Here is an 81,364-nt window from a genome sequence, read left to right as displayed (position 1 = left end):
GACGGCTCTGCTCGAGGCGGCTGGTCGGGTGTTTTCGCGTATGGAGTATGACAAGGCGAAGTTGAAGGATATCTCCGATGATGCGGGGATCAGCTTGGGGTCGTTGTATTTCCATTTCGGGAATAAGGATGATGTGGCTGCTGCGGTGTTGGATGCGCAGCAGGAGCGGATGACTGAGGTGTTGTCGGCTGTGGTGGAGACGGAGGGGACGTCTCTGGAGCGGTTGTTGGATCTGCTGGATGGTGTGGCGGAGTTGATTTCGTCGGATGCGCTGGTGCAGGCGGGGATTCGTCTGGTGGGGTCGTTGCCGGATGAGTTGAAGGATCGCGGTTACGGCTACTACGACGAGTGGCAGAGGGTCACCGCCACGCTCATCCGCGAGGGCATCGAGGACGGCTCGATCACGTCGCCCTGCGGTGCGCAGGAACTGGCCGAGGTGGTCAACGAGGCCTTCGTCGGTGCGCAGGTGCTGTCGGGGATGATGGACGGCTGGCAGACGCTGCCCGCACGCATTCAGCGCGCGCGTCCGCGCCTGCAGGAGCTGCTCGCCCCTGCAGCCTGATCCCGCATCGGCGCCGCGGGGCGCTAGTCCGCCGGCGCCGCGAGACGCACCGACGCGAGTTGCTCGCTGCGTGTGGGCGCCGGGTGCACGGTGACGAGCTCGTCCACATCGGCGAAGCGCGCGAAGGCCTCGAGCTCCTCGCGCACGCGATCGGGGCCGCCGATCGCCGTGTACTGCATCATGCCGCGGATCTCCCGTCCCGCGGGGGTGTCGACCAGCGCCGACGCCTCGTCGACGGTGAGCTCCTGCTCCCGCCCGCGCGACAGGAAGCGTCGCACGCGATCCACCTCCGTGCGTACGAACAGCGCCTCCGCCTCCTCGTCGCTCGCCGCTGCAACGACGTTCACGCCGGCGCTCACATAGGGCTCCGGGTGCGTCTCGCTCGGCACGTAGTTCGCCCGGTAGTGCTGCACGGCGCCCGCGAGCTGCTGCGGCGCGAAGTGCGACGCGAACGAGTAGGGCAGGCCGAGCTGGGCCGCGAGGCTGGCGCCGAAGAGGCTGGACCCGAGGATCGTGAGGGGCACCCGCGTGCCGCGGCCGGGGTAGGCGTTGACGGCGTTGCGCGGCAGCTCGTCGGAGAGATAGCGCTGCAGCTCGAGCACGTCGCTCGGGAAGCTCTCGGCGGCCTGGTGGGTGCGGCGCAGCGCCCGGAAGGTGGCGCCGTCGGTGCCGGGAGCGCGCCCCAGGCCGAGACCGATGCGCCCCGGGTGCAGTTCGGCGAGCGTGCCGAACTGCTCGGCGATCACGAGCGGCGAGTGGTTCGGCAGCATGACCCCGCCCGCGCCGAGCCCGATGCTCGAGGTGTGCGCGGCGATGTGGGCGATCAGCACCGCGGTCGCACTCGACGCGATCGACGGCATGTTGTGGTGCTCGGCGTACCAGATCCGCCGATAGCCGCTGCGTTCTGCGAGCTGCGCCACCTCGACCGAGTGACGGAAAGCGTCGGCGATGCTGCCGTCGGCTTCCACAGTGGCGAGATCGAGGATCGAGAGGGGTGTCGCAGCCATACGGGCTTCAACACGCGCCCCGTTCGGCGCATTCCCGACGACTCGCCCGATGCGGACTCGCCCGGTGCCGGCGTGGTTCTGCGCCGCGGACGCGGTTACACCACGTCGCGCCGCCAGCGCAGCGCCCACCCGGCGGCTACGGCGATGACGGCGTAGGCCAGCATCACCAGCAGTCCGCCCCAGATGCCGAGTGCGCCGGATCCCTCCGGGAGCGAGGGATCGAGACTGGACATGCTGGTCATCACACTCGCGCCGACGAACGCGTCGGTCGCCGATCCGGGCAGGAACTTCGCGACCTGCGCGCTCCACTCCCAGAACTGGGCGCCGGTGCGCAGCACGGGCTCGACGAACTGGGTGAACACGAGGGCCAGCACGATCGCGAAGGCCTGGTTGCGCACGAGCACGCCGATCCCGAACCCGATGATCGACCACAGCCCGAGCGCGGCGAGCACCCGCAGCGCGAGCAGCCAGGTCTCGCCCGAGCCGAGCATCGGGTCGCCGTCCGTGGCGGCGAGCACCGGCGCGCCTGCGCCGATCGCGCCGAGCAGCCCCGCGATCCCGACCGCGATCCCGAAGCCGAGCAGCACGATCGTCTTGCTCAGCAGCACGATCCCGCGCTGGGGTTCGAGGGTGAAGGTGAGCGCGAGCGTGCGGTGGCGCAGCTCGCCGGTGGCCATGAGCGCGCCGAGCAGCAGCGGGATCACATAGCCGAAGGTCGAGACCGAGGCGTAGACCATGTTCGCGGTGGCCTGCGCGGGCAGCGCGATGCCGCCCATCTCGTCGCTCATCGCGCCGAAGATGAAGGCGAACATCGCCGCCATCATGGCCGAGTACGCGCCGAGCACGATCGCGAGGATCCACCAGAGCTTCGTCGAGCGCACCTTGCGCCACTCGGAGGAGAGGCTGCGCGTCAGGCGGTTCATGCCGCACCCCCTTCCGCCGCGGACCCGGCCGGCGGCTGGGAGCCCGCATCCTCGATCAGCTCCAGGAAGCTCTGCTCCAGCTCGCTCTCCTCGACGCTCAGGTGCGAGAGCGGGATCGCCGCCTCGAGTGCCACGATGCCGACGGCCGCGGGATCCAGGCCCGTGATCCGCATGGTGCTGCCGCGTGCACCGTGCACCTGAGCACCCGCAGCCTGCAGGGCGTGCGCGAGGGTCGGCTGGTCGCTCGCGTCGCGGTGGGCGACGCCGACGAGCACCGTGCGCTCGCCGGTGCCGCGCTGCAGTTCGTCGAGCGTGCCGGCGAACGCGAGCTCGCCGCGGCGGATCACCACGACATCGTCGACCGTCTGCTGCACCTCGCTGAGCAGGTGCGACGACAGCAGCACGGTCTTGCCCTCGCTCGCGAGATGCTTGAGGAGCAGCCGGATCCATCGGATCCCCTCGGGATCGAGGCCGTTGATCGGCTCGTCGAGCAGGATCACGCCCGGGTCGCCGAGCAGAGCGGCCGCGAGGGCGAGGCGCTGGCGCATGCCGAGCGAGTAGCCGCCGGTCTTCCGGTCGGCCGCGTCGGCCAGTCCGACGAGTTCGAGCTTCTCGTCGACGGTGCGCTTCGGCACGCCGATGGCGCGGCGCACAATATCGAGGTGCGCGCGGCCGGTGTGCGCCGGGTGGAAGTCGGCCGAGAGCGAGGCTCCGACGGTGAGCGCGGGGCGCTCGAGCGAGGCGTAGGGCGCGCCTCCGATCGTGGCGGTGCCGCTGTCGGGGCGCGTGAGGCCGAGCACCATCGAGAGTGTGGTCGTCTTACCGGAGCCGTTCGGGCCGAGGAAGCCGGTCACCCGCCCGGGCTCGGCTGCGAAGCTGAGCGCGTGCACGGCCTGCACGCTGCCGAAGCGCTTGGAGAGGCCCGCGACCTCCACGCGTACCGCTTGCTGTGTCATGTGATCCCCTCGCCGGCAGTATCGTCGTTGGCGATAACTCTATCCTAGGTAGAACTATTGCCGCGGAGCGGATCTCTCGGGGGCGCTTCGGCCCGGTATCCCGCATTCGCGCGTCAGTAGTTGTCGCCAAAACAGAGTTTTGGTGACAACTACTGACGCGCGTAGCGGAGGAGGAGTACGAGGATCAGTGCCCGCCGCCGGTGTAGGGGCCGAGCTCGGCGAGCACCTTCATGCGCTCGGGCAGCGCGAAGCGCGGATCCACCGTGCTTTCCTCGCCCGCGACCAGCTGCGCGGCCCACTCGCCGAGCTGCGGCGAGAACTTGAAGCCGTGACCCGAGAGGCCCGCGATGGTGACGACCCGGCCGCTCGCGCTGCGGTCGACCACGGGCAGGCGGTCGGGGGTGTAGGCGCAGTGGTGCACGCTCTCGCGCACCGGCTCGGGGTTGAGGCCCTCGAAGAGTTCTGCGGCGCGCTGGCCGATCTTGATGAGCTCTTCGCGCGTGTGGTGGGTGGGCACGTCGGCCACGTCGCGGAACACCGGCCACTCCGGGTTGGTGCAGGCCTTGAACGCGTAGCCGTCGAAGCTCGGCGCGCCGAAGAAGTGCACGGGGCCGGCGTCGCGCAGGAACGCGGGGAACTTCTCGGGCACGAATGCCGCGGGATCGCGGGGCATGAACCAGGTGAGGCCGAGCACCTGCAGGCGCAGCAGCTCGTCCAGCTCGGGGGAGAGGCGGGTCGACCAGGATCCCGAGGCGAGCACCACCGTGTCGGCGAGCCAGGATCCCTGGGTGGTGCGCACCACGACCCCGTCGGAGCGCTCCTCGATGCCGAGGACCGGGGTGTTGAAGTAGAGCCGGGCGCCGTTCGCCTCGGCCAGGTCGAGCGCGCTCATCACGGCGACCTCGGGGCGCAGCCCGCCGCCGTGCTCGTCGAGCAGGCCCACGTCGCCGTCGAAGATCGTGTGCTGCGGATACTCCTTGCGCAGTTCCTCGGTGCTGAGCGTGCGGTGGGGGATGCCGTAGTCGCGCACCGTGCCGAGCGCGGTCTCGAGATCCGGGAATCCCTCGGGCGCGATGCTGAGGCAGCCGACCTCGTAGTAGATGTCGCGGCCCGATTCCTTCTCGAGCTCGCGCCACAGATCTCGCGAGCGCTGGATCATGCGCACGTAGGTGCCGCCCTCGTGCACCGCGGTGCGGAACACGCGCGACTCCCCGACGTACGAGCCGTGCGAGTGCACGCGCCCGTACTGCTCGATGCCGACCACGTCGAGCCCTTCGCGCTTGCTCAGCTGCCACAGCGCCATCGAGCCGACGGTTCCGGCGCCGATCACCACGACGCCCGTCTTCTGCAGGTCCATTTCGATCCTCTTCTGCTTCTGGTCTGTCATCCTGCGCGGAGTCGCAGGATCTCGAGTGTTCGTCGCCTCTGATGCGCCGTTCTCCCGAGTGGGATTCTGCGACTCCGCGCAGAACGACGGGGAGGGTCCGTGCGCCGGGGGTGGGGGAGCGAGGGATCAGGCCAGCGCGGGCTCGTCCCAGAGCTTGAGCTTGGTGCCGATGCCGTCGCGCACGGCGTTGCGGTAGACCTTCGTTGCCCACGCGACGTCTTCGACGGGCATGCCGCCCACCGAGTAGATGAAGACCTCGTCGTCGTTGCGGCGCGCGGGGGTGAGGCCCTGGATGATCTCGCCCATGTCCTCGAACTGCTCGGGAGTCATGCGGCCGTCGCGCACGCGGTCGACGAGGTGCATGCCCCAGATGCCCACGGTCTCGTGCGCGGGGGCGGGGATCTCCTCGGCCCAGGCCTGGTAGATCTTGCGGGCGTCGGCGACGTGGCGGGATCGCAGCACGAGATCCTCGTCGAGCGCGAGGTGGGCCGAGCAGCAGATGAATGCGCCGGGTTTGACCCACTCGTCCTGGACGGTCGGGTAGTTCTCGGAGCCCATCGGGCTGGGCACGGCGATGCTGACGATGTCGGATCCGCGCACGGCGGCCTCCATGTCGGCGACCTGCTCTACGCGAGCGATCTGGGGGAACTTCTCCTTCGCCCACGCGATGAAGGTGTCGATACCGGCCTGGCCGCGGCCCGAGACCTTCACGGTGTCGATGTCGGGACGCACGGCCATGAACGATTCGAGGGAGGTGCGGTTCATGGGGCCGGGGCCGATGATGCCGACGACCGTGGCGTCCTCGCGGGCGAGGTAGCGGGCGCCGACGCCGGGGATCGCGCCGGTGCGGTAGGCGCTGAGGAGGTTGGCGCTCATGATGGCGAGGGGCGCGCCGGTGTCCTTGTCGTTGAGCGTGAACATGAGGATGGAGCGGGGCAGGCCCTGCTTCTTGTTCTCGACGTTGGATCCGTACCATTTGCAGCCGGCGACCTGGTAGTCACCGCCGAGGTAGGCGGGCATGGCCATGAAGCGGCGATCCGGGCCGTCGACGGGCATGCCGGGGAAGGTCTCCTCGGCGGGGAAGAAGACCTGCGCGCCGTGCGAGTTGTTCTCGCTGCCGGCCATGCGGTAGTCGCCCTGGGCGAAGAGCCCCAGCATGTCGGTCATGGTGTCGACGCACTCGGCCATGTTCGTGACACCGGCGCGGATCATGTCGGGCTCGTTGAGGTAGAGGAATTCGATCGTGGTGTCCGGCACGGCGGTGTGTCCCTTTCGTTCTTGCTCCGAGCGGCTCCGCCCGGGCGAGGGATCCGGTCACGATCCACTCGGTAGCGTCAGCCTAAAACTATCCATCTGGATAGTCAAGGAGAGATTCGGGATCCGGGGTATCGGATCGCGGCTCCCGCGGGGCGACTGGGGCTGCCGCGGGTGTCGGGCCTGCTGTCAGGCGGTCTGCGCCGCCTCGACGAGCGCGCGGATGCGGCGCAGGGCCGGGGCGACGTCCTCGGGCGACACGAGCTGCTTGAACACGATCCCGTCGAGAGCGAACCAGATCAGTTCCGTCAGTTCGGCGTCGTCGACGCCCAGGCGGGCCAGCTGGCGCGAGATCGCCTCGCGGTAGGCGCGGTAGTGCTGCTCCGCCAGCGGCCGCAGCTCCGGACGGCGCCGCGACTCGAGCAGCAGTTCGTACTGGAACGACTGGATGCCCGCCTCCCGGTCGGCGAGCGACTCGATCCCGGCGGCGAACTCGGCTGCCGTGAGCGCGCTGCTGAGCATGTTCGAGCCGCGGAGGCTCTCGTCGATCGCGAACTCCATCGCCTCCGCGATGAGCTGGTCACGGGATCCGAAGTGGTGCCGCACGAGCCCGTGCGAGACGCCGGCCTCCGCGGCGACCGCGCGGTAGGTCAGCGCGCGCAGGCCGCCCGCGGCGACGACGACGATGGTGGCTCGCAGCAGGGCGGAGCGGCCGGAGGCGTGACTCATGCACTCGAGCGTAGCGAGTGGCGGGCGCTCCCACTGCCATGTCCGTTTTCCGCGTGCGTCGCGGGCGTGCGCGCGGAACAATGGATCCGTGACCAGCGATACTCCGATCCTCGACTTCGACGCCTGCTACCGGGCTGCGTCGGGCCGCGACGCGCGCTGGGACGGTCGGGTCTATCTCGGAGTGACGAGCACGGGGATCTACTGCCGTCCCTCGTGCCCCGCGCGCAAGCCCCTCCCCGAGAACTGCCGCTTCTTCCCGAGCGCGGCCGCGTGTGTGGCGGCGGGGTTCCGCGCCTGCAAGCGGTGCCGCCCCGACGCGGTGCCGGGCACCCGGGACTGGGACGTGCGCGGCGATCTCGTGGCGCGGGCCGTTCGCCGCATCAGGGACGGCGCCGTCGACGCGGTTGGCGTGGCGGGACTCGCGGCCGAGCTCGCCGTCAGCGAGCGGCACCTGCGTCGCATGATGATGGAGGAGATCGGCGCGAGTCCGCTGCAGCTCACCCGCACCCGGCGGGCGCACGCGGCTCGCGCGCTCATCGAGGAGACGGAGCTGCCGCTCGTCGACGTCGCCTTCGCCGCCGGTTTCGGCAGCGTCCGGCAGTTCGGCGACACGATGCGCGAGGAGTTCGGGATCGCGCCCTCGCGCATGCCGCGTCGCCGCATCGGCGCGGAGGATCCTCGCGGCCCGGTGTCCGATGAACGACCGAGGATCGCGCTGCGTCTGCGCACCCGGGCCCCCTTCGACGCCGCGGCGATCCGTGCGCATCTCGAGGCGCACGCCGTTCCGGGGCGCGACCTCGTCGATGCGGATGGCTCGACCGCGCACGCTGTCGATGTGCCCGGCGGTACCGCGGTGGTGCGCATCGACTGGTCGGAGGTGCCCCCGTCGGCCGCGCAGACGCGCGACGGAGTCACGGCGGTGGGGATTCCGGTGGTGCTCACGCTGCCGCAGCTCACCGACACGATGCCCGCGATCCAGACGGTGCGCCGCCTGCTCGACCTCGACGCCGACCCGGCGCAGATCGCCGATGCGTTCGCGCGCGATCCGCTGCTCGGAGACCTCGTCATCCGTCGACCGGGGCTGCGGCTGCCCGCGGCGCGCGAACCCCGCGAGTTCGCGCTCGGCACCGTTCTGGGGCAGCAGGTCTCGCTCGCCGCGGCGCGCACCCTGCAGGGGCGGCTCGCGGCGGCCTTCGCCCGGCCGGGCGTCCAGGCGGTGCCGGGCTTTCTGGCGGGGCCTGATCCCGAACTCATCGCCGGATGCGAGGCCGAGCAGTTGCGGGATCGCCTCGGGCTCACCCGAGCCAGGGCGGAGACGCTGCGCTCGCTCGCTGCGGCGCTCGCCTCCGGCCTCGACCTCGGGCCCGGAGCCGACCGCGACCGGGCGCGCGCCGAACTCGCCGCGATGCGCGGCATCGGCCCCTGGACCGTGGAGATCATCGCGCTGCGCGCGCTCGGCGACCCGGACGCCTATCCCTCGGGCGATCTGATCCTGCGTCGCGCCCTCGGCGTGACCGCGAACCGCGAGGCCGAGCGCCTCGCCGAGACCTGGCGGCCCTTCCGGGGATACGCCACTCAGCACCTCTGGGCCGACTTTCTCGAAGCGGCCTCGCGAAAGGAGATCCCATGACCTCTCAGCTGCCTTTTTCGTACGCGGTGGTCGACATCGTCGGCAGCCCGTTCCACGCGATCTGGACGCCCGAGGACGGCGCGCTCCGGGCCGGCGGCTTCGCCACCGATTCCGATCCCGAGGCCGTCAGCCTCATGGAGCGCCTCGACCGCCTCGACGCATCGCTCGCAGGGCGCGGCCTCGCCGACTCCCCGAGCGACGCGGGACCGATCCCGGATGCGCTGCGCGCCTATGCCGACGGGGATCTCACCGCGATCGACGAGATCCCGGTCGCACAGCCCGAGACGCCGTTCCGCGGCGAGGTGTGGCGGGCGCTGCGCCGGGTACCCGCGGGCGGTGCCGTGACGTACACCGAGCTCGCGGCGCTCGCCGGGCGCCCCTCGGCGGTGCGCGCCGCCGCTTCGGGCTGCGCCAACAACCTCGTGGCGCTCGTGGTGCCGTGCCACCGCATCGTCCGCACGGACGGCGGGCTCGGGGGCTACCTCTTCGGCACTGACGTCAAGGAGCGGCTGCTGCGCCACGAGGGTGCGCGGCTCTGAGGCTGAAGCTGAGGCGAGGACGCGAGTCGTCTTCGCCCCCCGCTCCCGCCCCGCCTCGGCCTGTCCCGCTCCGCCCCTGCCCGGCCTGCCCCGGCCCGATCCACGGCAGGCCCAGGACCCCGATATTCGCGCGTCAGTAGTTGTCACCAAACCTGACGGGAGGCAGCAACTACTGACGCACGTGGGGGAGTGAGCACGGGAGGCCGGAGGTCCTGAGACGAGAGGAAGCGGGCTTCCCGGAGGTCCTGAAGTACGAAGCCCCCTGCCGCGAGGCAGGGGGCTTCTGTGGAGGGACCGACGGGAATCGAACCCGCGTTCTCAGCTTGGGAAGCTGATGTCTTACCATTAGACGACGATCCCAGGGCGATAGCGCCGCACCAACTATAGCAGGATGGCGGGCGGCGAAATCGCGGTTACCGCCCTACGGGCAGGCGGCGCTCTTCTGGAGTTCCGCGAGCTGCTCTTCGGCGGTCCAGGGCAGCTCCGGCCCGGCTCCGGCCTCGGCCGAGATCGAGGCGAGCTGGAAGGCGAGCGCCTTGGCGAAGGCCGCTCCGGAGGCCGAGTTGTTCAGTGCGACGACCACCGAGTAGCCCGATTCGGGATCGTGGTACGCCGCGGTGATCGTGCCGGTGATCGATCCGCTGCGACCGTAGAGCGGCCCCATCTTCTCCGTGCCGAACGTCCACTGGCGGCCGTTCTCGTCGGGCTCCTCGGTGGGGTTGCCCTCACTGTCGCGCTTCGGGTTCTTCACGGGGAAGGCGTCGGTGGTGATCGATGCGGCGTCGCCGCCGAAGGTGCCGTCGAGGTAGTGCTCGTAGAAGTTCTTGAGGTCGGTGACCGTCGTGACGGTCGCCCCGGCGCCCGAGAGGATCGATGCGGAGACCTCGGGAACCTCCACCGGGCCGGCGTCGCACACCGCCTTGCCACCGCTCAGCGGGTAGTTGGTGCCGGCGAGGGTCGAGCCGGAGACCGTCGTGCTCGAGAACGCGGGGAAGTAACTCGACGGCATCTCCGCCTTCGCGAAGACGTGCTCGTCGAGCAGTTCCGAGACCTCGCGACCGGTCTTGACCTTCAGCACGCGCGCCAGCAGCACCACGTTGGTGTCGGACTGGTTCACGTTGAGTCCGGGCCAGGCGAGCGGGGAGTGGGCGAGGCCCTGCGCGATCAGCTCCTGCTCCGGCCAGTACCGGGTCGGGTTGTTGGCGAAGAGAGTGTTGTAGCCCCTCTTGAAATCGGCGATGCCGGATCGCATGTCGCAGAGCTGTCGATAGGTGACGCCCTCGATGCCCGACTGCCGGGTCAGGTCCTTCGAGATCTCGCGATCCAGCTCGATCTGCCCCGCGTCGACGAGGTCGAGCAGGAGCGCGCACATCACGGGCTGGGTGGCTTGGGCGCCGCGGATCTTGACCGACCCGTCGATGTCGCCGTCGCCGTAGCCGCGCACGTACGCCTGCTCGCCCGACCAGATGCCGACGACCGCTTGCGAGGAACCGCTCAGCTCCATCGCGTTCTCGATGGCCTCGTCGATGCCGGATGCGAGCGCTTGGTCGATGGTGTCGACGTCGCCCACCGGGGCGGCGATGTCGCCGCCGGTGCAGGCTGTCAGCCCGAGCGACGCCGTCGCGAGCAGAGCGGTTGCGACGATGCGCGTGCGATGTGCAAGCCTCGGGATCAAACTCGACCGCCAATCTGATGCTTCGTATGGGGCGCAGAACACCGGAGAGTCTACTGCGTGACGCTGAGAAGAACGGTCTCTGGCGGCAATGTGAGGCTGACCTTACTAGACTGGAGCGGTGACGAGCTTTACTGAAGATGTGGTCTCGGGCGTGACCGGACACATGAACGGCGACCATGCCGATGACAATCTCCTGATCGCGCGCGCTTTCGGGCGCCCCGACGCAACGGCGAGCCGCATGATCGGCGTGACGGGCGAGGGCGGGGTCTGGCTGGTCTCCGATCCGTCCGGCGAGCACGAGCTGTCGGTCGCGTGGCCGGCCGGCCCCATCACCGAGCGCCCCGAGATCCGCCGAGAGGTCGTCGCGCTCTACAACGCCGCATGCGAGCGGCTGGGGATCGAGCCGCGCGAGGAGCACGCGCCGGAGAGCGGTTCCGGCGCGCACCATGGGAACCACGCCCACCATGCGCACCACGCCGCGGAGAGCTCCGCGGCCGAGGGCGAGAAGCCGTTCTCGGTGGTCGTGCGGGAGAGCTCCTGGTCCGATCACTCCGATAGCGAGGGCGCCTCCTTCATGGAGGAGATCATGCGCGGGCGCGGCACGCTGCAGGACTACATCGATCTCGTCGTGCAGCACTATTACATGTACGAGGCGCTCGAGGCGGCGACGGCTCGCTTCGCCGCCGATCCCGATTTCGCGCCCTTCCACCGGGAGGCGCTCGTGCGCATGCCGGCGCTCGAGGCGGATCTCGTGCACCTCATCGGAGACGACTGGCGCGATCGCGTCGAGGTCGTGCCGGCGACCGAGGCCTACGCCGCTCGCATCCGCGAGGTGGCCGAAGAGGGCTGGATCGCGGGCGTCGTCGCCCATCACTACACCCGGTACCTCGGCGATCTCTCGGGCGGGCAGATGATCGCGAGGAGGGTGGCGAAGCAGCACGAGCTGGATCGCGAAGGCATCGCCTTCTACGACTTCTCGGAGCTGGGCTCGCTCACCGACTTCAAGAACGAGTACCGCTCCGCGCTCGACGCGCTGGGAGAGGGCCTCGACGAAGCCGAGAAGGCGCGCATGCTCGACGAGGTGCGGGCGGCCTACGGTTTCAACACGGCGGTCTTCGTGGATCTCGGCCGGGCGAAGGCGACGGCATAGCCGTCGACGGCTCAGGCCGGGGCCGTCTCGCTCTGCGTGCGCTCGTTCATGAAGCGCACCACGTTGGGGTCGACGATGACGTCGCGAGGCTGCAGCGGTCGCTGCAGGTAGAGCCCCTCGAGTGAGCGCACGCGGCTCAGCGCCACGTAGGTCTGCCCGGCGCTGAACGCGCGGGGCCCGAGGTCCACCACCGCGGCGTCGTAGGTGTGCCCCTGCGACTTGTGCACGGTCACGGCCCACGCGAGGCGCAGCGGGAACTGCTCGAACTCCGCGACGACCTCCTTCTCGAGCTTCTTCGTCTCGGCGTCGTACCGGTAGCGGTAGCGCTCCCACACCGTGGGCTCCACCTCGAACTCCTCGCGATCCACCTCCACCCACACGGTGCCGTCGACGCGCGACACCGTGCCGATAGTGCCGTTGACCCAGCGCCCGTCGGAGTCGTTGCGCAGGAACATCACCTGCGCGCCCGGCTTGAGCTCGAGCACCTCATCGGCCGGGTAGGTGTTCTCCCTGAACTCGCCGTTGATCTCGGCCACGGCCCGCAGCGACGTCCCGCCGATCTCGGCGAGCCGCTGGGCGTTGATGCGGTTGACGGTGGCGTTGGTGGTGGCGAGCGTGATCACGTCGCGGGGCGCGGGGCGCGCGCCGGCCGCGTTGAGCTCGGCCGCCTGATCCTCCTGCACCACCCCGTGCCGCACCGCTCCGAGGATCTGCTTGAACCGGTCGTCGCGCTGGCGGTGCACCTCGCTCAGCTCGATCACCGACAGCGGGGTGGCCGTCCACACCTTCGCGTCGAAGAACCAGAGCGAGCGGTAGGTGTCGGCGAAGTAGGCGCGCTCGTGCGGGTCGCGCGGAGGCACGGGCGGCAGCTGGAACGGGTCGCCGAACATGATGATCTGCGCGCCCCCGAAAGGGTCGTGCTTCTTGTCGCGGGCCTGGCGCAGCGAGCGGTCGATCGCGTCCATGAGATCGGCGGAGACCATCGAGATCTCGTCGATGACGAGCGTGTCGATCGAGGCGAGCATCTTCTTGAGCTCGGCGGGCTGGTCGAGGTCGTGATCCGCGATGATGCCGGTCGGCAGGCGCAGCAGCGAGTGGATCGTCTGTCCGCCGACGTTCAGCGCGGCGACGCCGGTGGGCGCGCAGACCGCGATGATCTTGCTCGTGTTCCAGGCGAGGTGGTTCAGGATGGTCGACTTGCCGGTTCCGGCGCGACCCGTGACGAAGATGTGTTCGCGGGTGTGCTCGATGCGCTCGTAGACGGCGAGCTGCTCGGGGGAGAGCTGGGGATTCGGCACCCCCCAATCGTAGCCTGCAGCCGTGCCGCACGCGGCGGGCGACGGGTCAGGAGCCGGCTTTGACCGGGAGCAGCAGGATCAGGCCGAAGAGCAGCACGAGGGAGATGCCGAGGATGCCGAAGATCGTCGTTCCGCCGAGCGCCACGGACGCCGTGAAGGCGGCCGGCGCGAGGAAGGAGACCGCGCGGCCGGTCGTGGCGTAGAGGCCGAAGATCTCACCCTCGCGACCGGGCGGGATGAGTCTCGCGAGGAAGGAGCGGGACGCCGACTGCACGGGGCCGACGAACACCGCGAGCGTGAGGCCGAAGGCCCAGAACACCCATCCGCCGAGCGGGTTCAGGATGAACAGGAGCAGCCCGCAGAGCACCATGAGCACGATCGAGGAGAGCATCACCGTCTTCGCGCCGATGCGATCCTCGAGGACTCCGCCCGCGATGGTCGCGATGCCGGCCACGACATTGGCGACGATGGCGAACAGGATGACGGTGGTGTTGTCGAAGCCGAAACTGCGCGCAGCGATGACGCCGGCGAAGGTGAAGACGCCGGCGAGGCCGTCGCGGAACACCGCGCTCGCGATGAGGAAGTAGAGGGTGTGGCGGGCGGTGCGCCACAGGTCCGCGATGCTGCGGAAGAGATCCCGGTACCCGGTGAGGAGCCCGCGTCGGGTGCTCGGTGCTCGCGGGTCGGCGGGGATCTCGGGCACCGCGAAGAACACGGGGATGGCGAAGATCCCGAACCACAGCGCCGAGATCACCATCGCGACCCGGATGTTCCAGGCCCCCTCGGAGGTGACGCCGAACCAGCCCACCTCGGGGAAGATGAATCCGACGAGCAGGATCGCGAGCAGTACGATGCCGCCGAGGTAGCCCATGCCCCATCCGAAGCCGGACACCTTGCCGACGTTGCCGTTGTTGGAGACCTGGGAGAGCATCGCGTTGTAGCTGACGCTCGCGAACTCGAAGGCGACGTTGCCGATGGCCAGCAGCACGAGGCCGAGCAGCAGGTACTGCTCCGCCGGGGCGACGAGCACCATCAGCGCGTTCGCGCCCACCACGATAGCGGTGTTGATGCCGAGCCAGGTCTTGCGCCGGCCGGCCGCGTCGGTGAGGCGACCCAGCACCGGTGCCACGAGCGCCACCACGATGCCGGCGATGAGCAGCGCCATGCCGAGCTTCGTCGACACCTCCGCTTCTTCGCCGAAGGGGGCGCTCGTGAGGTAGACGGTGAAGACGAAGGTGGTCACGACCGCTTGGAACGCAGCCGATCCCCAGTCCCAGAGCGACCAGGCGACGATGGTGCGCTTCTTCACGGGCGTGGGGTCCGTGGTGTCCGCGGCGTTCGGTGCCGTGTTCTCACTCATGTCGCCAGCGTAGTGCCATCGCGGCCGCTCCGGGGGCTTTGCGGCTCGTCATCCGATCGCCGCCAGCGCGAAGGGGAGCACGTCGTCTGCTCCGGCGGAGCGGAGCGCCCGGGCCGCGACCGTGAAGGTCCAGCGGCTGTCGACGAGGTCGTCGACGAGCAGCAGCGGGCCCTGCGCGTGCGTCACCGCGGACGCGAGCTCGGGAGAGACGCTGAAGCGGTGCCACACCGACGACAGTCGGAACGCGCTGTTGCCTCCCGGTCCGGCGACCGGCACCGAGGGGTCCACGTCGAGCGAGCCCAGCAGCGGCAGCCGGCCGCGACGGGCGATCTCCGCGGCGGTGCTCGACACGAGGAGCGGACGCGTGAGCGACGGCATCGCGATGACCCCGACGGGGCGCTGCTCCCACGGCCAGTCGCGCAGTGTCGTGAGCACGCCCTCCATGAACCGCTCGTCGATCTCGCGGTCGACGGCACCGGCGGTGAAGAGCTCGCGCAGCGGACCGCCCCAGCCGAGGTCGGTGAGGCGCGCGACCGCGCGACCCTCGAGCGGGCGCTCGGCGGGGGCGATGCGGCCCTTCACGGGGAGGCCGCGGCGATCCGCCCCGGTGGGCCACTGGGCTCGCGGCTCGATCGGCACGCCCGTGCGCTGCAGGCGCGCGGTCGCCTGTTCGGCCGCCGCCGCGGGCACGTCGTTCGGGTACCAGGGGCCGGCGCACACGTCGCATCTGCCGCAGGGGGCGGCGGTCGGGTCGTCGAGCTGCATCTGGAGCAGTTCCATGCGGCACCGCTCGCCGCGCTCGTAGTCGAGCATCGCCCGCTGCTCAGCCTCCCGGGCTGCGGCGATCCGTCCGTACCGCTCCGCGTCGTAGTTCCAGGGGAGGCCGGTCGAGAGCCACCCGCCGCCCACCCGCCGCACGGCGCCGTCGACGTCGAGCACCTTCAGCAGCAGCTCGAGCGGGGTGCGCTTGATATCGACACGCGCCTCGATGGCGGGAGTCGAGAGCGGTGCCTCTCCCGCGGCGTCGAGCGTCGCGATGACGGCGGCGGCGCGCTCGGGATCGGGCATGGACGCCGTCGCGAAGTAGCGCCAGACCGCCTCGTCCTCCGGGCCCGGCAGCAGCAGCACGTCGGCGTGCGAGGTGCCGCGGCCCGCGCGGCCGACCTGCTGGTAGTAGGCCACCGGAGAGGACGGTGCGCCGAGGTGCAGCACGAACCCGAGATCGGGCTTGTCGAAGCCCATCCCGAGCGCGCTGGTCGCGACGAGCGCCTTCACCTCGTTGGCCTTGAGCGCGGCCTCGAGCCGTTCCCGTTCCTCCGGATCGGTGCGCCCGGTGTAGGAGGCCACCGGGTAGCCGGCCTCCCGCAGCAGCTGCGCCGTGTCCTCCGCCGCCGAGACGGTGAGCGCGTAGACGATGCCGCTGCCCGGCAGCCCGTCGAAGTGGGCTGCGAGCCAGGCCAGGCGATCCCGCGCCGACGGGAGCCGCAGGCAGCCGAGCCGCAGGGACTCGCGGGAGAGCGTGCCCCGCAGCGTCAGCACGTCCTCGCCGAGCTGATCGACGACATCGCTCACGACGCGCGCGTTGGCGGTGGCGGTGGTGGCGAGCACGGGAATGCGGCGGTCGAGTCCGGCGAGGAGCGCGGCGATACGCCGGTAGTCGGGGCGGAAGTCGTGCCCCCAGTCCGAGATGCAGTGCGCCTCATCGATGACGAGCAGGCCCATGCGTGCGAGCAGCTGGGGGAGCCGGGTCTCGCGGAACCGCGGATTGTTGAGGCGCTCCGGGGAGACGAGCAGCACGTCGATGTCATCGGCGTCGAGCCGGTTCTCGATCTCCTGCCACTCGTCGGCCGTCGCCGAGTTGATGGCCGCGGCGCGCACGCCCGCGCGCTCGGCGGCCGAGACCTGATCGCGCATGAGGGCGAGCAGCGGGGAGACGAGCAGGGTGGGCCCCGATCCTCTGGCCCGCAAGAGCGCGGTGGCGACGAAGTAGACGGCGGACTTGCCCCAGCCGGTGCGCTGCACCACGAGTGCACGGCGGTGCTCGTCGACGAGCGCGGTGATGGCCTCGAACTGCCCGGGGTGGAAGTCGGCGTCGTGACGGCCCGTGAGCCGGCGCAGCACGTCGACGGCCTCGGCTCGGGTGGAGTGCTCGCTCGGTTGCATGGTTCCGATGATGCCAGGCGCCGCCGACATCGACGCCCGCCCGGCGGGCGTCCGGGATCCCGGGCCGCGCCCCGCGCTCCCGGAATCGAGTCGGGGCCTCGCGCGGCGATATGCCGTTTCTGAAAGTTGAGTGAATATGACTCAAGTTTTGAGGCGCGGACTTGACTTGGCCCCCTCGTCAACTAAACTTGAGTGCATCAGGCTCAAGGCCGCGGCGGGTACTCCGTCGCGCTTCTGAGCGAATACGCCAAGGGGGCGCTCGCCGCCTCGATCCGGAATCGCAGAAGGAGAACACATGTCACGTGCAGTAGGCATCGACCTCGGCACCACCAACTCGGTCGTCGCCGTCCTCGAGGGCGGGGAGCCCACCGTCATCGCGAACGCGGAAGGGTTCCGCACCACCCCCTCGATCGTCGCTTTCACCAAGGACGGCGAGGTGCTCGTCGGCGAGACCGCGAAGCGCCAGGCGGTGACCAACGTCGACCGCACGATCGCCTCGGTCAAGCGCCACGTGGGCACCGACTGGAAGAGCGATGAGATCGACGGCAAGCGCTACACCGCGCAGGAGATCAGCGCGCGCACGCTCATGAAGCTGAAGCGCGACGCCGAGACCTACCTGGGTGACAAGGTGACCGACGCGGTCATCACCGTTCCCGCGTACTTCAACGACGCCGAGCGCCAGGCCACCAAGGAGGCCGGCGAGATCGCGGGCCTCAACGTGCTCCGCATCATCAACGAGCCCACCGCGGCCGCGCTCGCCTACGGTCTCGACAAGGGCAAGGAGGACGAGCTCATCCTCGTCTTCGACCTCGGCGGCGGCACCTTCGACGTCTCGCTGCTCGAGGTGGGCAAGGACGACGACTTCTCGACGATCCAGGTGCGCTCGACCGCGGGCGACAACCGTCTCGGCGGCGACGACTGGGATCAGCGCATCGTCGACTGGCTCATCACTCAGTTCAAGTCGTCGACCGGCGTCGACGTCGCGAAGGACAAGATCGCCCTGCAGCGCCTCAAGGAGGCCGCCGAGCAGGCCAAGAAGGAGCTCTCGAACTCGATGAGCACCCAGATCCAGCTGCCCTACCTCTCGCTCACCGAGAACGGCCCCGCCAACCTCGACGAGACGCTCACCCGCGCCAAGTTCGAAGAGCTGACCAAGGACCTGCTCGAGCGCACGCGCAAGCCGTTCGAAGACGTGATCAAGGAGGCCGGCGTCAAGGTCTCGGACATCGCGCACGTCGTGCTGGTCGGCGGCTCGACCCGCATGCCCGCCGTCACCGAGCTCGTCAAGAAGCTCACCGGGGGCAAGGAGCCCAACAAGAGCGTCAACCCCGACGAGGTCGTGGCGGTCGGCGCCGCTCTGCAGGCCGGTGTGCTGAAGGGCGAGCGCAAGGACGTGCTGCTGATCGACGTCACCCCGCTCTCGCTCGGCATCGAGACCAAGGGCGGCATCATGACGAAGCTCATCGATCGCAACACCGCCATCCCGACCAAGCGCAGCGAGACCTTCACCACCGCCGAGGACAATCAGCCGTCGGTGGCCATCCAGGTGTTCCAGGGCGAGCGCGAGTTCACCCGCGACAACAAGAACCTGGGCACCTTCGAGCTGACGGGCATCGCCCCGGCCCCCCGCGGTGTGCCGCAGATCGAGGTCACCTTCGACATCGACGCCAACGGCATCGTGCAGGTGTCGGCGAAGGACAAGGGCACCGGCAAGGAGCAGACCATCACCATCTCCGGCGGCTCGACGCTCTCCAAGGAGGACATCGAGCGCATGGTGCGCGAGGCCGAGGAGCACGCGGCCGAGGACAAGAAGCGCCGCGAGTCGGCCGAGCAGCGCAACAACGCCGAGCAGCTCGCGTACTCGGTGGAGAAGCTCATCAGCGAGAACGAGGACAAGCTGCCCGAGGACGTGAAGACCGAGGTGCAGGGCGACCTGGACGAGCTGAAGCAGGCGCTCGCCGGCGATGACGACGAGGCCGTGAAGACCGCGTCCGACAAGCTGGGCCAGAGCCAGACCAAGCTCGGCGAGGCGATCTACGCCGCGGCTCAGGCCGAGGCGCCCGCGGCCGACGCCGATGACCAGTCGAACGACGACGACGTGGTGGATGCCGAAGTCGTCGAGGACGATGAGGAGCAGAAGTAACGATGGTCGACAAGGAACAGCGCACGCCGGGTGACGATCCCGATCGCGACGACGTTCCTACGGCGGGGTCGGGGGCAGACGATGCCTCCGGCCCTGCGGGCCGGACTCAGGAAGAAGCGCAACGCGTTTCTTCGTCCGGGCCGTTCGGCTCACCAGCCGAGCAGGGGGACGCATCGGAGGATGATCTGACCGTCGACGACATCCTGGACGCAGCGCAGAACACGGACGCCGCGGCGCAGAGCGCGAACGGGGCCGACGAGCGGGCCGCCGACGCCGAGAACCCGTATCTCGAGGATCTGCGCCGTCTGTCGGCGGAGTACGCGAACTACCGCAAGCGCACGGAGGCCAACGCCGAGCGCGAGAAGCAGCGCGCCGTCGCCGCGGCCGTGACGCCGCTGCTCACGGTGCTCGACGACCTCGATCGCGCCGAGCAGCACGGGGATCTCCCCGAGGGATCCGCGTTCGCGACGATCGGGCAGAAGATCCGCGGCATCATGGATCGCTTCGGTCTCGAGAGCTTCGGCGAGAAGGGCGAGCCCTTCGACCCGCAGCTGCACGAGGCGATCGCGCAGGTGCCCGTGCCGGGCACCGAGCAGCAGACGGTCCTGGACGTGATCGAGCGGGGGTACCGGCTCGGAGATGTCGAGCTGCGCCCCGCCAAGGTAGCGGTGGCGGTGGGGGCAGATGGCTAGTCAGGATTGGCTCGAGAAGGATTTCTATCAGATCCTCGGCGTCTCCAAGGACGCGAGCGATGCTGAACTGAAGAAGACCTATCGCAAGCTCGCCCGCAAGTATCACCCGGATTCGAACCCGGGCGATGCCGCGGCCGAGGCGAAGTTCAAGGAGATCAGCGAGGCCTACTCGGTGCTCTCGGACGCCGAGCAGCGCGCCGAGTACGACCAGATCCGCGCCATGGGCGCGGGCGGCGCCCGCTTCACCGCGGGCGGCGGGGGCGGCCAGGGCTTCGAGGACGTCTTCGGCGGCATGTTCGGCGGGGGCCGGGGCGGATCCCACTTCAGCTACCAGCAGAGCGGCGGTCAGGGCTTCGAGGACATCTTCAACATGTTCGGCGGCGGTGCGCCGCGCGGACCCCAGCCGGGCCGCGACATCCAGGCGTCGACGACCCTGGACTTCGAGACGGCGGTGCGCGGCGACACCGTGACGCTGCAGGCCCCGAACGGGCCGGTGAAGGTGAAGATCCCCGCGGGCGTCTCCGACGGCCAGAAGATCAAGGTGCGCGGCAAGGGCGAACCGAGCCCGAACGGCGGACCGGCCGGCGACATCATCCTCACGGTGAGCGTGCGCAAGCATCCGGTGTTCGAGCGCGACGGCCAGAACCTGCGTCTCAAGCTGCCGGTGACGTTCTCGGAGGCGGCGCTGGGGGCCACGGTCGAGGTGCCGACCCTCGAGGGCGCACCGGTCAAGCTGAAGGTGCAGCCCGGCACGCCGAGCGGTCGCGTGCTGCGCGTCAAGGGCCGCGGAGTGAAGAGCTCCAAGGGCACCGGTGATCTGCTCGCCGAGGTGCAGGTGGTCGTACCGTCGCACCTCTCCGACCAGGCTCGCGAGGCGCTCGAGGCGTTCCGCGATGTCGAACCGCAGGAGAATCCCCGCGAGGATCTGCTCGCGAGATCCCGCGGCTAGCGGGCTCCGGCTCGCTTCGAACGCTGATCGAGCGGGCGGAGCGAGCCGGGATCCCCTCGCGGGAAACCAGATGAAAGGACATCTCATGGCGACTCCCCAGATGGATCGCTACACGCCCGTCTTCGCGATCGCGGCGGCGGCGGAGCTCGCCGAGATGCATCCGCAGACGCTGCGGCAGTACGACCGCATCGGGCTCGTGTCCCCGCAGCGCACCCGCGGCAATACCCGCCGCTACTCCCTGCACGACGTCGCGCGCCTGCGCGAGGTGGCGCGGCTGTCGGCCGAGGGGCTCAGCCTCGAGGGGATCCGGCGGGTGCTGCAGCTCGAGGACCGCGTGCGCGAACTCGAGGGCCGCGTGCGCGATCTCGAGCACGCCCTCGCGGAGGAGCGCCTGCAGCGCCCCGAGCGGCGCGTGTTCGCGGCGGGATCCGCCGGCGGCGAGGTGATCACGCTGCGGCGCGGCACTCGCGTGCGCCGCAACGCCGAAGTGGTCGTTTGGAAGCCGTAGGGGTTTCGCGGCGCGGGGCGGAGATTCGCAGGCGGTCGTCTCCGGCGCCCGGTGCTCCGCACTGGCCGCTGCCAGACCCGACCAACGACCGCTTCGCGAATCTCCGCCCTGCGCCGCTACCCTGTGTGGGATGAGCGCTTCCGAGAACTTCGGTTTCCCCGAGCTCTTCGCGGAGCTGTCGCGCGAGCCGGACTTCGATGCACCCGAGCTGCAGGCCTACGATGCGGCGGACGAGCTGATCCTCACGACGGCCGCCGACGACGTGCGCGAGTCGGGCGACGGAGAGCTCATGGTGATCGGCGACCGGCACGGGGCGCTCACGCTCGGCGCGGCCGCGGTGCTCGGTGCGCGGGGGATCCGCACACATCAGGACCCGCTGCTGGGCGAGCGGGCGCTGGTGCGTAACGCCGAGCGTCTCGGGCTCGCTGACGCGTCTCTCTCTCACGGCCTCGACGCCTCGCTGCTCGACGGCGCCCGGATCGTGCTGCTGCAGCTGCCGCGCGGACTCGACGCGCTCGACGAGATCGCGTGGTCGATCGCGCGCTGGGCCGCGCCCGACGTGCGCGTCTACGCGGGCGGCCGGGTGAAGCACATGACCCGGGCCATGAACGAGGTGCTCGGCCGGTACTTCGCCGAGGTCTCGGCCGGACTCGGGTGGCGCAAGTCCCGTGTGCTCCTCGCGCGCGGTGCACGGGATCCGGGACCCGCGCCGTTCCCGCGCTGGGGCGCCGATCCCGACCTCCCCTTCCGCGTCGCGGCCTTCGGTGCGACGTTCGGGGGCGCGACGCTCGATCACGGCAGCCGGCTGCTGCTCGCGGATCTCGCCGACGCGGCGCCCGAGGCGCACCGGATCGTGGATCTCGGCTGCGGCAACGGGGTGCTCGCCGTCGCGGCGGCGCTCGCCCGCCCCGCCGCGACGGTCATCGCGACCGATCAGTCCGCGGCGGCGGTGGCGGCGACCCGGCTCACGGCGCAAGCCGCCGGGGTGGCCGACCGCATCGAGATCCACCGCGCCGACGCCCTGGAGGCGGTGCCCGACGGCTGGGCCGAGCTGATCCTGCTCAACCCGCCCTTCCACAGCGGGGCGGCCGTGCACGCCGGGGTGGCGCATCGTCTCATCCGGGCCTGCCGGAGGGCGCTCGCGCCCGGGGGCGAGCTCCGCATCGTCTTCAACTCGCATTTGCATTACCGCCCGCTTGTCGAGCGCGAGATCGGTCCGAGTCGTCAGATCGCCCGCGACCGCACCTTCACGGTGCTGTCGGCGACGCGATCCGGGGGTTAACCCTCGCGGCGCTGCTGGTCCTGCTCCGCCCGCGCCTTGATGAGATCCCGGGCCGAGAGTTGATGCAGGCGCCGGCCGTAGTCGTCCGAGGTGATGCCGCTCAGGAAGCTGCCCGGATCGACCTCGAGTGCGGTCGCGAGCCGGATCAGGGTCTCCGCAGTGGGGCTCGATGCGCCGCGCTCGATCTTGCCGATGCTCGTCCAGCTGATCTCGGACAGCTCGCCGAGATCCTCGAGCGAGATCCCGAGTCTCTGCCGGACCGCGCGCACGCGCTGACCGATCTGGAGCGCGGCGGCGGAGTGGATCTTGGGCACCGAACTAGCGTGCTCGCCTCGGAGGTGGAGTACCAGCAAGCAAACGCACTGGCTGAAAACAGCCAGTGCGTCTCGGTCCTGATCAGTGCTGCGTGGGATCCTTCTCGCGCTCCCGGGGCTGGGCCTCGTCGGCGTTCGAGGCCGCCTGCTCCGGGTGTTCGACCGACTCGACCGGCTCGCTCGGCTCGACCTCTTCGAGCGGCTCGCTCCGGTCCACCGGCTCGGTGTCGCCGGCTCGACCGACGCCCTCCGCGGCGGCGATGGCCTCGTCCTCCGCGATGTCATCGGCGGTGCGGTCGCGGTGGCGCCACTCATAGATGCTCTCGGACGCCACCTCGCGCGGCTTCGAGAGCAGCAGCAGCGAGAGGGAGACGCTGATCAGAGCGGCGAAGACCGTGGCGACCACGGCGGAGAGCATGAGCGAGAACCGCAGCGAGAGCCCGAGCATGTAGACGAGCGCGAACGGCACCGCGAAGAAGAGCAGGCGCAGCACGGTGTAGGTGATCCAGGCGGAGCGGGGGTTCTTCACGGGGCCGAGTCTACCCGCGGCACCTGAGGCGAAACCGTCCGGCCGCGTCCCCGGCCCCGTGCGACCGGCGGCGGAGGGAGGCAGCCAGGAGGCGACCAGACAGGGCCGGTAGCATGGACCTATGGTGCGATTCGTGATTATCGGGATCGTCGTCGCAGTGGCCTTCACGCTGTACGCTCTGGTCGACGCGGCGATGACCGATGCATCGCGTGCGCGCGGCGTGAGCAAGCCCATGTGGGTCGTGATCGTCGTGCTGCTGCCGGTCATCGGCGGCGTGCTGTGGTTCTTCATCGGCAAGGGAGCGAAGTCGTCGGCCGCACCGCGCCGTGCGCCGGACGACGACCCGCGCTTCACCGGGACGCACCTCTCGAACGAGGATCTCGACGCGCACATGCGCGATCTCGAGGAGCGGCTGCGCGAGCTCGACAACGAGACGTTTCCGGGCGAGGGGCAGCAGAGCCCCGCTCCCGGAGAAGCTCCGGAGGCGCCGCGTGAGGAGCCGGCGAGCCCGCTCGGATTCGATGCGCAGGAGCCGCCCCGGGATCCGGGCGACGCGGCGGAGCCGTCCGGCGACGCCGACGAGTCCGGCGACGAGTCCGCCAACGGCAGCGACGCGCGTCCAGACGGCGACGCGGCGCAGAAGTGAGCGCGACGCCGCACCCCGCGCCGTCTTCGATGTTCGCGGTCGAACTGCTGGCCGAGCTCATCCGCCGCGGCGTGGAGGACGTGGTGCTGTGCCCGGGCTCGCGCTCGCAGGCGCTCGCGCTGGCCGCGGCCTCGGCGGAGCGCGCGGGGGCGATCCGGCTGCATGTGCGGCTCGATGAGCGCTCGGCGGCGTTCTTCGCGCTCGGGGTTGCACGTGAAACGGGCGTCCCCGCGCCCGTCATCGTGACGAGCGGTACGGCCGTCGCCAACCTGATGCCGGCGGTGCTCGAGGCGCACGAGGGGCGGGTGCCGCTGCTGCTGCTGACCGCGGACCGGCCGGCCGAGCTGCGGGGGATCCGCAGCAACCAGACGACCCGGCAGACGGGGATCTTCGCCGGGATCACCCGCCTCGCGCGCGATGTCGCCGCGCCCGAGTTCGGGCAGGACGGGGATCTTCTCAGGGGCCGGGATCGGGAACCGAGCGCGCTCGCCGACGAGGCGCTCTCCGCCGCCACCGGCTTCCTCGGCGAGGCCGCTCCGGGTCCCGTGCACCTCAATCTCGCGTTCCGCGAGCCGCTCTCAGGCACCGCGGGCTTCGACGAGATGATCGCGCGCGGCTTCGAGGCTGCGGCGGTCGAGGCCGGGCAGCTGCGCGAGTCGGAGACCGGGGGTCTCGGCGATCCGCGAGTGCACGCGGGCGCCAGGGGGTATCTCACGCACCTCGGATTCGCGGACGAGGAGACCTACACGCACCGCGGCGATGCGCTCGCCGTGGTGGTGGCCGGCGAGGGCGCCGGGCCGGAGGCGGAGGCCTTCGCGCACGCCGCGGGTCTGCCGCTGCTCGCCGAGGCGGTCAGCGGCTCGCGCTACGGGCGCGAGACGATCGCGGCGTACGCCACGCTGATCGACGATCCGGTCATCGGCGGTCTTGCCGAGCAGGCCATCGTATTCGGGCACCCCACACTCACACGACAGGTCCCGGCGCTGCTGCGGCGCGAGGACGTCGACGTGGTCGTGGTCGATCCGTACGGCGACGCCGAGCACTTCGACCCGGGCCGCAACGCGCGTGTGGTGCGTGCGGCGCGGGTGGCCGAGGATCACGACCCGCGTGCGCTGCGCCGCTGGCTGGGGACGTGGGTGCTCGCGGATCGCGAACTGCTGCGGGAGCGCAGCACCGTGCACGAGCCAGACCTCGACGCCGCTCTCGCGACCGGGTACAAGGAGCGCAGCGCCTATGCGCGGGCCGAGGTCGCCGTGATGCGCGAGCCGGTCTCGCGCGAGCTGCTGGTGGAGAGCGTCTGGCGCGCGACCTGGCCGCACGACCGCCTGGTGCTCGCGGCCTCCCGGCTGGTGCGGGTGCTCGACGGACTCGCGCCGGCCCGCAAGCTGGAGGTCCGAGCGAACCGCGGACTCGCGGGTATCGACGGCACGGTGGCGACCGCGCTCGGGGTGGCGGTGACGAGCCAGGCGAGCGACGATCCGGCCAGGGCCGCGGGCTCGACGCGCGTGCTCATGGGCGACCTGGCGCTGCTGCACGACGCCGGATCCCTGCTGCTGCCCGAGGGCGAGGACCGCCCCCGCATCCAGCTCTTCGTCGGCAACGACGGCGGCGGCACCATCTTCGACGGGCTCGAGGTGGCGGGATCGGCCGAGCAGGCGGCCTACGACCGCGTGATGTACACGCCGCAGCGGGCGCGCCTCGAGGCGCTCGCCGAGGCCTACGGCTGGGCGTACCGACGTGTCGAGACCCGCGGCGAGCTCGAGAGCCTGCTCACCGAGCCGGTCGGCGGTCCGACGCTCGTCGAGGTTCCGCTGAGCCGCTGACCCGGCCCGTTGGTCGAGCGAACCGGACGCGAGTCGAAACCCCGTGGGATCCCGGTTTCGACTCCGCGCTGCGCGCTCCGCTCAACCAGAGGATGACCGGCCCGCCGGTTGAACGGAGGCCGGAGGCCGGAGTCGAAACCCGGCATCGGTGGCTCTACAGTGGGAGTCATCCGAGCGGAGGAGGCGGCATGGCGCGAGAGTTCTGGACCGGGGATGTGGCGGAGCTGCTGCGCGTCGGACCGGGTTTCCGGTTGCGGGATGTGGATCCGGCCGCGACGCCCGGCATCGACGGCGGGAAGCGCGCGGGCGTGGCGGAGCTGGCGCAGTCCGCGCAGCAGCTGCGCGGACTGCAGGAGAAGCTCTTCGCGCAGAGCAGGCTCGGCGCGAAGGAGCGGCTGCTCGTCGTGCTGCAGGCCATGGATGCCGCGGGCAAGGGCGGGATCGTCAACCACGTGTTCTCGTTGCTGGAGCCCTACGGCCTCGCGCTCACGGCCTTCAAATCCCCCACGGAGGAGGAGCGCGCGCACGACTTCCTCTGGCGCGTCGAGCCGCGCGTGCCGGGCCCGGGTGTCATCGGGCTGTTCGACCGCTCGCACTACGAGGACGTGCTGATCCAGCGCGTGCGCGGTTTCGCCCCGCCCGAGGAGATCGAACGCCGCTACGGGGCGATCGCCGACTTCGAACGCCGCATCTCCGACGACGGGGTGCGTGTGGTGAAGATCATGCTGCACATCTCACCCGAGGAGCAGGCGGAGCGCCTGCTCGCCCGGCTCGACGACCCCGAGAAGCACTGGAAGTACAACACGGGCGACGTCGACGAGCGGCAGCACTGGGCGGCCTACATGGAGGCCTTCCAGATCGCCATCGAGCGCACGGCCGCCGATCACGCGCCCTGGTTCGTGGTGCCCGCGAACGCCAAGTGGTACGCGCGGGCGGCGGTGCAGCGGATCGTCATCTCCGAGCTGCAGCGCATGAACCCGCGGTGGCCGGAGCCCGACTTCGATGTCGCCGCGGAGCGGGCCCGCGTCGAGGGCACGCTCGAGATGCGTTGGCCGGAGTGATCCGGCTCGCCGGGTTTCGACTCGGCTGGCGCAGCAGTGCCACCACGGATCGCGCACAAACGCTGACGCGTTTGCTCTCGAACGATCCGTGCTCGCTCGACCGGCGGCTGCGGTATCCCGCCGGTCGAGCGAGGAGCGCAGCGACGAGTCGAAACCCCGGAGGCGCCTACGGCGCGAAGGCCTCGGTGATGGGGCGCAGCTTGGAAACGGTCTCGCCGAGCTCGTGCGCAGGATCCGATCCAGCCACGATCCCGCCGCCGGCGCTCGCCACCACGGGGCGTTCCCGGGTCGCGGGATCCGCCGGGCCGACCTGGGCGCAGCGCAGCGCGATGACCCACTCGCCGTCGCCGGCGGCATCGATCCAGCCCACGGCGCCCGAGTAGCGCCCGCGGTCGAACGGCTCGAGCTCGTCGATCGCGGCGACCGCGGCCGAGGTCGGGGTCCCCGCGACCGCTGCGGTGGGGTGCAGCGCGCCCACGAGCTCCAGCGCCGAGCTGCGATCGCCGAGGCTCGCCCCCAGGTCGGTGGCCAGGTGCCACACGTTGGGCAGCTGGAGCGTGAACGGCTCCTCGCTGGTGCGCAGCTCGCTCACGTACGGGGAGAGCGCGGTCACCACGCTCTGCACCGCGAAGGCGTGCTCGTGCTGCTCCTTGGCGCTCGTGAGCAGTTCGTCCCTGGCGCGCGCGTCGCGCTTGGCGTCCTCGGGGTGGCGCCCGCGCGTGCCGGCGAGCACGCGCGCGGAGACGGCGCCGCCGGTGGAGCGGATGAGCGTCTCGGGGCTCGCGCCGACGAGCCCGTCGACCGCGAAGGTCCAGCAATCGAGGTAGCGCTCGGCGAGCCGCCGCAGGGGGACCCGCAGGTCGGCATCGGCGGGAACCGTGCCTGTGATCTGGCGCGCGAGCACGATCTTCTCGGCCTCGCCCTGCGAGATGCGGCGCCCGGCCTCGCGCACCCCGTTCAGGTACGCGTCGACGGTTCCGTCGCTCGCGGCGGTGCCCGAATGCGGAGCCGACGGACTCTCGTCGTCGCTCGCGACGGGCAGCTCGGTGAAGGCGGTGCCGCCCCAGGTCCCCGGGGAGCCGGCCTCGGGGAGGGTCGGCGCGCTCGCCGCGGTGTCGTCGGCGAGGGAGATCTCGGTGATCCACCAGGTCGTGCGGTGCCGCGCGACGAGGAGGCGGGGCACGATGAGCGCGCTCTCGGAGGCGCTGCGATCCGCGAAGGCGAAGGTGCCGAGCGCGACGAGACCGGTGCCGGGCAGCCGAACCGGGTCGTCGATCTCGGCCGCCGCCGCGATCCGCCGCCAGTGCTCCGCGGCATCCTGGAACCGGGTCGGTCCGCTGAAGCTCAGACGCAGCGTCTCGCCGATGCCCACGCAGCCGCGGTCGTCGCGGAGCCACAGCAGGGGGTGCTGCGGGTCGGCGAGCGACACGAGATCGGGCGTTGCGGTGAGCGCTCTCGTGGTCGCGCGCAGCCGGGGCACTCCGCGATCAGTGGTCACTCGTACCAATCTACCGTCCTCGCCGGGGGAACACCTCAGCGGCCGATGCATATACTTGTTGCACTATTGCATTCATTCTCATATTTTGGATGAGGATCAGGGAGGTAGCGTGAACGATCAGCCGAACGCCATCGATGCGCAACCGCGGGGTCGTGCGCGAGTCATGCTGTACGCGACGCTGCTCGTCGCGGTGCTCGTCGTCAACAGCGCGATCTTCGTGTGGGGCGCCGCAGCCGGATGGTGGCAGCCGCACGCGCACAGCCTGCAGATCATCGCGGCGATCTCGCAGCTCAACCTGCTCTTCGCGATACTGCCGCGCCAGCACTGGGCCGTGAATCTCATCTCCTGGCTGGCGACCCGGGCGCCCACCAGCTGGCCGCTGCGGCTGCGCTGGCGGCTGGCGCAGTACTACCACGTGGGCGGCCTGCACGTCGGCGGTGCGATGGCCGGAACCGCCTGGTACATCGTGTACTTCGTGCTGCTCGCACCGGCCTGGGCGGACGGCGAACCGGGATACGACGACGTGTCGGTCCTTCTGGCGCTGCTGATCACCCTCGTGCTCCTCACCACCTGCGTGTTGGCGGCTCCGAGGATCCGGAGCCGCCACCACGATCTCTTCGAGGCGTCGCACCGCTTCGGCACCTGGTCGGTGCTGGTGCTCGCGTGGATCAACGCCCTCGTGCTCGCTCAGCTGCAGACCCCGCTGCGCGGGTTCGGCGAGGCGCTGCTGACCTCGCCGATCTTCTGGATGCTCGTGGTCTCGACCGCTCTGGCGCTGTGGCCGTGGCTGCTGCTGCGACGCGTGGCGGTGACGGTGGAGCGGCCATCGGATCACGCCGCGATCGTGCGGCTGGACTACGGCTACACCCCTCCGGTGGGGACCACGCGCGCGATCAGCAGGCACCCCCTGTTCGGCTGGCACCCTTTCGCCTGCGTGCCGGCAGCGCCGGGGGAGTCGGGGTACCGCATGGTCGTCTCGCGCGCCGGCGAGTGGACCTCGCGATTCATCGACGAACCCCCGACGCACGTGTGGGTCAGGGGCATCCCCACGGTCGGCGTCGCCAACGCGAAGCGGCTCTTCCGCAGGGTGCTGTACGTGACCACCGGGAGCGGCATCGGGCCGGCGCTCGGGCATCTGCTCACCGACACGCAGGGCTCCAGGCTGGTGTGGGTCACCAAGACCCCGCGTGCCACCTACGGCGACGGCCTCGTCGACGAGGTGACCGCGGCGCAACCCGAGGCCGTGATCTGGAACACGCACGAGCGGGGCAAGCCCGACGTGGTCGCGCTCGCCTACGAGGCATACCTCGCCTCCGGAGCCGACGCGGTCATCTGCGTCGCGAACCAGCCGGTCACCTCCCGTCTCGTCCGCGAGTTCGAGCGCCGCGGCATCCCGGCTTTCGGTCCGATCTGGGACTCGTGAGGGATCGCGCGGCGTCGCGGCGACCGTCCGCCAGCTCCGGATCAGCCCGACGGACTAACATGGAGGGGTGACTCGAGCCGATACCGCGACCAAGCACGCCGCCGACGTCTCCGCGATGTTCGACGAGGTGTCCCCTCGTTACGATCTCATCAACGACGTGCTGACCGTGGGCAACGATCGCCTCTGGCGCATCGCCACCACGCGGGCCATCGGTCCGCGCAAGGGCATGCGGATCCTCGATCTGGCGGCCGGAACCGGCACCTCTTCGGCGGCGCTCGCCGCGCACGGCGCTCAGGTGGTCGCCGCGGATTTCTCGAAGGGGATGCTCGAGGAGGGGCGCAGGCGCCACGCGGGCAACGAGCTCATCGAGTTCGTGTGGGCGGACGCGACGGCTCTGCCCTTCGACGACGACAGCTTCGACGCCGCAACGATCTCCTACGGGCTGCGCAACGTGAACGACCCCCGCAAGGCGCTCGCCGAGATGCGCCGGGTGGTGAAGCCCGGCGGCCGGGTGGTGATCGCGGAGTTCTCCACGCCGCCGTCCCCGCTCGTGCGCGGGCCCTACGCGTTCTACGGACGGCACGTGCTGCCCCGCATCGCAGGCCTGATCAACCGCGAGGCGGCGGAGGCCTACCGCTACCTCAACGAGTCGATCGAGGCCTGGCCGGATCAGGACGAGCTCGGAGCCTGGATGCGCGAGGCGGGCTTCGAGCGCGTCGCCTACCGCAACCTGACCCTCGGCATCGTCGCGCTGCACCGCGGCTTCGTGCGCCACGAGCCGAAGCAGCCCGCGGCGCCTGAGCCCGTCGCGACGGCGGCCCCCGCGGCGAAGCCTGCGACCGCCGATGCGCCGGCGGCGGCGAAGAAGCCCGCCCCCGCGACGAAGAAGCCCGCCCCTGCGCCGAAGAAGCCTGCGGCTGCGAAGGCGCCCGCGACAGCGACGAAGAGGCCCGCAGCGAAGAAGCCCGCACCCGCGGCGAAGAAGCCCGCCACGAACGCGCCCACGACGACGAAGCCCACGACCAAGGCTCCTGCCGCGAAGGCGCCTGCCGCCAAGAAACCCGCTGCGAAGAAACCCGCCGCCGCGAAACCGGCCGCGAAGCCCGTCGCTTCCGCGAACCCCAGCGCACCCGAGCGCCCCGAACCGAAGGCCGGAGAGACCCAGTGAGCCGACCCGAAGCTTACGATACGGCGACGCAGGCGCTGCCGATGCGCCTCTTCAGAGGCGCGCAGGATCGCCGCCACGCGAAGGCGCTGCAGGATCAGCTCGAGCTCATCGAGGCCGAGCTGGCGGAGCATCTTCGCTTCGCCTCTCCCATCGCCGACGCGCCGGCTCGATACCTCATGGACGCGGGCGGCAAGCGGATCCGGCCCATGCTGACGCTGCTGACGAGCGAACTGGGCGACGGCCCCGACGAACTGGTGCGCCGCGCAGCGCAGGCGGTCGAGCTGACTCACCTCGCCTCGCTGTACCACGACGACGTGATGGACGACGCGAAGCTGCGCCGCGGAGTGCCGGCGGCGCAGACCGTGTGGTCGAACTCGGTCGCGATCCTCGCGGGGGATCTGCTCTTCGCCCGGGCGTCGTCGCTCGTGTCGGGCATGGGCGAGGAGGCGATCCTGCTGCAGGCGCGCACCTTCGAGCGCCTCTGCCTGGGGCAGCTGCACGAGACCGTCGGTCCGCAGGAGGGCGACGAGCCGATCGCCCACTACATCCAGGTGCTCGCCGACAAGACCGGTGCGCTGATCGCCACCGCGGCCCGCATGGGAGTGATGTTCGGTCACGGTCCGGCGGAGTACGCCGACCCCGTGATGGAGTACGGCGAGCGCATCGGTGTCGCGTTCCAGCTGATCGACGACGTGATCGACCTCTCGCCGAAGAAGGAGCAGACGGGCAAGCGCGCCGGCACGGACCTGCGGGCGGGCGTGGCCACGCTCCCCTACCTGCTGCTGCAGCAGCGGGCCGGCGAGAACCCCGCCGACGCGGAGCTGCTGGGGCGCATCGACGCCGGTGCAGCGGCGATCGCCGAGGGCGCGGATCCCGCGCTGCTCGACCCCGAGGTCGAGGCGCTGCGCGCGCACGAGGTGACACGGGAGACCGAGGCGACGGCGAAGCGCTGGGCCGAGGAGGCGAAGCAGGCGCTCGAGGTGCTGCCCAAGTCTCCGGTGAAACGCGCGCTCGAACGCATGGCCGATTCGATCGTGAACCGCGAGGGATAGTCTTCCGCCGGTGGGGGCGCAGCACAGCGGAGTCGAAATCCCGGGTGGAGATCCCGGATCGGTTTCGACTCGCTCCGCTCGCCGGGCCGGCGATCGAGGGAAAGGTGAACACCATATGAGCAGGATGCGATTGGCGATCGTCGGAGCGGGACCCGCCGGGATCTACGCGGCGGATCTGCTGCTGAAGGCGGAGCGCGACTTCGAGGTGGAGATCGACCTCTTCGAACAGCTGCCCGCGCCCTACGGCCTGGTGCGCTACGGGGTATCGCCCGATCATCCGCGCATCAAGGGCATCATCACGGCGCTGCGCGAGGTGCTCGACAGCGGTGCCATCCGCTACTTCGGCAACGTGCGCTACGGCCAGGACATCACCCTCGCCGACCTCAAACGGCACTACCACGCGGTGATCTTCGCCACGGGGGCGATCCGCGATGCGTCGCTAAACATCTCCGGGATCGACGCCGAGGGGTCCTACGGCGCCGCCGATTTCGTGAGCTGGTTCGACGGTCACCCCGACGTGCCCCGCACCTGGCCGCTCGAGGCCCGCGAAGTGGGGGTGGTCGGCAACGGCAATGTGGCCCTCGACATCTCGCGCATGCTCATCAAGCACGCCGATGACCTGCTGCCCACCGAGATCCCCCAGAACGTCTACGAGGGACTCAAGGCGAATCCCATCGAGGAGCTGCACCTCTTCGGCCGCCGCGGACCGAAGTACGTGAAGTTCACCCCGCTCGAGCTGCGCGAGCTGGGGGAGGTGCGCGACGTCGACATGGTGATCGACGAGCGCGACTTCGACATCGAGGACGCCTACGCCGACGAGGTGCTCGCCAAGAACAAGCAGGTCGTCGTCATGACCCGCATCATGGACAAGTGGCGCGCCGAACAGCGGGAACGCGAGTCGGGCGAGGTCGCGCCGTCGTCGCGGCGCCTCCGCATGCACTTCTGGTCGAAGCCGGTCGAGGTCGTGGTCGAGGACGGCCGCGTGGCCGGCCTCAAGATCGAGCGCACGGCGCCCGACGGCCGCGGCGGAGTCATCGACACGGGCGAGTTCGAGGTGATCCCCATGCAGTCGATCTACCGCGCCGTCGGCTACTTCGGATCGCCCCTCGACGAGGTCCCGTTCGACGACGCGAGGGGCGTGATCCCGAACGTGCAGGGCCGGGTGCACGATCTCGAGGGCGCTCAGATCCCGGGTGTGTACGCGACGGGTTGGATCAAGCGCGGCCCCGTGGGCCTCATCGGCCACACCAAGTCGGACGCCATGGAGACCCTCGAGTGCCTGCTCGAGGATCGCGAGAGCTGGTGGCGCCCGGAGACTCCCGCGGCCGAGGCGATCCCCGAGCTGCTGCACGAGCGCGAGGTGCCGTATACCACCATCGAGGGGTGGCAGCGGCTCGACGAGCACGAGCTGTCGCTCGGCGAGGAAGCCGGCCGCACACGCGTCAAGGTGGTGCCGCGCGACGAGATGACGCGCATCTCCCGCGGGGAGTAGTGAGCCGGAGGGCCTTCCGTGGTTGGCGGACCGGGCCCCCTGCATTAAGCTCATGCTTGGACGCCGTTCAAGTTCGCAGGGGAGTGAGCGCGGCAGGTCCAGTCCTGGAGGGCTGTCTTCCATGCTGCACCGTTACCTCGAGCGCGCACGCCGCGGCTCATCGACCACTCGACGCGCTGCTTCCGGTGCGCTCGCACTGCTGCTCGCCTTCGGCGCGCTGTTCGGGATCGCGGCACCCGCGCTGGCGGCGCCGCCCGCCGCGCCGACCATGATCATCACCGTGCCTGCGAGCGGGGAACTGGTCGACTTCGGCGAGTCCTTGGAGGCGGGCAGCGAGATCACCGCGGTCTCCGCGTCAGGCGGCGTCCAGGCGCAGCTCACGTCCCCGACTTCGATCGCGTTCTCGTCGACGGCGTCCGCGACGTACCCCTCGTACAGTTTCACCGTCGATCTCCCCTACACCGTGTCGCGCGACGGCGAGACCGCGGATGGGCTGATCCACCTCACCGTCGTGCAGAAGCCGTGGGTGTTCCGCACCGGCCCGAGCCCGCTTGTGGTGGCTCCGGGAGAAACCGTGCAGTCGACGGTCACCGCGATGGGAGCAGGCTTCATCTCGGGCGTCGCGACCGACGGCGGCTACGCGGTGGGGGTGTCGGGGCCTGCGTGGGGCGCCGCCGGTGTCACGAGCGCGGGAGTGGTCAGCTACACGGCGCCGGTGGATGCGATCCCCAACAGCACAACGACCTTCAAGGTTACCGCGACCGATATCTACGGCCAGGTGGGCGAGACGTTCGAGCCGTTCACCGTGACGATCAAGGGCACGGCCGAGGCCGATACGTTCGGCGTCGACATCCCCTTCGAGACTGATCCGGCCGGCACACGGGTGGAGATCCTGCCGGATCACGCCCGCGGTGAGAACGCGCGTGTGACGAACGTCATCGCCAACGTGAACAATGCTGCGGTCGACTTCGACGAGACGGGCGTGACGTTCACCCCATCGCCGCGCATCTGGGAGAGTGAGCAGAACGGGTACTCGTTCGCCGCGCCGTACACCGTCACCGACGACAACGGTACGGCGAACGCGCAGATCAACGTGCGCGTGCTGCGGCCGCCGTTGCTCTCGGTCGACGACGCGCTGGTCTCGGTCCCGATCGGAGGCAGCGCGAGCACGACGGTTTGGGCGATGAACCATCCGGTGATCCCTGCGACTGACGGCTACCGCATCGACCAGTCGCCGATCACTGGCACGGCGACGGTGGACGACCAGGGGGTTGTCACCTACGAGGCGCCGGCCGAAGCTGAGCCCGGTGACTCCGAGACCGTGCGGGTCGAGGTCACCGACAAGGTCGGCCAGTCCCGCGCGATCGACGTCGAATTCGTCGCCTACGTCGGGGCGCACGCCCCCGGTGTTGACGGGGAACGCGCAGACGCGCCGTTCGAGCTGAATCTGCTCGACGGCGCGGGCGGCGACGGGAAGCGCCTCTCCGATGTCGCGCTCGTCTCGGGGGACGCGACGGTGAACGCCGACCTCGCAACGGGCGCGGTCGAGGTGGCGCCGAACCACGTCTGGGCCGAGGGGGAGACCTCGCACGAGATCGAGCTCGCCTACACGATCGAGGACGTCGAGGGCCGCACCGACACCGGCACTGCGACGTTCCGGGTGCTCGCGAAGCCCGGGTTCGCGGAGGTCGGCGAGGGCGAGTCGCGGAAGCGGGCGGAGGTCGGTGACGTGGTCGAGTTCTCGGCGGCGGTGTTCGCGCCGGAGAACCTTCCCGAGACGGGCGCCTACGCGGTGACGAAGCAGCCCGAGCTGATCGCGGTCGTGGAGGCGAATCGCACCTCGTCGGGACTGCCGGCCGCCGCGCCTGGAGGAGTCCCGGTCACCGTGAGCGACTCGGGGGTCGTCACCGTCGATACGGCGGGGCTGTTCGCGGGCGGCGAGTACGAGCTCGCGGTGCGCGTGGAGGATCGCGTCGGGCAGAGCGTCGAGCGCACCTTCGAACTCAGCCTGTCGGCGGGCTCGGAACCGCCGAGCGGCGGCCCGCAGGGGAGCGCGAACGGCGGCGCGCATGGCGGTGCCGACGGCGCGAGCGACCCGCGTGAGGCCCCGCTCGTGCGCACCGGCGCCGACCCGCTGGGCGTGCTGGGCTTCGCGGTGGCGCTGATCGCGGCAGCGGCGGGCGTGCTCGTGCTCCGCCGCCGTGCCGGCTGAGGCGGCCCGGGCGGTCTGAGCGGCTTGGGTGGCCCGGATGGCCTGGGCGGCCTGAGCGGCGGCCCGGCCGTTCCGCCTACCGCTCGAGCGCGAGGAACATCTCGCGCCTGAGCGCGTCGACGTGGGCGCGGGTCACGGCGACGGCCGCGACGGGATCGTGCGCCCGGAAGGCCGCGACCAGCGCACGGTGCTCGTCGCGCCCGGCCTCGAGCTGCTCCTGCGGATACGGCACGAAGTATCTGATCAGCGCCTCGTAGGCGGAGAGGTAGGTGGGCACCTCGGGCAGCTCGCTCATCTCGGCGACGAGGTGGTGGAAGCGGGAGTCGGGCACGTGGTGCTCCATCCAGTCGGCGGCCCGCTGCGACTGCAGGATGAGGGCGTCGAGTTCGTCGCACTGCTCCGGCGTCGCGCGCAGGGCCGCCTCGTGCACGAGGGCGCTCTCCATGAGGCTGCGCTGGTCGATGAGGCGATGGATCGCCTGGCTGTCGGCGCGGTAGGCCGAGACCGAGGAGTCCTGCAGCTGCGGTGGCGCCTCCGCGACGAAGGTGCCACCGCCGCGGCCGGGGCGCCGCACCAGCACGCCGTCGGCCACGAGGCTCTCGAGCGCGCGTCGCGCGGTGATGGTGCTGACCTCGAGCCCCGCGGCGATGAGTTCGGTGCGGGGGAGCCGGCTGCCCGGGGTGAGGAGGGCGTGCTCGATGGAGAGCAGGATCCGCGCGCGCACCGTCTCGACGGCGGACAGGCGCGTCATGGCCGCGGCGCCGGGGGCCGCGAAGAGCGCGAGCTCCACGTCGGCGGCTGAGGTCGTGCGTCTGGCGGCCATGGCTTGAGTCTAGCGATTCATGTGCCTATACTGATCAAACTGATCATGTTCATTCTGATCACTTTGAGGTGAGGAGGCCCCGATGACCCGAGGCAAGCTGGCGATCGGGCTCGCGCAGCGCACCCCGCTCCCCGCGGGAGCGAGCCTGGAGCCGTTCCGGGAGGACGTGGCCGCAACCCTCCGCGAGCACCCCGAGATCGAGATGCTCGTCTACCCGGAGATGCACCTGCACGACGCCGGACACCTCCCCGAGCCGGAGCGCGCGGCCGCACTCGAAGCTGCTGCCGTGCCGCTCGACGACCCCTTCGTCGCGGCCCTCGGCGAGATCGCGGCGGCCCACGGCGTCTGGCTCGTGCCCGGCAGCATCGGTGAGCGCTCCGACGACGGGTACTTCAACACCGAGCTGCTCTTCGATCCGCAGGGCGTGCTTCGCGCCCGCTACCGCAAGATGTTCCCGTGGCGCCCCTTCGAGCCGCACCGGCCGGGCACCGAGTTCGTGGTCGCCGAACTCGGGGGCGGCGAGCACGGCCACGGAGCGGTCGGGCTCTCCAACTGCTACGACGCCTGGTTCCCCGAGCACACGCGGCAGCTCGCGTGGCTCGGCGCCGACCTCGTGGTCAACGTGGTCAAGACCACGAGTCAGGACCGCGAGCAGGAGCTGGTGCTCGCCCGCGCCAACGCGATCGTCAACCAGCTCTACGTGCTCAGCGTGAACTGCGCGGCGCCGGCCGGCCGCGGTCGCAGCATCGCCGTCGACCCCGAGGGCTGGGTGCTCGGCGAGGCCGGCCTGGGCGAGGACACGCTGATCGTGCACTACGAACCCGAGCGGGTCGCGCGGGTGCGCCACACCGGCACCAGCGGCACCAACCGGCTCTGGGAGCAGTTCTCGCCCGATGACGAGCCCATCCCGCTGCCCATGTACGGCGGTCGGATCGATCCCGCACGATGGGCGCCCGGCTCCCCGCCGACCAGCTGAAGACCCCACCCAGCCGGCGCGATCCCGCGCCGGATCCCACCCCCGATTGGAACAACGGAGTACCGATGTCAACCACCACCGCAGCCCCGCCGACGCTCAGCCGCACCCTGCGGCTGCCCTCGCTCGTCATCTTCGGGCTGGCCTATCTCACCCCGCTCATCGTGCTCGGCATCTTCGGGGTGATCGCCTCGGAGACCGGGGGTGCCAGCGCCAGCGCCTACCTCTTCGCGCTCATCGCGATGCTCTTCACCGCGAACAGCTACGGTCGCATGGCCGCGGCCTTCCCGGTGGCGGGATCGGCCTACACCTATGTGCGTCGCACGATCGACGGCCGCGTCGGCTTCCTCGTCGGCTGGGCGACGATGCTCGACTACCTGTTCCTGCCGATGGTGATCTGGCTGATCGGCGGCTCGTACCTGCAGGCGCAGTTCCCGGCCGTGCCGATGCCGGTCTGGATCCTCGGCTTCATCGTGATCACCACGGTGCTGAATGTGATCGGGATCAAGGTCGCCGACCGGGTGAACCTCGTGCTCATGAGCTTCCAGATCCTCGTGATCGTGTTCTTCGTCGTACTCGCCCTCGCCGATGTCGTGCGCACCGATGGCGCGGGCGGGCTCGTGAGCGCAGCGCCGTTCACCGGCATCGACTCCGGACTCACCGCCATCGCGGGCGGTGCCGCCATCGCGGCCTACTCCTTCCTCGGCTTCGACGCGGTGACCACGCTCACCGAGGAGACGATCGAGCCCCGGCGCACCGTGCCGAAGGCGATCATGCTCGTGGCGCTCATCGGCGGCGGCATCTTCGTGGTGGTCTCCTACGCCGTGCAGCTGGTGCACCCGGGCGGGGTGTTCGAGAACTCCGATGCTGCCGCCTTCGAGATCGCGCACCGGATCGGCGGAGCGTTCTTCGGAGCCGTGTTCCTCGCCGCGCTGGTCATCGCGCAGTTCACCTCGGGCATCGCGGCCCAGGCCGCGGGGAGCCGTCTGCTCTACGCGATGGGACGCGACGGCGTGCTGCCGCGGGCGTTCTTCGGGCGGCTGAACCCGCGCTTCCGCACGCCCGTGCTGAGCATCCTCGCGATCGCCGCGGTCGGGCTCATCGCGATCTTCATGGACGTGACCACCTCGACCTCGTTCATCAACTTCGGGGCGTTCCTCGCGTTCATCATGGTGAACCTCTCGGTCGTCGTCTACTGGGCGCGCGAGCGCCGCGAGGGCCGGTCGCACAACGTGCTGCTGTACGTCGTCTTCCCGGTGATCGGCATGCTCGTCATCGCCTATCTGCTGAGCCAGCTCGACGTGCACGCGATCACGCTCGGCTCGATCTGGCTGGGTATCGGAGTGGTGATCCTCGCGATCGCGACCCGCGGCTTCCGCCGCCAGCCGCCGGAGCTCGCGATCGCCGAGGCCGAGGCCGAGTAGCGATCCGGGCTCGCACGGCCCCGAGATCCCGATTCTTGTCGCATTCGTGCCAGGGATGCGACAAGAATCGGGATCTCGGGATCTCGGGATCTCGGGGCAGCGGGGCGGGCAACCCTGGCGACCCGCGGCGCAGCACCACCCCGTCATCCTGCGCGAGCGCAGCGAGTCGCAGGATCCACACGCCTGGATCCTGCGACTGCGGCCGCGAGCGGCCTCCGCGCAGGATGACGGGCGGGTGAGCGTTCGCCCCCAGGCACTGGTGTCGAAAGCGGTTGACATCCCGCCGCTGCGATAGCAGGTCGGTTACCCGGAACCCGGAGGTAGATATTCCGAGTTGGGATCATTAAGTCGGAATGTAAACAGGTGGATTCCGGGCTGGAGGACGAGTTATGGGAACTCAGAGGGAGGCTTCATCCTCCGAGCCATCTGATGCGCGGTTCACTGTCGGGATCGAGGTGCATGGTGAGCGGGTGATTCCGTGGCGGCAAAAACAAAAGAGTGGGACCCGCGAGGATCGCATGCTCAGTGAGGTCACGGTGAGCCTGCCTCCGAAGATCAGTGACTACGATCCCGAACTCCCGACGCCGGTCGCGGCCCAGTCCGATGAGGCTCTCGCGGCGATTGCCCGTCTCGACTCTGCCCATGGGGAGAATCTGACTGCGCTGTCGGTTCTGCTGCTCCGGGCCGAGTCGGTTGCGTCGTCGAAGATCGAGCACGTGGAGGCCTCGATTGAGGACTTTGCTCGTGCCGTGCACGGGACGAAATCCAACGCTTCCGCAACCCTTATGGTGGCTTCTGCTGAAGCTCTCGACGCGCTGATTTCCTCCGTTGAAAGAAAAGGCCGAATCGTTCTGAGTGATGTTTTGGCAGCGCACCGGATTCTGATGCACGATGATCCGCGAGAAGCGCCGTACGCAGGACATCTGCGGGATGTGCAGAACTGGATCGAAGGCTCCGACTATTCCCTGCGGAACGCGACATACGTACCGCCCCCAGCCGAGACGGTCGCGGAATATATGGCGGATCTTCTCGAATTTGCCAACCGAGATGATGTGCCGGTGATCGCGCAGGCGGCGATCGCTCACGCGCAGTTCGAATCGATTCACCCGTTCACAGATGGGAATGGGCGCATTGGGCGTGCGCTCATCAATACGATCCTGCGGCGGCGCGGGGTGACCTCCCGTGTGATAGTGCCGATCGCTTCTGCCCTGGTGGCGAAGAAGGCGACCTATTTTGAGGTGCTGGCTGCCTACCGTGAAGGGGATGCCGGCCCGATGATCCGTGCGCTTGCTCGTGCGGCGCGCACCGCCTCGCAAGAATCCGAGACCACGGCAGAGCGGCTCGCTGAGCTTCCGGAACAGTGGAACGGCATCTACGTCACCATGGCGGGGAAGATGCCTCGGGCCGGCAGCGCGGCGCGGAAGATCCTCGATCTGCTTCCCACCGTTCCGTTCTTCACGTCGGAAGACATGGGCGACCTCATCGGCGGCGCGACTTCGTCGGTGTACGGCGCGATCGAGAAGCTCGCAGAGGCGGACGTATTGCGGCCGCTCACGAATCGGAAACGGAAGCAGGTCTGGTGCGCCGGACTGATAATGGATGAACTCGAGGATCTGGGCCAGAGGATCGCGCGTCGGACGAGCGTTGATCCACTCTGGTTGGACATTCACAGTCAAGTTCTTGAAGATCTACGCAAGCAGAATCTGACGAGGCAGTTGAAGTTGACCGCAGCGATCGCACGAGCGAACCGTTCCGAGTCGATGCAGGCGGCCATCGATGCCGCCCGACTCTCGGAATCCAACAGGGCCATGCTTCTCGCGTCTCTGCGCATCCCCGAATGGGTGCACACCAATCTCGATTCCCTGGACCCATCCGCTCTGATCCGAGAGGCGATTGAAGCGGCCCGCACCACCGACCGGGCTATGCTGTCGTTCGCCCAGAACACCACACACACGGAAGCGCTTCTGCGCTCCCTGCAATCGTGGTCGGAACTGAGCGACAGTCTGGTTCGAACGACACGGCTCCCAGACCCGGTGAATGACGCTCTGAAGGTCCTGCTCGCCCAGACGGCAACAGCCGGCTCTAAGAAAGACGGACGAGAAGCAGGCTCGATCAATGAGCGAGCGGGCGAGGACGGCACAACGGGTGACGGATCTGATACGTAGTTGCCGCGTCGGTGGCCGAAAGAGTGTGGGATCCGATTCCCCGCAGAGGAGTGGATGACGGATGGGCATCCGATCCTACTGAAGCGCGACTACCCGCTGCGCAGCTGCAGCCAGGCGGCGAGCAGGGTGTCGGGGTCGAGCAGCGCGACGCCGTAGTGCTCCTCGGCGCGCTTGAGCCGGTACCGCACCGTGTTCTCGTGGATGCCGAGTTCGCGAGCAGTGCGGGCCACGTTGCCGAAGCAGCCGCACCAGGTCGCCAGCGTCTCGGCGACGGCGGGATCCTCGTCCATCATGCGGGCGAGAGCGGGGGATCGCAGCACCGGTTCGTCCACGAAGATCGCGGCCGTGCGCTCGAACACTAGCGCGGGGCGCAGATCCTCCACGGTGAGCAGACGCCCCGACACTGCCGCCTGCCCGGTGCCGGCGGGGGTGGTGCCGGTGCCCGTGGTGCCGGTGCCCGTGATGTCGGCGCCGGTGATGTCGATGCCGGTGATGTCGAAGAGCCGCTCGGCGAGAGTGCGCAGCGCAGCGACGTCGACCGGACGATGGGCGACGCCCGGGAGCGCGACGCGCACGCCCGGCCCGACGAGCCGATCGAGTACCGGCAGCAGGGGCTCGACGAGATCGCTCGCGGATCTCGAGGTCTCCTGCTCAATGAGCGCGTAGACCCGGCCGCCGCGCACGGCGGTGGCGGTCTCGGGGCGGTGCAGTGCGAGGTGGCGGTGCACGGTGGATCGCAGCTGCGCCGGAACCAGGGAGCGGTCGTCGCGCTCGGGAGCGAACGCGAGGAGCGCGGCCCCGCGCTCCTCCGAGAGGCCGAGCTCCGCGAACTCCGAGCCGACGACGTCGTGCCCGTCGAGCAGGGTGCGCAGCCGGTCCTCGCGGGGCTGCTGGGTGGCGCGCCTCACGCGCAGGTCGTCGAGCATGTACGAGGCGGCGAGCCCGGCCGCGGCGCGGATCCGCTCGTCCTGCTCCGGCGTGAGGCCCTCCGTTCCCGATGCGTCGATGGCCCAGATGCTGCCGAGCGGCAGTGTGCCCGCGTGGATCGCGAACGCCACGCGGGGTTCCTCGTCGTCGAGACGGGGGTATTTGATCGGGGTCTTCGAGCGCAGCACGGTGCGGTACTGATCGTCGTTGAAGGGTGAATCCGGCACGCGGCGCGTGAGGATGCCCTGGGTGCGGAGCCGGTCGATCACCTGTCCGGGCACCGATGAGTAGGCGATGATCCTGCGCCCGAGGTCCTCGATCGCGACCGAACCGCCGAAGAACTCCGCGAGCTCGTTGGCGAGTGCGAAGAGCGGCTCGGAGCCGCGGTCGCGATGCATGTCCTCGCTGTGACGGTGCTCGCCGAGGAACTGCGCGAGCATGGCGTCGAAGAGGTGCCAGCTCACGCGCTCGCCGACGCGGATCAGCGGGATTCCGGCGGCCCCGGAGAGCGCGGCGAGCCGCTCGACGTCGCGTTCGCGGCACTTCACGGCGATCGCCGCGTAGCCGAGCCGAGCCGCGCGTTCGGCGATCTGCGCGAGCCCGGTGCTCGGGGTGTGCACCGCCGACGGGGCGAGCAGGAGCGTGCCCGGCTGATCGGGCAGATCCTCGAGCGCCTCGTGGAACTCGGTCGCTCTGACGACGCGCGTGGAGGGAGGACCGAGCCGGGCCGCCGTCTGCGGCCCGAGCTCCTCGAGGAGCTCGTCGAGCGGCAGGCCGATATCGTCGGGGCTTGGAGAAATCCCTTGATCCATCTCTTGAAGATATAGGAGAAGCACAAAATATGCGCGCTCGAACGCGCATATGGTGGTCACGCACCGATGAGGATGGAGGACCACCGTGGCCCAGGATCAGACCCTCGACCAGCCCGCGCCCGACGGCACCCGGCTCGGCGAACTGTGGAGCGTGCTGCCCGAGCAGTCCTCCCGCGTCGCAGGCCCCGGCGGCGGAGAGCTGGCCATCGGCGGCGTCGGCGTCACCGCCCTCGCCGAGCAGTACGGCACCCCGCTGCACATCGTGGACGAGGCGGGTCTGCGCCGGCAGATCCGCCGCTTCGTCGAGGGGCTGCGCGAGCGGTGGCCCGACTCCGAGGTGCTGTTCGCATCGAAGTCGCTGCCCGTGGTCGGGATGTACCGCATCGCGCAGGAGGAGGGACTCTCGGTCGACATCGCCGGCGGCGGCGAGCTCAAGCTCGCGCTCGCCGCGGGCGTCGATCCCGAGCGGCTGCACTTCCACGGCAACGCCAAGACCGACGCCGAGCTGCGCATGGCCCTCGACGCCGGCATCGGCACCATCATCGTCGACAACGAGGACGAGCTCGACCGCCTCGAGCGACTGCTCGAGCGGCCCCAGAAGCTGCTGCTGCGCGTCATCCCGGGCGTCGAGGCCGAGACCCACGCCTCGCAGGCCACCGGCGGCGCCAAGTCGAAGTTCGGGCTGCCCATGGACCAGGCGAAGCGCGCCATCGAGCGCATGCGTGCGCACCCGCTCATGGAGTTCGAGGGCGTGCACCTGCACATCGGCTCACAGATCCTCAACACCCGTCAGTTCGCGCAGGCGGTCGAGAACATCTCGACCGTCGGCATCTTCCCCGTCTACGACGTGGGTGGCGGTCTGGGCGTCAAGTACACCTACGACGAGGCGGCCCCGTCGGTCGAGGAGTACCTCGACGCGATCGTCGCCGCGGCACGTGCGCACCTGCCGGCCGAGGCCAGGATCATGATCGAGCCGGGCCGCTCCGTGGTGGCCCGGGCCGGCGTCACCCTCTACCGGGTCGTGTCGGTGAAGCGCACGGGCGACGTCTTCGTCGCCGTCGACGGCGGCCTCGCCGACCAGATGGACATCGCCCTCACGGATCAGCGGTACGAGGCGATCCTCGCCAACCGCATCGACGAGCCCTGGACCGAGAGCGCGCAGCTCGTCGGCCGCCAGTGCGAGTCGGGCGACCTGCTCATCGACGGTGCCCCGCTGCCCGAGGCCCGGGTCGGCGACCTCGTGGTGATGCCGGCGACCGGAGCCTACGCCTACACGATGTCGAACAACTACAACGGTGCGCTCAAACCCGCGATCGTGTTCGTGCGCGACGGCGAGGCGCGGCTCGTGACCCGCCGCGAGACCTACGACGACCTGCTCGCCACCCACCTGCCCGCGATCGAGAACGTCGGTTGACCAGCGCGTCGACCGTACCGAACCCATCCTCCAACGACGAAGGAGCACCATGAAGAAGACACCGCTCACCCTGCTGGCCTCCGCTGCCGCACTCGCCCTCCTGCTCACCGGATGCTCGAGCGGAGGCGGGGGCGGGGATGGCACCGGCTCCGGAGGCGGCACCGCCGGCGGCGCGAATCTGCCGGTCGGCGACGAGATCGGCACCACCGTCGATCCCGCGCTCACGGAGCTGCTGCCCGAGGACATCGTGGAGAAGGGGCGGATCGATGTCGCAGTAGACATCCCCTTCCCGCCCATGGCGATGTACGACGACGCCAACCGCGAGATCGGCTTCGACCCCGAGCTCGGCCGCCTGCTCGGCCAGAAGCTCGGCATCGACGTCTCGCTCAACAAGCAGGCCTTCGACTCGGTGATCCCGTCGCTGCAGGCCGGCAAGAACGACATCATCATGAGCGGCATGAACGATACACCGGAGCGGCAGGCCACCCTGAGCTTCGTCAACTACACCCACGGCGGTTTCGCCATCGCGGTGAAGAAGGGCAACGACGCCGGCGTCGAGGGGCAGCGGGATCTCTGCGGTCTGACCGTGTCGGTGCAGAAGGCGACGGTGCAGGGCGACCTGCTGCGCGCGATGGACTGCGAAGTGAACGTGATGGAGCTGCCCTCGGATCTCGACGCCCAGACCGCGCTGCGGGCCGGCAAGAGCCAGGCCTACGTCGCCGACGCGGTCGTCACGGAGTACGTGGTCGCGACGACCGACGACGGCAACGCCTTCGAGATCGTGCGCGATCCGGAGAACCCCGCGGGGTTCGAGCCCGTGTACAGCGGCATCGGGATCCTCAAGGAGGACACCGAACTCGTCGAGGCCATCCGTGCGGCGCTCGAAGCGCTCATCGACGAGGGCACCTACCAGGAGGTGCTCGACCGCAACAACATCGGCGCCTACGCGGTCGAATCGGCGCTGGTGAACCAGGGGACGTCGGCATCGTGAACGACCGTGCGACCAGCGGGGCGGCGCTCTTGAGCGCCCCCGGGGCGCCCGTCGACGACGACGTCGAGGCGATCCCGCTGCGGCGCCCGTGGCGCTACGTCACCGCTGTGGCGGTCCTGGCCTTCGTGGTGTGGTTCGTCGTCGCCGTCGCCACCAATCCCAACCTCGACTTCGGCACGGTCGGCGAGTTCCTCTTCGACGCCCGCATTCTCGACGGCGTGTGGCTCACGATCCTCATCACCGTCATCTCGATGGCGGTCTCGACCCTGCTCGCCGTCGTCGTCGCGGCCATGCGGCTCTCGCCGAACCCCGTGCTCATGAGCGTCGCATGGTTCTACGTTTGGGCGTTCCGCGGCACCCCGGTGCTGGTGCAGATCGTGCTCTGGGGTTATCTCGGGCTGCTGTTCGACCAGGTGAGGCTCGGGATCCCGCTCACCGACGTCGTGTTCTGGTCCATCGACACCAATACGCTCGTCACCCCGTTCATCGCGGGCCTGCTCGCGCTCACCCTGAACCAGGCGGCGTACTCGTCGGAGATCGTGCGCGCCGGCATGATGTCGGTCGACGAGGGGCAGCGCGAGGCGGCGTACTCGCTGGGCATGTCGCCGCTCTACACCTTCCGGCGGGTGCTGCTGCCGCAGGCGATGCGCGTGATCATCCCGCCGATGGGCAACGAGCTCATCTCGATGCTGAAGAACACCTCGTTGCTCTCGGTGATCGCCGTGATGGAGCTGTACACGCAGGCTCAGGTGATCTCGTCGTCCAACCTCAAGCAGGTCGAGCTGCTCATCGTGGTGAGCCTCTGGTACCTCTTCATGACGAGCGTGCTGTCGGTGCCCCAGTACTACCTCGAGCGCCGCTTCGGACGCGGCAGCTCGCGGAACCTGCCGCCGACGCCGTTCCAGCGTCTGCGGGCGGCACTCGACAAGCGCAGGCCGGGTCCGCAGCCCGCGCCGCCGACCAACGCCGTGGAGGTGATCGGAGCATGACCGCGATCGAAGCAACCGAGGTCGCGCCTTCGCGACTGAGTGAATCGCTCGTGCAGATCCGCCGGGTGCGCAAGAGCTTCGGCTCCCACCAGGTGCTGCGCGACATCTCGCTCGAGGTGCCGGCCGGCTCCGTGACGGTGCTGCTGGGCCCGTCGGGCTCGGGCAAGTCGACGCTGCTGCGCTGCGTCAACCACCTCGAGACCATCGACGGCGGCCGCATCATCGTCGACGGCGAACTCATCGGCTACCGGCAGGCCGGCCACAAGACGCACGAGATGACACCGCGGCAGATCGCGAAGCAGCGGCAGGACATCGGCATGGTGTTCCAGCTTCAACCTTTTCCCGCACATGACCGCGCTCGAGAACATCATGGAGGCCCCGGTGGGGGTCGCGAGGCGCGGCAGGTCGGCGGCGAAGGCGCGTGCGTTCGAACTGCTCGACCGCGTCGGGCTCGCCGACTTCGCGAAGCACTATCCCGCGCAGCTCTCGGGCGGGCAGCAGCAGCGCGTCGCCATCGCGCGCGCCCTCGCGATGGATCCGAAGCTGATGCTCTTCGACGAGCCGACGTCGGCGCTGGATCCGGAACTCGTCGGGGACGTGCTCGATGTGATGCGCGAGCTGGCCCGCGAGGGCATGACGATGATCGTGGTCACCCACGAGATCGGCTTCGCCCGGGGCGTCGCGGATCAGGTCGTCTTCATGGACGGGGGAGTGGTGGTCGAGGCCGGCGCACCGAGCGCGGTGCTCGACCACCCGCAGCGCCAGCGCACGCGCAACTTCCTCGACAGTGTGAAGTAGGGCGCTCGTGTCGTCGCCTGCGGCCGTGCCGGGGCGACGACACGGAGGGCGCGGCCCGCAGCTGCTCGGTATGACGAGCAGCTGCGGGCCGCTTCGTGTTACGGCGATCCCGCGCTTCCGCCCCACCGCAGCAGCAGGCCGGTGAGCAGCGCGTCGAGCCCCAGCTGGAACACGAGGTCGCGTTCGCGCGCTCCCGCTTCGCGCACGAGATCGGCGAACGCGCTGTGGGTGTCGCTCAGCGCGACGGTGTGCTCGCTCGGCGCGGGCTCGTAGACGTTCTCGGGGCCGGCCGAGTCGAGTGCGGCCCCGAAGATGAAGGTCTCGATCGCACTGAGCGAGGGCAGCACACTGCGGTCGTACCAGCCGGCTTCGCGGAACGCCGCGACGATGCGCTGATACATCTGCGAGGTGTGCACGGTGTGCGCGACCGGCACCGCGACGATCAGGTCGACCATCGCGGGCTGGGCGCGAAGAAGTCGCAGGTAGCTCCACGCCCACTGGGCGAGCGCGTCGCGCAGCGAGAGCGAACCGAATCCCGAGACGTTGAGCTGTTCGCTGATGTCCTCCTGCACCCACGCCAGCACCGCCGAGCGCGACGGCGCGTGGTTGTAGAGCGCGCCCGCCGAGACGCCGAGCCGACCCGCGAGCGCACGCATGGTGAGGCCCGAGAGGCCCTCCGTGCGGATCAGACCCGCCGCCGCGGCGGTGATCCGGCGCTTGTCGAGTAGCGGCGCGCGGGGGCGACCGCGGCCTCGGAGCGGTTGCGGGGGCTCCATCGGGTTCCTCTCAAAATGAACGCTCTCGGTGCCGGATCCCCGGTTCTCTGAGGCTCATACCCTTTCATTCTAAGAGGCAGGCTGCATTGCGGTGGCGATAAATGAACACATACGGTGCCGGTGTGGTGTCGCGGAGCGCCGATCCAGCACACTACTCGGGCGGGCTCGTCTGCCCGTATCGACCACGCGGGATCCGACGATCCCGCACCGGCAACGCCGGGCCGGTACTTCCGGATCCGGCAACCCGACGAGAGGGCGCGCTCATGGAACATATCGAAACGGATGTCGTGGTGATCGGCGCCGGCGTCGCCGGGCTCACGGCCGCGCACCGGCTGCGGCAGCGAGGCCGGGAGGTGCTGGTGCTCGAAGCACGTGATCGTGTGGGCGGACGCGTGAAGTCGGATCTCTCGAACGGCTTCCTGATCGAAGTGGGCGGGCAATGGGTGGCGCCGGATCAGGAGCGCCTGCTGTACCTCATCGACGAGCTCGGGCTCGAGACCTTCAAGCGCTACCGCGCGGGCGAAGACATCTATCTCGACCGCGAGGGCCGCATCTCGCGACACACGACCGAGCTGCCCCCGCTCGACCAGCGCACCCTGGCCGAGATCGAGAAGCTCGTCGACGAACTCGACGCGCTCTCGAAGCAGGTCGATCCGCTGGAGCCGTGGAGCCATCCGCAAGCCGCCGAGTTCGACGCGCTCTCGTTCGACGCCTGGCTGCGGGGTCGCAGCGACGACGATCGTGCGATCGACTTCGTCGCGCCGTTCGTGTCGGGCGGCATGCTCACCAAACCTGCCGAGACATTCTCCCTGCTCGCGGCGCTCGTGATGGCCGCGAGCGCCGGCGGCTTCCGGGATCTCGCAGACCTCGACCTGGTGCTCGACGAGCGCGTGGCCGGCGGCATGCACCAGGTGCCCGCGCGCCTCGCCGAGGAGGTGGGGGCGGAGCGGATCCACCTGAACACCGACGTGCGCGCGATCTCGCACAGCGCCGACGGCGTGCTGGTGTCGGCCGAGGGTCTCACCGTGCGGGCGCGCAGCGCCGTCGTCGCGCTCGGCCCTCACCTCGTCTCGCGCATCGACTTCCAGCCCGCGCTGCCGGCCAGGAAGCAGCAGATGCTGCAGCAGTTCTCCATGGGCAATGTGATCAAGGTGCAGGCCTACTACGACACCCCGTTCTGGCGCGAGCAGGGTCTCTCGGGCACCACCTACGGCCCGTACGAGATTGTGCACGAGACCTACGACAACACCGCGCCCGACTATCCGGGAGGAACGCTCGTGGGCTTCGTCTCGGATCGCCGAGCCGACGAGATGTACGAGATGGGCGAGGCCGAGCGCCGCGAGGCGATCCTCGGGTCCATCGCGAAGTACTTCGGCCTGCAGGCCCTCGAACCGGCCTTCTACTACGAGAGCGACTGGATCAACGAGGAGTACACACGCGGCGCGTACGGCACGAGCCCTGCCATCGGCAGCATCACGCGGTACGAGGGCCTGGTGCGGTCGTCGGTGGGACCGATCCACTTCGCGTGCTCCGACATCGCCGGCCTGGGCTATACGCACATCGATGGCGCGATCCGCATGGGGGAGCGCGCCGCCGAGCTCATCGGCTGAGCCGGGCAGTGGGGTCCGGTCGCCCTCGACACCGCATGATCCTCACCGCATCCTGGGCGGGCGATCGAGATTCAGGAGGACAAGAACAGGGAAAACGTCCTCCTGAACCTCGATCGCCTGCTTGACGGTCGGCCGTACCCCCCCAGCGTGGGATCAGCCGAACATCTCGGCGAGGGCGGTGAGCGTCTCGCTCGTGCCGCCCTCGATGCGCACGCGCACCGAGTCGCGGGAGTCGACGGCGGTCGGGCCGCGGTTGATCACCGCGATCGGGATCCCGCGCCGTTCGGCGCGGTGCACGAGCCGCATGCCGGTGTTGACGGCGAGCGAGGTGCCCGCCAGCAGCAGTGCGCCGGCATCGTGCACGAGTTTCTCTGCGGCTGCGAATACGGGCGTCGGCACGAGTTCGCCGAAGTAGACCACGTCCGGTCGCAGGAGGCCCCCGCAGATCGGGCAGGGCGGCACCACCACCTGATCCACCTCGGTCACGAGCGCGTCCCCGTCCGGGGCGATCTCGGCTGCGGCGTTGCGCTCCGTGAAGCCCGGGTTGAGCTCGTCGAACCGGTCGAGCACGTCCTCGCGAGACCAGCGGTGGTCGCACTCGGTGCAGCGGATCACACCGCCGCTGCCGTGCAATTCGACCACGCTGCGCGAACCGGCCCGTCGGTGCAGCCCGTCGACGTTCTGCGTGATGACCCCGTCGATGCGCGAGACCGACTCGAGCCTCGCGAGTGCGATGTGGCCCGCGTTGGGCGCGATCCCACGCGAACGGAGGAGCCCGATGCTCGCGCCGGCCCAGAATCGCCGACGATATGCCTCATCGTGCATGAACTGCGAGATGTTCATGGGCGTGCGCGGCGGGGTGCCGGCGCCGCGATAGTCGGGGATGCCGGAGTCCGTGCTGATCCCCGCTCCGGTGAGCACCGCGGCGGGGCCATCGGCGAAGAGCGACGCCAGCGCCTCGATGGTGCCCGGCTGGCCCGGGTGCAGTGATGCCATGGTCCCTCCCTTCCCATCGAATCTAGGCCACATGCGATACCGCGCGCAGCATCGCGCGCATATGCCTGCAGCGGCCGACGACTCGAGGCCGTGTCGGGCGTATGCCGTTCCGCGTATGACCACTGCGTAGTTTGGTGATCGACCCGGCAGTGTCGCCGGAAGATACCAGAGGAGCAACATCATGGACAAGACTCGGACGAACGAACCGCAGAAGCCGACCGCTGCTTTCGTCGGTGCCTCGTGGATCGCCCTGCTGCTCGGCGTCGCCGCCTACTTGATCGGTCTCTTCAACGCGGGCATGGAGCTCAACGAGAAGGGCTACTACTTCACGGTGCTGATGTTCGGCCTGTTCGCGGCGGTATCGCTGCAGAAGACGGTGCGCGACCGCAACGAGGGCATCCCCGTCACGAATCTCTACTACGGTCTCGCGTGGTTCGCGGTGGTGCTGTCGCTGTCGCTGCTCGCGATCGGCCTCTGGAACGCCGGCAGCCTCATCCTCAGCGAGAAGGGCTTCTACGCGATGGCCTTCGCCATGAGCGTGTTCGCCGCCGTCGCGGTGCAGAAGAACGTGCGCGATCTGGCGCAGTTCAAGGTGGACGAGGAGGAGGAAGAGGGGGGCGCGCGCGGAATCCCTGAGGCTCCCGCTTCGGGGCGATGGAACGGCGGCGAGTAGGATCGTCACCATGACCAGCGCTCGCGAACAGCTCATCGAACTCATCACCACCGAGGCCGTCTTCCACGGCGACTTCACACTGACGAGCGGCAAGAAGGCCACGTACTACATCGACCTGCGCAAGCTGAGCCTCGACCATCGCGCGGCGCCGCTCATCGGCCAGGTGATGCTCGACCTCATCGACGGCATCGACGGCGTGGTCGCGGTCGGCGGACTCACGATGGGCGCGGATCCGATCGCCTCGGCGATCATGCACCAGGGCGTCGCCCAGGGCAAGGTCTACGACTCCTTCGTGGTGCGCAAGGAGCCGAAGGATCACGGCCGCGGACGTCAGGTCGAGGGCCCGGACCTCGCGGGCAAGCGCGTGGTGGTGGTCGAGGACACGTCGACGACCGGAGGGTCGCCGCTCAAGGCGATCGAGGCGCTCGAGAAGGTGGGCGCCGAGATCGCCGCCGTCGCGGTGGTCGTGGACCGCCAGGCGCCGGCGAAGGAGCGGATCGAGGCGGCCGGCTACGAGTACCGGTACGCGATCGGTCTCGACGACCTCGGCCTCCAGCCGCAGTAGGGCCTGCCGCAGGAGGCCGCCCGCCCCGCCGGTCGAGCGGAGTGCGCCGCGGGCGAAGGTTCCCTGCCGATTGAGCGGAGCGCGAAGCGCGGAGGCTGTCCGCCGATTGAGCGGAGCGCGAAGCGCGGAGTCGAAATCCTGCTGCCTCAGATTTCGACTCCGCTGCGCTTCACTCAATCGGCGGGTACCCCCTTCCGTCGCTTGAGTGAGGAGCGAAGCGAGTCGAAGTATCGAAACCCGATCTCCCCTTCCGCTTGACACCAACCGCAATACTTTGCTTAACTGTGCGTTATGCATGACACCATTCGTACCCAGTCCGCCTTCGAGGTGAACTTTGGGCAGACCGGCATGATGATGGCCGGTCACGGTGACATGCGCTGTCGAATGTGCATGTGAACGAATCCCGGATCTCGTTCCACCCGTCGCCGTATCGAGCGACATCTGCCCGGTTCCACGCCGCTCACTGCGCTGAGCGCTCCAGCTGAACCGCGCACCTGCGAGTCTCTGGGCTGAATAGCAGCCCGCTCGCTCCTCTGCCGCATCCCCGCGGCGCGCACGCACCGCTCCCCGAGCGCTTCGCCCATCAGACCCGGGCCGCTCGGCTGCGAAACGACAGCACGAAGGACATCATCATCATGAACGCCACCACCCAGACTCTCCGCTCCGCCCGCCCCGACCTCGCCGCCGCCCTGCCGGCTCAGAACGCCCCCGAGCGCAACGTGCCCGAGGGCACCGAGGTGCGAGGCTTCGCCCTCTACGTGGGCCTCGCCGACGACAAGATCGCCGAGGGCGACCCCAAGCTGGGCGCCATCGTCACGCGAATCAAGCAGCTCGTCGCCGAACTCGCCCCCGCAGCCGAGACCTACGCCGCGGTGGCTCTCGCCCCCGAGGGAACCGGGGGCCGAGACGTCGACGTCGTCCGCCTCGCGCTCGGCGACCCGGCCGCGCACGCCCGCCAGAAGCAGCACGAGGCCGAGGTCGAGGATCGCGCGGCGAGCGGCGTGATCCTCGATCTCTCCCGCAAGCGGGTGCTGCTCGACAACGTGCCCGCTGCGCTCACCTTCCGCGAGTTCGAGCTGCTGCAGTACCTCGTGCTGCGAGAGGGCCGCACTATCAGCCGCGAGGAGCTCATCACGGGGCTCTGGGCCGATGCCCCCGTCGAGGAGGTGCCGAGCGAGCGCACCATCGACGTGCACATCCGCCGTCTGCGCGTGAAGCTGGCGCAGTACCAGGACATCGTGCGCACCGTGCGCGGCACCGGGTACCGCTTCGATCGTCACGCCGACGTGTCGATCCTGCACACCGCCGGTCCGAGCCCTGACGCGTTCTGATCGGACGTTCCGCGACCGCGCGGTTTCGACCGCGCCGGGCATTGCCGCTTCCGCGCGCCGGACGGCTGCGGTAACGTCATAACAGATCGTAGTTTCGTATGGAGGAGACCGAGATGACCACGTTGCCCCCCGAGGGCCAGGAAGGCCAGGAAACTGGCGGCCAGCCCACCAGCGATGCTCCGCCCGCGGCTCCGACGCCGCCCGTGGCCCCGCAGCCGCCGGCTGCGGAACCCCAGCAGCCCCAGTACCAGGCGCCCCCGCCGCCCCAGCAGCCCCAGTACCAGGCTCCGCCTGCAGGGGCTCAGGTGCCGCCTCCTGGGGGCTACCAGCAGCCCCAGCCCGGGTATGCGCAGCCCGTCGCCGATCCGGTGAGCAACATCACGCTCAACTACTGGCTGTCGGTGTTCTTCACCTGGATCCCGGCCCTCATCTTCTTCCTCATCGAGAAGGACAAGGGCAACCAGCAGGCGTACGCCTTCCACCGGGACAACCTCAACTTCTCGCTGCTGCGAGTCGGTGTGGTCGTGGCGACCTACATCCTCATGGTCATCCCCTACATCGGCTGGCTGCTCGCGATCGTGCTGTGGATCGGCTCGCTGGTGCTGTTCATCTTCCACATCCTGGCGGCGGTCAAGGCTCCCGACGCATACCGTCGCGGAGGACAGCCGGAGTTCATCTTCAACATCCCGCTCGTCAAGTAGCAGCGGCACCGCACGACGCAACGGCCCGGGCTTCGGCTCGGGCCGTTGCGTCTATCCGAAGCTCTCGGATCCGCGCTCCCGCTGTTCCCGCCGCTCGCGGCGGGCGGCGCGCCACAGGTTCCACCGCTCCCAGAACCGGGCCAGCACGCGCCGCAGCCAGCCGAGCAGGCGCCTGGCCCAGTGGTACTCGGTGCCGAGGATCGTGAGTCCGATGAATACGATGAGCCAGCCGGGGCCCGGCAGCGGCACGAGGATCAGTCCGATGACCACGACCGCCGCGCCGAGGACGGTGATGATCACCTTGTAGACCGTGTTGAGCCACGGCCTGCGGCGGATCGCCGCGCGCCACCGCTCCATGAAGCGCCCGAAACGCCGACTGAGCCGATGCGCGCGCTCCGCGTCGTCGGCATATGGGTCGGTCATACACCCGAGAATACGATCGCGTCCTGGCATTCGCCCGGGTGCGGGCCGGCTCAGTTCACGGTCCTTCCTTCCTTCCTTCCTTCCCCCTTTACTTTCTTTCTTGCCTGCCTGCCTGCCTGGTTCTTCCTCCCGGTCCCGCTTTCTCCGTCTCGCGGAAGATATGGGATCTGCCGAAGGTATGCCGGATTCGGGCTCAGGCTCCATATGAATGGAAGATCCCATATCTTCTGCAGCCCGACTCGAAGCGGGGAGCGGGGAGCGGGCGGCGGGGAGTAGGGGAGCGGGCAGCGGGAAGCGAGCGGCGGGGAGCAGGCGGCGGGCAGCAGGAAGCAGGCGAGCCGGCCGGCGAGGGCCGGGAGGGGCGGGCACGGCCGCCCTACACTGGTGCCTATGACTGCACCTGTGCCTCTGACTGCTCGTTGGCGCTCCGTGTCCGAAGCGGCCGGGCTCGTCGCCCCCGACGGGTCGACCCGGCCCACGATCTTCGCCGAGATGACCGCCCTCGCGCACGCGACCGGGGCGGCGAACCTGGGCCAGGGGTTCCCCGACAGTGACGGACCCGAGTGGATCCGCGAGGCGGCCGTGACGGCTATCCGCAACGGCGCCAACCAGTACCCGCCGGGGCGGGGGATCCCGGAGCTGCGCGAGGCGATCGCGGCGCACCAGCGGCGGCACTACGGTCTCGGGATGGATCCGGATCGCGAGGTGCTGGTGACCGCGGGAGCGACCGAGGCGCTCGCTGCGGCGATTCTGGCGCTCGCGGGTCCCGGAGACGAGGTGGTGACGCTCGAGCCCTTCTACGACTCCTACGCGGCGTCGATCGCGATGGCGGGGGCGACGCACGTCACGGTGCCGCTGGTGCCGGGTCCTGACGGATTCCGGCTCGACGCCGAAGCGCTCCGCGCGGCCGTGGGGGAGCGCACCCGACTGATCCTCGTGAACACCCCGCACAACCCCACCGGCACCGTGCTGACGGCGTCGGAGCTCGCGCTCATCGCCGCTGCCGCCGTGCGGGTGAACGCCGTCGTGGTGACCGATGAGGTCTACGAGCACCTCGTCTTCGACGGGGGCGTGCACACCCCCATCGCCACCCTGCCCGGCATGGCCGAGCGCACGCTCACCATCTCGTCGGCGGGCAAGACGTTCTCGCTGACGGGGTGGAAGATCGGCTGGGCGACGGGGCCGGCCGAACTCATCGAGGCCGTCCTCGCGGTCAAGCAGTACCTCACCTACTCGGGCGGAGCACCCTTCCAACCGGCGATCGCCCGCGCCCTCGCCGGCGGCGACAGCGGCGGCGATCGCGACATCGCCGAGCTGCGCGACTCGCTCGCGCGCCGCCGCGATCTGCTCGCCGCCGGCCTGCGCGAGGCCGGATTCGAGGTCTCGGTGCCGCAGGGGACCTACTTCGTGTGCGCCGACGCCGCGCCGCTGCTGGGCGCCGCGGGTGCCGGTGCCGCGCCGCTCATCGACGGCTCCGGATCCGACGGCTCCGGATCCGATGGCATCGGGCTCATCGACGGCGCCGGGTTCGCGCGGGGCCTGCCTGAGCGCGCGGGCGTCGCCTGCGTGCCGATCTCCGCCTTCTGCCGAGAGGGATCCGCGACTGCCGAGGCGCTCACCTCGTGGGTGCGCTTCACCTTCGTCAAGGACGAGCAGACGCTGCGCACGGCGATCGATCGTCTGCAGGCGCTGCGCGGCTGAGCCGCGCTACGGGGCGGCGCTGCCCGGCCGCAGAGGCCGCATCGATAGATCCCCTTCCGCCGATTGAGCGAGGCGGAGCCGAGTCGAAATCACCGAAGAATCAGGTTTCGACTCGCTCCGCTCGCTCAACCGGCGGTCTCTATCGGCGCACGCACTGAGAGACCCGTTCCGGGATCCGCGGCCGCGGAGCAGATCCGGCTAGACCCGGACCTCGGCCTGCGCCTCGCTCCGCGCCGGCACCGCTGCGGGCGCCGCGTCTCCGGCCGCGGTGCCGGCTGCGACTCCGCCGGCCTCGGGGGCGATCCGTGCGCGCATCCCCTGTTCGTCATCGAGCCAGTTCTGGCCCTTGTTCTTGAGGAAGAAGATGTACACGATGAGGGACGCTGCGATCACGCCGGTGACGTAGACGATGAAGAGCGGCACCTGCCCGGTCGCCTCAGCCCCCTTGTAGAGCATCGGGGCCGTGCCGCCGAAGACCGAGTTGGCGAGCGCGTAGCCGAAGCCGACACCGAGCGCGCGGATGTGCGTCGGGAAGAGCTCGGCCTTCACCACCGCGTTGATCGACGTGTATCCGGAGAGGATGACGAACCCGACGACGAGCAGTCCGAACGCGGTCACGGGGTTGTTCTGCTGGGGCAGCGCGGTGAGGAGGACGCCGGTGTAGAGCACACCGCCGATGCCGAAGAAGACGAGCAGCGACTTGCGCCCGACGCGATCCGAGATCCAGCCTCCGAGCGGCTGCAGCAGCATGAGCACCGTCAGCGCGATGAGGTTGATGAGCGTGCCGGCCAGCACGTCGTCGCCCGCGAAGGCGCCCTTCACGATGTTCGGGCCGGTGACCGAGTAGGTGTAGAAGGCCACGGTGCCGCCGGCGGTGACGAGGAAGCACAGCAGCAGCGGACGCCACTGGTGCAGCAGCAGTTCGCGCATCGAGCCCGACTGCTGCGAACGGCCGGAGCGGACGGCCTCGAGCGCCGAGGTCTGCAGCGTCTCGTCCATCGTGCGCCGCAGCAGGAAGACGACCAGCGCGCCGACGCCGCCGATCGCGAAGGCGACCCGCCAGCCCCAGGCCGAGATCGCCTCGGCCGGCATGGTCAGCACCATGATCATGAGCGTCAGCTGCGCGAGCACGTGACCGCCGACGAGGGTGACGTAGTGGAACGAGGAGAGGAAGCCGCGATGTCCCGAGATCGCCGCCTCGGACATGTAGGTCGCGCTCGTGCCGTACTCGCCGCCCGTCGCGAATCCCTGCAGCAGCCGCGCGAACACGAGGATCACGACGGCGCCGACGCCGATGGTCTCCGCCGTCGGCGCCACCGCGATGATCACCGAGCAGGCGGCCATGAGCGACACCGAGACCGTCAGCGCGAGGCGTCGGCCGTGGCGGTCGGCGAAGCGGCCGAAGAACCAGGAGCCGATGGGGCGCATGAGGAAGGTGACGGCGAAGATCGCCCAGACGTACATGGTCGAGTTCTTCTCGTCGGCTGGGAAGAACTGTGATTCGAAGTAGCTCGCGAACACGGAGTAGACGTAGACGTCGTACCACTCCACGAGATTGCCCGCGGAGCCCTTCAGCGTGTTCGAGATCGAGCGACGGATCGTCGGTGAGGCCTTCGTCGTCGTTGACATTGACATTCCAATCTTCGTGAGGGGAGGGGCTGACCGCCTCCGACCTCGGGTACCAGGCCATTGTGGGGCTGCGGGGTCGCGACCGTGCGGAATCCTTAACACGCCCTTTACACACCGGTAACCGATGGAGGATCGGGATCCGGGCATCGGGTGCTGCGGCGGGCGGTGGTGGCCCGTGCGGCTCGTGTTCCCCGCCCGGCGCGTGCATACTGGGTTTCGTGCGTGTACTGGTCGCTGAAGATGATCCGTCGGTGGCGACGGCTCTCATGACCGTGCTGACCCGCGCCGGGAACAGCTGCACCCGTGTCGCTCGCGGCAGCGACATGCTGGCGCAGCACCGCGACGCCGACGTCGTCATGCTCGACCTGGGACTCGAGGACATGGACGGCCTCGACGCGCTGCGGCAGCTCCGAGTGGTGAGCGACATGCCGGTGATCGTCGTGACTGCGCGCGGGGACGAGCGCTCGACCGTGCAGGCGCTGCGGCTCGGCGCCGACGACTATCTCGTGAAGCCGGTGCGGCTGCACGAACTGCTCGCGCGGCTCGCCGCCGTCGCCCGGCGGTACGGCGGTCTCTCGGCAGACCGTATCGTGCTCGGCGAGGTGGTGCTGGATCCCGCGGCGAGGCGGGTGCTGCACGGGGACGCGGAGGTGAAGCTGACGCCGACCGAGTTCGCCCTGCTGACCGTGCTCGCGCGCAACGCGGGCACGGCCGTCAGCCGTCAGAGCGTGCTCGACGGCGTGTGGGGCGACGGATACGCCGCGACCTCCCGGGCATTCGACGTGCACCTCGCGCAGCTGCGTCAGAAGATGCCGATGCTCACGATCACGACGATCCGCGGGTTCGGCTTCCGCCTCGAAGAACCGGCATGAAGCGCCGGGTACTGTTCCCGCTCCTCGTGTTCGGGCTGCTCACGGTGATCGCGATCCTCGTCCCCGCGGGGGAGGCGATCGCCCAGTCGCGCACCCAGCAGATCCAGTTGCAGCGGGCGGGGTCGATCGATCAGATCCTGCAGCGCGCCTTCGCCGCCGTGGAGCACGGGAACACGGTAGCGCTCTCCCGGTACCTCGAGCGGTTCCACGATACCTACGGCGAAGCGGTGCTGGTGGTCGACGGCGCCGGAGAGGTCGTCGCCTCGGTCGGGGACGTCTCTCTCGACGACGAGGTGTCGGCGGTCCTGGACGCGGCGCTGCGCGGGGTGCCGCAGTGGACGTTGCCGACCGTCTACCCGTGGAGCGACACGAATCGGGTCATGGGGGAGCCCCTCTCCAGCGACGGCAGCGCGCCCGACGGGGCTGTCGCGCTCGTCGTCAACCAGTCCGCGGCGAAGGCCGATGTGCTGGCGAGCTGGATGCTGGCGGGCGCGGTGGGCGCGGCGCTGCTCGCAGCGCTGCTCGCGGCGTCCGTCTACTGGACGCGGTGGGTGGTCCGCCCGGTCCTCGAACTCGACGCCGCGGCCAACGCGCTCGCCGAGCAGCGCGAGTTCGAACCCGCCGACGAGTCCGGTCCGCCCGAGCTGCGCCGCCTCGTCCACTCGTTCGAGCGGATGGCGCAGAGCGTCGAGCGCACGCTCGAGCAGCAGAGGGGCCTCGTCGCCGATGCCGCCCATCAGCTGCGCAACCCGCTCGCGGCGGTTCGCCTGCGCATCGACGCCCTGTCGTATCCGGCGCCCGTGCGCGGGCGCGACACCGCCGACGATGAGTCCGCCGAGCCGGGCGCGGGTGACACCGCCGCGGTGCAGATCACCGCCGTGGAACTGGCGGCGATCGCCTCCGATCTCGACCGCCTCGAGCGAGATGTCGACCGGATGCTCGTGCTCGCCAACGCCGAGCACCGCGCCACGGCCGCCGCCGTGCGGCCGGGAACACCCGAGTGCGTGGTCTCAGCGGCCTCGCTGATCGAACCGCACCGGCAACTGCTCGCTGAGGCCGGGGTCGAGGTCGAGACGTTCGGCGCCGAGGAGCATCTCCGCTGCCGGCGCGGCGATCTGGAGGAGATCGTCGAGAACATCGTGGACAACACGCGCAAGTACGCCGCCGGATCGACGCTGCGCATCGGCTTCGAGCCCGGTGCCGGCCCGGGCGCTGACCCCGGTGCCGGTCCCGGTGCCGACCCCGACGCCGACCCGGGTGCTGACCCCGGTGCCGCGCGAACGACGCTGGTCATCAGCGACTCGGGATCCGGGCTCGACGACGACGATCTGGCGCGGGTCGGCACGCGCTTCTGGCGGTCGGCTGCGCACCGCGATCAGCAGGGCAGCGGGCTCGGATACGCGATCATCGAGCAGCTCGCGCACGCGAACGGGGCGACCGTCGCGGTCGACCGCGCTCCGGAGGGCGGACTGCGCACGAGCGTGAGGCTGCGGATCGCATGAGCGGGATCACACGTCGTCACGCGCTCATCGGGCTCGCATCGGGGGCTCTGCTCTCGCTCGCCGGGTGCACGAGGCCGCCCGCCACGGCGCTGGCGATGGCGTGCGGCCAGCCGGGCGCGCTCTACATCCAGTTCGGAGAGCTGCTGCGCGACGCGCTGCGCGCCCGGGGCACGGCTCTGGTCGATCTGGTGGAGACCGGTGGCAGCGCGGACAATGTGGCCCTGCTCGGCGAGGGCGCGGTCGATCTGGCGATCTCGCTCGCGGACACGGCGGAGGAGAGCGTCGCCGAGGCCGGTGGTGCCGGAGACGCCGGCATCGTCGCGCTCGGCCGCGTCTACCAGAACTATCTGCAGTGCCTGGTGCGCGCGGACGGCCCCGTCGCGGATCTCGCGGGCCTCGCGGGCCGGCCGGTCTCGATCGGGGCGGCGGGTTCCGGCACCTCGCGGACCGCACGGCGGGTGCTGGCGGCGATGGGCATGAACGGGGGCGGGAACGAGCCGGTGCTGCACGAGCACCTGCTCACCGATGGGCTGCACGCGCTCGCATCGGGCGGGGTCGACGCCCTCTTCTGGTCGGGCGGCATTCCGACGCCCGAGATCGCGGGTCTCGCTCGCGAGACGCCTCTCGAGCTGCTCGATCTCACGGTGGCCATGCCGCTGCTCGACGAGGCGTATCCGGATCAGTACCTGGCGACACGGGTTCCCGCCGGCGTCTACGGCATCCGCAGGCCGGCACCGACGATCGGGATCCCGAACCTGCTGCTCGCGCAGACCACCCTCTCGGACGCCGCGGCCCGCGCGCTCGTCGACGTGCTGATCGACGACGCGCACGCCCTGGTACCGGAGGGCACGGTCGGCCTGCAGTTCCTCACGCCTGCCGGTCTGATCGACACCGGCACGATCCCGCTCCATCCCGCGGCTCGGCAGCGGTACCGGGAGCGCTACGGGTAGAGAGGCCGGGAGGCGGGCCCTCCTCGGTCGCAGTGTCGCAGTGTCGCCGTCGCGTCGCCGCCGACCCGGACGGTCAACCGCGTGAGGGCGCCCGGAACGCGGGGAGGCAGCTCACCAGCATCGAGACCGCCATGAGGGCCGCGCACACGACGAGCACCTGCCGGAGCGAGTCCGCTGAGACTCCACCGGCGATGAGCAGCCCCGTCGCGAGGGCGACCATGAACGTGGCGGAGAGACGCTGGGTCAGCTGCAGGAAGGACGCGGCGACACCGGCCATGTCGCCGGGGGCGTGGTTCAGGGTGAGGGCCCTGATCGCGGGCTCCGTCAGGCCGCTGCTCACCCCGAGCACGAGCTGAAGCCCCGCGAAGACCAGTGCGAAGGCCCACCCGTCGATGAGGGCGGCGCAGACCGCGAGTGCGCCGAGCCCGATGGCCTCTGCCGCGATGCCGAGGCTGACGGTGCCCGCTCCGAATCGCGCGAACACGCGCGAGTTGTAGCGCGCCGCGATGAGTCTGGCGAGCGAGCTCGGGATGAGCACCAGCGCGAGCATCAGAGCCGGGATCCTCAACTCCTGCAGCAGATAGATGGTGGCGGCGGTGCCGGAGGCCAGCAGGCTCCCGAACCAGAGGAGCGCGACCACGTTGCCGGCGACGAAGCCGCGTGACCTCATGAGCGCCGGCGCGAACAGCGGCATCCGGCCCGTGCGATGGTAGCGGCGCTCCCACCACACCAGGCCGCCCCCGAGCAGGGCGATCGCGACGGCCGCAGCCGCGACCGCGCCGGGCGGCAGACCGGGGTCGATGGCGGGCAGCGTGGCCGTCACCACGAGCGCCCCGAGCAGCACGATCCCGGGCATATCCAGCGGCACGCGCGCGGTGCGCGTGCGGTGCTCCCGCGGCAGGTATCGCCAGGCGATCCACAGCGTCGCCGTGATGAAGGGCGCGGGGAGCAGCAGGATCACCCGCCAGGCGATGCGCTCCTCGAGCACCAGGAGCGCTCCTCCCGCGAGCAGCGGGCCGACCATAGCTGCGGCGGCGCCCGACGCCGTGTACAGGCCGAGCGCCCGGAGACGCTCGCTGCCGACGTAGTGATCCTGGATGAGGCCGAGCACCTGGGCGCTGATGACCCCGGCGCCGAGCCCCTGCACGAGCCGGCCGGTCACGAGCAGGGCCATTCCCGGGGTGAACGCCGACAGCAGAGCCCCGATCAGGAACAGCCCCAGCCCGGCGAGCAGCGGGCCGCGCCGGCCGTAGGCGTCGCCCAGGCGGCCGGCGGGCACGAGTCCCAGGCCGAAGGTGAGGGAATAGGCGGCGAGGAACCACTGCACCTCGGAGGCCGTGCGAGCGATATCGGCGCTCACCGCGGGTGCGGTGTAGGCGATCACCGCGGAGTCGACGAGCGTCGCGAAGCCTGCTCCGATGCAGCACCACAGCGCGGCGGCGCGGCTGCGGTCGCTCACCGGCTCGTCGTGGAATCCGCTCGCCTGATCCCCGGGCGCAGTTCGCCGGCCTCGATCCGTACGGGGAGACGGTTCTCCGGCGGCGGGAAGGGGCAGGTGGCGCTCGCCGAGTACGCGCAGGGCAGATTGGTCGTGCGGTTGAAGTCGATCTCGACGGTGCCGTCGTCGATGCGGGTGACGCCGACGAAGCGGGTGGCCGGGAAGGTGAGATCCTCTCCGGTGCGATCGGCGAACAGCGCCCGCAGCGGCGAACCGTCGTTCTCGCCGAACAGCGTGAGCCGGAGCGTCTCGCCGTCGACCTCGAACTCAGCGGTGCCGGGGGAGTCGTAGTGCTGCTTCGCCGTCGGCCCCGCCGCCGAGTCCACCTCGACGCCCTCCCGGCGCGCCGGTGCGAAGCGCGCCCGGAGTACCCACTCGGGCGACGGCGGGAATGTCTCGGTGCCGGCGTAGTCCACGCGATCCGGGGCATCGGGATCGCGCGGCCGGAGCACGATCCGGCCGCTCCGCGCCGCGAGCTCGATCCGCCTCTCGCCCCATTCGAGCGTCAGCGACTCGATGCCGCTGAGCGGCTCGAACCGCACATCTCCGCTGAGGCGCGTTCCATCCCGGGTGACCCCGGCGTCCTCCGGAATCTCCGCGGTGGCGACGCCGGTTCGGTGATCGGCCCGCCAGGTGCCGGGAGCTCCGGCGTACTGCTGGGGCGTCTCCGTGAGCCAGTGCAGGGCGGTCACGCTGAGCGGGCCGTGCGGTGCGGTGCGGCCCGCCTCCACCTGCTCATGCCAGGATTCGTGTGCGGCGATGAATGCCTCTGGATCGCGGGGGTCGGTCGAGTGCGGCATGGGCTCCTCCTCAGAGCGTCGGACGGCGGGGCGGTATGCCGACGATAACCGGGTCTGCGGGGTCGCCATTCCGTTCATGTCGCCGTATTGCGGTGAGATGGGGCACGGCCGCGGCTCCGTGATGCCGGGTCGGTCGGGACGGCGGACGAGCACGGCGGTCGAGACGGCCGACCAGCACGGCCGACCAGCAGGGCCGACCAGCACGGCCGTTAAGCTACGTTCTGCGGGGGACCGCCCCGAGTGGCATCGAAGAGGATCATTCATGCGGCAGTTTCTGACCACCAGGCTCGGGGTTTCGTCCGCGTCCGGGCTGACGCCGCAGCGCCACGGCGGAGCCACCAGGTCGCTGCTGAAGTCGATCTCCCGCGTCGTGCTGGTGACTGCCGCGGGGTGGCAGCTCGTGATGCTCTGGGCGACGATCGTCGATCTGGGGGCCACCGCTTGGCCGCTCGCACTCGCCCAGGTCGCAGCGGGAGCCGCGGCGCTGGCTGCTCTTCGGATTCCAGCGCTCGCCGCGGTGATCGCCCCCGCGATGGTGGCGAGCGGAATCTGGAGCTATCTGGCGAGCGGCGACATCGATTCGGTGCTCACCTTCGCGGCCTGCTGGCAGATCAACTTCTCGAGCTGCGTGGCCGGGCTCTTGATGCTCCGCCGCTCCACGATCGTGCTCGTGGTCGTGTCGGCGCTCTGCACCGCCGCAGTGCTGCTGGCGATGCTCCCCGAGTGGGGGCTGCAGCTCCCGCTCTCGATCGTGGTCACGCAGTCATCGATCATCATCGCGATCAGGCTGGGGCTGTCGGCGCTGATCGCGCAGGCGGTTGCCGCGGACGACAGCGCGCGCGAGGCGGAGGCCGAGGAGCTGCGCACGCAATCGCTGCAGTACCGGAGTGCTCGGCTCGCCGAGGAGTCGCGGGTGCTGCACGACACCGCGATCAATACCCTCGGAGCCATCGCCAACGCCGGTGTCGGCGCGAGCGACATCGAGCAGGTGCGGCGCCAGTGCGCGCGTGATGTGGCGCTGCTCGCCGAGTTGCGCGGTGCGGGGCCGGAGCGGGAGGCGGCCCGGCTGCGGGACGTCTTCACGCAGCCCGGCCTGCCGGCTGTCCGCAGCGGGCTCGCCGATGAGGAGCTCGATCGTCTGGAAGCGGCCCTCCCGCAACGAACCATCGCGGGTATCGTCGGGTGCGTGCGCGAGGCCGTGACGAACGCGACGAAGCACTCCGGCGCGGACTGCGTCGGGATCGATCTCTCCCGAACCGGAGAGAGCGCGACGATCCGGGTGAGTGATTCCGGTGTCGGTTTCGCGGGACCTCTGCCGCGCGGGCGGGGAGTGGACGCGTCGATCCTGCGGAGAGCGGAATCGCACGGCTTCGCGGCTGATGTCGAAAGCGAGCCGGGAACGGGCACCGTGGTGACGCTCACGGTGCGCATCGACGACGAGACGCACGCCCGAGCCCCGATCGTTCGGGATCTGATGCCTCCGATCGAGTCGGTGCACCGGCGCTCGGGGGAGCTCTGGGGCACCGGGGTCGCAGTGGTCGGTGTCGTCCTGATCATCGCGGGAGGCACGAACGAGGGCTTCGCGCTCATACCGATGGTCGGGGTCATGATGCTCGCGGTGCTCCTCTTCCGGCTGCAGGGCCTGCGGCGCAGCCGGATCCTGCTGCCGTCGATGCTCATGGTCTGCACCCTGGTGACGTTCTTCCTCTCGGGGCGGGCGACGTCGTTCGGCCTGGTCGGGGCCGCGCACTGGCAGGCGCTCGCGGCGACGGGTCCGTTCGTGCTGCTGCTCTCGCTGCGTCCGGGGCGGAGCTGGACGGCCGCGGGTGCGGTGGTCTGGGCGGGGCTCGTGGCCACGATGGCGGTGGCCGTCGTACCCGAGTCCGTGCCGGCGGCGGAGATCGTGCTGGTCGCGGGGTGCGTGGGGCTCGGATTCTCGGGGGTGTGGGCCATGTTCCAGACGTTCGTGGTGAGGCTGTCCGAACGGGAAGCGGGATCACGGCAGCGGCTTTTCGCCGCCCGTCTGCAGTCGGAACTCGAGGCGGCATCGCAGTCGAGCTACCGACGATGGACGGATGCGGGGCTGGACTCGGCGGTTGCGATTCTGCAGGACATCGGCAGCGGGGCGCGCACTCCGAGCGATGAGGACATCCGTTGTTCGTGCGATCGGGAGGAGCGGTACCTGCGGCAGCTCGTGCAGGTCAGCCCGACGCTCGTCCATCTCAGCCCCGAGCTGGTGCCGATGCTGAGGCACGCACGCGAGCGCGACGTGGATTTCAAGCTGCGCCTCGGCGACGTCGATGCCTGGGACGACGATGTCGCCCGGGAGATCGGGACGACGATCCTCGCGAGTCTGGATGCTGCGCCTCCGGGCGGATCCCTGTCCGCTTCTCTTTTCCCGGTGCGGGAGGGGCTGCATCTCACCCTCACCGGCGAGGGGCTGCGCCCGCCCGAGCAGCGCGGCGGATCCGTGCGTCATGACCGGTTCGGCTCGCTCGAACTCCTGGAGGTCTCCTTCACTCGCTATGCTGCTCTTACCGGTTGCTCCGGCCGGGACGAGACGGCTGCGGGGGAGCCGGAGGGAGAACTGATCGGAGGCGCACGATGACGCAGCGGCCAGCGGCACCGTTCCGCGTTGCCATCGTGGAGGATCACCTGCTGCAGCGAGTCCGCACGGAAGAGCTGCTGGGCCGTACCGGCGCCTACCGGATCGTGTTCAGCGGTTCGTCGACCCCTGAATTCATCGACTGGGTGCAGGCCGCGCCGCGCGAGGAGCGCCCGCACCTGCTGGTTCTCGACCTGATGGTGGATCGCGAACCGAGTGTCAGCGTCGCGGCCGTCGAAGCGATGGTCAAGGGAGGTCTCCGGATCCTCGTGCTCTCGGCTCTCGCGTCACCGCCGCTCGTACGGGGGATCGTGCGCGCCGGGGTCGCCGGCGTCGTCGGAAAGCGCGACCGCGAAGAGGACATCCTCGCTGCGGTCGAGGCGGTGCTTCGCGGTGAGGAGTGGATGACCACGGAGCTCGCGGCCGTTATCGCCGGGGACCCGGAGCGACCCGGCCTGAGCATCCAGGAGGAGCGCGCACTGATGCTCTACGCCTCCGGCCTCACCGTCGAAGAGGTGGGCGCGGCGATGAACATCGGCCGTGAAACCGCGAAGCAGTACCTCGACCGCGTCAAGAAGAAGTACGCCGCCGTCGGCGTCGCGGTGCGGTCGAAACTCGACTACGGGCGCGTGGCCTGGGCAGACGGGTACCTCGATCCCTCGCTGCCTCGCGATCCACGCAGTCCCGACCCACGCAGTCCCGACCCGCGCAGTCCCGATCCCGCGGCCTCGATCTCGCCGACTCGGAGCACGGCTGACCCCGGATAGGGGGTCAAATGCCGCGCAGGCTTCGTCCGTGGTGCCTCGCGAGCCTAACCTGAAGTTTCTGGATATCGGTCAGCAGGCGGGAACTCCCTCCAGGCTTTCCGACCGTCTTTCGTTCAGGGATCGCCCTGCTGCAATTGGGGCGATCGAACTCGCTGAACGGTCCGTCCCCCACGACTATGCCGCCAGCGGGTCTCCTGGCCGGCCTCACGTCCGCAGTCCGTTCCTCCACCCAAAGGTCCCTCGGACGCGGTGCATGAGGCCGGTGTCATCTTCCGCGGTAGCGGCCGCCAGCAGGCTCGGGACCCGGGCCTGGGTCCGGCCCCCGGAACGAGAAATCCCCCGGGCGAACCGGTGGCTGCGATCCTCGACCTCGTCGTGGCACTCACCCTTCGGGCTCGGTGGAGAGCACGACCGACACGAGGTCGGCCACGCGACGCGACACCAGACCGGCCGCATCCGCTTGCAGTTCCCCGAGGTCGGCAGCTGACTCGGCGATCCCGAACACTCCAGCGATGCCCTCGAGCGCTCCCGCCGCCCTCAACCGCGATGCTTCGCGCACATCGCCCGCGACGACGATGATCGCGGGCCGCGGGTGCACCGCCTCCGCGGCCCGGACGAGGGTGCCCACGACTTTTCCGTCGAGAGATTGCGCGTCGAATCTTCCTTCGCCGGTGAAGACGAGATCGGCGTTCGCGAGTGCTGCGAGCGCACCGGTTTCATCCGCGAGGAACGGGCCGCCCGCGGTCGTCTCCGCCGAGAATACGGCTGCGGGGAAGAGCTGCATGCCGCCCGCGGCGCCCATGCCCGTCCGGTCCCGGAGCTCGCTGCCGGCCAAGCGCTCGAGCAGTGTCGCCGCGTGGTCGAGCGCATGTTCGAGGTGAACGGCCTGGGCAGGATCCGCCCCCTTCTGGGGAGAATAGCGCTGCGCGGCACCGGTCGGCCCGAGGAGCGGTGCCATGACGTCGACGACGAACTCCCACTCCACGGTCCGGGCCTCCGGCCGCAATCCCGAGAGGTCGATCCGGGAGAGGTGCTGCAGCGGGCCTCCGCCTCGTGCCAGCTGCATGCCCTGCGCATCGAGAAGCCGAGCGCCGAGCGCCTCGAGGATGCCGGCCCCTCCGTCGCTCGTGGCACTCCCTCCGAGGAAAAGGACAATGCGTCGAGCACCTCGATCGAGCGCATCATCGACCACGATGCCCACGCCGTAGGAGGACGCCTCGAGCGGCCGCAGCGCCACGTCGGAGACCTCGGGCAGCCCGACCGCTTGGGCCACCTCGATGTACGCGACACGGTCGGCGTCGTTCATGAGGTACTCGACGGAGCGCGGCCGGCCGATCGCGTCGACCCCCGCAACCGTGACCGTCGTGGACCGATCCCGCGTCCGCAACAGCTCCAGGCTGCCCTCTCCGCCGTCGGCGAGGGGCGTCGCGGCGACCGAGACCCGCGTCCCGAACCGCTCCGCGAGGAGCGTCGCCGAAGCCCGACAGGCTTCCGTCGCGGTGATCGATCCTTTGAAAGAATCGAACGCAATGAGCACCCGCAGCGCGGGCCGCTCGGCCTGCCGGGCCGGCATGATCAGTACGCCCGGACGATCGCCGCGACGCCCTGGCCGCCACCGATGCACATGGTGACGAGACCGTACTCCCGACCGAGGCGCCGCAGGTTGTAGATGGTGCGGAGGGTCAGAATGGCGCCGGTCGCGCCGACCGGATGGCCCCAGGCGATCGCCCCGCCCAAGGGATTCACGATCTCCGGGTCGAGGCCGGCATCGCGCACGACGGCGACGGCTTGCGACGCGAAGGCCTCATTGAGTTCGATCCAGCCGATGTCAGAGAGTTTGAGACCGGCCTTGTCGAGCACCTTGCTGATGGCCGCGGTCGGGGCGTATCCCATGATCTCGGGTGCGATTCCGACCTTGGTGAATGCGACGAACTCGGCGAGCTTGGGCAATCCCCGCAGATCGGCCTCGCTCTCACGTGCGAGGACGAGGGCCGCGGCACCATCGTTGATGCCCGAGGCATTGCCTGCGGTGACCGATCCGGTCTTGCTGAATGCAGGGCGCAACTTGCCGAGCGCCTCGAGCGATGTCTTGCGGGGATGTTCGTCGCGGTCTACGACGGTGTCGCCACGACGCGACGAGACGGTCACCGGTGCGATCTCGCCATCGACCAGCCCCTCATCCTGCGCCGCGGCAGCGCGTCGCTGGCTCTCGAGCGCGAAGGCGTCCTGCTCTTCGCGGGAGATGCGGAAGCGCTCGGCGACGTTCTCGGCGGTCCGCCCCATCGGGTACTCACCCCAGGGATCGGTGACGAGCGACAGCGTGCCGTCGACCAGCTCGTGGTGTCCGAGCCGGTATCCGTTCCGAGCTTGGAAATCCATGAACGGCTGCCTGGTCATGTTCTCGGCGCCGCCGGCGACCACGATCGACGACTCTCCCTCGCGCAGCTCAGAAGCAGCGGTCGCGATCGCCTGGAGGCCCGAACCGCAGAGCCGATTGACGGTGAGTGCGGTCGACGACGGATCCGCTCCTGCTTCGAGAGCCACACGTCGGGCGAGAAACGCGTCCGGTCCGACCTGCCCGACGCAGCCCATGACGAACTCCTCGGGATCATTCGGGCTCAGGCCCGCGCGGTTCAGCGCTTCCTTGACGGCCGTGGCGCCGAGCACGTGCGCCGGCACGTCCTTGAATCCGCCGCCGAATGAGGCCACCGCCGTCCGGGCGCCCTCCACGATGATGATGGGGTCGTTGGTGATCATGTTCGTCCTTTCTCGAAACTCGTGCGTCGTTCGGTTACGCGGCGAGCGGCACTATCGCGAGCCGTTCCCGCGCCTCGTCGGAGTCTTCGCAGTTCAGCACGGTCCACCCATCGGTTGTGAGTTCCAGAGTGTAGTCTTCGGTGGCCAGGTAGACCTTCTGCCCGTTGTTGAGCGCTTCGCGACCGTTGAACGTGAGATGGTCGATCTCGTCCACGAACTTGGGGTGGCGTCCGGCCCCGGACATCAGGAAGCAGACGCGTTTCGCGCCGCTCAAGATGTCGATGAAGCCGCCGCACCCGATCAGGCGGCCCCCGAGCTTCGAAACGTTCACATCGCCCGCAGCATTCACCTGCCCGACTCCCATGAAGGCGATATCGACGCCGCCGCCCGTATAGAAATCGAACTGCGCACTGTGCGAGATGATCGCGGACGGGTGCTGGGCCGCGCCGAAGTCCGTGCCGCCCATCGGGACACCGCCGTAGACACCCGACTCGATCGACATCGTGACTTCGGAGAGCAGCCCCTTCTCGGCGAGCGCGACACCGATCGTGTCACCCGGGATACCGGTGCCGACGTTGATGATGTCACCCGGCTCGACGAGATCAGCGCCCCGGCGCCCGATCGCCATGCGCTCGGGCGCGACTTCGCGGGATCCGAGCAGCTCGGTGAGCGCTGCATCCGAGATCACGCCGCTGATGAGTCCGGCGTCGTCGACCACCGAGTCCGACTGGCGGTGGAACGCGGCGGCGTCACTCGTCACGACGACGTAGTCGACGAGGGCGGCGGGCACGGTGACGTCGCGCGGGAGGATCTCCCCATCCTCGACGACCTCCCGCACCTGGCAGATGACGATCCCGCCGGAGTTCCGCGCCGCCTGCGCCAGGGCCAGCGCATCGAGCCCCGCGGCTTCACCGCTCTGGGAGATGTTGCCGTGCCGATCCATCCGGGTGCCGCGAAAGATCGCGACATCGACCGGGAACGTCTTGTAGAGGAGGTGCTCCTCGCCGCTGAGCGACACCTTCTCGACATAGGCCGAAGGATCGAGCGCCCGCTGCGCGCTCGCGTTCACCCGAGCACCCTCATGGTCCGGGTCGACGAAGGTTCCGAGACCGACACGGGTCAGATTGCCCGGGCGACCCGCGGCGATCGCGTGCAGCAGATTCGATGCCTGACCCTGCGGCAGGCAGACCCCTTCGACGCCATCGTCGTTGATGAGGGTGCCCATACGCGGCGCGAGTCCCCAGTGCGAACCGACGATCCGGCGGAGAAGCCCGGGCTCGGCCCAGCGCTCCATGCCGATCTCGCGGTTGGACTGGCCGGAGATGTGGAACAGCGTGAGTCCCGACGGTGATGACGTCTCCAGGTACGAGCGCTGGATCGCCGCGTAGACCTCGTCGGCGACCCCCATCAGGGTGAACCCGTCGGTACCGACGGTCTGCCCATCCTGGATCAGGTCGGCGACAGCCTCGGCCGGGATGATCCGGGGGCTCATATCTGGTACCCCCCGCCGACCTCGAGCACCTGGCCGGTGATGTAGGACGCTTCGTCGCTCAGGAAATATGCGACGGCGGCGCCCACGTCCTGGGGCGAGCCGGCACGACCCAGCGGAATCTTGCCCAACTGCGCCTGGTAGACCTTCTCCGGCAGCGCGTTCGTCATCTCGGACTCGATGAAGCCCGGGCAGATCGCATTGGCGGTGACGTCGTAACGCGCGAGCTCCTTCGAGAGCGTGAATGTCAGGCCCAGGACACCCGCCTTCGCCGCGGCGTAGTTGGCCTGGCCGATGTTGCCCTCCCACGAGGCGGACGAGATGTTGACGATGCGCCCCCGCTTGTTCTCGCGAAGGTGGCGAGCGGCCGCACGGCTCACGTAGAAGACCGCGGACAGATCCACTGCGAGCACCTGATTCCACTGATCATTGGTCATCTTGTGGAGCATGGCATCGCGGTTGATGCCCGCGTTGTTCACGACGCCGTACAGGCCACCCGGCCGCGCAGCGAGCTCGTCGATCACCTGGTCGACGCTCTCGCTGTCGGTCACGTTCAACGCGATGCCCTCGTGCTCCGGGCCGAGTCGCGCGGCGGTCGCTGCGGCCTGCTCCGCGTTGACGTCGGCGATGACGACTGCAAACCCGCGAGCTGCGAGAGTCTCCGCAATGCCCGCGCCGATGCCGCGGGCAGCTCCTGTGACCAACACGGTCCGTAGTGGTGAACTCATGTTCTTGTTCTTCCTTTCGGGGTGCAACCGCAGCTCGTGCCGATTCGTACGGAGTGCGGAAGCGTAATGGTGTCTGCGGGTCGTTCGGGATGTTCGATGTGGTCTATCAAGAGGTCGGCGGCGCTCTGCGCCATGTCGCGCCGCGGCTGCACGATGCCGGTGAGGCCCACCATCGGCGTGGCAGCGATGTCGATGCCGTCGAACCCCGAGATCGCAACGTCCTCGGGAACCCGAAGCCCCATGTCGAGCGCCTGGCTCATCACGCCCAGCGCGAGAATGTCCGCGCCGCACAGGATGAATCGCGGTGGGTTGGAGGACGACAGGAGCGTCTGGGCCGCATCTCGACCGCTCTGCAGCGACAGCGGCGCGCTGATGCGCAGCGCTCCGGGAATGGTGACGCCGGCCCGGAGGGCTTCGGCGACGAATCCTTCCTCGCGACCTGACGAGGCTGACGAGGTTCGAGGGCCGATGACGGTCGCGATCGGCCAACGCTGGTGGCCGAGCGCGTGACGCATCATTATCGCGGCGGAACTCTGGTCGTCGATCCCGACGAAATTGGCCTCGACGTGCCGAAACTTGCGGGAGAGCTGCACGAGCGGCACCCGGGCCTGTCGCAGCCGCCGCACCGCACTCGCGTTGTCAGACCGGGCGATCGCCAGCGCGACCCCCTCGACATTGCGATCGAGCATCGCCTCGATCGACCGCGTGAGCGACTCCAGGTCGTCGTGGGTGTGCGATAGGAAGACGTCGTATCCGCGCTGCTGCGCCGCCTCCGAGAACCCGACCGAGAGCTCGGGATAGAACGGGTTCGCGATATTCGAGAGCACGAGTCCGAGAATGCGCTGCCGGTCCCCCCGAGGGTTCATCCCCTCGAGCGAGAAGCCGATCTCGGCGGCGATGGCGAACACGTGCTGCCGCGTCCCCTCAGAGACTCCAGGACGGCGGTTCAGCACGTACGACACCGTGGCGGAGGACACCCCTGCGGCTCGGGCGAGCTGAGCTGCAGAAATGCGATTCTTCGGGCGGACTGCCGTCGCGTTGCGTGTCGACATCTCGAACTTCACCTCCGTTGATTCCGCGTCCCTGGGGTCCCAAGGTAGGTACACTGAAAATGCTTCAGCAACGTTAAGCACTGTTGCCACGCGGTACTACAGGCCCATTAGACCGCAAGACGCGACTTCGGAGTGAAGTTCATTCGAACATTGCTTAACGCTCGGGTTCACGCGCACGATGGTCCTGCAATCAGTGTTCACTGTCAGCGCGGACAGCCCCTCATCACGGCGCTCGCTCGCGAAGCACGCAGCTGACAGAAGTTGAGCTTTTTCGGCCGAAGGGGTCAGTATGAGCGAATCCGAGTTCGTGCTCGAAATGCGGGATGTCCGCAAGAGCTACGGCATTACGCAAGCGCTCAAGGGCGTTTCCGTTGCGTTGCGCAGTGGACGGGTATACGGGCTCGTCGGAGAGAACGGCGCCGGCAAGTCGACCCTCGTGAAGTCGATGTGCGGCGCGGTCCTCCCGGATAGCGGCGAGATTCTGATCAACGGTGCGACCGTCACCATGCGCGGCCCCCAGGATGCGCGGGATCTCGGCGTCAGCACGGTGTTCCAAGAGCTCAGCCTGATCCCGGATCTCTCCCTCGCCGAGAACATCCAGCTGCAGCGCAAGGATGGATGGGTCTCGGGCCGGCGGAAGCAGCTCCGCTATGCGGAGAAGCTCGCCGCGGAGTGGGGGATCGCGTCCATCGATGCCTCCTCCCGGCTTGATTCGCTGTCGCTCCGCGACCAGCAGCTCGCAGAGATCCTCTGCGCCGTCAACCGCCCCCACCAGGTGCTCATCCTCGATGAGCCGACAAGCGCCCTGCTCCCGGCAGATGTCGATTGGTTGGAGGGCGTCATCACGCGAGTCACCGCATCCGGCGGAGCCGTCGTCATCATCACCCACATGCTCGAAGAGATCGAACGCTTCTGCGACGAGATATACGTGCAGCGCAATGGCTTGATCGTCGACAGCGTCGAACGGCAGGCGTACGACCGGACCACGGTCATCGAGCAGATGATCGGCCGATCCTTGGAGTCCGCCTATCCGGAACGGCCGGCCTTCGACCCGAGCGCATCCGTGGTTCTCCGCGCGGAGTCGGTCGGCACGAAGCGGCAGCTCCGTGACCTCGATCTCTCGATCCGGGCCGGTGAGATCGTCGGTGTGGCCGGGCTCGACGGGCAGGGCCAGGAGGAGGTCTTCGAGGTGCTCGCGGGGGTGCGTCGCAGGAGCACCGGCACGATCCAGCTCAATGGAGCTCCGTTCCGCGCGTCCTCTCCGGCCGATGCGCTCCGCCCGGGCAAGGGTGCGCACGGCATCTCACTCGTCCCCGCGGAGCGCAAGACGCTCGGTGCGATCCTCGACATGTCGATTCGCAAGAACATCGCGCTCTCGATCCTGCGGAAGGTCACCACGGGGTTCTGGATCAACGACGCGAAAGAGGAATCGAGGGTGCGCAATCTCATGCGCTCGGTTCAGGTCGACGAGACCAAGATCGACGATCCGGTTCGGTCGCTGAGCGGCGGCAATCAGCAGAAGGTCGTGTTCGCCAAGGCGCTCGCCAACGACAGCGACGTGCTCTTGCTCTTCGATCCCACGCGCGGAGTGGACGTCGGCACGAAGTACGAGATCTACCGCCTGATCTGCGGGTATGCGGAGCAGGGGAAAGCCGTGCTCATGTACTCGACGGAGATTCCCGAGATCGTGAATCTGTGCCACCGCGCGCTCGTGATCTACCGGGGCACGGTCGCAGCCGAGTTCGAGGGCGAAGATCTGCAAGAGCACAACCTCATGTCCGCAGCGATCGGAGCGAGCCGATGAAGCCCCTGAAGAGTGCCGCCCAGCGGCTCGCCGAGAGCGGACTGATCGTTCCCGTACTGTTCGCCGTCGTGCTCATATCGATCTACGCATCGCTCTCTCCCGGGGCGCTCTCGCCGGCGCAGATCAAGTACACGTTGATCAACGCGAGCCTGACTCTCGCCCTCGCGGCGGCGGGTCTCGCCTTCGTGGTGCTCGTCGGCGGCCTCGACATGTCGGCGGCCGGTGTGATCGCGGTGACGAACGCCGTTCTGACCATCAACTTCGGCGGCGACGTCGGGCAGCAGGCGCTGTGGGTGCTCATCTCGATCGCCTTGGGCGCCCTCGCCGGACTGATCAACGGCCTGATCGTCACCACGTTCCGTCTGGAGCCGGTGGTCGTGACCCTGGCCACCGGATTCATCTACTCGGGTCTCGCGCTTCTGATGCTCCCGAAGCCTCGTGGCCTGGAGCCCGTGGAGGGGTTCTCGGTCATCGGGTTCGTCACATCCGACATCGGCGGTGTTCCCGTCGGTCTGCTCGTCATGCTGCTCGTCGTGCTCGGCTGGGTGTTCCTGCGTCGATCACGCCTCGGCGCGCAGCTCATCTCGGTGGGCAGCGATGAGGAGTCGGCGCAGTACTCCGGCATCAAGGTGCGCAAGGTCAAGCTCGTCGCCTTCTCCCTCGCGGGCGCTCTGTACGGCTTGGCGGGTGTCGCTCTCACATCGCAGACGTCCGGCGGAGATTCGCAGATCGGCAGTGCCTATCTGCTCGGCGCCTTCGCCGCGGTGGTGGTCGGAGGGCTCCGGCTCGGCGGGGGCCGCGGTTCGGTCATCGGGGCCATGCTCGGCGCCTTCTGCGTGACGATCCTCGTCAACGTGCTCTTCGTGCTCGGGTTCGCGAGTTTCTGGGGCACGATCGGGCGCGGCGTTCTGCTGCTCATCGCGCTGGGGGTCCAGAGCATCATCGCGGTCACGATTCTGCAGCGGAACCGGCAGCAGTCCATCACTCTCGAAGGAGCCTCGGCATGAATCAGAAAGTGACCTTCGACACCACGGTCCTCGGGGTGCAGCGATCACGTCGGCGGCGTGGACCGCTCGATCTCGGCGACGCACGTCGGACCGTCACCGTCGTGTGGGTCGTCGTCGTCCTGGTGTACCTCCTGATGCTGCTCATCCGCCCGAACCTCGCCGGGATCTCGAGCATGCAGACCATCGTCTCCCTGGCCGCGATCACTGCGGTCGCCGGTCTCGGGCAGGGAACCGTCGTCTTCGGGGGCGGCATCGACATGTCGATCCCCTGGGTGCTCTCCTCCTCGGCGATCCTCTTCACGAGCGTGTCGGGCGGTTCGAACGATCGGTTCCTGCTCGGGGCCGCCGTTGCCGTGCTCTTCGGCGCCGCGATGGGTATGATCAACGGCTTCGGAGTCTCCTTCTTCGGCATCCACCCCGTGGTCATGACGCTCGCACTGAGCGCCATACTGGAGGGCAGCGCCCTCGGCTGGACCGGAGGGGCCGTCACCGGCTCGCCGCCTCCCGCGATCGCGCACTTCATGAAGGGTTCGGCCGGGAGCATGCCCGCCGTCATTCCCGCACTGATCATCCTCACCGTGATCGTGTGTTTCGTGCACCGCCAGACGCGCTTCGGCCGCGAGTACCAAGCGGTGGGCCTCAACCCGGCGGCCTCACGGCTGGCAGGAGTGCGGTCCAAGGGCATCATCATCGCCACGTACATGATCTCCGGGGTCTCCGCCGCACTCGCGGGCATGATGCTCTCCGGGCTCGCCGGCCAGAGCTACCTCGCGATGGGGTCGCCGTACCTGCTCATGTCGGTCGCCGTCGTGGCGCTCGGCGGTGCAGCCTTCGCGGGCGGTCGCGGTCACTTCCTCGGCACCCTCGGCGGCGCGATCCTCCTGAGCATGCTCGTCACGCTGCTCATGACCTTCCAACTCCCCGAGGCCGTGCGCACCATCGTGCAGGGTTTCGTGATCCTCGTTGCCGTGGTGTTCGCGAGCATCGAGTTCCGGCAACGCAGACGGCGGGTCTCCGAGGATCCCGCCGCACCCCATGACCTTCTCCATCAGCAGTAGCAGAAAGGGCAACACACAGTATGAACAAGAAGAGAATCCTCGCGGGGCTCGCGCTTGTTGCGGCAGGCGCGCTGACCCTCGTGGGATGTTCCTCGGGAGACACCGGCGGCGACGCAGCCGGCACGGGCGACGGTTACCGAGTAGCGCTGAGCATGAGCTACTCGGGGAACGACTGGCAGGGAGAGGCCCAGAGCCTGGTGTACGCGGCGGCTGAATCCGACGCGCTCAAGGACAAAGTCGCCTCCGTCGAGACCTTCATCGCGGGCACCGATGCCCAGACGCAGATCTCGCAGATCCAGCAGATGATCTCCGCTCAGTACGATGCGATTCTGATCTACCCGATCTCCCCTACCGCTCTCAACCAGGTGATCAAGCAGGGGTGCGACGCGGGTATCCCGATGTTCACGTATGACGCGGTGGTCACCGAGCCCTGCGCGCACAACGTGACATTCGATCAGGGGGAGTTCGGCAAGGTCGGCGCGGAGTACCTCTCCGATCTGATGGGAAACACCGGCAACGTCGTACTGATTACGGGCGTTGCGGGCACGTCGGTGGATGAGGATCGCACGAACGCGGCCCGCGCGGTCTTCGAAGAGCGCGGCATCAAGGTGCTCGACTCGTGCGCGGGCGACTGGGCCCAGGGCCCGGCCGGCGAGTGCATGAGCCGATTCCTGGCAGCCTTCGACGACATCGACGGCGTCTGGGCGCAGGTCGGCGGCGTCGCCGTCCCGGCCGCGTTTGAGGCCGCCGGTCGCCCCTTCGTGCCGATGATCGCCGAGGCCGAGAACCTCTACCGCCTGCACCTGCAGGATCCCGAGTACGTCGATAACGGCCTCAGGGGAGGATCGGCCGGGTCGCCCCCGTGGCAGAGCGCAGCTGCGCTGCACATGGCCGTTCAAGCGCTTGAGGGTGAAGAGTTCCCCGCGACGATCGACGTCGGCTTCGACTGGGTCACGCAGGAGGACCTCAAGATGTGCGAGACCGGTTCGACCGATGAGCTCGAGGCCGGCTGCAACACCTTCCCCGAGGGAATGGTCTCCGACGGCTTCATGGCCGACTGGTGGCACCCCGAGTGGACCGCGGGTATCGACCTCGACACCCTGCTGGGCATGGACGTGGGGTAGTCCCGTCATTCCTGAGTGGGGGATCGCTTCGGATCCCCCACTCAGCACCGGCGTATTGATGCACTCGAATGGAGCACACTGACCATGAACATTGACATCCTCGTAGATGTGAAAACGGAGCTCGGCGAGGGCCCCCTCTGGGACCCCGAGCTCGAGCGTCTGTTCTGGATCGACAGCAAGAGCGGCAAGGTCTTCCGGTCGACCGCTGAGGGAACCGAGCTCCGGGCCTGGGACACTCCCGGGCTGATCGGCTCGCTGGCACTCCGCGCGGACGCGAGCGGCGCCATCCTCGCCCTCGAGAACGGCCTGCACACGCTCGACTTCGCCACCGGAGATACTGAGCTCATTCTCGATCCCGAGCCCGAGTTTCCTCAGAACCGTCTCAACGACGGCAAGGTCGACGCACGCGGCCGCTTCGTCTTCGGCTCGATGAACAAGAACGAGGACGGGCGCACCGCCGCCCTCTACTCGCTCGACACCGACTTCTCGCTCCGCACGCTCGACGATGGACTCATCGTCTCGAACGGGCCCTGCTGGTCGCCCGACGGATCGATCTTCTACTTCAGCGACACCTGGTCCGGCGAGATCTGGGCGTACGACTACGACCTCGAAACGGGTGACGCACGCAACCGCCGCACGTTCGGCGAGGTGGACACGTCTCGCGGCGGTGGCGCAGACGGCTCGACCGTCGACAGCGAGGGCTACCTCTGGAACGCGCTGGTCTACGACGGCAAGCTCGTGCGCTACGCCCCTGACGGCTCAGTCGACCGCGTCATCGAGATGCCCGTGAAGAAGGTCACCAGTGTGATGTTCGGCGGCCCGAATCTCGACACGCTCTATGTCACCTCGATGTCGAAGCCGCCGCTGCCCCGATTCCCGGACGACCCGGTGCAGCGCGGAAGCGTCTTCGCGATCACGGGCCTCGGCATCCAGGGTCTTCCCGAGCACCGGTTCGGAGCGTAGGCGTGCCCCGGCTCGGCGGTCAGAATTCGCGTCCGGCCGTACTCATCACGGGGGCGGCGCGGGGGCTCGGAGAGGACCTCTCCCGCGGCCTGGCCGCCTCGGGATACACCGTGATCGGCCTTGCGCGCTCCGAGGATGCACTCCTCCGGCTCGCAGGCGAGATCACCGCGACCGGTGGCGCCTTCCTGCCCGTCACGGGTGATGCCCGCGACGCAGGAGCGCTCGATCGCGCGATCGCCCTCGCGGAGTCGGCTCCCGGTGGCCTCTACGGCGTCATCGCGAACGCCGGGGTCGCCGGGCCGACCGCGGCGATCCAGGATGTCTCGGATGATGAGTGGAGCGAGACGTTCGACATCAACGTCACGTCGGTCTTCCGGCTCTGCAAGCTCTCGGCTCCGCGCCTCATCGAGCGCGGAGCCGGCCGCGTGGTCATCATCGGTTCCGTCACCGGGAAGCGGCCGCTCCCCGGACGAACTCCGTACGCCGCGAGCAAGCTCGCGCTCGTCGGCCTGGCCCGCACCCTCGCGACCGAGCTCGGGCCCGATGGAATCACGGTGAACGTCGTCTCACCGTGGCTCCTCGACGGCCCGCGCTTCGACGGAGTGGTCGCCGCTCAAGCCGAGCTTCTCGGCATCCCGGCGGAGGAGGTGCGCACCGATCTGGTCTCGGGCACCGCCACCCGGTCGACGGTGTCTCCGGATGACGTGCTCGCGAGCGTCGAGTACCTGCTGGATCCCCGCAGCCGAAACATCACCGGACAGGACATCAACGTCTCTGCCGGCGCAGTCATGTACTAGAACCCCCCCCTCAAAGGAGCCAAGCCATGCATCGTACGCATATCGAGGATGTCCAGGGCACGCGATTCGGCGCGCCCTACGAACGAGAGATCAAGCATCTCCACACCCCCTGGGGGACCGGGGCCGAGAGCCTGTGGGTGGGGATGAGCGTCGTCCCCGCCGGTTCCGAATCGAATCCGCACATTCACGACGCCCAGGAGGAGAGCTTCTTCGTTCACGAGGGTGTCGGCGAGGTCGTCGTCGACGGCACCCCGGTGCCGGTTCGTCCGGGAAGCCTGGTGGTCGTCGCCGCCGGAGAACTGCACCAGCTCCGCAACACCGGCGAGGTCCCGCTGCGCGTGCTCTGCGCCGTCGCTCCGCCGTTCAGCGCGGATCAGTTCGCCGATGTCCACGACCCGAACAGTTGATCACCGATCGCACCCACCCCGGCAACAACACCGCATCGTCCATGAACACGAGGAGCACCCATGTCCAGCACTGAGGCACAGCCCGTATACGCCGTCGTCGGCAGCGGTTACATGGGGGGTGGGATCGCGCAGGTCCTCGCGCTGGCGGGTGCCGAGGTGCACATCTCGGATCTCGACCTCGCCACGGCGGAGCGCAACCGTGTGCGCCTCATCGCCGAGGCGGAGCAGTTCGTCGCCGATGGTCTGTTCCCCGCCGATGCCGCCGATCTCATCGAAGCGAACCTGCACGCCGACACGCTCGAGGGCGCGGTCGCGCACGCGACGTTCATCGCCGAGGCGGTGCCCGAGAAGATCGAGATCAAACACGCGACGCTGCGCCGGATCGCCGCTGCAGCGCCGGCCGATGCGATCATCGGCACGAACACCTCGACCATTCTCATCCGCAGGCTGGCGGAGCCGGTCTCGAATCCTGAACGATTCCTCGGCGTGCACTTCGCGAACCCCTCGCCCTTCATTCCCGGGGTCGAGATCATCACCCACGCGGGTACCGACCCGGGTGTCGTCGCTCGCGTTCGAGAGATCGTGGCCTCCATCGGCAAGGAGAGCGCCGAGGTCGGTGATGCGACCGGTTTCGTGATGAACCGGCTGCAATACGCGCTGTTCCATGAGGCGACGCAGCTCGTCGAGGAAGGGGTGGCGGGGCCGGAAGAGATCGATACGATCGTCCGTACCAGTTTCGGCTTCCGGCTGCCGTTCTTCGGGCCGTTCGCCATTGCCGACATGGCGGGGCTCGATGTGTACGCGTTCTGCTATGCATCGCTCCAGACGGAGTTCCCCGAGCGCTTCGCCACCCCGGCGAAGCTCACGGAGCTCGTGGCGTCCGGCAAGCTCGGCACGAAGAGCGGTGGCGGGTTTCTTCCCATCCCCGCGGAGCGGACCGCGGACCTCATCTCATATCGCAACCGCGCCTACGTCGGTCTTCGCAAGTTGATCGATGAGCTCGGCCCGGCGCCGACCGCCTGATCCGCACGGCTTCTCCATATTCATTCTCACTCCCCGAAGGCATTCGTGAACGCGCAATTTCCCACTGAACGAACGGTCGTGCTCACTGGCGCGGCCAATCCCGGCGGCATCGGCCGGGCAACCGCTGACTTCCTCGCCGCGCAGGGGTGGCATGTCGGGATCATCGACATCGATGCCGCTGCCGCTGAGCAGGCCGCTCTCGAACTGAGCGCCACCTACGGGGTGCAGTCGACCGGAGTCGGCGCGGATGTCGCAGACCGCGCCGCAGTGCACGCCGCCGTCGACCGGCTCGAGGAAGCCCTGCCGCAACTCGTGGCGCTCGTCACTTGTGCGGGCGTTTCGTCTCCCGTCCCGTACCTCGAGCTGAACCCCGAGGAGTGGCACCGAGTCATGCGGGTGAACCTCGACGGCACGCACTGGGTCACGCAGCGCGTTGCAGCGTCGCTGGTACGCAACGGGGTGGGCCGTATCGTCGGCATCTCATCCTGTTCCGCACAGCGCGGTGGCGGCACGTACTCGAAGACGCCCTATTCATCCTCGAAAGCCGCGATCATCGGTCTCATGCGCTCTCTCGCCCGTGAATTCGGGCCGCACGGCGTGACCGCGAACACGGTGTCGCCCGGGCCCGTTGACACCGAGTTCATGGGCGGCAAACTGACTCCGGAGCGCCGTGAGCTCATGGCGGCTGACGGGGTTCTGCCGCGGATCGGAACCCCGCGCGACATCGCGGCAGCGGTCAGCTATCTCATCAGCGAGGACGCCGGCTTCGTGACCGGCCACACGCTGAACGTCGACGGCGGGCTGTACATGCACTGAATCTCGACGATGTAGAGATACGTTGCTCTCAGGCCTATTGCTCGAGCCCGAGTTCGGGCGAGCGGAGACCGTACTCGTGGCGCAGCGCCGATCGTGCGGCGTACCAGCCGGAGAGGCCGTGCACCCCGGGGCCCGGGGGCGCCGAGGAGGAGCACAGGTAGATCCCCTTCGCCGGGGTGCGCCAGGGGTCGACGGACGC

70 protein-coding genes, 1 tRNA gene and 2 pseudogenes are annotated in these 81,364 nt (G+C 69.3%); 45 read left to right on the top strand and 28 right to left on the bottom strand.

The window, feature by feature from the left end; genetic code table 11:
* A partial coding sequence (locus AMS65_RS16390; RefSeq protein WP_157502378.1) for a TetR/AcrR family transcriptional regulator occupies positions 1 to 562 on the top strand: 562 nt, incomplete at its 5' end.
* Positions 563 to 585: 23 nt separating this feature from the next.
* Here AMS65_RS16390 and AMS65_RS16385 read toward each other — a convergent pair.
* From AMS65_RS16385 to AMS65_RS16360, 6 genes are all read right to left on the bottom strand, one after another.
* The gene (locus AMS65_RS16385) at positions 586 to 1,569 is read right to left on the bottom strand and encodes an LLM class flavin-dependent oxidoreductase (RefSeq protein WP_053385241.1); all 984 of its coding nucleotides are present in this window, start codon (positions 1,567 to 1,569) and stop codon (positions 586 to 588) included.
* Between the two features lie 95 nt (positions 1,570 to 1,664).
* Entirely contained in the window at positions 1,665 to 2,492 is an 828-nt protein-coding gene (locus AMS65_RS16380) for an ABC transporter permease (RefSeq protein WP_053385240.1), read from the bottom strand.
* Positions 2,489 to 3,448 (bottom strand): ABC transporter ATP-binding protein, encoded by a 960-nt coding sequence (locus AMS65_RS16375; protein ID WP_053385239.1) that lies wholly within the window; start codon positions 3,446 to 3,448, stop codon positions 2,489 to 2,491. The genes AMS65_RS16380 and AMS65_RS16375 overlap by 4 nt, the downstream gene beginning before the upstream one ends.
* Positions 3,449 to 3,632: 184 nt before the next feature.
* Entirely contained in the window at positions 3,633 to 4,805 is a 1,173-nt protein-coding gene (gene solA / locus AMS65_RS16370; protein WP_053385238.1) for an N-methyl-L-tryptophan oxidase, read from the bottom strand.
* Positions 4,806 to 4,961: 156 nt separating this feature from the next.
* Entirely contained in the window at positions 4,962 to 6,092 is a 1,131-nt protein-coding gene (locus AMS65_RS16365; protein ID WP_053385237.1) for a tyramine oxidase subunit B, read from the bottom strand.
* Between the two features lie 186 nt (positions 6,093 to 6,278).
* Positions 6,279 to 6,818, bottom strand: coding sequence for a TetR/AcrR family transcriptional regulator (locus tag AMS65_RS16360; protein ID WP_053385236.1), 540 nt, complete (start codon positions 6,816 to 6,818; stop codon positions 6,279 to 6,281).
* 88 nt (positions 6,819 to 6,906) lie between these two features.
* On the opposite strand from AMS65_RS16360, the gene AMS65_RS16355 reads away from it, so the two are divergent.
* A complete protein-coding gene (locus AMS65_RS16355) occupies positions 6,907 to 8,448 on the top strand; it encodes a DNA-3-methyladenine glycosylase 2 family protein (protein ID WP_053385235.1) in 1,542 nt (513 codons plus the stop codon).
* The gene (locus AMS65_RS16350; RefSeq protein ID WP_053385234.1) at positions 8,445 to 8,987 is read left to right on the top strand and encodes a methylated-DNA--[protein]-cysteine S-methyltransferase; all 543 of its coding nucleotides are present in this window, start codon (positions 8,445 to 8,447) and stop codon (positions 8,985 to 8,987) included. Before AMS65_RS16355 ends, AMS65_RS16350 begins: the two co-directional genes overlap by 4 nt.
* 286 nt (positions 8,988 to 9,273) lie before the next feature.
* Here the strand turns inward: AMS65_RS16350 and AMS65_RS16345 are convergent.
* Together AMS65_RS16345 and AMS65_RS16340 are read right to left on the bottom strand one after the other, a co-directional pair.
* Positions 9,274 to 9,347: transfer RNA gene (locus tag AMS65_RS16345), tRNA-Gly, on the bottom strand.
* Positions 9,348 to 9,408: 61 nt separating this feature from the next.
* Positions 9,409 to 10,662, bottom strand: a complete 1,254-nt coding sequence (locus tag AMS65_RS16340) for a serine hydrolase domain-containing protein (RefSeq protein ID WP_053385233.1) — start codon at positions 10,660 to 10,662, stop codon at positions 9,409 to 9,411.
* A gap of 118 nt (positions 10,663 to 10,780) precedes the next feature.
* Between AMS65_RS16340 and AMS65_RS18850 the strand changes: the two genes are divergently transcribed.
* Positions 10,781 to 11,812 (top strand): biliverdin-producing heme oxygenase, encoded by a 1,032-nt coding sequence (locus AMS65_RS18850; protein ID WP_241489486.1) that lies wholly within the window; start codon positions 10,781 to 10,783, stop codon positions 11,810 to 11,812.
* An 11-nt stretch (positions 11,813 to 11,823) separates the two neighbouring features.
* On the opposite strand, the gene AMS65_RS16330 is transcribed toward AMS65_RS18850, so the two are convergent.
* The 3 genes from AMS65_RS16330 to AMS65_RS16320 are packed head-to-tail and all read right to left on the bottom strand — an operon-like array spanning position 11,824 to position 16,633.
* Positions 11,824 to 13,110, bottom strand: coding sequence for an ATP-dependent DNA helicase (locus AMS65_RS16330; protein WP_053385232.1), 1,287 nt, complete (start codon positions 13,108 to 13,110; stop codon positions 11,824 to 11,826).
* 46 nt (positions 13,111 to 13,156) lie between these two features.
* Complete coding sequence (locus AMS65_RS16325) at positions 13,157 to 14,470, bottom strand: MFS transporter (protein ID WP_053385231.1); 1,314 nt, start codon at positions 14,468 to 14,470, stop codon at positions 13,157 to 13,159.
* A gap of 48 nt (positions 14,471 to 14,518) precedes the next feature.
* Entirely contained in the window at positions 14,519 to 16,633 is a 2,115-nt protein-coding gene (locus AMS65_RS16320) for a RecQ family ATP-dependent DNA helicase (RefSeq protein WP_053385252.1), read from the bottom strand.
* A gap of 295 nt (positions 16,634 to 16,928) precedes the next feature.
* On the opposite strand from AMS65_RS16320, the gene dnaK reads away from it, so the two are divergent.
* From dnaK to AMS65_RS16295, 5 genes are all read left to right on the top strand, one after another.
* Positions 16,929 to 18,776, top strand: a complete 1,848-nt coding sequence (gene dnaK / locus AMS65_RS16315; protein ID WP_053385230.1) for a molecular chaperone DnaK — start codon at positions 16,929 to 16,931, stop codon at positions 18,774 to 18,776.
* 2 nt (positions 18,777 to 18,778) lie between these two features.
* Positions 18,779 to 19,468, top strand: coding sequence for a nucleotide exchange factor GrpE (locus tag AMS65_RS16310; protein ID WP_053385229.1), 690 nt, complete (start codon positions 18,779 to 18,781; stop codon positions 19,466 to 19,468).
* Positions 19,461 to 20,417 (top strand): DnaJ C-terminal domain-containing protein, encoded by a 957-nt coding sequence (locus AMS65_RS16305; RefSeq protein ID WP_053385228.1) that lies wholly within the window; start codon positions 19,461 to 19,463, stop codon positions 20,415 to 20,417. The genes AMS65_RS16310 and AMS65_RS16305 overlap by 8 nt, the downstream gene beginning before the upstream one ends.
* Before the next feature lie 85 nt (positions 20,418 to 20,502).
* The gene (locus AMS65_RS16300) at positions 20,503 to 20,925 is read left to right on the top strand and encodes a heat shock protein transcriptional repressor HspR (protein ID WP_241489485.1); all 423 of its coding nucleotides are present in this window, start codon (positions 20,503 to 20,505) and stop codon (positions 20,923 to 20,925) included.
* Positions 20,926 to 21,055: 130 nt separating this feature from the next.
* Positions 21,056 to 22,207: a class I SAM-dependent methyltransferase gene (locus AMS65_RS16295; protein ID WP_053385227.1), complete on the top strand. Its 1,152-nt coding sequence runs from the start codon at positions 21,056 to 21,058 to the stop codon at positions 22,205 to 22,207.
* Here AMS65_RS16295 and AMS65_RS16290 read toward each other — a convergent pair.
* Positions 22,204 to 22,521, bottom strand: a complete 318-nt coding sequence (locus AMS65_RS16290) for a helix-turn-helix domain-containing protein (protein WP_053385226.1) — start codon at positions 22,519 to 22,521, stop codon at positions 22,204 to 22,206. The two genes, AMS65_RS16295 and AMS65_RS16290, sit on opposite strands and share 4 nt — an antisense overlap.
* An 82-nt stretch (positions 22,522 to 22,603) precedes the next feature.
* Complete coding sequence (locus AMS65_RS16285) at positions 22,604 to 23,050, bottom strand: DUF4229 domain-containing protein (RefSeq protein WP_053385225.1); 447 nt, start codon at positions 23,048 to 23,050, stop codon at positions 22,604 to 22,606.
* A gap of 121 nt (positions 23,051 to 23,171) precedes the next feature.
* Between AMS65_RS16285 and AMS65_RS20415 the strand changes: the two genes are divergently transcribed.
* From AMS65_RS20415 to AMS65_RS16270, 3 genes are all read left to right on the top strand, one after another.
* Positions 23,172 to 23,696, top strand: a complete 525-nt coding sequence (locus AMS65_RS20415; RefSeq protein ID WP_241489484.1) for a PLDc N-terminal domain-containing protein — start codon at positions 23,172 to 23,174, stop codon at positions 23,694 to 23,696.
* Positions 23,697 to 23,725: 29 nt separating this feature from the next.
* A complete protein-coding gene (menD, locus tag AMS65_RS16275; RefSeq protein WP_053385224.1) occupies positions 23,726 to 25,519 on the top strand; it encodes a 2-succinyl-5-enolpyruvyl-6-hydroxy-3-cyclohexene-1-carboxylic-acid synthase in 1,794 nt (597 codons plus the stop codon).
* A 188-nt stretch (positions 25,520 to 25,707) separates the two neighbouring features.
* Positions 25,708 to 26,580, top strand: a complete 873-nt coding sequence (locus AMS65_RS16270; RefSeq protein ID WP_053385223.1) for a PPK2 family polyphosphate kinase — start codon at positions 25,708 to 25,710, stop codon at positions 26,578 to 26,580.
* Positions 26,581 to 26,746: 166 nt separating this feature from the next.
* On the opposite strand, the gene AMS65_RS16265 is transcribed toward AMS65_RS16270, so the two are convergent.
* On the bottom strand, positions 26,747 to 28,078 hold the full coding sequence (locus AMS65_RS16265) for an isochorismate synthase (protein WP_241489483.1): 1,332 nt from the start codon (positions 28,076 to 28,078) through the stop codon (positions 26,747 to 26,749).
* 109 nt (positions 28,079 to 28,187) lie between these two features.
* Between AMS65_RS16265 and AMS65_RS16260 the strand changes: the two genes are divergently transcribed.
* The 5 genes from AMS65_RS16260 to AMS65_RS16240 all read left to right on the top strand — a co-directional run bounded on the left by AMS65_RS16260 (position 28,188) and on the right by AMS65_RS16240 (position 35,425).
* Positions 28,188 to 29,501 carry a hypothetical protein gene (locus tag AMS65_RS16260; RefSeq protein WP_053385222.1) on the top strand — a complete coding sequence of 438 codons (1,314 nt, stop codon included), beginning with the start codon at positions 28,188 to 28,190 and terminating at the stop codon, positions 29,499 to 29,501.
* A gap of 67 nt (positions 29,502 to 29,568) precedes the next feature.
* On the top strand, positions 29,569 to 30,669 hold the full coding sequence (locus tag AMS65_RS20520) for a class I SAM-dependent methyltransferase (RefSeq protein ID WP_306455233.1): 1,101 nt from the start codon (positions 29,569 to 29,571) through the stop codon (positions 30,667 to 30,669).
* A 41-nt stretch (positions 30,670 to 30,710) separates the two neighbouring features.
* The gene (locus tag AMS65_RS16250) at positions 30,711 to 31,721 is read left to right on the top strand and encodes a polyprenyl synthetase family protein (RefSeq protein WP_053385248.1); all 1,011 of its coding nucleotides are present in this window, start codon (positions 30,711 to 30,713) and stop codon (positions 31,719 to 31,721) included.
* 115 nt (positions 31,722 to 31,836) lie between these two features.
* Positions 31,837 to 33,213, top strand: coding sequence for an FAD-dependent oxidoreductase (locus AMS65_RS16245; RefSeq protein WP_053385221.1), 1,377 nt, complete (start codon positions 31,837 to 31,839; stop codon positions 33,211 to 33,213).
* A 121-nt stretch (positions 33,214 to 33,334) separates the two neighbouring features.
* Positions 33,335 to 35,425: a hypothetical protein gene (locus AMS65_RS16240; protein WP_053385220.1), complete on the top strand. Its 2,091-nt coding sequence runs from the start codon at positions 33,335 to 33,337 to the stop codon at positions 35,423 to 35,425.
* Between the two features lie 76 nt (positions 35,426 to 35,501).
* Here AMS65_RS16240 and AMS65_RS16235 read toward each other — a convergent pair whose 3' ends face one another.
* Entirely contained in the window at positions 35,502 to 36,248 is a 747-nt protein-coding gene (locus AMS65_RS16235; RefSeq protein WP_083451784.1) for a FadR/GntR family transcriptional regulator, read from the bottom strand.
* An 82-nt stretch (positions 36,249 to 36,330) separates the two neighbouring features.
* Between AMS65_RS16235 and AMS65_RS16230 the strand changes: the two genes are divergently transcribed.
* The 3 genes from AMS65_RS16230 to AMS65_RS16220 all read left to right on the top strand — a co-directional run bounded on the left by AMS65_RS16230 (position 36,331) and on the right by AMS65_RS16220 (position 40,810).
* Positions 36,331 to 37,224, top strand: a complete 894-nt coding sequence (locus tag AMS65_RS16230; protein ID WP_075201046.1) for a carbon-nitrogen hydrolase family protein — start codon at positions 36,331 to 36,333, stop codon at positions 37,222 to 37,224.
* Positions 37,225 to 37,289: 65 nt separating this feature from the next.
* Positions 37,290 to 38,645 (top strand): APC family permease, encoded by a 1,356-nt coding sequence (locus AMS65_RS16225; RefSeq protein WP_053385245.1) that lies wholly within the window; start codon positions 37,290 to 37,292, stop codon positions 38,643 to 38,645.
* Positions 38,646 to 39,034: 389 nt separating this feature from the next.
* Entirely contained in the window at positions 39,035 to 40,810 is a 1,776-nt protein-coding gene (locus AMS65_RS16220; protein ID WP_083451783.1) for a Fic family protein, read from the top strand.
* Positions 40,811 to 40,899: 89 nt separating this feature from the next.
* Here the strand turns inward: AMS65_RS16220 and AMS65_RS16215 are convergent, their stop codons facing one another.
* A complete protein-coding gene (locus AMS65_RS16215; RefSeq protein WP_053385219.1) occupies positions 40,900 to 42,549 on the bottom strand; it encodes a PucR family transcriptional regulator in 1,650 nt (549 codons plus the stop codon).
* An 85-nt stretch (positions 42,550 to 42,634) separates the two neighbouring features.
* On the opposite strand from AMS65_RS16215, the gene lysA reads away from it, so the two are divergent.
* From lysA to AMS65_RS20650, 5 genes and pseudogenes are all read left to right on the top strand, one after another.
* The gene (gene lysA / locus AMS65_RS16210) at positions 42,635 to 43,963 is read left to right on the top strand and encodes a diaminopimelate decarboxylase (protein ID WP_053385218.1); all 1,329 of its coding nucleotides are present in this window, start codon (positions 42,635 to 42,637) and stop codon (positions 43,961 to 43,963) included.
* 49 nt (positions 43,964 to 44,012) lie between these two features.
* Positions 44,013 to 44,954 (top strand): ABC transporter substrate-binding protein, encoded by a 942-nt coding sequence (locus AMS65_RS16205; protein ID WP_053385217.1) that lies wholly within the window; start codon positions 44,013 to 44,015, stop codon positions 44,952 to 44,954.
* Positions 44,951 to 45,943, top strand: coding sequence for an amino acid ABC transporter permease (locus AMS65_RS16200; RefSeq protein ID WP_241489482.1), 993 nt, complete (start codon positions 44,951 to 44,953; stop codon positions 45,941 to 45,943). The genes AMS65_RS16205 and AMS65_RS16200 overlap by 4 nt, the downstream gene beginning before the upstream one ends.
* Positions 45,940 to 46,453, top strand: a pseudogene (locus AMS65_RS20655) (ATP-binding cassette domain-containing protein); the annotation flags it as partial. The gene AMS65_RS16200 and the pseudogene AMS65_RS20655, both read left to right, overlap by 4 nt.
* 21 nt (positions 46,454 to 46,474) lie before the next feature.
* A complete protein-coding gene (locus AMS65_RS20650) occupies positions 46,475 to 46,741 on the top strand; it encodes a hypothetical protein (protein WP_368664700.1) in 267 nt (88 codons plus the stop codon).
* 98 nt (positions 46,742 to 46,839) lie between these two features.
* Here AMS65_RS20650 and AMS65_RS16190 read toward each other — a convergent pair whose 3' ends face one another.
* Complete coding sequence (locus tag AMS65_RS16190) at positions 46,840 to 47,517, bottom strand: TetR/AcrR family transcriptional regulator (RefSeq protein WP_053385216.1); 678 nt, start codon at positions 47,515 to 47,517, stop codon at positions 46,840 to 46,842.
* A gap of 263 nt (positions 47,518 to 47,780) precedes the next feature.
* Here AMS65_RS16190 and AMS65_RS16185 point away from each other — a divergent pair, with 263 nt between their 5' ends.
* A complete protein-coding gene (locus tag AMS65_RS16185) occupies positions 47,781 to 49,127 on the top strand; it encodes a flavin monoamine oxidase family protein (RefSeq protein ID WP_053385215.1) in 1,347 nt (448 codons plus the stop codon).
* A gap of 153 nt (positions 49,128 to 49,280) precedes the next feature.
* Here AMS65_RS16185 and AMS65_RS16180 read toward each other — a convergent pair whose 3' ends face one another.
* On the bottom strand, positions 49,281 to 50,123 hold the full coding sequence (locus AMS65_RS16180) for a Sir2 family NAD-dependent protein deacetylase (protein ID WP_053385214.1): 843 nt from the start codon (positions 50,121 to 50,123) through the stop codon (positions 49,281 to 49,283).
* 181 nt (positions 50,124 to 50,304) lie between these two features.
* Here AMS65_RS16180 and yiaA point away from each other — a divergent pair, with 181 nt between their 5' ends.
* The 4 genes from yiaA (at position 50,305) to AMS65_RS19570 (ending at position 53,393) form a co-directional block, all read left to right on the top strand.
* On the top strand, positions 50,305 to 50,796 hold the full coding sequence (yiaA, locus tag AMS65_RS16175) for an inner membrane protein YiaA (protein ID WP_053385213.1): 492 nt from the start codon (positions 50,305 to 50,307) through the stop codon (positions 50,794 to 50,796).
* 10 nt (positions 50,797 to 50,806) lie between these two features.
* Positions 50,807 to 51,361 (top strand): orotate phosphoribosyltransferase, encoded by a 555-nt coding sequence (gene pyrE, locus AMS65_RS16170; protein WP_053385212.1) that lies wholly within the window; start codon positions 50,807 to 50,809, stop codon positions 51,359 to 51,361.
* A gap of 635 nt (positions 51,362 to 51,996) precedes the next feature.
* The gene (locus tag AMS65_RS16165) at positions 51,997 to 52,692 is read left to right on the top strand and encodes a winged helix-turn-helix domain-containing protein (protein WP_053385211.1); all 696 of its coding nucleotides are present in this window, start codon (positions 51,997 to 51,999) and stop codon (positions 52,690 to 52,692) included.
* A gap of 113 nt (positions 52,693 to 52,805) precedes the next feature.
* Entirely contained in the window at positions 52,806 to 53,393 is a 588-nt protein-coding gene (locus AMS65_RS19570; RefSeq protein ID WP_157502376.1) for a DUF4870 domain-containing protein, read from the top strand.
* Between the two features lie 51 nt (positions 53,394 to 53,444).
* Here the strand turns inward: AMS65_RS19570 and AMS65_RS16155 are convergent, their stop codons facing one another.
* Positions 53,445 to 53,816, bottom strand: coding sequence for a TIGR02611 family protein (locus tag AMS65_RS16155; protein ID WP_241489481.1), 372 nt, complete (start codon positions 53,814 to 53,816; stop codon positions 53,445 to 53,447).
* Positions 53,817 to 54,206: 390 nt separating this feature from the next.
* On the opposite strand from AMS65_RS16155, the gene AMS65_RS16150 reads away from it, so the two are divergent.
* Positions 54,207 to 55,517, top strand: a complete 1,311-nt coding sequence (locus AMS65_RS16150) for an aminotransferase class I/II-fold pyridoxal phosphate-dependent enzyme (RefSeq protein WP_053385209.1) — start codon at positions 54,207 to 54,209, stop codon at positions 55,515 to 55,517.
* Between the two features lie 198 nt (positions 55,518 to 55,715).
* On the opposite strand, the gene AMS65_RS16145 is transcribed toward AMS65_RS16150, so the two are convergent.
* A complete protein-coding gene (locus AMS65_RS16145; RefSeq protein WP_157502374.1) occupies positions 55,716 to 57,146 on the bottom strand; it encodes an MFS transporter in 1,431 nt (476 codons plus the stop codon).
* A gap of 218 nt (positions 57,147 to 57,364) precedes the next feature.
* Between AMS65_RS16145 and AMS65_RS16140 the strand changes: the two genes are divergently transcribed.
* The 3 genes from AMS65_RS16140 to AMS65_RS16130 are packed head-to-tail and all read left to right on the top strand — an operon-like array spanning position 57,365 to position 60,470.
* Positions 57,365 to 58,018: a response regulator transcription factor gene (locus AMS65_RS16140; protein ID WP_053385208.1), complete on the top strand. Its 654-nt coding sequence runs from the start codon at positions 57,365 to 57,367 to the stop codon at positions 58,016 to 58,018.
* On the top strand, positions 58,015 to 59,520 hold the full coding sequence (locus AMS65_RS16135) for a sensor histidine kinase (protein WP_053385207.1): 1,506 nt from the start codon (positions 58,015 to 58,017) through the stop codon (positions 59,518 to 59,520). Before AMS65_RS16140 ends, AMS65_RS16135 begins: the two co-directional genes overlap by 4 nt.
* On the top strand, positions 59,517 to 60,470 hold the full coding sequence (locus AMS65_RS16130) for a TAXI family TRAP transporter solute-binding subunit (protein WP_053385206.1): 954 nt from the start codon (positions 59,517 to 59,519) through the stop codon (positions 60,468 to 60,470). Before AMS65_RS16135 ends, AMS65_RS16130 begins: the two co-directional genes overlap by 4 nt.
* A 73-nt stretch (positions 60,471 to 60,543) precedes the next feature.
* Here the strand turns inward: AMS65_RS16130 and AMS65_RS16125 are convergent, their stop codons facing one another.
* Complete coding sequence (locus AMS65_RS16125; RefSeq protein ID WP_053385205.1) at positions 60,544 to 61,929, bottom strand: MFS transporter; 1,386 nt, start codon at positions 61,927 to 61,929, stop codon at positions 60,544 to 60,546.
* Positions 61,926 to 62,768 carry a DUF1684 domain-containing protein gene (locus AMS65_RS16120; RefSeq protein WP_053385204.1) on the bottom strand — a complete coding sequence of 281 codons (843 nt, stop codon included), beginning with the start codon at positions 62,766 to 62,768 and terminating at the stop codon, positions 61,926 to 61,928. The genes AMS65_RS16125 and AMS65_RS16120 overlap by 4 nt, the downstream gene beginning before the upstream one ends.
* A 262-nt stretch (positions 62,769 to 63,030) precedes the next feature.
* On the opposite strand from AMS65_RS16120, the gene AMS65_RS16115 reads away from it, so the two are divergent.
* Both AMS65_RS16115 and AMS65_RS16110 read left to right on the top strand, forming a co-directional pair.
* On the top strand, positions 63,031 to 65,376 hold the full coding sequence (locus tag AMS65_RS16115) for a sensor histidine kinase (protein WP_053385203.1): 2,346 nt from the start codon (positions 63,031 to 63,033) through the stop codon (positions 65,374 to 65,376).
* The gene (locus AMS65_RS16110) at positions 65,373 to 66,140 is read left to right on the top strand and encodes a response regulator (RefSeq protein ID WP_053385202.1); all 768 of its coding nucleotides are present in this window, start codon (positions 65,373 to 65,375) and stop codon (positions 66,138 to 66,140) included. The genes AMS65_RS16115 and AMS65_RS16110 overlap by 4 nt, the downstream gene beginning before the upstream one ends.
* A 382-nt stretch (positions 66,141 to 66,522) precedes the next feature.
* On the opposite strand, the gene AMS65_RS16105 is transcribed toward AMS65_RS16110, so the two are convergent.
* The 5 genes from AMS65_RS16105 to AMS65_RS16085 are packed head-to-tail and all read right to left on the bottom strand — an operon-like array spanning position 66,523 to position 72,166.
* Positions 66,523 to 67,713 carry a glycerate kinase gene (locus AMS65_RS16105; RefSeq protein WP_053385201.1) on the bottom strand — a complete coding sequence of 397 codons (1,191 nt, stop codon included), beginning with the start codon at positions 67,711 to 67,713 and terminating at the stop codon, positions 66,523 to 66,525.
* Between the two features lie 2 nt (positions 67,714 to 67,715).
* Positions 67,716 to 68,897 carry a thiolase family protein gene (locus AMS65_RS16100; RefSeq protein WP_053385200.1) on the bottom strand — a complete coding sequence of 394 codons (1,182 nt, stop codon included), beginning with the start codon at positions 68,895 to 68,897 and terminating at the stop codon, positions 67,716 to 67,718.
* Between the two features lie 34 nt (positions 68,898 to 68,931).
* On the bottom strand, positions 68,932 to 70,389 hold the full coding sequence (locus AMS65_RS16095; protein ID WP_053385199.1) for a malonate decarboxylase subunit alpha: 1,458 nt from the start codon (positions 70,387 to 70,389) through the stop codon (positions 68,932 to 68,934).
* Positions 70,386 to 71,093 carry a 3-oxoacyl-ACP reductase FabG gene (fabG, locus tag AMS65_RS16090; protein ID WP_241489480.1) on the bottom strand — a complete coding sequence of 236 codons (708 nt, stop codon included), beginning with the start codon at positions 71,091 to 71,093 and terminating at the stop codon, positions 70,386 to 70,388. The genes AMS65_RS16095 and fabG overlap by 4 nt, the downstream gene beginning before the upstream one ends.
* 17 nt (positions 71,094 to 71,110) lie before the next feature.
* A complete protein-coding gene (locus AMS65_RS16085; protein WP_075201049.1) occupies positions 71,111 to 72,166 on the bottom strand; it encodes a LacI family DNA-binding transcriptional regulator in 1,056 nt (351 codons plus the stop codon).
* 289 nt (positions 72,167 to 72,455) lie between these two features.
* Here AMS65_RS16085 and AMS65_RS16080 point away from each other — a divergent pair, with 289 nt between their 5' ends.
* The 9 genes from AMS65_RS16080 to AMS65_RS16040 all read left to right on the top strand — a co-directional run bounded on the left by AMS65_RS16080 (position 72,456) and on the right by AMS65_RS16040 (position 81,165).
* Entirely contained in the window at positions 72,456 to 73,970 is a 1,515-nt protein-coding gene (locus AMS65_RS16080; protein ID WP_053385196.1) for a sugar ABC transporter ATP-binding protein, read from the top strand.
* Entirely contained in the window at positions 73,967 to 74,977 is a 1,011-nt protein-coding gene (locus tag AMS65_RS16075; protein ID WP_053385195.1) for an ABC transporter permease, read from the top strand. The genes AMS65_RS16080 and AMS65_RS16075 overlap by 4 nt, the downstream gene beginning before the upstream one ends.
* On the top strand, positions 74,974 to 76,035 hold the full coding sequence (locus AMS65_RS16070; protein ID WP_053385194.1) for an ABC transporter permease: 1,062 nt from the start codon (positions 74,974 to 74,976) through the stop codon (positions 76,033 to 76,035). The genes AMS65_RS16075 and AMS65_RS16070 overlap by 4 nt, the downstream gene beginning before the upstream one ends.
* A 20-nt stretch (positions 76,036 to 76,055) precedes the next feature.
* Positions 76,056 to 77,159, top strand: a complete 1,104-nt coding sequence (locus AMS65_RS16065) for a sugar ABC transporter substrate-binding protein (protein ID WP_053385193.1) — start codon at positions 76,056 to 76,058, stop codon at positions 77,157 to 77,159.
* Positions 77,160 to 77,243: 84 nt separating this feature from the next.
* Positions 77,244 to 78,122 (top strand): SMP-30/gluconolactonase/LRE family protein, encoded by an 879-nt coding sequence (locus AMS65_RS16060; protein ID WP_053385192.1) that lies wholly within the window; start codon positions 77,244 to 77,246, stop codon positions 78,120 to 78,122.
* A 2-nt stretch (positions 78,123 to 78,124) separates the two neighbouring features.
* Positions 78,125 to 78,919 (top strand): SDR family NAD(P)-dependent oxidoreductase, encoded by a 795-nt coding sequence (locus AMS65_RS16055; RefSeq protein WP_053385191.1) that lies wholly within the window; start codon positions 78,125 to 78,127, stop codon positions 78,917 to 78,919.
* Between the two features lie 26 nt (positions 78,920 to 78,945).
* Positions 78,946 to 79,326 (top strand): cupin domain-containing protein, encoded by a 381-nt coding sequence (locus AMS65_RS16050; protein ID WP_053385190.1) that lies wholly within the window; start codon positions 78,946 to 78,948, stop codon positions 79,324 to 79,326.
* Between the two features lie 60 nt (positions 79,327 to 79,386).
* Positions 79,387 to 80,349 (top strand): 3-hydroxyacyl-CoA dehydrogenase family protein, encoded by a 963-nt coding sequence (locus AMS65_RS16045; RefSeq protein ID WP_053385189.1) that lies wholly within the window; start codon positions 79,387 to 79,389, stop codon positions 80,347 to 80,349.
* A gap of 78 nt (positions 80,350 to 80,427) precedes the next feature.
* Positions 80,428 to 81,165, top strand: coding sequence for an SDR family NAD(P)-dependent oxidoreductase (locus tag AMS65_RS16040; RefSeq protein WP_241489479.1), 738 nt, complete (start codon positions 80,428 to 80,430; stop codon positions 81,163 to 81,165).
* 34 nt (positions 81,166 to 81,199) lie between these two features.
* Here the strand turns inward: AMS65_RS16040 and AMS65_RS20405 are convergent.
* Positions 81,200 to 81,364, bottom strand: a pseudogene (locus AMS65_RS20405) (dehydrogenase); the annotation flags it as partial.

It is taken from the genome of Leucobacter celer subsp. astrifaciens, assembly GCF_001273835.1.
Classification (GTDB): domain Bacteria; phylum Actinomycetota; class Actinomycetes; order Actinomycetales; family Microbacteriaceae; genus Leucobacter; species Leucobacter celer.
The sequence above is the reverse complement of the archived record's forward strand: the minus strand, read 5'-3'. Positions and strand labels throughout refer to the sequence as shown.

Excerpts from the sequence above, each read along its gene's own strand:
- AMS65_RS16385 (WP_053385241.1), bottom strand. The coding sequence starts at position 1,569 with ATGGCTGCGACACCCCTCTCGATCCTCGATCTCGCCACTGTGGAAGCC.
- AMS65_RS16380 (WP_053385240.1), bottom strand. The coding sequence starts at position 2,492 with ATGAACCGCCTGACGCGCAGCCTCTCCTCCGAGTGGCGCAAGGTGCGC.
- AMS65_RS16375 (WP_053385239.1), bottom strand. The coding sequence starts at position 3,448 with ATGACACAGCAAGCGGTACGCGTGGAGGTCGCGGGCCTCTCCAAGCGC.
- solA (WP_053385238.1), bottom strand. The coding sequence starts at position 4,805 with ATGGACCTGCAGAAGACGGGCGTCGTGGTGATCGGCGCCGGAACCGTC.
- AMS65_RS16360 (WP_053385236.1), bottom strand. The coding sequence starts at position 6,818 with ATGAGTCACGCCTCCGGCCGCTCCGCCCTGCTGCGAGCCACCATCGTC.
- AMS65_RS16350 (WP_053385234.1), top strand. The coding sequence starts at position 8,445 with ATGACCTCTCAGCTGCCTTTTTCGTACGCGGTGGTCGACATCGTCGGC.
- AMS65_RS16325 (WP_053385231.1), bottom strand. The coding sequence starts at position 14,470 with ATGAGTGAGAACACGGCACCGAACGCCGCGGACACCACGGACCCCACG.
- AMS65_RS16320 (WP_053385252.1), bottom strand. The coding sequence starts at position 16,633 with ATGCAACCGAGCGAGCACTCCACCCGAGCCGAGGCCGTCGACGTGCTG.
- dnaK (WP_053385230.1), top strand. The coding sequence starts at position 16,929 with ATGTCACGTGCAGTAGGCATCGACCTCGGCACCACCAACTCGGTCGTC.
- AMS65_RS16310 (WP_053385229.1), top strand. The coding sequence starts at position 18,779 with ATGGTCGACAAGGAACAGCGCACGCCGGGTGACGATCCCGATCGCGAC.
- AMS65_RS16305 (WP_053385228.1), top strand. The coding sequence starts at position 19,461 with ATGGCTAGTCAGGATTGGCTCGAGAAGGATTTCTATCAGATCCTCGGC.
- AMS65_RS16300 (WP_241489485.1), top strand. The coding sequence starts at position 20,503 with ATGGCGACTCCCCAGATGGATCGCTACACGCCCGTCTTCGCGATCGCG.
- AMS65_RS16295 (WP_053385227.1), top strand. The coding sequence starts at position 21,056 with ATGAGCGCTTCCGAGAACTTCGGTTTCCCCGAGCTCTTCGCGGAGCTG.
- AMS65_RS20415 (WP_241489484.1), top strand. The coding sequence starts at position 23,172 with ATGGTGCGATTCGTGATTATCGGGATCGTCGTCGCAGTGGCCTTCACG.
- menD (WP_053385224.1), top strand. The coding sequence starts at position 23,726 with ATGTTCGCGGTCGAACTGCTGGCCGAGCTCATCCGCCGCGGCGTGGAG.
- AMS65_RS16270 (WP_053385223.1), top strand. The coding sequence starts at position 25,708 with ATGGCGCGAGAGTTCTGGACCGGGGATGTGGCGGAGCTGCTGCGCGTC.
- AMS65_RS16250 (WP_053385248.1), top strand. The coding sequence starts at position 30,711 with ATGCGCCTCTTCAGAGGCGCGCAGGATCGCCGCCACGCGAAGGCGCTG.
- AMS65_RS16245 (WP_053385221.1), top strand. The coding sequence starts at position 31,837 with ATGAGCAGGATGCGATTGGCGATCGTCGGAGCGGGACCCGCCGGGATC.
- AMS65_RS16240 (WP_053385220.1), top strand. The coding sequence starts at position 33,335 with ATGCTGCACCGTTACCTCGAGCGCGCACGCCGCGGCTCATCGACCACT.
- AMS65_RS16235 (WP_083451784.1), bottom strand. The coding sequence starts at position 36,248 with ATGGCCGCCAGACGCACGACCTCAGCCGCCGACGTGGAGCTCGCGCTC.
- AMS65_RS16230 (WP_075201046.1), top strand. The coding sequence starts at position 36,331 with ATGACCCGAGGCAAGCTGGCGATCGGGCTCGCGCAGCGCACCCCGCTC.
- AMS65_RS16225 (WP_053385245.1), top strand. The coding sequence starts at position 37,290 with ATGTCAACCACCACCGCAGCCCCGCCGACGCTCAGCCGCACCCTGCGG.
- AMS65_RS16220 (WP_083451783.1), top strand. The coding sequence starts at position 39,035 with ATGGGAACTCAGAGGGAGGCTTCATCCTCCGAGCCATCTGATGCGCGG.
- AMS65_RS16215 (WP_053385219.1), bottom strand. The coding sequence starts at position 42,549 with ATGGATCAAGGGATTTCTCCAAGCCCCGACGATATCGGCCTGCCGCTC.
- AMS65_RS16205 (WP_053385217.1), top strand. The coding sequence starts at position 44,013 with ATGAAGAAGACACCGCTCACCCTGCTGGCCTCCGCTGCCGCACTCGCC.
- AMS65_RS20650 (WP_368664700.1), top strand. The coding sequence starts at position 46,475 with ATGGATCCGAAGCTGATGCTCTTCGACGAGCCGACGTCGGCGCTGGAT.
- AMS65_RS16190 (WP_053385216.1), bottom strand. The coding sequence starts at position 47,517 with ATGGAGCCCCCGCAACCGCTCCGAGGCCGCGGTCGCCCCCGCGCGCCG.
- AMS65_RS16185 (WP_053385215.1), top strand. The coding sequence starts at position 47,781 with ATGGAACATATCGAAACGGATGTCGTGGTGATCGGCGCCGGCGTCGCC.
- AMS65_RS16180 (WP_053385214.1), bottom strand. The coding sequence starts at position 50,123 with ATGGCATCACTGCACCCGGGCCAGCCGGGCACCATCGAGGCGCTGGCG.
- yiaA (WP_053385213.1), top strand. The coding sequence starts at position 50,305 with ATGGACAAGACTCGGACGAACGAACCGCAGAAGCCGACCGCTGCTTTC.
- pyrE (WP_053385212.1), top strand. The coding sequence starts at position 50,807 with ATGACCAGCGCTCGCGAACAGCTCATCGAACTCATCACCACCGAGGCC.
- AMS65_RS16165 (WP_053385211.1), top strand. The coding sequence starts at position 51,997 with ATGAACGCCACCACCCAGACTCTCCGCTCCGCCCGCCCCGACCTCGCC.
- AMS65_RS19570 (WP_157502376.1), top strand. The coding sequence starts at position 52,806 with ATGACCACGTTGCCCCCCGAGGGCCAGGAAGGCCAGGAAACTGGCGGC.
- AMS65_RS16155 (WP_241489481.1), bottom strand. The coding sequence starts at position 53,816 with ATGACCGACCCATATGCCGACGACGCGGAGCGCGCGCATCGGCTCAGT.
- AMS65_RS16150 (WP_053385209.1), top strand. The coding sequence starts at position 54,207 with ATGACTGCACCTGTGCCTCTGACTGCTCGTTGGCGCTCCGTGTCCGAA.
- AMS65_RS16145 (WP_157502374.1), bottom strand. The coding sequence starts at position 57,146 with ATGTCAACGACGACGAAGGCCTCACCGACGATCCGTCGCTCGATCTCG.
- AMS65_RS16135 (WP_053385207.1), top strand. The coding sequence starts at position 58,015 with ATGAAGCGCCGGGTACTGTTCCCGCTCCTCGTGTTCGGGCTGCTCACG.
- AMS65_RS16130 (WP_053385206.1), top strand. The coding sequence starts at position 59,517 with ATGAGCGGGATCACACGTCGTCACGCGCTCATCGGGCTCGCATCGGGG.
- AMS65_RS16120 (WP_053385204.1), bottom strand. The coding sequence starts at position 62,768 with ATGCCGCACTCGACCGACCCCCGCGATCCAGAGGCATTCATCGCCGCA.
- AMS65_RS16115 (WP_053385203.1), top strand. The coding sequence starts at position 63,031 with ATGCGGCAGTTTCTGACCACCAGGCTCGGGGTTTCGTCCGCGTCCGGG.
- AMS65_RS16110 (WP_053385202.1), top strand. The coding sequence starts at position 65,373 with ATGACGCAGCGGCCAGCGGCACCGTTCCGCGTTGCCATCGTGGAGGAT.
- AMS65_RS16105 (WP_053385201.1), bottom strand. The coding sequence starts at position 67,713 with ATGCCGGCCCGGCAGGCCGAGCGGCCCGCGCTGCGGGTGCTCATTGCG.
- AMS65_RS16100 (WP_053385200.1), bottom strand. The coding sequence starts at position 68,897 with ATGATCACCAACGACCCCATCATCATCGTGGAGGGCGCCCGGACGGCG.
- AMS65_RS16095 (WP_053385199.1), bottom strand. The coding sequence starts at position 70,389 with ATGAGCCCCCGGATCATCCCGGCCGAGGCTGTCGCCGACCTGATCCAG.
- AMS65_RS16085 (WP_075201049.1), bottom strand. The coding sequence starts at position 72,166 with ATGTCGACACGCAACGCGACGGCAGTCCGCCCGAAGAATCGCATTTCT.
- AMS65_RS16080 (WP_053385196.1), top strand. The coding sequence starts at position 72,456 with ATGAGCGAATCCGAGTTCGTGCTCGAAATGCGGGATGTCCGCAAGAGC.
- AMS65_RS16075 (WP_053385195.1), top strand. The coding sequence starts at position 73,967 with ATGAAGCCCCTGAAGAGTGCCGCCCAGCGGCTCGCCGAGAGCGGACTG.
- AMS65_RS16070 (WP_053385194.1), top strand. The coding sequence starts at position 74,974 with ATGAATCAGAAAGTGACCTTCGACACCACGGTCCTCGGGGTGCAGCGA.
- AMS65_RS16065 (WP_053385193.1), top strand. The coding sequence starts at position 76,056 with ATGAACAAGAAGAGAATCCTCGCGGGGCTCGCGCTTGTTGCGGCAGGC.
- AMS65_RS16060 (WP_053385192.1), top strand. The coding sequence starts at position 77,244 with ATGAACATTGACATCCTCGTAGATGTGAAAACGGAGCTCGGCGAGGGC.
- AMS65_RS16050 (WP_053385190.1), top strand. The coding sequence starts at position 78,946 with ATGCATCGTACGCATATCGAGGATGTCCAGGGCACGCGATTCGGCGCG.
- AMS65_RS16045 (WP_053385189.1), top strand. The coding sequence starts at position 79,387 with ATGTCCAGCACTGAGGCACAGCCCGTATACGCCGTCGTCGGCAGCGGT.